The 114,336-nt window shown below is 66.9% G+C and carries 110 protein-coding genes, 2 tRNA genes and 1 riboswitch (2 of these 113 only partly in view); of the genes, 50 read left to right on the top strand and 62 right to left on the bottom strand.

The features are described 5' to 3' along the window. The 14 genes from STHE_RS17840 to STHE_RS05670 form a co-directional block, all read left to right on the top strand. Nucleotides 1-1,053: the 3' portion of a tyrosine-protein kinase domain-containing protein gene (locus STHE_RS17840; protein ID WP_012871626.1), read on the top strand. It extends 582 nt beyond the left edge of the window; 1,053 of the gene's 1,635 nt are visible here — the last part of the coding sequence; its start codon lies off the left edge, out of view; the stop codon is at nucleotides 1,051-1,053. Nucleotides 1,054-1,124: 71 nt separating this feature from the next. Beyond that, nucleotides 1,125-1,850 carry a sugar transferase gene (locus STHE_RS05730; RefSeq protein WP_041399620.1) on the top strand — a complete coding sequence of 242 codons (726 nt, stop codon included), beginning with the start codon at nucleotides 1,125-1,127 and terminating at the stop codon, nucleotides 1,848-1,850. A gap of 32 nt (nucleotides 1,851-1,882) precedes the next feature. Next, on the top strand, nucleotides 1,883-2,962 hold the full coding sequence (locus tag STHE_RS05725) for a Gfo/Idh/MocA family protein (RefSeq protein ID WP_012871624.1): 1,080 nt from the start codon (nucleotides 1,883-1,885) through the stop codon (nucleotides 2,960-2,962). After that, on the top strand, nucleotides 2,922-4,079 hold the full coding sequence (locus STHE_RS05720; RefSeq protein WP_012871623.1) for a DegT/DnrJ/EryC1/StrS family aminotransferase: 1,158 nt from the start codon (nucleotides 2,922-2,924) through the stop codon (nucleotides 4,077-4,079). The genes STHE_RS05725 and STHE_RS05720 overlap by 41 nt, the downstream gene beginning before the upstream one ends. A gap of 81 nt (nucleotides 4,080-4,160) precedes the next feature. After that, a complete protein-coding gene (locus tag STHE_RS05715; RefSeq protein ID WP_012871622.1) occupies nucleotides 4,161-5,720 on the top strand; it encodes an O-antigen ligase family protein in 1,560 nt (519 codons plus the stop codon). A 6-nt stretch (nucleotides 5,721-5,726) separates the two neighbouring features. After that, a complete protein-coding gene (locus STHE_RS05710; protein WP_012871621.1) occupies nucleotides 5,727-7,181 on the top strand; it encodes a flippase in 1,455 nt (484 codons plus the stop codon). Between the two features lie 50 nt (nucleotides 7,182-7,231). Continuing rightward, nucleotides 7,232-8,362 (top strand): glycosyltransferase family 4 protein, encoded by a 1,131-nt coding sequence (locus tag STHE_RS05705; RefSeq protein WP_052295265.1) that lies wholly within the window; start codon nucleotides 7,232-7,234, stop codon nucleotides 8,360-8,362. Then, nucleotides 8,344-9,489, top strand: a complete 1,146-nt coding sequence (locus STHE_RS05700) for a hypothetical protein (RefSeq protein WP_012871619.1) — start codon at nucleotides 8,344-8,346, stop codon at nucleotides 9,487-9,489. The genes STHE_RS05705 and STHE_RS05700 overlap by 19 nt, the downstream gene beginning before the upstream one ends. A gap of 6 nt (nucleotides 9,490-9,495) precedes the next feature. Beyond that, the gene (locus STHE_RS05695; RefSeq protein ID WP_041398862.1) at nucleotides 9,496-10,725 is read left to right on the top strand and encodes a glycosyltransferase family 4 protein; all 1,230 of its coding nucleotides are present in this window, start codon (nucleotides 9,496-9,498) and stop codon (nucleotides 10,723-10,725) included. 186 nt (nucleotides 10,726-10,911) lie between these two features. Beyond that, nucleotides 10,912-12,228 (top strand): UDP-glucose dehydrogenase family protein, encoded by a 1,317-nt coding sequence (locus tag STHE_RS05690; RefSeq protein ID WP_012871617.1) that lies wholly within the window; start codon nucleotides 10,912-10,914, stop codon nucleotides 12,226-12,228. Between the two features lie 129 nt (nucleotides 12,229-12,357). Further along, entirely contained in the window at nucleotides 12,358-13,218 is an 861-nt protein-coding gene (locus STHE_RS05685; protein WP_012871616.1) for a heparin lyase I family protein, read from the top strand. A gap of 259 nt (nucleotides 13,219-13,477) precedes the next feature. Then, a complete protein-coding gene (locus tag STHE_RS17835) occupies nucleotides 13,478-16,141 on the top strand; it encodes a glycosyltransferase (RefSeq protein WP_012871615.1) in 2,664 nt (887 codons plus the stop codon). A gap of 850 nt (nucleotides 16,142-16,991) precedes the next feature. Then, nucleotides 16,992-18,116: a heparin lyase I family protein gene (locus STHE_RS05675; RefSeq protein WP_012871614.1), complete on the top strand. Its 1,125-nt coding sequence runs from the start codon at nucleotides 16,992-16,994 to the stop codon at nucleotides 18,114-18,116. Between the two features lie 241 nt (nucleotides 18,117-18,357). Beyond that, nucleotides 18,358-18,882, top strand: a complete 525-nt coding sequence (locus STHE_RS05670; RefSeq protein WP_012871613.1) for a DinB family protein — start codon at nucleotides 18,358-18,360, stop codon at nucleotides 18,880-18,882. A gap of 108 nt (nucleotides 18,883-18,990) precedes the next feature. On the opposite strand, the gene STHE_RS05665 is transcribed toward STHE_RS05670, so the two are convergent. After that, nucleotides 18,991-22,128 (bottom strand): WD40/YVTN/BNR-like repeat-containing protein, encoded by a 3,138-nt coding sequence (locus STHE_RS05665; RefSeq protein WP_012871612.1) that lies wholly within the window; start codon nucleotides 22,126-22,128, stop codon nucleotides 18,991-18,993. A 233-nt stretch (nucleotides 22,129-22,361) separates the two neighbouring features. Here STHE_RS05665 and STHE_RS05660 point away from each other — a divergent pair, with 233 nt between their 5' ends. After that, nucleotides 22,362-23,534, top strand: coding sequence for an NAD(P)/FAD-dependent oxidoreductase (locus STHE_RS05660; RefSeq protein WP_012871611.1), 1,173 nt, complete (start codon nucleotides 22,362-22,364; stop codon nucleotides 23,532-23,534). 199 nt (nucleotides 23,535-23,733) lie between these two features. Beyond that, nucleotides 23,734-25,014: an ATP-grasp domain-containing protein gene (locus STHE_RS05655; RefSeq protein ID WP_012871610.1), complete on the top strand. Its 1,281-nt coding sequence runs from the start codon at nucleotides 23,734-23,736 to the stop codon at nucleotides 25,012-25,014. Nucleotides 25,015-25,037: 23 nt separating this feature from the next. Here STHE_RS05655 and STHE_RS05650 read toward each other — a convergent pair whose 3' ends face one another. Continuing rightward, nucleotides 25,038-25,361 carry an oxidative damage protection protein gene (locus STHE_RS05650; protein ID WP_012871609.1) on the bottom strand — a complete coding sequence of 108 codons (324 nt, stop codon included), beginning with the start codon at nucleotides 25,359-25,361 and terminating at the stop codon, nucleotides 25,038-25,040. A 101-nt stretch (nucleotides 25,362-25,462) separates the two neighbouring features. On the opposite strand from STHE_RS05650, the gene STHE_RS05640 reads away from it, so the two are divergent. Beyond that, on the top strand, nucleotides 25,463-26,410 hold the full coding sequence (locus STHE_RS05640) for a methionyl-tRNA formyltransferase (RefSeq protein WP_169308179.1): 948 nt from the start codon (nucleotides 25,463-25,465) through the stop codon (nucleotides 26,408-26,410). Here the strand turns inward: STHE_RS05640 and STHE_RS05635 are convergent. The 8 genes from STHE_RS05635 to aroB all read right to left on the bottom strand — a co-directional run bounded on the left by STHE_RS05635 (nucleotide 26,407) and on the right by aroB (nucleotide 37,147). Continuing rightward, complete coding sequence (locus STHE_RS05635) at nucleotides 26,407-27,354, bottom strand: GDP-mannose 4,6-dehydratase (RefSeq protein WP_012871606.1); 948 nt, start codon at nucleotides 27,352-27,354, stop codon at nucleotides 26,407-26,409. The genes STHE_RS05640 and STHE_RS05635 overlap by 4 nt on opposite strands. Before the next feature lie 34 nt (nucleotides 27,355-27,388). Next, nucleotides 27,389-28,609, bottom strand: coding sequence for a methionine adenosyltransferase (gene metK / locus STHE_RS05630; RefSeq protein ID WP_041399612.1), 1,221 nt, complete (start codon nucleotides 28,607-28,609; stop codon nucleotides 27,389-27,391). Nucleotides 28,610-28,681: 72 nt separating this feature from the next. Then, nucleotides 28,682-29,956 carry an adenosylhomocysteinase gene (gene ahcY / locus STHE_RS05625; protein ID WP_012871604.1) on the bottom strand — a complete coding sequence of 425 codons (1,275 nt, stop codon included), beginning with the start codon at nucleotides 29,954-29,956 and terminating at the stop codon, nucleotides 28,682-28,684. A 55-nt stretch (nucleotides 29,957-30,011) separates the two neighbouring features. Then, nucleotides 30,012-31,064 carry an S-methyl-5-thioribose-1-phosphate isomerase gene (mtnA, locus tag STHE_RS05620; protein WP_012871603.1) on the bottom strand — a complete coding sequence of 351 codons (1,053 nt, stop codon included), beginning with the start codon at nucleotides 31,062-31,064 and terminating at the stop codon, nucleotides 30,012-30,014. A 106-nt stretch (nucleotides 31,065-31,170) separates the two neighbouring features. Continuing rightward, nucleotides 31,171-31,281: riboswitch (SAM riboswitch) on the bottom strand. A 183-nt stretch (nucleotides 31,282-31,464) separates the two neighbouring features. Then, the gene (locus STHE_RS05615; protein WP_012871602.1) at nucleotides 31,465-32,436 is read right to left on the bottom strand and encodes a VOC family protein; all 972 of its coding nucleotides are present in this window, start codon (nucleotides 32,434-32,436) and stop codon (nucleotides 31,465-31,467) included. 145 nt (nucleotides 32,437-32,581) lie between these two features. Continuing rightward, nucleotides 32,582-33,982, bottom strand: coding sequence for a vanillate/3-O-methylgallate O-demethylase (ligM, locus tag STHE_RS05610; RefSeq protein ID WP_012871601.1), 1,401 nt, complete (start codon nucleotides 33,980-33,982; stop codon nucleotides 32,582-32,584). Nucleotides 33,983-34,031: 49 nt separating this feature from the next. Then, nucleotides 34,032-35,129: an ABC transporter substrate-binding protein gene (locus tag STHE_RS05605; protein WP_245534882.1), complete on the bottom strand. Its 1,098-nt coding sequence runs from the start codon at nucleotides 35,127-35,129 to the stop codon at nucleotides 34,032-34,034. Between the two features lie 371 nt (nucleotides 35,130-35,500). Then, complete coding sequence (aroB, locus tag STHE_RS05600) at nucleotides 35,501-37,147, bottom strand: 3-dehydroquinate synthase (protein WP_012871599.1); 1,647 nt, start codon at nucleotides 37,145-37,147, stop codon at nucleotides 35,501-35,503. A 193-nt stretch (nucleotides 37,148-37,340) separates the two neighbouring features. Between aroB and STHE_RS05595 the strand changes: the two genes are divergently transcribed. Then, nucleotides 37,341-38,738 carry a sigma-54-dependent transcriptional regulator gene (locus STHE_RS05595; protein WP_012871598.1) on the top strand — a complete coding sequence of 466 codons (1,398 nt, stop codon included), beginning with the start codon at nucleotides 37,341-37,343 and terminating at the stop codon, nucleotides 38,736-38,738. Between the two features lie 139 nt (nucleotides 38,739-38,877). Here the strand turns inward: STHE_RS05595 and STHE_RS05590 are convergent, their stop codons facing one another. The 3 genes from STHE_RS05590 to mdh all read right to left on the bottom strand — a co-directional run bounded on the left by STHE_RS05590 (nucleotide 38,878) and on the right by mdh (nucleotide 42,206). Continuing rightward, nucleotides 38,878-39,837, bottom strand: a complete 960-nt coding sequence (locus tag STHE_RS05590; RefSeq protein ID WP_012871597.1) for a hypothetical protein — start codon at nucleotides 39,835-39,837, stop codon at nucleotides 38,878-38,880. Between the two features lie 120 nt (nucleotides 39,838-39,957). Next, nucleotides 39,958-41,199: a molybdopterin molybdotransferase MoeA gene (locus STHE_RS05585; RefSeq protein WP_012871596.1), complete on the bottom strand. Its 1,242-nt coding sequence runs from the start codon at nucleotides 41,197-41,199 to the stop codon at nucleotides 39,958-39,960. Nucleotides 41,200-41,279: 80 nt separating this feature from the next. Continuing rightward, nucleotides 41,280-42,206: a malate dehydrogenase gene (mdh, locus tag STHE_RS05580; RefSeq protein ID WP_012871595.1), complete on the bottom strand. Its 927-nt coding sequence runs from the start codon at nucleotides 42,204-42,206 to the stop codon at nucleotides 41,280-41,282. Nucleotides 42,207-42,421: 215 nt separating this feature from the next. On the opposite strand from mdh, the gene STHE_RS05575 reads away from it, so the two are divergent. The 3 genes from STHE_RS05575 (at nucleotide 42,422) to lysS (ending at nucleotide 44,925) form a co-directional block, all read left to right on the top strand. Next, nucleotides 42,422-42,498, top strand: a tRNA-Val gene (locus STHE_RS05575). 303 nt (nucleotides 42,499-42,801) lie between these two features. Beyond that, complete coding sequence (gene greA / locus STHE_RS05570; RefSeq protein ID WP_012871594.1) at nucleotides 42,802-43,272, top strand: transcription elongation factor GreA; 471 nt, start codon at nucleotides 42,802-42,804, stop codon at nucleotides 43,270-43,272. A gap of 114 nt (nucleotides 43,273-43,386) precedes the next feature. Beyond that, nucleotides 43,387-44,925, top strand: a complete 1,539-nt coding sequence (gene lysS, locus STHE_RS05565) for a lysine--tRNA ligase (RefSeq protein WP_052295343.1) — start codon at nucleotides 43,387-43,389, stop codon at nucleotides 44,923-44,925. 161 nt (nucleotides 44,926-45,086) lie between these two features. Here the strand turns inward: lysS and STHE_RS05560 are convergent, their stop codons facing one another. Continuing rightward, entirely contained in the window at nucleotides 45,087-46,160 is a 1,074-nt protein-coding gene (locus tag STHE_RS05560; RefSeq protein WP_012871592.1) for an AI-2E family transporter, read from the bottom strand. Between the two features lie 219 nt (nucleotides 46,161-46,379). Here STHE_RS05560 and hutH point away from each other — a divergent pair, with 219 nt between their 5' ends. Together hutH and hutU are read left to right on the top strand one after the other, a co-directional pair. Next, complete coding sequence (gene hutH / locus STHE_RS05555) at nucleotides 46,380-47,966, top strand: histidine ammonia-lyase (RefSeq protein WP_012871591.1); 1,587 nt, start codon at nucleotides 46,380-46,382, stop codon at nucleotides 47,964-47,966. Then, nucleotides 47,966-49,633, top strand: coding sequence for a urocanate hydratase (hutU, locus tag STHE_RS05550; RefSeq protein ID WP_012871590.1), 1,668 nt, complete (start codon nucleotides 47,966-47,968; stop codon nucleotides 49,631-49,633). Before hutH ends, hutU begins: the two co-directional genes overlap by 1 nt. A gap of 217 nt (nucleotides 49,634-49,850) precedes the next feature. On the opposite strand, the gene accD is transcribed toward hutU, so the two are convergent. Further along, entirely contained in the window at nucleotides 49,851-51,674 is a 1,824-nt protein-coding gene (gene accD, locus STHE_RS05545; protein WP_012871589.1) for an acetyl-CoA carboxylase, carboxyltransferase subunit beta, read from the bottom strand. 138 nt (nucleotides 51,675-51,812) lie between these two features. Here accD and STHE_RS05540 point away from each other — a divergent pair, with 138 nt between their 5' ends. After that, entirely contained in the window at nucleotides 51,813-53,309 is a 1,497-nt protein-coding gene (locus tag STHE_RS05540) for a M81 family metallopeptidase (RefSeq protein WP_012871588.1), read from the top strand. A gap of 76 nt (nucleotides 53,310-53,385) precedes the next feature. Here STHE_RS05540 and otsB read toward each other — a convergent pair whose 3' ends face one another. Then, nucleotides 53,386-54,186, bottom strand: coding sequence for a trehalose-phosphatase (gene otsB, locus STHE_RS05535; protein WP_012871587.1), 801 nt, complete (start codon nucleotides 54,184-54,186; stop codon nucleotides 53,386-53,388). A 132-nt stretch (nucleotides 54,187-54,318) separates the two neighbouring features. Between otsB and STHE_RS05530 the strand changes: the two genes are divergently transcribed. After that, entirely contained in the window at nucleotides 54,319-55,617 is a 1,299-nt protein-coding gene (locus STHE_RS05530) for an MFS transporter (RefSeq protein WP_169308178.1), read from the top strand. A 13-nt stretch (nucleotides 55,618-55,630) separates the two neighbouring features. Here the strand turns inward: STHE_RS05530 and STHE_RS05525 are convergent, their stop codons facing one another. From STHE_RS05525 to STHE_RS05515, 3 genes are all read right to left on the bottom strand, one after another. Further along, nucleotides 55,631-56,116, bottom strand: coding sequence for a CBS domain-containing protein (locus STHE_RS05525; protein ID WP_012871585.1), 486 nt, complete (start codon nucleotides 56,114-56,116; stop codon nucleotides 55,631-55,633). A gap of 110 nt (nucleotides 56,117-56,226) precedes the next feature. Further along, nucleotides 56,227-57,081, bottom strand: coding sequence for a lipoate--protein ligase family protein (locus STHE_RS05520; protein ID WP_012871584.1), 855 nt, complete (start codon nucleotides 57,079-57,081; stop codon nucleotides 56,227-56,229). Beyond that, on the bottom strand, nucleotides 57,081-58,145 hold the full coding sequence (locus tag STHE_RS05515) for a D-2-hydroxyacid dehydrogenase (protein WP_012871583.1): 1,065 nt from the start codon (nucleotides 58,143-58,145) through the stop codon (nucleotides 57,081-57,083). The genes STHE_RS05520 and STHE_RS05515 overlap by 1 nt, the downstream gene beginning before the upstream one ends. Before the next feature lie 164 nt (nucleotides 58,146-58,309). Between STHE_RS05515 and STHE_RS05510 the strand changes: the two genes are divergently transcribed. Then, nucleotides 58,310-59,458, top strand: a complete 1,149-nt coding sequence (locus tag STHE_RS05510; RefSeq protein WP_012871582.1) for an NAD(P)/FAD-dependent oxidoreductase — start codon at nucleotides 58,310-58,312, stop codon at nucleotides 59,456-59,458. Between the two features lie 20 nt (nucleotides 59,459-59,478). Beyond that, nucleotides 59,479-59,772, top strand: coding sequence for a DUF503 domain-containing protein (locus STHE_RS05505; protein ID WP_012871581.1), 294 nt, complete (start codon nucleotides 59,479-59,481; stop codon nucleotides 59,770-59,772). A gap of 27 nt (nucleotides 59,773-59,799) precedes the next feature. Here the strand turns inward: STHE_RS05505 and STHE_RS05500 are convergent, their stop codons facing one another. Continuing rightward, complete coding sequence (locus STHE_RS05500; protein ID WP_012871580.1) at nucleotides 59,800-60,999, bottom strand: hypothetical protein; 1,200 nt, start codon at nucleotides 60,997-60,999, stop codon at nucleotides 59,800-59,802. Between the two features lie 198 nt (nucleotides 61,000-61,197). Next, a complete protein-coding gene (locus tag STHE_RS05495) occupies nucleotides 61,198-62,040 on the bottom strand; it encodes a molecular chaperone DnaJ (protein WP_012871579.1) in 843 nt (280 codons plus the stop codon). 196 nt (nucleotides 62,041-62,236) lie between these two features. Here STHE_RS05495 and STHE_RS05490 point away from each other — a divergent pair, with 196 nt between their 5' ends. From STHE_RS05490 to pspAA, 11 genes are all read left to right on the top strand, one after another. After that, nucleotides 62,237-63,913 carry a thiamine pyrophosphate-binding protein gene (locus tag STHE_RS05490; RefSeq protein WP_012871578.1) on the top strand — a complete coding sequence of 559 codons (1,677 nt, stop codon included), beginning with the start codon at nucleotides 62,237-62,239 and terminating at the stop codon, nucleotides 63,911-63,913. Between the two features lie 52 nt (nucleotides 63,914-63,965). Beyond that, complete coding sequence (locus STHE_RS05485; protein ID WP_012871577.1) at nucleotides 63,966-64,223, top strand: hypothetical protein; 258 nt, start codon at nucleotides 63,966-63,968, stop codon at nucleotides 64,221-64,223. 88 nt (nucleotides 64,224-64,311) lie between these two features. Further along, nucleotides 64,312-64,408, top strand: a tRNA-Sec gene (locus tag STHE_RS05480). A 178-nt stretch (nucleotides 64,409-64,586) separates the two neighbouring features. Then, entirely contained in the window at nucleotides 64,587-66,614 is a 2,028-nt protein-coding gene (locus STHE_RS05475) for an alpha-1,4-glucan--maltose-1-phosphate maltosyltransferase (RefSeq protein ID WP_012871576.1), read from the top strand. 21 nt (nucleotides 66,615-66,635) lie between these two features. Continuing rightward, entirely contained in the window at nucleotides 66,636-70,001 is a 3,366-nt protein-coding gene (gene treS / locus STHE_RS05470; RefSeq protein ID WP_012871575.1) for a maltose alpha-D-glucosyltransferase, read from the top strand. A gap of 129 nt (nucleotides 70,002-70,130) precedes the next feature. Next, entirely contained in the window at nucleotides 70,131-72,101 is a 1,971-nt protein-coding gene (gene glgB, locus STHE_RS05465) for a 1,4-alpha-glucan branching protein GlgB (RefSeq protein ID WP_012871574.1), read from the top strand. Further along, complete coding sequence (gene treZ, locus STHE_RS05460; RefSeq protein WP_012871573.1) at nucleotides 72,098-73,960, top strand: malto-oligosyltrehalose trehalohydrolase; 1,863 nt, start codon at nucleotides 72,098-72,100, stop codon at nucleotides 73,958-73,960. The genes glgB and treZ overlap by 4 nt, the downstream gene beginning before the upstream one ends. Then, nucleotides 73,957-76,812, top strand: a complete 2,856-nt coding sequence (gene treY / locus STHE_RS05455) for a malto-oligosyltrehalose synthase (RefSeq protein WP_012871572.1) — start codon at nucleotides 73,957-73,959, stop codon at nucleotides 76,810-76,812. Before treZ ends, treY begins: the two co-directional genes overlap by 4 nt. A gap of 416 nt (nucleotides 76,813-77,228) precedes the next feature. Continuing rightward, nucleotides 77,229-77,429 (top strand): translation initiation factor IF-1, encoded by a 201-nt coding sequence (infA, locus tag STHE_RS05450; protein ID WP_041399595.1) that lies wholly within the window; start codon nucleotides 77,229-77,231, stop codon nucleotides 77,427-77,429. Between the two features lie 192 nt (nucleotides 77,430-77,621). Continuing rightward, nucleotides 77,622-78,362 carry a PspA/IM30 family protein gene (locus tag STHE_RS05445; protein WP_012871570.1) on the top strand — a complete coding sequence of 247 codons (741 nt, stop codon included), beginning with the start codon at nucleotides 77,622-77,624 and terminating at the stop codon, nucleotides 78,360-78,362. Next, a complete protein-coding gene (pspAA, locus tag STHE_RS05440; protein WP_012871569.1) occupies nucleotides 78,359-78,637 on the top strand; it encodes a PspA-associated protein PspAA in 279 nt (92 codons plus the stop codon). The genes STHE_RS05445 and pspAA overlap by 4 nt, the downstream gene beginning before the upstream one ends. Before the next feature lie 179 nt (nucleotides 78,638-78,816). On the opposite strand, the gene pspAB is transcribed toward pspAA, so the two are convergent. Beyond that, on the bottom strand, nucleotides 78,817-79,389 hold the full coding sequence (gene pspAB / locus STHE_RS05435) for a PspA-associated protein PspAB (RefSeq protein ID WP_012871568.1): 573 nt from the start codon (nucleotides 79,387-79,389) through the stop codon (nucleotides 78,817-78,819). Continuing rightward, on the bottom strand, nucleotides 79,386-80,294 hold the full coding sequence (gene htpX, locus STHE_RS05430) for a zinc metalloprotease HtpX (protein WP_041398853.1): 909 nt from the start codon (nucleotides 80,292-80,294) through the stop codon (nucleotides 79,386-79,388). Before htpX ends, pspAB begins: the two co-directional genes overlap by 4 nt. A gap of 194 nt (nucleotides 80,295-80,488) precedes the next feature. Here htpX and STHE_RS05425 point away from each other — a divergent pair, with 194 nt between their 5' ends. The 5 genes from STHE_RS05425 (at nucleotide 80,489) to STHE_RS05405 (ending at nucleotide 85,874) form a co-directional block, all read left to right on the top strand. Further along, nucleotides 80,489-81,448, top strand: coding sequence for an ABC transporter ATP-binding protein (locus tag STHE_RS05425; RefSeq protein WP_012871566.1), 960 nt, complete (start codon nucleotides 80,489-80,491; stop codon nucleotides 81,446-81,448). Beyond that, entirely contained in the window at nucleotides 81,429-82,343 is a 915-nt protein-coding gene (locus STHE_RS05420; protein ID WP_041398851.1) for an ABC transporter permease subunit, read from the top strand. The genes STHE_RS05425 and STHE_RS05420 overlap by 20 nt, the downstream gene beginning before the upstream one ends. Before the next feature lie 31 nt (nucleotides 82,344-82,374). Beyond that, nucleotides 82,375-83,352, top strand: coding sequence for an ABC transporter ATP-binding protein (locus tag STHE_RS05415; protein ID WP_012871564.1), 978 nt, complete (start codon nucleotides 82,375-82,377; stop codon nucleotides 83,350-83,352). Nucleotides 83,353-83,376: 24 nt separating this feature from the next. Next, on the top strand, nucleotides 83,377-84,114 hold the full coding sequence (locus tag STHE_RS05410) for an ABC transporter permease (protein WP_012871563.1): 738 nt from the start codon (nucleotides 83,377-83,379) through the stop codon (nucleotides 84,112-84,114). A gap of 68 nt (nucleotides 84,115-84,182) precedes the next feature. Next, entirely contained in the window at nucleotides 84,183-85,874 is a 1,692-nt protein-coding gene (locus STHE_RS05405; protein ID WP_012871562.1) for an ABC1 kinase family protein, read from the top strand. A gap of 49 nt (nucleotides 85,875-85,923) precedes the next feature. On the opposite strand, the gene STHE_RS05400 is transcribed toward STHE_RS05405, so the two are convergent. After that, entirely contained in the window at nucleotides 85,924-86,268 is a 345-nt protein-coding gene (locus tag STHE_RS05400; RefSeq protein WP_012871561.1) for a rhodanese-like domain-containing protein, read from the bottom strand. Between the two features lie 406 nt (nucleotides 86,269-86,674). Here STHE_RS05400 and STHE_RS05395 point away from each other — a divergent pair, with 406 nt between their 5' ends. Next, nucleotides 86,675-87,859: an acyl-CoA dehydrogenase family protein gene (locus STHE_RS05395; protein WP_012871560.1), complete on the top strand. Its 1,185-nt coding sequence runs from the start codon at nucleotides 86,675-86,677 to the stop codon at nucleotides 87,857-87,859. Between the two features lie 9 nt (nucleotides 87,860-87,868). On the opposite strand, the gene STHE_RS05390 is transcribed toward STHE_RS05395, so the two are convergent. Next, nucleotides 87,869-88,378 carry a hypothetical protein gene (locus STHE_RS05390; protein ID WP_012871559.1) on the bottom strand — a complete coding sequence of 170 codons (510 nt, stop codon included), beginning with the start codon at nucleotides 88,376-88,378 and terminating at the stop codon, nucleotides 87,869-87,871. 249 nt (nucleotides 88,379-88,627) lie between these two features. On the opposite strand from STHE_RS05390, the gene STHE_RS05385 reads away from it, so the two are divergent. After that, the gene (locus tag STHE_RS05385; RefSeq protein WP_012871558.1) at nucleotides 88,628-89,056 is read left to right on the top strand and encodes a DUF983 domain-containing protein; all 429 of its coding nucleotides are present in this window, start codon (nucleotides 88,628-88,630) and stop codon (nucleotides 89,054-89,056) included. A 10-nt stretch (nucleotides 89,057-89,066) separates the two neighbouring features. Here STHE_RS05385 and malQ read toward each other — a convergent pair whose 3' ends face one another. Then, nucleotides 89,067-90,575 carry a 4-alpha-glucanotransferase gene (gene malQ / locus STHE_RS05380; RefSeq protein ID WP_012871557.1) on the bottom strand — a complete coding sequence of 503 codons (1,509 nt, stop codon included), beginning with the start codon at nucleotides 90,573-90,575 and terminating at the stop codon, nucleotides 89,067-89,069. A gap of 101 nt (nucleotides 90,576-90,676) precedes the next feature. On the opposite strand from malQ, the gene STHE_RS05375 reads away from it, so the two are divergent. The 5 genes from STHE_RS05375 to STHE_RS05355 all read left to right on the top strand — a co-directional run bounded on the left by STHE_RS05375 (nucleotide 90,677) and on the right by STHE_RS05355 (nucleotide 94,836). Then, nucleotides 90,677-91,411, top strand: a complete 735-nt coding sequence (locus STHE_RS05375; RefSeq protein ID WP_148219912.1) for an endonuclease III domain-containing protein — start codon at nucleotides 90,677-90,679, stop codon at nucleotides 91,409-91,411. A gap of 78 nt (nucleotides 91,412-91,489) precedes the next feature. Further along, a complete protein-coding gene (locus STHE_RS05370; RefSeq protein ID WP_012871555.1) occupies nucleotides 91,490-92,143 on the top strand; it encodes a histidine phosphatase family protein in 654 nt (217 codons plus the stop codon). Then, the gene (locus STHE_RS05365; RefSeq protein WP_012871554.1) at nucleotides 92,125-92,928 is read left to right on the top strand and encodes an MBL fold metallo-hydrolase; all 804 of its coding nucleotides are present in this window, start codon (nucleotides 92,125-92,127) and stop codon (nucleotides 92,926-92,928) included. Before STHE_RS05370 ends, STHE_RS05365 begins: the two co-directional genes overlap by 19 nt. Continuing rightward, nucleotides 92,925-93,869, top strand: a complete 945-nt coding sequence (locus STHE_RS05360) for a P1 family peptidase (protein WP_012871553.1) — start codon at nucleotides 92,925-92,927, stop codon at nucleotides 93,867-93,869. Before STHE_RS05365 ends, STHE_RS05360 begins: the two co-directional genes overlap by 4 nt. Before the next feature lie 100 nt (nucleotides 93,870-93,969). After that, nucleotides 93,970-94,836, top strand: coding sequence for a sugar phosphate isomerase/epimerase family protein (locus STHE_RS05355; RefSeq protein WP_012871552.1), 867 nt, complete (start codon nucleotides 93,970-93,972; stop codon nucleotides 94,834-94,836). A 61-nt stretch (nucleotides 94,837-94,897) separates the two neighbouring features. On the opposite strand, the gene rpsI is transcribed toward STHE_RS05355, so the two are convergent. The 36 genes from rpsI to fusA form a co-directional block, all read right to left on the bottom strand. Then, nucleotides 94,898-95,341 carry a 30S ribosomal protein S9 gene (gene rpsI / locus STHE_RS05350; RefSeq protein ID WP_012871551.1) on the bottom strand — a complete coding sequence of 148 codons (444 nt, stop codon included), beginning with the start codon at nucleotides 95,339-95,341 and terminating at the stop codon, nucleotides 94,898-94,900. A 16-nt stretch (nucleotides 95,342-95,357) separates the two neighbouring features. Next, nucleotides 95,358-95,792, bottom strand: coding sequence for a 50S ribosomal protein L13 (rplM, locus tag STHE_RS05345; protein ID WP_012871550.1), 435 nt, complete (start codon nucleotides 95,790-95,792; stop codon nucleotides 95,358-95,360). Nucleotides 95,793-95,829: 37 nt separating this feature from the next. Further along, complete coding sequence (gene truA / locus STHE_RS05340) at nucleotides 95,830-96,645, bottom strand: tRNA pseudouridine(38-40) synthase TruA (protein ID WP_012871549.1); 816 nt, start codon at nucleotides 96,643-96,645, stop codon at nucleotides 95,830-95,832. Between the two features lie 20 nt (nucleotides 96,646-96,665). Beyond that, a complete protein-coding gene (gene rplQ / locus STHE_RS05335; RefSeq protein ID WP_012871548.1) occupies nucleotides 96,666-97,019 on the bottom strand; it encodes a 50S ribosomal protein L17 in 354 nt (117 codons plus the stop codon). Further along, nucleotides 97,016-98,038: a DNA-directed RNA polymerase subunit alpha gene (locus tag STHE_RS05330; protein WP_012871547.1), complete on the bottom strand. Its 1,023-nt coding sequence runs from the start codon at nucleotides 98,036-98,038 to the stop codon at nucleotides 97,016-97,018. The genes rplQ and STHE_RS05330 overlap by 4 nt, the downstream gene beginning before the upstream one ends. Nucleotides 98,039-98,121: 83 nt before the next feature. Further along, nucleotides 98,122-98,766 (bottom strand): 30S ribosomal protein S4, encoded by a 645-nt coding sequence (gene rpsD / locus STHE_RS05325; RefSeq protein ID WP_012871546.1) that lies wholly within the window; start codon nucleotides 98,764-98,766, stop codon nucleotides 98,122-98,124. Between the two features lie 39 nt (nucleotides 98,767-98,805). Continuing rightward, nucleotides 98,806-99,216, bottom strand: coding sequence for a 30S ribosomal protein S11 (gene rpsK, locus STHE_RS05320; protein WP_012871545.1), 411 nt, complete (start codon nucleotides 99,214-99,216; stop codon nucleotides 98,806-98,808). Nucleotides 99,217-99,274: 58 nt separating this feature from the next. Then, nucleotides 99,275-99,649, bottom strand: coding sequence for a 30S ribosomal protein S13 (gene rpsM, locus STHE_RS05315; protein WP_012871544.1), 375 nt, complete (start codon nucleotides 99,647-99,649; stop codon nucleotides 99,275-99,277). 15 nt (nucleotides 99,650-99,664) lie between these two features. Further along, nucleotides 99,665-99,778 (bottom strand): 50S ribosomal protein L36, encoded by a 114-nt coding sequence (gene rpmJ, locus STHE_RS05310; RefSeq protein ID WP_012871543.1) that lies wholly within the window; start codon nucleotides 99,776-99,778, stop codon nucleotides 99,665-99,667. A gap of 36 nt (nucleotides 99,779-99,814) precedes the next feature. After that, nucleotides 99,815-100,036 carry a translation initiation factor IF-1 gene (gene infA, locus STHE_RS05305; protein WP_012871542.1) on the bottom strand — a complete coding sequence of 74 codons (222 nt, stop codon included), beginning with the start codon at nucleotides 100,034-100,036 and terminating at the stop codon, nucleotides 99,815-99,817. A gap of 65 nt (nucleotides 100,037-100,101) precedes the next feature. Further along, nucleotides 100,102-100,866, bottom strand: coding sequence for a type I methionyl aminopeptidase (gene map, locus STHE_RS05300; RefSeq protein WP_012871541.1), 765 nt, complete (start codon nucleotides 100,864-100,866; stop codon nucleotides 100,102-100,104). Next, on the bottom strand, nucleotides 100,866-101,555 hold the full coding sequence (locus STHE_RS05295) for an adenylate kinase (RefSeq protein WP_012871540.1): 690 nt from the start codon (nucleotides 101,553-101,555) through the stop codon (nucleotides 100,866-100,868). The genes map and STHE_RS05295 overlap by 1 nt, the downstream gene beginning before the upstream one ends. A 14-nt stretch (nucleotides 101,556-101,569) precedes the next feature. Then, nucleotides 101,570-102,868: a preprotein translocase subunit SecY gene (secY, locus tag STHE_RS05290; RefSeq protein WP_012871539.1), complete on the bottom strand. Its 1,299-nt coding sequence runs from the start codon at nucleotides 102,866-102,868 to the stop codon at nucleotides 101,570-101,572. Continuing rightward, entirely contained in the window at nucleotides 102,868-103,308 is a 441-nt protein-coding gene (gene rplO / locus STHE_RS05285; RefSeq protein WP_012871538.1) for a 50S ribosomal protein L15, read from the bottom strand. Before rplO ends, secY begins: the two co-directional genes overlap by 1 nt. Before the next feature lie 48 nt (nucleotides 103,309-103,356). Next, on the bottom strand, nucleotides 103,357-103,551 hold the full coding sequence (gene rpmD / locus STHE_RS05280; RefSeq protein ID WP_012871537.1) for a 50S ribosomal protein L30: 195 nt from the start codon (nucleotides 103,549-103,551) through the stop codon (nucleotides 103,357-103,359). After that, nucleotides 103,548-104,090, bottom strand: coding sequence for a 30S ribosomal protein S5 (gene rpsE / locus STHE_RS05275; protein ID WP_012871536.1), 543 nt, complete (start codon nucleotides 104,088-104,090; stop codon nucleotides 103,548-103,550). Before rpsE ends, rpmD begins: the two co-directional genes overlap by 4 nt. A 42-nt stretch (nucleotides 104,091-104,132) precedes the next feature. Beyond that, nucleotides 104,133-104,510, bottom strand: a complete 378-nt coding sequence (rplR, locus tag STHE_RS05270; RefSeq protein ID WP_012871535.1) for a 50S ribosomal protein L18 — start codon at nucleotides 104,508-104,510, stop codon at nucleotides 104,133-104,135. Between the two features lie 106 nt (nucleotides 104,511-104,616). Beyond that, nucleotides 104,617-105,162, bottom strand: coding sequence for a 50S ribosomal protein L6 (gene rplF, locus STHE_RS05265; protein ID WP_012871534.1), 546 nt, complete (start codon nucleotides 105,160-105,162; stop codon nucleotides 104,617-104,619). Between the two features lie 36 nt (nucleotides 105,163-105,198). Continuing rightward, entirely contained in the window at nucleotides 105,199-105,597 is a 399-nt protein-coding gene (gene rpsH, locus STHE_RS05260) for a 30S ribosomal protein S8 (protein WP_012871533.1), read from the bottom strand. A gap of 28 nt (nucleotides 105,598-105,625) precedes the next feature. Continuing rightward, nucleotides 105,626-105,811 (bottom strand): type Z 30S ribosomal protein S14, encoded by a 186-nt coding sequence (locus STHE_RS05255; RefSeq protein ID WP_012871532.1) that lies wholly within the window; start codon nucleotides 105,809-105,811, stop codon nucleotides 105,626-105,628. A 17-nt stretch (nucleotides 105,812-105,828) separates the two neighbouring features. After that, nucleotides 105,829-106,374, bottom strand: coding sequence for a 50S ribosomal protein L5 (rplE, locus tag STHE_RS05250; protein ID WP_012871531.1), 546 nt, complete (start codon nucleotides 106,372-106,374; stop codon nucleotides 105,829-105,831). Between the two features lie 37 nt (nucleotides 106,375-106,411). Then, the gene (rplX, locus tag STHE_RS05245) at nucleotides 106,412-106,738 is read right to left on the bottom strand and encodes a 50S ribosomal protein L24 (protein ID WP_012871530.1); all 327 of its coding nucleotides are present in this window, start codon (nucleotides 106,736-106,738) and stop codon (nucleotides 106,412-106,414) included. A 27-nt stretch (nucleotides 106,739-106,765) separates the two neighbouring features. After that, on the bottom strand, nucleotides 106,766-107,134 hold the full coding sequence (gene rplN / locus STHE_RS05240) for a 50S ribosomal protein L14 (protein ID WP_012871529.1): 369 nt from the start codon (nucleotides 107,132-107,134) through the stop codon (nucleotides 106,766-106,768). A 35-nt stretch (nucleotides 107,135-107,169) separates the two neighbouring features. Beyond that, entirely contained in the window at nucleotides 107,170-107,457 is a 288-nt protein-coding gene (rpsQ, locus tag STHE_RS05235) for a 30S ribosomal protein S17 (RefSeq protein ID WP_012871528.1), read from the bottom strand. Between the two features lie 42 nt (nucleotides 107,458-107,499). Next, nucleotides 107,500-107,721 carry a 50S ribosomal protein L29 gene (rpmC, locus tag STHE_RS05230; RefSeq protein ID WP_012871527.1) on the bottom strand — a complete coding sequence of 74 codons (222 nt, stop codon included), beginning with the start codon at nucleotides 107,719-107,721 and terminating at the stop codon, nucleotides 107,500-107,502. After that, nucleotides 107,718-108,170, bottom strand: a complete 453-nt coding sequence (gene rplP, locus STHE_RS05225) for a 50S ribosomal protein L16 (RefSeq protein ID WP_012871526.1) — start codon at nucleotides 108,168-108,170, stop codon at nucleotides 107,718-107,720. Before rplP ends, rpmC begins: the two co-directional genes overlap by 4 nt. Nucleotides 108,171-108,212: 42 nt before the next feature. Next, complete coding sequence (gene rpsC / locus STHE_RS05220; RefSeq protein ID WP_012871525.1) at nucleotides 108,213-108,887, bottom strand: 30S ribosomal protein S3; 675 nt, start codon at nucleotides 108,885-108,887, stop codon at nucleotides 108,213-108,215. Between the two features lies 1 nt (nucleotide 108,888). Continuing rightward, the gene (gene rplV, locus STHE_RS05215) at nucleotides 108,889-109,233 is read right to left on the bottom strand and encodes a 50S ribosomal protein L22 (RefSeq protein ID WP_012871524.1); all 345 of its coding nucleotides are present in this window, start codon (nucleotides 109,231-109,233) and stop codon (nucleotides 108,889-108,891) included. A 30-nt stretch (nucleotides 109,234-109,263) separates the two neighbouring features. Continuing rightward, complete coding sequence (gene rpsS / locus STHE_RS05210; protein WP_012871523.1) at nucleotides 109,264-109,548, bottom strand: 30S ribosomal protein S19; 285 nt, start codon at nucleotides 109,546-109,548, stop codon at nucleotides 109,264-109,266. Between the two features lie 30 nt (nucleotides 109,549-109,578). Continuing rightward, on the bottom strand, nucleotides 109,579-110,409 hold the full coding sequence (gene rplB / locus STHE_RS05205) for a 50S ribosomal protein L2 (protein ID WP_012871522.1): 831 nt from the start codon (nucleotides 110,407-110,409) through the stop codon (nucleotides 109,579-109,581). Nucleotides 110,410-110,441: 32 nt separating this feature from the next. After that, nucleotides 110,442-110,741, bottom strand: a complete 300-nt coding sequence (locus STHE_RS05200) for a 50S ribosomal protein L23 (protein ID WP_012871521.1) — start codon at nucleotides 110,739-110,741, stop codon at nucleotides 110,442-110,444. An 11-nt stretch (nucleotides 110,742-110,752) separates the two neighbouring features. Further along, nucleotides 110,753-111,382 carry a 50S ribosomal protein L4 gene (rplD, locus tag STHE_RS05195; RefSeq protein WP_012871520.1) on the bottom strand — a complete coding sequence of 210 codons (630 nt, stop codon included), beginning with the start codon at nucleotides 111,380-111,382 and terminating at the stop codon, nucleotides 110,753-110,755. A gap of 20 nt (nucleotides 111,383-111,402) precedes the next feature. Then, nucleotides 111,403-112,053, bottom strand: coding sequence for a 50S ribosomal protein L3 (gene rplC / locus STHE_RS05190; protein WP_012871519.1), 651 nt, complete (start codon nucleotides 112,051-112,053; stop codon nucleotides 111,403-111,405). Between the two features lie 76 nt (nucleotides 112,054-112,129). Next, nucleotides 112,130-112,450: a 30S ribosomal protein S10 gene (gene rpsJ, locus STHE_RS05185; RefSeq protein WP_012871518.1), complete on the bottom strand. Its 321-nt coding sequence runs from the start codon at nucleotides 112,448-112,450 to the stop codon at nucleotides 112,130-112,132. Nucleotides 112,451-112,469: 19 nt separating this feature from the next. Next, nucleotides 112,470-113,669: an elongation factor Tu gene (gene tuf, locus STHE_RS05180; protein WP_012871517.1), complete on the bottom strand. Its 1,200-nt coding sequence runs from the start codon at nucleotides 113,667-113,669 to the stop codon at nucleotides 112,470-112,472. 54 nt (nucleotides 113,670-113,723) lie between these two features. Next, nucleotides 113,724-114,336: the 3' end of an elongation factor G gene (fusA, locus tag STHE_RS05175; protein WP_012871516.1), read on the bottom strand. The gene runs 1,493 nt beyond the window's last position; the window shows 613 of its 2,106 coding nt (coding positions 1,494-2,106); the start codon falls outside the window, past its right edge; its stop codon occupies nucleotides 113,724-113,726.

The raw sequence follows: 114,336 nt of genomic DNA, 5'->3' as shown, positions 1-114,336 counted from the left end.
AACTCGCTGCAGGCGCAGTACGACCGCGCTCGGGTCACCGAGGCCACGCGTAGCGACAAGATCGTGCTGGCAGACCCAGCCGTACCCCCCGAGAGCCCGAGCTCGCCCAACCAGTTGCTGAACCTGGCTCTGGGACTGGGTGTCGGCCTCGTCGGCGCCGTCGGGCTCGCCTTCCTCGTCGAGAATTTGGACGATCGCCTCTATACCACGGGGGCCATCCGGCGCACAGCACGGGTCCCGATCCTCGCTGTCATCCCGCGTTCCGGGCGACGTGCCCGCATCCTGCTCGTCTCGGCGAACGCCCGTTTGCTCGAGGCGTTCCGCTGGCTGCGAACGAATCTGCTTTACCAGGGCGCCCGTCAACCGCTGAAGGCGATCGTGATCACCAGCTCGCAGCGCGGCGAGGGACGATCCACGGTGACGGCGAACCTCGCCTTCGTGCTCGCCGGGGCGAACCGTCGCGTTGTCATCATCGATGCCGACCTGCGATCGCCGAGACAGCACCAGTTCTTCGGACTGCCGAACGACTGTGGATTAACCAGCGTGCTGCGCGACGAGGCGCCGGTGGCCGACGCACTCCAGACTACGAGGATCCCGCGAATCCAGGTGCTGACCAGCGGCCCCGAGCCGGCCTATCCGCCCGAACTGCTCGGCTCTGAGCGGATGGGTCAGCTCCTGACCGAGCTTCGCGGGACGGCGGATCTGATCCTCCTCGACGCGCCACCACTCGAACAGGTGGCCGATGCCGCGATCCTGGCCGGAATCGTCGACGGCGTCATCCTGGTGGTCCAGCGCGGGCGCGCCCGCGAGGGGGCCGTGATCGCCGCTATCCGCAAGCTCGAAACGCTCCAGGCACGCGTGGTCGGGGTCGTCGCCAACCAGGCGGACGCCGACGACGACGAGCCGGCGGAGAGCTACGAAGTGGGCACGAGCGCTCGCTCAGTCGTGCACGAGCAACTAGCACCGGTCGCTATCCCGAACGGGCGGTCCGCGCGACGGCGCCAGCGGGTAGCGGAAGAAGCTTCTGAGTCGTCACTGCGTGGGGAAGAGTGACTATGGCACACGCTCAGGATCACTCGCCGCACTCCCAGACCACCGCGCTGAACCTGGGGAAGGACACAGTCATGAAGCAGGCGAAGCAGGCGGTGGAGATCCCACGGGTGGTTGTCACGCAAATCGATCAACGGCGACTGCGCTATTACGCCACCAAGCGCTGCATCGACATCGTCCTGTCCTGTGCCGCCTTGGTGCTGTTGTCGCCGGTGCTCGTGGTGATCGCGTTAGCGATCAAGCTGGACTCTCCGGGACCGGTGATCTTCGCCCACGAGCGGGTCGGCGCGCGCCTGCGCCGTCGCGGATCCACCGGGGCATGGGAGATCCGACCGTTTCGCTTCTACAAGTTCCGCTCGATGGTGCACAACGCGGACGAATCGCTCCACCGGGCACACATCGCTGCCTACGCGAACGGGCAGGTGCGGCGTGGTCCCGGCAAGGGCGGCTTCAAGCTCACCGGCGACCCGCGGGTTACCCGGGTCGGGCGCTTCCTGAGGGCAACCAGCCTCGACGAACTGCCGCAACTCGTCAACGTGCTCAAGGGCGACATGAGCCTCGTCGGGCCACGGCCGGTACCCACCTATGAGGTCGAGCACTACGAGCCGTGGCACTTCGAGCGCCTGGCAGCCCTGCCTGGCATCACCGGCTTGTGGCAGGTCACCGGCCGCTGCGCGCTCACCTTCGACGAGATGATCGCGCTCGACCTTGAGTACGTACGGAACCAGTCCACAGCGCTGGACCTCAAGATCCTCGCCCGGACGGTTCCGGCGGTGCTCCGGGGCACCGGAGCTGGATAGTCGACGCACGAGCTACGGGAGGACGGAGGGACATGGTTGAACAGGTAGGCATCGCGGTCCTCGGCTGCGGCTACTGGGGCGTCAACTACGTCCGAGTTTTCAACGAGATCCCCGAGACGCGAGTCGTCGTGGCCTGCGACCAACGGCCCGAGCGGGTGCGCGAGATCGCCCAACGGTACCCAGGCGTCGCCGTGACGACGGATGTCGCGGAAGCCCTGGCCACACCGGGCGTCGACGCCGTCGTGGTCTGCACCGAGGCCACTTCCCACCACCGCGTGGCGCGCGAGTGTCTCCGTGCAGGGAAACACGTCCTGGTGGAGAAGCCGATCGCGACGACGGGCGAGGACGCCGGGGACCTGATCGCGGCCGCCGCGGCCCGCAAGCTGACCCTCATGGTAGGGCATACGTTCCTCTACAACGCGGGCGTGCAGCGCGTCAAAGAGTACATCGACCGGCGAGAGCTGGGTCGGATCTACTACCTGTACGCACGTCGCACCAACCTCGGGCCAATCCGGAGAGATGTCAATGCGCTCTGGGACCTCGCCCCGCACGACATCTCCATCTTCAACTACTTCATGGGCACCGCCCCGCTTTGGGTCAGCGCGGTCGGCTCGCGAGCGCTGCGCAACGGTCGCGAGGACGTCGGGTTCATCGTCCTCGGGTATCCCGACAACGTGCTGGGCCAGATCCATGTGAGCTGGGCCGATCCCCACAAGGTTCGCGAAGTCGTTGTCGTTGGAAGCGACAAGCGGATTGTCTTCAACGACCTTCAAACCATGGAACAAGTGCGTGTCTTTGAGAAGGGCGTAGCCCCCTTGATGCAGAACGGGGAGGGCTACAGCGGGGACCAGCTGGTGGTGCGCGACGGCGACATCATTAGCCCGAGCATCCAACCCCGGGAGCCGCTCAAGACACTCGCCAGCCACTTCGCCGACTGCGTCATCCACGGACGTCGGCCACTCACGGACGGCGACGCCGGGCGCGATGTGGTGCGTGTTCTTGAGGCAGTGGACAAGTCGATGGCCATGCGTGGCACGCCGGTCGAACTCGTGAGTACGGAGGAGTCGCTCTATGTCTATCCAGCAGAATCAGCGTCGCATCCCCTTCGTTGACCTGGCCGCCCAGTACGACAGCATCGCGCCCGAGGTCGATGAGGCCATCGCGCGCGTGCTGCGCGGCGCCGACTTCATCCTTGGCGCCGACGTAGCGGCGTTCGAACGCGAGTTCGCCGACTACTGCGAAATCGAACACGCCGTTGGTGTCGACTCGGGCACATCGGCGCTGGAGCTCGCGCTGAGGGCCTTCAATATCGGCCCAGGGGACGAGGTCATCACCCAGGCCAACACGTTCGTCGCAACGGTGTTTGCGATCGCCTACACGGGGGCGACGCCGGTGCTCGTGGACGTGGATCCGAGCACCTACAACATGGATCCGGAGCTACTGGAAAAGGCCATCACGCCGCGCACCAAGGCCATCATGCCGGTCCACCTGTACGGCCAACCGGCCGACATGGACCCGATCATGGAAATCGCCCGGCGCTACGGCCTGATCGTGATCGAGGATGCCTGCCAGGCGCACGGCGCTCGCTACAAAGACCGGCGGGTCGGCACCTTCGGCCACGCCGCAGCCTTCAGCTTCTACCCGGCAAAAAACCTCGGCGCTTATGGCGACGGCGGTATGGTCGTCACGGCAGACGCCCAGGTAGCCGACGCGGTTCGACTCCTCGGCAACTACGGCCAGCGCGAGAAGTACCACCACTTGCAGTCTGGCTTCAATCGCCGGCTGGACACGCTGCAAGCGGCGGTCATGCGGATCAAGCTCCGCCACCTCGACGAGTGGAACGCCGCGCGGCGCCGCCATGCCGAACGCTACTCGGAGGTCTTACCGGAGAGCGTCGTCATCCCCTCGGTGCCATCGTACGCAGAGCCGGTCTGGCACCTCTACGTGATCCGGGTTCCCCAGCGGGACGCCATGCGCGCCGCACTGGCCGAGCGCGGCATCGCGACAGGTATCCACTATCCGATCCCGATCCACCTGCAGCCGGCCTGCAGGAATCTCGGCTACGAGCGCGGCGCCTTCCCGGTCACGGAGGCCGTCGCCGAACAGATCCTATCGCTCCCCATGTACCCGGAGATGTCGAACGACGCGATCGACTATGTCGCAAGCGCGATCCGCGACGTCCTGGAGCGGGAGCAACCCGCACCGGGGCTCGCGCGGACCGCTGACTGACAGCGACGCGGTTGCCCGTCCGGCTAAGCACGTGCCACCTCGCGCCCTGGCGGGTGCGGCGGTCGGCTGAGGAGCATGAGCGTGGCGAGTTGGAACCTCGTCCAACCGAGGTGGATCACCGAAGTGAGCCAGGGCGGTATCGGCCGTCTGGTCACGTCCTGGCCTGCGCAGTTAGTCCTCGCGGCCGCCGTCGGGCTCGCGCTCGGCGGCGCCGCGATCGTCGTGACCGGGTCGAACAGCCGGTTCGCCCCGCTGCTGCTCGCCGCGCTCCTGGCTCCCTTCGTCGCAGCGGTTGTGGGACGCGTGCGCTACATCCTCCTCATTCTCACGATCGTGACGATCCCGATCGGCCCCGACATCTACCTGGGTTACCGGGAAGAGATCGGCATGCTGGGCGGGATCGGCGGGTGGAACATCTCGCTGGGGACCGCTGCGCTGGGAGGGTTGTACGCACTCTGGATTGGAGCCGCGCTCACCGGCGTTGCGCGCGCTCCGCGCCTGGTGCTCCGCCAGGCGCTCCCGGTCTTCCTGTATTTCCTCCTGAACGTGGTGTCGATCCTCTTCGCGCCGGACGTCACCGCGGCCCTGTTCGAGACCTTCTGGCTCGTCCAGATCGTGGCGCTGTTCCTGTACGTCGCGAGCACCGTGGAGACGCGCCGGGATGTCTACGTCATCATCGCTGCAATGATGGTCGCGCTCGCGCTCGAGAGCATCATCATGATCGGGGTCGCCGCGACGGGGGTCACCTTCGAGGTCGCGGGTATCTCGACCCGGGTAACCACCACCAGCGTCTACGCCGGGGGGTTCACCCGCGCCGCCGGCACCCTCGGCTCACCCAACGCCGCGGGCTCGTACCTCGCCTTCCTCGTCGCACCGGCGCTCGCGCTCACGATCTGTCGCCTGCCAAGACGCCTGCGCTGGCTCGGCGGTGCTGCCTTCCCATTGGGCACGATCGCCCTCATCCTGACGCTCTCGCGGGGCAGCTTCTTATCGGCAGGCATCGCGCTGATGGTGCTCGTCGCGATCGGGTTGCACCGCCGATGGTTCGCGGCCTCGACCATCGTCGCGATGGCCGCGGTCGGGACGGTGGCAGCCGTCATCTTTGGGCCGACACTGGTCGCGCGCCTGTTTGGAGAAGACCATGGCGCAGCGGAAGCGCGCATCCCGCTGATGCAGATCGCGTTCCGTGTAATCGGCGACCATCCGCTCGGCGTGGGACTGAACAACTTCACGGCCGTGCTGCCGGCGTATGTCGGACCTGAATTCTCAACGCACTTCATCTACAGCATCCACAACTACTACCTGACCATCTGGGCCGAGATCGGCCCGGTGGGCCTGCTGGCCTTCCTCTGGATCGTGTTCGCCGCGGTGCGCCGCGCATGGCACTGCGCAAACACGCTCGGTCCCGACCTCGCGCCGTTCGCCGTGGCCGTGTTCGGATCCCTGCTGGGGGAAGCGGTGCACATGTTCGTCGATGTCTACAAGAGCTGGGCACAACTTGACTCCCTGTTCCTGATCGCTGGGCTCCTCATCGCCCTGACCAGGTTCAGCCGCGCCGACCTGGTTCGGCGGTCGGCGAGCCACTGGGTGCGCCTGCCTGCGTTTATCCCCAACTACCGCACTACTGGGGTAGGGGGGTAGCCGCCGATGTCCAACACCTTCTCGATCAGCCTGCGCACGATAGCCCGCAACGCCGCCTCCGTTCTCGCCAGCGACGTGGTCACCCGAGCGTCGACCTTCGTGCTCTACGCACTGGTCACGCGGCACCTAGGTCTGTTCCGCTTCGGTCAGCTCTCGCTGGCCCTGACTGTCGTCTATACGGCGCAGATCTTTGCCACTGCCGGGCTGAAGACTCTTATCATCCGCGAGGCGGCCAAGGATCGATCGAAGACCGGCCAGTACCTGGTCAACGGCATCGCGATCGTCACCGGGGCGACGCTCATCTCGCTCGTGCTGCTTCTCGGCTTCGTTCGGATCATGGGCTACGGAGCCGACACCGCGCGGGTGATCCTGCTGTTGGCGCTCATTCTCCTCCCGTACACGATTTCCACGATCTGCGAGGCCCTCTTCCAGGCGGTCGAGCAGATGCACTTCATCGCCTACGTCAACATCCCGCTGAACCTCGCGAAGGCGGGCGGCGCGTTCGTCCTGCTGCGAGAGGGTGGCGGGATCTACACGGTCGTCGGGCTGCTGCTGCTCACCCAGGGAGTGATTGCCGCGTTCGAGCTGGCACTTGTTGTCTCGCGCGTCACCCGGCCGGCGTTGCGGATCGATCTCGGTTTTATCCACCGTGCCCTGCGCCAGACGGCGCCCTTCCTCGCGATCGATGTCCTCATCTCCCTCTGGGGCACGATCACGATCGTCCTGCTGTCGTCGTTCCGGAGCGAATCCGACGTCGGGCTGCTCAGCGCGTCGTCGCAGCTCCTCACACCGGTTGTCCTGCTCTACCAGAGTGTGGTGCTAAGCCTGTTCCCCGTGATGTGCCGCCGCTACGAAGCGGGTTTCGAGAGTCTGAAGCGGCTGTCCGAGCGCGTCACCGAGCTGCTGCTGGTGATCGGTCTGCCCATCGTGGTGGGGTTGTCATTTCTGGCCGAGCGCATCCTGGTGCTGGTCTACGGCGGGCAGGACTTCGCCCTGGGCGCCATCGTGCTCCGCATCGTCGTCTGGGAAGTCTTCCTCCGCGCCTACACGACCGCCCTTGGGCAGACACTGCTCGCCGGGGACCGAGAGCGGATCACGCTGAGCATCGTGGCTATCAACACGATGGCCAATCTGGTTGTGGGAGTGATCCTCATCAGCCAGTTTGGACTGATCGGCGCCGCGCTCACGATCGTGGCAACCCGAGGTATCGGCGTTGTGCAGCACTACATCCAGGTTTCCCGCATCGCCGGTTCGGTCAACCTGCTCGCGCCCATGCGCACCCCCGCGCTCGCCAGCCTGTGCATGGGGGTGTTCCTGGTCGTCTTCGGGCACCACAACATCGTGGTCACCATCGCAACTGCGGCGCTGGTGTACGCGGCTGCTCTCGGTGTTCTGACGGTGTGGTCCGCTGGCGGCGTGCGGCACGTCCGCACCCATTATCGCTACCTGTGGTCGGAATGACTCGCGAACCGCGGCATGAAACAGCGCCGCTGGGAAAGGGCACGACACGCATGCGAGTGACCTTGGCTTCCTACATCTCCGCGGAGTACTGCATTCGGCTGGCCAGTGCGTTGGCGCAGGAGGCCGAGGTACAGCTCATCCTACCGAGCGAGATCTCCGAGCCACATCTCTCCCTGGTGAGCCCGAACGTCCGCTTCATCCCCTTCGACAAGCCACGGATGCGGCAGCCGTTCCGGCAGCTCCTCTCGTTGCGCCATCTGCTTCGTGAGATCCATGACTTCCGCCCGGACGTGGTGCACCTGCAGCAGGGGCACCTGTGGTTCAACCTGGCCCTTCCCCTCCTACGGCGCTACCCGCTCGTGCTCACCGTCCACGACGTGCGCCACCACCCGGGGGATCGGTCCTCCCAGAAGACGCCGCAGGTGATTTTCGACTACGGGTTCCGCCGTGCGACCCGCGTCATCGCTCATTGCGAGCGCATGAAGCAGCAGCTCGTGGAGGAGTGCGGCGTGCCCGGTTCGCGCATCGACGTGATCCAGCGGGTGCTTGTAGGTCACGATGAGATCAAGGACGCGGTGTCAGCAGACACGAAGCGCATCCTCTTCTTCGGGCGGATTTGGGCGTACAAGGGGCTGGACTACCTGATCCGCGCTGAGCCTCTGATTACAGCCAGGGTCCCGGACGCACGGATCGTCATCGCCGGCGAGGGTGAGGACTTCACCCGCTACCGGCAGATGATGCAGAACCCAGACCACTTCGAAGTCCACAACCGTTACGTGTCGCACGAGCAACGGGCCGCATTGTTCGCCGAGGCGAGCGTGGTCGTCCTTCCGTACGTGGAGGCCTCCCAGAGCGGTGTCGCGCCGCTCGCCTACATGGCCGGCAAGCCAGTCGTGGCCACCGACGTCGGCTGCCTCCCCGCTCTCGTCGAGGACGGCCGCACCGGCTATCTCGTCCCCCCACGCGACGAGCACGCCCTGGCCGATGCCGTCGTCCGCCTGCTCACCGATGCCCAGCTACGCCACCGAATGGGGCAGGCCGGGCGCCGAAAGCTGGAGACCGAGTGTCACCCGGACGTCATCGCCAAGCAGACGCGCGCCGTCTACGACCGCGCGCTCGCTGATACCTCCACTCGGTCGCCCCGCGGGAAGGAGGTCAGACCGTGGATCACTACGCTGTAGCCGCCGACAAGCTCTATCGCTATCTGGTGACCCACCACGGCGACGGAGGAGCGCTCGTCGGTCCCGATCCCGGGATCCGCTTCAACTACCGCGTCGGCCGTTTCATCAAGGGGTATCTGGGCTTCGTGCCCTGGAACGACCAGTTGTACTACCTGCAAGGGCAGGCCTACTGGATCCTGGCCAACTGGGTCCTGCACGAACGCACGGGCGACAAGTCCCACGCCCAGATGGCCGTCGACTGCGCCGACCAGATCCTGGCACGCCAGCGACCCGATGGTGCCTGGGACTATCCCAACCCGGAGTGGGCCGGGCGAGTGGCGACCGTCGAGGGGACGTGGGCAAGCATCGGGCTCATCGAGACATACCGTCGGACGGGTAAGCAGCACCTGCTCGACGGGGCGCTCCGGTGGCACTCATACCTCCACCGGGAGATCGGCTTCCAGCGCATTGGCGACGAGGTGGCCGTCAACTACTTCGCGCGCCGGAAGGACGCGCGGGTCCCGAACAACAGCACGCTTTACCTCTACCTGCTCGGCGCGCTGTGGGCCACGACAGAGGATCGGCGCTACCTCGATGAAACACCTGGGTTGGTCACCTTCCTTGAACGGGCACAGCTCTCTACCGGCGAGCTCCCCTACTCCGTGGACGGCGTCGCAGGCACTCGAGGGCGCACGCACTTCCAGTGCTACCAGTACAACGCGTTCGAGTGCCTGGACCTGATCCAGTACCACACGCTCACCGGGGACGATCGCGTCTTGCCGATCATCCGCCAGGTACTGCGGTTCCTGAGCGCCGGTATTCGGCCCGACGGGCACGCGGCCTATGCCTGCAACAGCGTCCAGCGCCGCGTCAGCTACCACACCGGGCCGCTTGCCGCCGCTTTTACCGAGGCCCAGCGCGTCGGGATCTACGAGTACACCGACCTGGCACGCCGGGCTTACGCGTATCTCGTCAGTCTGCAGCGCCCCGACGGAGGGTTCATCCACTCCCAGCGCGACTACGGCGTGCTGCGGGATGTGCGCTCGTATCCACGCTACCTGGCGATGATTCTGTACCACCTGCTCATCGCCGAGGCACTCACCGAGGACACCACGGGGAAGGAGGCAGCGTACGACACCGTACGCTGAACGACTATGCGCGTTGCCGTCATCGCCTCGATGAAGCGAGGACTCGAACACTTCGTCTATCGAGAGCTCACGTCGCTGGAGAAGCGGGGTATGTCGATCAGTCTCTACCCCACGAAGCAAGCGACTGGGCTCTACAACCCGAAGCCCGAGTGGGACGTTCACCGCTGGCGCCCGCTGGGGGTGCTGGCAGCGCAGCCACGCAGCTTTGTGCGCGCGCCGGGGATCTACCTACGCCTGCTGCGCGAAGCGGCCGCCATGGGCGCAATTGTCGACTTCATGCTGGCCTGGTATTTCGCCCGGACCATGGCTGATGCCTCGGTGATCTACGCCACCTTTGGCGATCACAAGCTCTTCGTTGGCTACTTCTGCAAGCGGATCATCGGACTCCCGCTGGTCGTCACGATCCATGCCTACGAGCTGTATCAGAACCCGAACCCTCGATTGTTCCGCCGCGCCCTCGCGGCGTGCGACCAGATCATCACCGTGACCGAGTACAACCGAGAGATCCTCGCGGAACGCTACGGCGTCGACCCCGGGCGGGTCGCCGTCGTGCGCATCACGGTGGATACCGAGCGCTACCGGCCGGCGGACAAGTTCGTCATCCTCATCGTGGCCTATTTCGTGGAGAAGAAGGGACACGATGTCCTCTTCGAAGCCGTGCGCCGGCTGGGCCGCGACGACATCGAGGTCTGGGTGGTGGGCGATGTCGGCCCGGGAGAGCCGGTGGTCGACGCCCGAGCGTTAGCCGCACGACGTGGCGTGGAGTCCCAGGTGGTCTTCTTCGGCGCGCTCGGTGGACAGGCGCTCGAAGCCCTCTACCGGGCTTGCGACGTCTTCTGCCTGCCCAGCCACCACGACAGCCTGGGCGGCGCCGAAGGCTTTCCGACGGCCATCGCCGAGGCCATGGCTTTCGGCAAGCCGGTCATCAGTACCCGGCACGTCGAGATCCCGCGCATCCTCGACGAGATCCTCGTCGATGAAAAAGACCCCGAAGGACTCGCGCTCGCCATCGACTACCTGTACCGCTCGCCGGAGGAGCGGGCACGTCTGGGGGCGAAGAACCGGCGGATCGCCGAGGAGCGCTTCTCGCTCCGCAACACCGACCAGACGGCGGCGATCCTCTCCGGGCTCGCGGCCGGCGCTGGCCGCGACACGCTCACCCTTGCCGCGTCCGCAGCGACAGCCGGCACCGGGCAGCAATACGCCGTCCCGGGAACGCGCGAGCACGGTGAATAGTGAGGAGAGTCATGGGCGGAACACCAGCACGTGTTAGCAGACCAAGATCCCCTGCGCTGGGCATTGGGGAGCGTCGAACTGTGGCACCGTGGGCTGAGCGATGACGCCCCGGCACCTCCGGACACCGTACCGGCCTGACGATGCAGTCACGCGTCATTCAACCACGCGTCTAAGAAGGAGGACCCCATGAAGATCAGTGTGTTCGGCCTTGGCTACGTCGGCTGTGTCTCCGCCGCGTGCCTGGCGAACGACGGACACCAGGTTGTCGGGGTCGACGTCAATCCTCAGAAGGTCGAGACGGTCGGAGCGGGCCGATCCCCAATCGTCGAGCCCGGCCTGGATGAGCTGGTCGCGGAGGGCGTTCGCGCCGGGAGACTCGTGACGACCACGAGCGCTCGCGATGCGGTGGCCGCGAGCGACGTCAGCTTGATCTGCGTCGGCACGCCCAGCAATGGCAACGGAAGCCTGAACCTGAAGTACGTCGAAAACGTGTGCCGGGAGATCGGCGACGCGCTCCGCGATAAGCACGGATACCACGTCGTGGTGATGCGCAGCACCGTGCTGCCGGGGACCTGCGCCCTGCGTTTGATCCCCCTGATTGAGGAGTATTCGGGCAGGGATGTAGGCGATGGCTTCGGCGTCGCGATGAACCCCGAGTTCCTGCGCGAGGGGAGCGCCATCAAGGACTACTACCATCCCAGCCAGATCGTCATCGGCGAGGTGGACGAGCGGAGCGGCGACATTACCGAGGCCCTCTACGCAGGGATCGACGCCCAGCGCGTGCGTACCACCATCGAAACGGCCGAGATGGTCAAGTACGCCAGCAACGCCTTCCACGCCACGAAGGTGGCATTCGCTAACGAGATCGGGCGCGTATGTAAGGCACACGGCGTGGACGGACGCGAGGTAATGGACATCCTCTGCCAGGACCGGCAGCTCAACATCTCGCCAGCCTACCTCAAGCCCGGGTTCGCGTTCGGGGGCTCGTGCCTGCCGAAGGATCTGCGCGCCCTGCTGTACCGTGCCAAGGAGCACGACATCGACCTCCCGCTCCTGCGAGGGGCGCTCCAGAGCAACCAGGAGCAGATCCAAAAGGGAATCGAGATGGTAGAGCGTACCGGGCGGAAGCGGGTCGGCGTTGTCGGCCTCACCTTCAAGGCTGGCACCGACGACGTGCGCGAGAGCCCGGTCGTGCCGTTCGTGGAGACGCTGTCCGGCCGTGGTTATCTGGTCCGGGTCTACGACGAGATCGTCGATCTCACGCGCCTGGTGGGCGCCAACCGCTCGTACCTCGAGCAGGAGCTGCCGCACATCGCCTCGATGCTACGGCCGTCTTTGGAGGAGATGGTGGAGGAAGTGGATGTCGTGGTCGTCGCCAGCACGGGGCCGGCGGCGCAGCGGACTCCCGCGTTGTTGCGGGACGATCAGATCCTGATCGACCTTGCTGGCGGAGTTCGTGGCGCCCAGCTTGCTGTTAGTCGGTACGAAGGTATCGCCTGGTAGTCGTCAGAGCTGCGGCCGGGGGCAGCTCCACCCCGGCCAGGTGTCTGTCGTGGACGGCCGTGGAGGAGATGGAGCCGCCCGCCAGTGCTCCCGGCGTGCGCTCGAGTACAGCAAGAGAAGCAAGGCGATATGGACATCAGGAGGCTACTCTCGATCGTCATGATCGTGCTCGTCGCGGTCGCTGCTGGCGTGATCGGCGTGCTCGTTGCTGATCAGGTACGCGGACCGACCGTGCCCGAGCCCACCCCGGTGCCTACGGAAGCACCCACCAGTACGCCGCTCCCTGGACCCAGTGCCGTCCCGCCACCGCAACTCGTCTGGGCGGCAGATCTCGAGTCCGGTGACCTCTCATCCTGGGAGGCGGATGGCTGCGGTGGGGAGTTCAACACCGGCAATGGGGAGGCTCGGGTGACCGATGCCGTGGCGCATAGCGGCCGCTATTCGGTCGAGTTGTCGGTCGCCACCGACAACGGCACCGACAATGCAACGCGACTGATGCGCTGGTGCGAGCCGTCAGAGCACGACGCGGCCTATTTCAGCGCCTGGTACTACTTCCCGCAGCATGTCGATGTCTCGGCAGGTTGGTGGAACATCTTCCAGTTCAAGTCCCGAAATGAAACCGCGAACGACCCGTGGTGGATCCTCAACGTCGGGAACCGCGAAGACGGCACGATGTACGTCTACCTCCGCGACTGGATCCACGAGGTGTCGTATGACCAGTACGTCAAGGACCTGCCCGTGGGGCAGTGGGTTCACTTCGAGGTCTTCTTGCGACGGGCGCAGGATCCGACCGGGGAGATCATGGTCTGGCAAGACGGCACCCTCTTGTTCCACATCACGAACGTCCAGACGAACTATGACAGTGGGCGGGTCTCGTGGGGTGTCAACAGCTACTCCAGCGGCCTCAATCCGAGCCCGACGGTCATCTACATCGACGATGTCGTCATGAGCACCACACCGGTCGGCCATGGGACGTCCGCTGGCAGTTGATGGCGACGGCTCCGGACCGACACCGGTACACCCAGGGGCGCCGACCGCGCGAACCACGGCGCTGCCCCAACTGCTCCCATGCACGGGGCAGAGGGGTTGTCGCCAGCGTGATGTGACGCCAGCCGTCGACGCCCGCTCTTGGCACCCATCCGGACCGCCATCGAACCCGGATCGCGCCGATCGCGGGCTCTGATCCGACACCGGTATTTCTGGCACGAGGGACGTGGCCGGGACCGGTTCGACAACGAGAGGTGGAGCGGTGGTAGGACGTCGGAATCGCCTGCGAACGATGATGCTCCTCGCCGGGCTGGTCGCAGGGGCCGCGGCCCTCACCAAGCTGCGGACGCGGCAGAAGAGCCAGACCGGACCGGACGACGCCGCGGGAGCGAAACTCCGCAGGCGCGTGCTGATGCTGCTGGAGAATGCCCGCTTCGAGGACGATCCCCGCGTCCAGAACGAAGCACGAGCTCTCACCGAGGCCGGGTACGAGGTCACGGTAATCTGCCCGGGCGAGTGGGGCGACCCGCGCCACGCCGTGCTGAATAACGTGCGCCTCTACCGCTATCCCGCGCCACCCGAGGGGAGTGGCACGATCGGATACCTCATCGAGTACGCCTACTCCCTCGCGGCGATAGCGGTCCTTTCGCTCTATGTCCGTCTCCGTCACGGGTTCGACATCGTCCATGCCCACAATCCCCCCGACGTCCTCGCCTTGATCGCGGCCGTTTACCGTCCGTTTGGAGCACGCGTGATCTTCGACCACCATGACCTGGCCCCGGAGATGTATCTCGCCCGGTTCGGGGATGCAGGCAGCTCCTGGCTCTACCGCGCGCAGACGCTCGCAGAGGTCCTTGCCTGCCGGCTGGCCCACCACGTTATCGCCAGCAACGAGTCGTACAAGCGGCGCGAGATGGAGCTCAGCAGGATCCCCGCCGATCGCATCACGGTTGTCCGGAACGGCCCCGACCCGGAGCAGTGGGAACCGGTGGCGGCCGACCCGGATCTTCGCGCTCGCTCCAGCGCGATCATCGGCTACGCAGGGGTCATCGGGCAGCAAGACGGTGTCGACTACCTCCTCCGGGCCCTCCACCACCTCGTGCACACCCTCGGTCGGCGCGAGGCATTCTGCGTCATCATCGGCGAAGGTGACGCGCGGCTCGACCTGATGCGGCTCGCCAGCGAGCTGGGTCTCGACGACCATGTGTGGTTCACCGGCTGGGTCCCGCACGAGGACTTCGTCCGCTACCTTTCCACCATCGACATCGGCGTCGTTCCCGACCCGTCCAACCCGTTCACCGACCGGTCTACCATGCTCAAACTGATGAACTACATGGCCTTCGCCAAGCCGGTCGTAGCGTTCGACCTGCCCGAGCATCGTGCTTCGGGTGCGGATGTCCCCATCTACGTTCCCCCGAACGACGAGGCCGCGTTCGCGGCGGCGATCGCTTCCTTGATCGACGATCCCGAACGGCGCGCCGCGCTCGGTGCCCGCGGGCGCGAGCGCGTGGAGCGGCACCTGGCCTGGCGCTACTCCGTCCGTCCCCTCCTGAACGCGTACGAGCGCGTCGCCCGAGACGCGCTGCGCGGAACGGTGCCGCGCTCCGAGGACGGGTCGGGATTCGACGCCAGAGCCCGCCGCGCGCTCACCGTCCCCCGGATGATGCAGCTCCACTACTACGCCATCCGGGCGGTTTCACTCGGCTCACGGTATGGCTTGGGGACCGCTCGGGCCGAACGCCGACTGCTCGACTGCGTCCGCCTGCTCAGCCGGTACAACGGCCGGCTCACCTTCGCCACTCCCGGTCGGGTGGTAGCCAGCAAGCCCGAGTTCTTCCGCAGGATCCAGGACTTGGGGGCCGAGCTGGCGGTCCACGGTTACGACCACGTCGACTTCCGGAAGCTGGAACCGGACGAGGCAGCAGCACAATACCGCCAGGCGGTTCAGGCCTTCGAGGAGGCCGGGCTCACTGTCGATGGCTTCCGCTGCCCTTATCTCAGCTTCAGCGCGGAACAACACGCGGCGCTCCCCAACGGCGCTTTCCGGTACAGCAGCAACCGCGCACTCTGGTGGGATGTCATCCCTTCCGCCCGATTGGACGACGCCACACCGGTGATGACGCGTCTCCTCGGCTCGTACTGCCCGGAGCCGGCTAACCGCAAACTCGCCCTGCCGTGGCTGGACGACGGGCTGCTCGAGATCCCGGTTTCGCTGCCGGAGGATCTCCAGCTCTACGACGGCCTCAGGCTCGCCCCCGATGCCGTCGCCGAGGTCTGGGTAGCCATCCTGAGGAAGATCCATTCCCGAGGTGAGCTGTTCGTCCTCATGTTCCACCCCGAGCTGTTCGACCGCTCCGCATCAGCGCTCGAAGCCGTCCTTCGGGAAGCGACCGCGCTTACGCCGAGCGTCTGGATCACCGACTTGCGCTCGATCAGCCGGTGGTGGCGCGAGAAGGCCGCCTTCAGGGCGGACCTGCGCGAGGACAGCGACGGACTGGAGATCCGGTTCGACACCACGGACCGGGCCGCGGTCCTGGTCCGCGACCTGGACGTCCCTGGAGCAGGCCGCCCTTGGTTCGGCAGGTACCGCCTCCTCGAGAGTCGCTCGCTGCGACTACCGGCGGAGCTGCGGCCGCTCATCGGCGTTGCCCCTGAGGCACCCAGCAGCGCAGTGGCCTTGCTGCGCGACCTGGGCTACATCGTCGACGACTCGCCCGCGGCGATTCGCTGCAGCGTGTACCTCGACGAAGCGACCTTCGCAGGGCTGCAAAGCGAGGTGGAGCTGGTGGAGCAAGTCGAGTCAACCAAGGCGCCACTGGTCAGGTTCGGGATCTGGCCAGGCGCTGCCAGGTGTGCCCTGAGCATTACCGGAGATGCCGACGCGTTGAGCTTGGGTGATTATCTCGCGCGTGTCGTCAGAAAATAGCCGTCACGCGCCCATTTGCGCGACTTCTTTCCTCCGAAGGGGCGACATGGGCGAGTAAACGGCTGGAATCGCGGCTGCGCACTGCGTTGACAAGTGAAAAGCGTCATGCTAACTTGTGGCTGGTCAGCGGCTCAGTCGTAACTGTTGGGGGACAACGCAGTACGATGACGCTGCTGACATAGAGGGGATGCCGTACCGAGTAGTCGAGATGGTTAGGGGACCCCAGCTCGACGCCGAGGGACGGCACAGCGCGGGCGACAACGGTGTTGCCCCTCCGAGGCAAACCGCTGTTGCTCGGCGCTCTGAGTAGCCTCACGGAGCGGAAGGAGGTGCCCGGCACGCAGCTAGCGCGAATGCGCCGTTGTCGTGCCGGCAGGAGCGCTCATTGGGACGCACTAACGGGGAAGGGAAGCCTGGAGGCCATCGTAGCTCCGGCCTCGAGGTAGGGCATTGATGTAGCCGGTTGTAGGGGACACCCGGCTCATCGTGACCACCAGGTTCCAACACGTGCAGCGCCGGGGAACACCCGGCCCAAGCAGGAGCGGCAACCGGAATCTCTCCGGCAGCCAAGTGATACCTGAGCGCCGACAGGACAGCTCGTGACGCTGAGTTGCGCCCTGTCCTACAGCCAGGTCATGCCTGCCGCTGCGTGATACGGGTAACCTGCGTATCAGCGGGGACCTCAAGTCTGGGGCAACGCCTCAGGCCTTAGCTCCTCGTGTCTCTCACACATCACCCTTCCCGGCTCCCGGGCGATCTTTGGGACCGCCACGCCGAGCGCGAGCCGAGTCCACGACACGGCCCTGCGTGACGAGTGGACGACCGTATCCGGGTCAAGGGAAGGGAAACGATGACTTATCGCTTGCCGCGACAGTTCGTGTCGCTCGCGAGTATCGCATTCGCCGCCATGCTGGCCCTGACCAGCGTGGTGATGAGCCAGCCGCACACCGCGAAGGCGGCCGGCGTCGTGTGGTCAACTGACTTCGAGGACGGGACGCTGAACGCCTGGAGCGCAGGCGGCGGCGGAGGCATGTTCAACAGCGGCAATGCTAACGTCACCGTGACCAACGAGCGGGCTTACAGCGGTTCCCGCTCGGCGAAGATGACCATCAACGCCAACGGGTCGGATACCGGTGCCCGTCTCCACCGCTGGACGGAGGCAGATCGGTACAAGGGTGCGTACTACAGCGCCCGGTACTTCTTCCCGCAGCGGGTCAACGTCCAGGGCGGCTGGTGGAACATCTTCCAGTTCAAGTCGCGCACCTCGAGCCGCAACGATCCGTTCTGGATCCTGTACGTCGGCAACCGCTCCGACGGGTCGATGTACATCTACCTGCGCGACTGGATCAACAAGCGCTCGTACCAGCAGAACGTGGCCAACCTGCCGGTTGGCAAGTGGGTGCACCTTGAGGTCTATTACGAAGAGGCTAGCGACAACTCCGGCCGCGTGACAGTGTGGCAGGATGGTGTCCAGCTCTTCGACGTCCGGAACGTGCGGACGGGTTACTCCGGCGGCCGCAACACCTGGGGCGTGACGAACTACGCGTCTCGGCTGTCGCCAACCCCGACCACGATCTACGTTGACGACGCAGTCATCGCGACCGAGCGGCAGGGGCCGGGCAACGCACCGGCCCCGAACCCCGGTAACCCGACTCCGACCCCGAATCCGGGCAACCCGACCCCGACGCCGACCCCGGCGCCGAGCGGGCGCCTCACCTGGGAGAGCCCGAAGGATGGCATCACCATCACCGGGTCCGGGACCCTCAGGGTCTCCGCGCCCTCCGGCACCGCGGGCGTTCGGTTCTGGCGCGACAACTGGGTCTGGCTCGGGAGCGACTGGAACGGTTCTGATGGGTGGACCCTTCCGGCTGATACCCGCTCCTGGGGCCGCGGGCAGCACCGGCTGATCGCCCGGGCGTTTGACTCGAACGACCGGCAGATCGGCGAGCACATCATCACGGTGACTGTCCGCTAGCGCCCTCCCATGCCTGCCGGCCCACGAAGCCGGGCCGGTGCGGCTCGCCGAGGATCCTCGGCGAGCCGCCTCCAGAGACAATACGACTCCACTCTCGCTCATCCCACCGCTTCCCCCGAATACCACCGCTACTCACCTGTCGACACGTCGATTCTCATACCTCTTGACGGCCGCAACGCGAAGCGTTACTGTACGTGCAGAACAAATGTGCGGTATACCGACCCAAGAGAGGGGTATTTCGGTGGATGGGATCAGTATTCTGCGCGCACAACTGGAGTGGACCCACGGCCTCCTGGAGCAGGCAGTAGCCGACCTCAGCGACGAGCAGCTCCACCACCGCGGCGAAGGGTGGACGATCCGCTCAATCGCGACGGTCTACGCCCACTGTGTGCAGGCCGAGGACTGGCTCATCAATCGTTTCGTCCTCCAGCAGACGCCGCTCTTCGAGCGGGAGAACTGGGCCGAGCAGACGAAGATCCTGCCCTTCCCGGCCGGCACCGGTACGGGTGAAGAATGGGAAACATCCGTGCGGGGAGTTGATTTCCCGAAACTGCGGTCTTTCGCAGAGCAGGTGTACAAAGCCACCGATGAGTTCCTCTCATCACTCTCCGAAGCAGACCTCGATCGGACCGTGACCTTCGGCCGTCTGGGGGACATGCCGCTCGGTACCTTCCTTGCCAACATCGTTGCGGGGCACACCACCCACCACACCGGTGAGATCTGCGCGCTGAAAGGCGTCCTCGGCGGCAAGGGGCTGCCCTTCTGATCGCAGCGGCATACGGCAACCCCGACGATCCGAAGGCTGGGAGTGTGGCGTCTGCCTGGCAAATGAAGAGCCGGGGCCTGCGGCCCCGGCTCCTGTTTCGTTCTGGCGTCAGGCGACAACCGGAGCGATGTCGCTCTCCTGCAGCAACCGGTTGAAGGCCGCCAGGTCCTCCCGGATGATCCGATCCAGGTTGGCTCGCTCGGCCTCCACCTGGGCAGCGAGGAGGGCGTAAACCTCGCGCGCACCCTGAGTCGGGGCGTCGTCGGACTCGTCGATCATGCCGCTCAGGGTCGTCAGCTTCTCCTTCAACCGGGTCAGACCCGGCTTCGGCTTGTTGGCATCCACCTGGATCAAGGCCCGCTCCACGGCGCTCAGCTTGTCCTTGAGCTGGGCCGCGGCCTGAGCGATCGCCTCTTCCTTCCCGACGCGGCGGGCACGGCTCTCCCAATCCTCCACCTGCTTGCGGATGCGACCGATCTGGTTCACAGCCTCATGCACCTCGGAGAGCCGGTCACGGATCGCGCACTTGAGCTCGAACTGCTCCTTCAGCTCCTCGAAGGTCACCGGCAGGCGTGGATCAGGCTCGACCCGGAACGACTGGGTCAGCACCGTGTCGCCCACCTGGAGCCGCACCTGATACTCGCCGGGCAGCACCTTGGGAGCGACGTTCTCCTCAGCCACCTGTGCCATGCGGTCGCGGCTGATCGGCTCGTCCAGCGGCGTGGCCTTCTCGCCCCGCAGGTTCCAGACGAACCGGTTCGCGCCCGGGTTCACCGGCACCCGCGGCGGTGTCTCCGACTTGCTGGAGAAGGTGCGGATCACGTTGCCCTCGGCGTCGAGGAATGTCAGGGTCACCTCGTCCTCGGGTGTTTCCTTGAGCCAGTAATGCACGATCACACCGTCGGGCGGGTTCTGCCCGGCGTCGAGGAACGACTCGACCGTCGTACCCATCGGGGTCTCAACGGGCACGTAGGCCACCGTCACCGGCCCGGCCATCTTGTAGTTGACTGTCCCTGCTTCACGTGTGAAGGCACGACCGTACACGCGGAACCGGATCGTCGGGCGCGGCTGGAAGAGATGCACCGGCTCCGCCTCGATCCCCGGCTCGACCTGTCGCAGCGGCGTGATGTCATCGAGGATCCAGAACGAGCGACCGTGCGTTGCGACCACCAGGTCGCTCCCCTTGATGACGAGATCGTGGATCGGCGTCACCGGCAGGTTCGTCTCGAAGCGTTGCCAGTTGATGCCGTCGTCGAACGACACATAGATGCCCGTCTCGGTGCCGCAGAAGAGGAGTCCCCGCCGCTCCGGATCCTCGCGGATCACCCGGGTGTACTCGGTGTCCGGGATCCCGTTGGTGATCCGGGTCCAGGTCGCCCCGTAGTCGTTCGTCTTGTACAGGTACGGCGCGTAGTCGTCGAGCTTGTAGCGGGTCGCCGCGACGTAGACCGTCGCCGGGTCGTGGGGCGAGGGCTCGATGATCGAGATCAGCGCCCACTCCGGCAGGTCGGGCGGAGTGACGTTCTGCCAGGTCTGCCCGCCGTCGCGTGAGAGGTGGATGAGCCCGTCGTCGGAACCCGCCCAGAGGACGCCCGGCTCGTGGGGCGACTCGGCGAAGGCGAAGATGGTGCAGTAGATCTCCGCGCCGCTGTTGTCGTCGGTGATCGGCCCGCCCGAGGGGCGCAGTTTCTCCGGGTCGTTACGGGTCAGGTCGGGGCTGATGGTCTCCCAGCTCGACCCCTCGTCGGTGCTGCGGTGGACGTGGTTGGAGCAGATGTAAAGGACGTTGGGATCGTGGCGCGAGAACTGGACCGGGAAAGTCCACTGGAAACGGTACTTCAGCGACTCGGCCCCTGCACCGAAGCCGTGCACCTCCGGCCACACCGTGACGTTGCGCTTCTGGCCCGTCTCAGGGTTCCAGGCGATGAGCCGCCCGTGCCCGGCGCCGGTTCCGATGCCACCACCAAAGACGCGGTGCGGCGGCTTGGGGCTGATCGCGATGTAGCCGCTCTCGCCGCCACCCGGCTCGACGTAGTTGGCCCAGGTGATGGCACCTTCAAAGCCGATGCTGGGCACGCGCATCGCCCAGTTGTCCTGTTGTGAGCCGTAGACGTTGTATGGCACCTGGTCGTCGGTGATCACATGGTAGAACTGAGCCGTCGGCTGATTGAGGATGCTGGACCAGGTGCGGCCGCCGTCGAAGGTGACGCAGGCGCCGCCGTCGTTGCCCTCGATCATGCGGTTGGAGTCGTTCGGGTCGATCCAGAGGTCGTGGTTGTCGCCATGCGGCGTCGGGACCGCGAAGAACGTCTTTCCGCCGTCGGTCGACTTCCACGCTTGGAGGTTCAGCACCCAGACAGTGTCGGCGTCTGAGGGGTCGGCAAAGACCCGCATGTAGTACCACGGGCGCCGCCGCAGCTCCCGGTCGTCGTTCACCTTCTGCCAGGTATTCCCGTAGTCCTCCGACCGGTAGAGCCCACCATCCTCGGCCTCGATTAGCGCCCAGACGCGCCCGGGCTTCGCCGGGGACACCGCCACACCGCATCGGCCCCAGATCCCACCGGGGAGACCGGGATTGCGGGTTATGTCCTCCCAGGTGTCACCACCGTCCAGGCTCCGCCAGAGCCCGGAGTCCTCCCCGCCGCTGATCAGTGCGTGGGGGTAGCGCTGGGCCTGCCAGATGGTCGCGAAGATGACGCGCGGGTTGCTGGGGTCCATGGAGAGATCCGCGACGCCTGCCCGATCGCTCTTATAGAGCACCTTCTCCCAGGTAACGCCGCCATCGAGCGAGCGGTACACTCCGCGCTCCTCGTTGCGGCCCCAGGCGTGCCCCAGCGCGCCGACGAACACGATGTCCGCGTTCGCTGGGTGGATCTGGATGTCACTGATGTAGCGGGTATCGGCCAGCCCCATGTTGCGCCAGGTTCGGCCGCCGTCGGTCGACTTGTAGACACCATCGCCGTGCGACACGTTGCTGCGGATGTTGGACTCGCCGGTGCCCACGTAGATGACGTTCGGGTCCGAGGTGGCGACTGCGATTGCGCCGACAGCAGACGTCTTGAAGTATCCGTCGGAGATGTTTTCCCAGTAGGCGCCGCCGCTCGTCGTCTTCCAGACGCCGCCGGCACATGCGCCGAAGTAGAAAGTCTCCCGTTCGGTCGGGTGACCCGCGACGGCCGACACGCGTCCACCCCGATGGGGACCGATGCAGCGCCACTCCAGCGACCGGAACAGCCTCGGATCCACGGAATCCCTCCTCACCGATCGGCGGGCGTGTTCCTCGCTCCACCGGAAGTCCGGCCTGCGGCAACCAACGCCCACCGCTCGTTTCCCAAATGCATCCGCGCGCCGATTCTCGGCGGGCACCCAACGACCTGTCAAGCGATGGCCCCTCTGGCCAGCGCCCGCGAATCGCGGTACGGTTCCACAGGTAGGGGGTCGTCTCGAGACGCCCTGGGCAGCAGGAGGGAGGAAGGGTCATGCAGGCCAGGACCGTTCTCGTACTCGGCGCTGGCCCCGGTGGGTCGGCTGCCGCCCAGCACCTAAGGCACTATCTGCCGGACGGTGACCGCGTCGTGGTCGTCGATCGGACCGACCGACAGACGCTGGGTATCAGCCACTTGCTCGTCATGCGCGGATGGCTCGAGCCCGATGCGGCATCGATCTCGGTTCGCGACGCTCTCCCGCAAGGAGTGGAGTTCGTCCAGGCCGAGGTGCAGGGGATCGACACGGGTGCGCGGCGCGTCCGCACATCGGCCGGTGAGATCGCCTACGATGCACTGCTTGTGGCGCTCGGCGCCGACCTCCGTCCCGATCTGATTCCGGGACTCAAGGAGGCGATCGACGCGAACGCCGCCGAGGAGTTCTACAGCCTGTCGGGTGCCTGGCGGCTGAACCGCCGCCTTGAGAGCTTCTCCGGCGGCCGGGTCTGCATCATCGTCAGCCGCCTCCCCTACAAGTGCCCACCCGCGCCGTACGAGGCCGCGCTCCTCATTGCCGACCGACTCCGCGAGCGCGGTGTGACATGTGGGGTCCAGATCGACCTCTTCACGCCCGAGCCGTCGCCGATCGCGGCTGGCGGGCCGGAGATGGGCCAGACGATCCGCTCGATGCTCCAGGAGCAGGGCATCACGGTCCACACCGGCGAGGAACTGTCGGCGGTCGATCATGAGCAGCGAAGCGCGACCTTCGCATCCGGCCGGACCGAGTCCTGGGACCTGCTAGTGGTAGTACCGCCGCACGCGGCGCCGTCGGTACTCACCGAATCCGGGCTGATCGAGAGCGGCTGGCTCGTCGCCGACCGCGACACGCTACGGACCGAGATCGACGGGATCTGGGCCATCGGCGATTCGTCGGCTGTCCACACGGCCAACGGGATGCCGCTGCCGAAGGCTGCCGTCTTCGCGACGGCCGAAGCCGAGGCCGCAGCGCGCGACATCGCGCGCACGCTCGGAGCGACAGCGCCTGAGCCCGCCTTCGAGGGCATCGGGCACTGCTGGTTCATCGTCGCCGACGGCATGGCCGGGTATATCGAGGGGCGCTTCCTCGACCCACCAGGGCCAAAGCTCCAACTCCACCCGGCATCCGCCGACAACTTCGCCGCGATGCAGGCAGAACTGCAAGACTGGAGCGAGCAGGCACGGAGGAGATAGCGCGGTCCGCGTGCGGCCGCGGCGGATACGCCACCACCGGAATCAGCCTGGGCGAGATCGGGCACCGCCGGGATGGCGCACGGGAAGAGCACCGGCGGTGCCTCTGTTATAGTTTCGGTGTGGCATCGGCCGCAAACCGACCGGCACACGTTGAACCGGCTGAGCGTTCACCTTCGCCCGACGACCCCGGAGAGTTCAGATGGGCCAGACGAACGGGAACCAGCGGAAGCGTGTTCTCCTTTTGACCACCCCGGCGAGTTACCGGACGCCCGCGTTCCTGGCCGCGGCCGAGCGGCTCGGACTGGAAGCGATCCAGGCGGTGGACCTGCCGGAGCCGCTGGCGCGCGAGTGGAACGTGCCGCTCGGTGTCGACTTCACGCGGCCGGAGCGCGCCGCCGAGCAGGTCGCGGCCTTCGTCCGGGAGCAGCCGGTCGATGCGATCCTACCGCTCGACGACAGCGCGACGGTCCTGGCGGCGCTCGCCTGCGCCCGAGTGGGGCTGCCGCATAACGCGCCGGATGCGGCCCTCGCGGCGCGCGACAAATACCTGATGCGGGAGATGCTTGCCGCTGGGGGCGTGGCCGTCCCCCACTTCCAGCGGTTCTCGGCCGCCAGCGATCCGGCCCACATCGCCAGACAGGTCAACTACCCATGCGTGGTCAAGCCGACGATTCTCTCCGGCAGCCGCGGGGTCATCCGCGCCGACGACCCGGACCAGTTCGTTGCCGCCTTCGCCCGCACCCGGGACATCCTGGCTTCCGAAGGTTGGGCGCCGGAAGCGGCGTCGATCCTGGTGGAGGAGTTTCTCCCGGGATTCGAAGTGGCTCTCGAGGGTCTGCTCACGGAAAACGGGCTACAGGTACTGGCGCTGTTCGACAAGCCGGACCCGCTCGACGGCCCCTTCTTTGAGGAGACGATCTACGTCACCCCCTCACGGTTGCCCGAGGAGACCCAGGCCGCCATCGCGGAGACGACCGCACGTGGCGCGGCCGCACTCGGGTTACGCCAGGGGCCGATCCACGCCGAGTTGCGGATCAATGAACGCGGTCCGTGGATCATCGAGATGGCCGGGCGCTCAATCGGCGGCCTCTGCTCCACCGTGCTCGAGTTTGGCACTGGATACAAGCTAGAGGACTTGATCCTACTGCAGGCCGTCGGCGAGCGGCTCCCGGAACCGGACATGGCGGCACCTGCCGTCGGGGTCATGATGATCCCGATCCCGGCATCCGGGATCTTGCGTCGGGTTGATGGTGTCGAGGAAGCATCCAAAGTGCCGGGCATCACCGGGGTCGAGATCACCGCCCGGCTGAATCATCCGATCGCGGCGCTACCGGAGGGGGCCAGCTATCTTGGGTTCATCTTCGCGCGGGCCGAGACGCCGGTAGCGGTCGAGGCAGCGCTCCGAGAGGCGCACGGCCGCCTGCGGATCCGCATCACGCCAGAGATCAGGCTCCGACCGATCGCGGCTCCAGCGCGCTGAGCGTGGCCACGCAGCCGGTGCCGCTACTTCTTGCGGCGCGGAGCGCCGCCGCCTTTCGCCGGGGCACCGCCGCCCCCGGTACCGACGGGTGTCCAACCCTCGGGCATACGCGCACCGGCGCCGAAGAAGAACTCTTCCATCAACTCGCGTAGCATCTGGCGGTCATCGGGGTCGGCAGGGTTGAGGCCGTAGTGGTTGATGATGATCGTCTGCTGCTGTTTCCACATGTCCCAGGCCTCGGCCGAGATCTCGTTGTAGATGCGCTCGCCCAGCGGACCAGGGAATGGTGGCTTCTCCAGACCCGGTAGCTCACGCCCCAGTTTGGCACACTGCACTAGTCTGGCCATGCGGCCCTTCCTTCGGCTGCATAAGACTATCGACTCGCTAGCGTAGCGGATCGGAACAACGGATGTCAAACGCAGCGCCCTCGGAACGCGGGGAACTTGCGGTGGACGCCGCTAACGCGCGCGGAAGCCGCGTACTCTTCTTCGGCCGGCACTGTCGCCTGTCCGCTGTCCCACTGCGCGCGCTGATCGACGCGGGCGCGAACCTCGTCGGCGTGGTCGTACCCGCCCCGCCGAGACCAGGGCCGCATGCGACACCGATCCGCCGCCGCGAGCCGCGCCGTGGCCCGACGTTGCCTCTTGCTGGGAAGGCCCATGGACCGGCGTTAGACTCGCTGGCCGCGGAGGTCGCCGCGCCGATGTTCGAGGTCACCGACCTCCGCGCGACTGCCACCCGGCACGCGCTCGCCGAGACTGCGCCGGATGTCATCGCGGTCTCGTGTTTTCCACTCTGGATACCACCGGAGGTGCGGTCACTGGCGACGCGCGGAGCGGTCAACGTCCACCCATCGCTCCTTCCCCGCCACCGAGGGCCGGACCCGCTCTTCTGGGTTTACCGGTGCGGAGACACCCACACCGGCGTCACGGTGCACCTCCTCACCGATCGACTCGACGCCGGGGATATCGTCGCTCAGCACACGATTCCGGTCGAGCCGGGGCTGCCCGGCGACGTGCTGGAGGCACGGTGCGCCGAGGTCGGCGCCGACCTGCTGGTGCAAGTGGTCGCGCAGGCCGCTATAGGCGCGCTCCGGCCACGCCCCCAACCGACGACGGGAGCCAGCTACGAGGGCTGGCCTGAGGAGGATGACCTGAAGATCGATCCGGAGTGGACCTGCACCCGCGCCTGGCACTTCGCCCGCGGCATCCTGCCGCTGGGCTACCAACCCTGGTTCACCGACGGAAGGAGGACGTTCATCATTTCCCTCGTGACCGGAGTGCGGCCGGGAATCTCCCTCGGCGAGTTGGTCCAACCCGGACCGCGAGGCGCCGCCATCCAGCTCGCGGACGGCGTGCTCGACGCCAAGATCACCGAGGGAAGAAACGATCGCTAGCCCTCGCGGGCGACGCGCTCCCGCCAGTCCTCCAGAGTATCGATCAGGGACTGCTCGAAGGGGATCTCCGGTTCCCAGCCGGTGCTCTGCTGCAGCTTGGCGGATGATCCGTAGACCACCGGCGCGTCAGAGGGGCGCAGTCGCGCCGGGTCTGGACGAACCTCGATCGGCCGCCGTGCGAGCGCCAGCAGGCGATCGAGCACCTGACGGATCGAGCGCGGGACGCCGCTGGCGACGTTGAACACCTCGCCTGCCAGCTCCGGCTGCGCCACGAGGCGGTAGGCTCGCACGACGTCCCGGACATCGAGAAAGTCGCGCTGCGCGTCCAGATTCCCGACTCGGACGACAGGTTCGATCAGGCCCTGCTCCGCCGCGGCGATCTGACGCGCGAAGCTCGCCACCACGAAGCGCTCACTCTGCCCCGGTCCGATGTGGTTGAACGGACGGACCCGTACGATGCGCATCTGGTGGCTCAGGCCGTACTGGACGGCCAGCATATCCTGCACCACCTTGCTCACGGCGTACGGGTTGGCAGGCAGGAATGGCTGCCGCTCGTCCAGCGGCATCGCCTCCGGCGGTGCCGGGCCATAGACCTCGCTCGACCCGGCCACCAGGATGACCGGATCCAGGCCCAGCGCGTGGATGGATTCGAACAAGTTGATCTGGGCGATGGCGTTGTTGATCAGCGTCGCCCCGGGCTCAACGAACGCCTCTGGCACCGATGTGCGGGCGGCAAGGTGGAAGACGATATCGGGCGGGTAGCGCCGGAGCACCGCATCCACCGCGGCCCGATCGGACAGATCGCAGGCGGCGCCGGTGACGCCCGGCAACACCGGAGCCCGGCGCGCGCCGAGCGCGACGATCTCCCAATCGGTTTCGGCGCGCAGGTGCGCCGCGAGATGCCGCCCGACGAAGCCGCTGCCCCCCGTAATCAGCGCCCGCATCGCGTCACATCCGCCGTACGACCGGCCACGCGCCTTACCCGCCCACCGGGATCTCTGCGGCGGTCAAGCCGGCGGCGTCACGCAGCAGCGCGGCCTTGTCGGTCCGCTCCCAGGGGAGATCAAGGTCGGGACGCCCGAAGTGCCCGTAGGCTGCGACCTGGCGGTAGATCGGCCGCATCAGGTCGAGGTCTCGGATGATTGCTCCCGGACGGAGGTCGAAGTGGGCCCGAATCAACTCCAGGATGCGCTCTTCGTCGATGCGTGCCGTCCCAAACGTCTCAATGTGAAGTGAGACCGGCTGCGCCACGCCGATCGCGTACGAGATCTGGATCTCGAACCGGTCGGCCAGGCCCGCGGCCACCACGTTCTTGGCAACGTACCGCGCAGCGTACGCCCCCGAGCGGTCGACCTTCGTCGGATCCTTGCCGGAGAAGGCGCCACCGCCGTGTCGCGCCATGCCGCCGTAGGTGTCGACGATGATCTTGCGGCCGGTCAGGCCGGCATCCCCCATCGGCCCGCCGACCGAGAAGCGTCCACTGGGGTTGATCAGGACGCGCGTATCGTTGTCGAGAAGATTGTCTGGGACCACGGCCTTCACGACGACCTCGCGCAGGCCCTCCTGGATCTCCTCGTTGGTCACCCCCGGGTCGTGCTGTGCCGCAAGAACGATGGTGTCCACCCGCGCGGGCCGTCCGTACCGGTACTCAACGGTCACCTGGCTCTTGCCATCCGGGCGGAGGAAACCCAACTCCCCGCTCTTGCGGACGGCCGCCATGCGTCGCGTCAGCGCGTGGGCCAGTGAGATGGGGAGCGGCATCAATTCGGGCGTCTCGGTGCAGGCGAACCCGATCATCATTCCCTGGTCACCCGCGCCGATCGCATCCAGCCCGTCGCCGCCGTCCTTGTCACGCACTTCAAGCGCAAGGTCCACCGCCTGTGCGATTTCCGGCGACTGTTCCTTGATCGAGGTAATAACCCCGGCCGTCGTGGCGTCAAACCCGTACTTGGCGCGGGTGTAGCCGACATCCTCCACCACCTGCCGGGCAATGGCCGGGATATCAACGTAGGTGCTGGTCGTGATCTCCCCGAAGACAAAGATCAGCCCGGTGGTGGCGGCCGTCTCGCATGCCACGCGCGCGTCGGCATCCTCAGCCAGGATCGCGTCGAGAACGGCATCGGAGATCTGGTCACAGAGCTTGTCTGGATGCCCCTCGGTGACCGACTCCGACGTGAAGAGTGTCTTGGCCGCGCGCATGAAACTGGTCGTCACTGGTTGCCCTTTCGCTAGTCCGCGATCCGGCCGCCGGGGATGGCGCCTGCCATTCCTCTACGTGCCCGATTGCCACGAGCGCAGGTACTCTTCCTGCTGCGGGGTGAGTTGATCGATGGCGATCCCCATCGCCTTCAATTTCAGCCGTGCCACCTCGACGTCGATCTCCTCCGGCACCTGGTAAACCCGCTTCTCCAGGCGACCGGCCTCTCGTACAAGGTACGCAGCGGACAGGGCCTGGTTTGCGAAGCTCATGTCCATCACGCTCGCCGGATGCCCCTCGGCCGCGACGAGGTTGATCAGGCGCCCCTCCCCGAGCACGATGATCCGCTTGCCCCCGCTCAGCCGGTACTCCTCGACGTAGGGCCGCAACACCTCGCGCCCCTCGACCGCGATGTCGTCGAGCATCGTCAAGTTGATCTCCGCGTTGAAGTGCCCGGCGTTGGCGAGTATGGCGCCGTCCTTCATCGCCTCGAAGTGCTGGCGGTCGATGACATTGATGTTGCCGGTAGCGGTGATGAAGATGTCCCCCTCAGGGGCGGCGTCCACCATCGGCATCACGCGATAGCCGTCCATCACCGCCTCGAGCGCGCGGATGGGGTCGACCTCGGTAACGATCACCTTGGCGCCCATGCCGCGGGCCCGCATGGCAATCCCCTTGCCGCACCAGCCGTACCCGGCGACGACGACCGTCTTGCCGGCGAGCAGGATGTTGGTCGCCCGGATGATCCCGTCGAGCGTGCTCTGCCCGGTGCCGTACCGGTTGTCGAAGAAGTGCTTGGTATCGGCGTCGTTGACCGCAATGACCGGGAAGGCCAGCACCCCGTCGCGCTCCATCGCCCGGAGCCGGATCACACCGGTTGTCGTTTCTTCTGTCGAGCCGTACATCTCCGGGATCAACTCCCGGCGGTCGCGGTGGATGGTCGTGACCACGTCGGCGCCGTCGTCGATCACGATGTGCGGGCGCAGGTCGAGCGCCTGATGGATGTGGCGGTAGTAGGTCTCGTTGTCCTCGCCCTTGATGGCGTAGACGCGGAAACCGTCCGCGGCGAGCGCTGCCGCGACGTCGTCCTGGGTCGAGAGCGGATTGCTGGCACAAATGGCCGCCTCGGCGCCTCCGGCGCGGAGGGTATAGGCCAGATTGGCAGTCTCCGTGGTCACGTGGACGCAGGCGACGATGCGAACGCCCTCGAGTGGCCGATCACGCTCGAACGACTCTCGAATCAACCCGAGTACCGGCATCTCGCGAGCCGCCCAGGCGATCCGCCGGCGCCCCGCTTCGGCCAGCCCGATGTCCTTGATGTCGTACCTGACGTCCGTGCTCCCGGCCATCCATGTCCCTTTCCGCTCGTCGCCTCACCACGCCCAACCGCGGCATCGCCTCAGTCTACTCTGCCACCGCGGCTACTGCCCGTCGGATCGCCTCGTCGTACGGCGGCTCCAGCACACCGTGCTCGGTGATGATGGCCGTCACCAGCTCCGCCGGCGTCACGTCGAAGGCGGGATTCCACACCGGCGCATCCGGCACGGTGATCGCGATCCCGTCCACGACGCGCACCTCGTCCGGCGATCGCTCCTCGATCGGGATGCTGGCGCCGTCGGGTGTGTCCGGGTCGAGGGTCGACACCGGCGCCGCCACGTAGAACGGGATCCCATGGCTCCGCGCCGCCAGCGCCACCGCGTAGGTCCCGATCTTGTTGGCCACATCCCCGTTGGCGGCGATCCGGTCGGCCCCGACCACGACCGCGTCAACCTCCCCGCGCGCCATCAGAGCCGCAGCCGCTGCGTCGGGGATCAGCGTGTGGGGCACACCGAGTCGCGTCAACTCCCAAACGGTCAGCCGGGCACCCTGAAGGCGGGGGCGGCTCTCGTCGACGTAGACCATCGCCACCTTGCCCTGCTCGTGCGCGGTCCGGATCACCCCGAGCGCGGTGCCATAGGCCCCGGTCGCCAGTGCCCCCGTGTTACAGTGGGTCAGCACACGAGCACCAAAAGGCAAGAGCGCCGACCCCAGTTCGCTGAGCGCGCGATCCGCAGCCCATTGCTGGTCAAGGAGTCGTTCCACCAGACGGTCGAGCCAGTCCACGGCCGTCGCCGCGTCCGGAGCACCGAGACCCACCCGGCGCGCACGTTCGATCGCCCAGTGCAGATTGACGGCGGTCGGTCGGGTCTGACCCAACGTCCGCGCCGCCTGGTCAAGGGCTGCGTCGACCGGCTGTCCCTGTTCGAGCGCGGTCCGCGCGGCAATCGCCATCCCAGCCGCCGCCGCGATCCCGATTGCCGGCGCTCCGCGCACCTGCATAATGCGGATGGCGTCCGCGACGGCCTCGACCGAGCCCGCTGAGACCCAGCGCTCGACCTCCGGAAGCCGCGTCTGATCCAGCAGGCGGAGTACGCCCCGCTCCCACACCAGGGGCCGCATGTCGGCAGGGTCGCTCATCGGAGCCCACCAGGCGGCACGGTCGAACCGGTCCGTATCCCCGATCGCATCATGGTGCAAACAAAAGGGCCTCTCGTGAGCGAGAAGCCGGTTGACTCCCGCGTCACTCTCATCTCTCAGCGGCAACGCCGCTGCCGGAATTGGCACCGCGCGGACCGTGCGATCCGTCGGTTGCCGGGCTTCGTCGGGCCGTTCCCTCCACCACTCTGGATAAGAGAGACCGCTCTATTCACTTTGCGCCGCACTATAGCACAGGGCCCGGAGCGCGACAACGCACCGGGCCTCTCCAGTTAAGTCGTGCGGTACACCCGAAGGGACGGCCAAAGTCGACAGGCACACCACCGGACGGTGGACATCGAACTGCCCGCTGGCATCGCTCGGCGGCGACAACGCCAGCTCGCTACTTCACCGGCGGGGTGCCGTGGGTGTGGAAGGTCGCAACGGTCTGCAACCCCCAGGCCTGCCCACGCTGGCGCTCCGCCTGGCTCCAGATGATCGGCTTCCAGTCGGGCGCGACCACGAGCCGCGCGCCGGGGCAACCGATCTCGACGCGATGCCCGCCCGGCTCGATGACGTAGAGGAAGACCGTCTGTTGAATCGCGTGCTTGTGAGGGCCGTACTCGATGGGGGCGCCGAACTCGATCGCGATGTCCGCCGCCCTCAGCACCTCCTCGCGGGTATCGACCGCGTAGCAGACGTGGTGGAAGCGGCCCGGTGTACCGGTCGCATCCTCGGTGATGGCCACCTCGTACCCCTTGTTGTTCGAGGTGAGCCACGCGCCCTTCTCAGAGCCGTCGTCGAACACGATCCCCTCGGTAAAGCGCATACCGAGCGTCTCCTGCAACGCCACGCGGCAGGCGCGGACGTCGACGGCGAACAGGTTGATGTGGTCGAGCCGGCGGAGGTTGCAGCCTCGCGCCGGGAACCGCGAGGCCTGGTTCTTCAGGGCCGGTTTCGTCTCCGGGGTCGGCTGGTACCACTCGATGTCCCAGATCAACTCGACGACATGGCCGTCGGGCGTGCGGAAGCGGTAGGCCCGGCCGTGCCCCTCGTCACCGTCGATCCAGCCGATACCGAGACCCGCCTTCTCGACCTCGGCCACGCAGCGATCGAGCGCCTCAGGCGACGTCACACGAAAGGCGAAGTGCTCCATCATCGGCACCGGGCCGGCGGTCAGCTTCAAGGTGTGGTGAGCGTAGTCGTCCCAACCCCGGAGGTAGACCGAGTTGCCCTTCCGGCCGCTCTCGATCAAGCCGAGGAACTCGGTGAAGAAGCGCACGCTCTCGTCGAGGGTGGGTGTGATGAGTTCGACGTGCGCCAGGTGCGCCAGGTCAAAGCGGGGCTCGCCAATCCACAAACGCATCTCATCCATCGTTCACAACTCCCATCCCGCCCCGCCCGCGTGCGCCCACGAGCGCTGAGGTCGGGCACGTGGAGCGAGGCGTTCCCCGCTAACGCCGGACTACCTAAGCGAGATCGAGCCCCGGCGCTCCGAAGCGCCGGGGCGTCATTCAAGCCTAGCGTCCGACGACCGTCTCCCGATACCGGCGGGACGGCTCGGCGTAGGGCACGGGGCCGACCGTGGCACGCAGCTCGACCTGCACATGCCGCTCGACCGACGGCTTCCGGGTGCCGCCGTCCGGCTCGCCCCAGACCAGGATCACCTCGGTGCCTGGCTTCGCGTACGCCTCGTCCACCATTGCGAGCGAGAGCATCGAGGCTTCGTTCGAGCTGTAGCCGCAGAAGGTCGAGATGCCGACGATGTCGCCCTGCTTGTTCCGGACCGCGTCGTACATCCAGGTGGCGTACTGGGTGCCCGGCAGATCGATGTACTTGGGGCGCTGACCCTTGGGCTTGGTAAAGAGCGCGGCGAAGACCTTTGCGACATCTTCGCCGTTCCAAGCCAGCGTCACCTTCTTGCGGTGCGGCCGCTTCGCCATCTCTTCGAGCGCCTCGCGCCCGATGAAGTCATGGTCGAACTTCAGGATTCGCCCATAACCCAATTCCCACGGATTGAGGTAGTAGTCCTCGATGTTGGGAGTGACGAAGCTCCCACCGAGCGAGCCGACCGCCTCGAAAGACGTATCCGGCAGCCACTCGCGGTAGGCCCGCAGCTCGTCGCCCGTATACACCGCCGGTAGCGGCGACGGGATCCAACCCGACTCCAGCGTGTTACTCGAGTAGGCGCGGGAGCCGACCTGCCGCAGGCCGAACTCTTTGCCGGCCTCGACGATCGCCGCCTTGACCTCCGGCCCCTCCTCGAACGGGCCGATCAGCTCGCCACCCGCGACGCCGATCATCCCGTGGTGCAGGAGGCGCACCTTGTGCCCGGCGATGGTGATCCAGCCGGTGTGGAAGAACTTGATCGGCGGCAGCGGGCCACCGTTGAGCTTCTCGAGCAGCGCCGGTGCGTTCGGCCCCTGGAGCTGGAACCGGTACACCTTCCGGCGCCGGTTCGGGTCTCCGACCGCCCACTCGTCGCGCTCGAGCTGCACATCGTAGCCGCCCGTTTCGGCGTGGTACTGCACCCAGTTGTGCATCGAGGGGCGACCAACGAGGTTGAAGTGCTCCGGCTCGAGGTAGAAGAGCACCCCGTCGCCGATCACGTAGCCGTCCGGCGTGCAGCAGACGAACTGCTTGGCGCCGCCGGGCTCAAAGCCTCGGAAGCTATTGATCGCCAGCCGCTCCAGCAGGCGGAACGCATCGGGACCACTCACATACAGGTCGGTCATGTGGTAGGAGAGGTCGAAGAGGCAGACCGTCTCCTGCCAGGAATGCTGCTCGTCCCGCCAGTTGGTGAACTCCGGGGGCACCACTGGGTAGATGCGCGCCCCCGAGATGTTGTTGCGGAGGAAGTCCACCACGTTCGGCACGCTGCTGACGATGTCCTGCAAGGAGCGGGTTTTCTCTGCGGTCACAGTATTCTCCCCACTATCCCGTACGGTTCCCTGCAATCGCCTCGCATCTCTAGTACGACAGGTCGTCGACAGCGCCGAGTTCGTCGATCACGACGTTGCCCAGCGTCCCATCCGGCAACTCCTCGACGCGCCGAACGAACACGGGGATGACGGGCCCCTGCGACTCGGGGTGGAAGCGGAACTCCCCAGCCGGACCGACAAACTGGACCTCGCGGAGGGCCTGCAAGAACGATTCCGTGTCCTCGACGTTGCCGTCGATCGCGTTGAGCGCCTCCACGATGACCCGCCCGTTCAGATAGCCCTGGTACGAGAACTGGCCGGTGGCGGCGTCATAGCGCTCGCGGAATGCCTCGACGAACTTCTGGTTCTCCGGCGAGTCGTAAAGCGGCGAGTAGTGCAGGACACTGATCACGCCGATGGCGGCATCGCCCTGCTCGGCCAGAATGTTCTCGTCGACCGTGTCGCCCGAGCCGATCAACGGGTAGATGTCGGCGAGGCCGAAGTCCACATACTGCGGGACAAACCGTGCGGCGTCGCCGCCGGAGTAGAAGGCGAACACAGCATCGGCATCGATCTGCTGGATACGCTGGAGGTACGGCCCGTAGTCCTGCGTGTCGATGGGCGCGTAGACCTCGCCCGCGATCTCGCCACCGGCCTCCACGAACCGCTTCCCGAACGCGCCGGCCTTGTCGTGACCGGCAGAGTAGTCCAGAGCGGTCAGGATGATGCGCCGGTACCCCAGCTTCTCGTAGGCGTACTGCCCAAACGGTGCCTCGTATTGCCCGTTGGCGCAGGAGACGCGGAAGATGTACGGGCTCCGCAGGTTGGGGTCGCGCGTCAGGCCCGGGAGACCCGCGTTCCCGATGATCCACGGGACTTGCTGCTGTACGACATAGTCGCGCAGCGCAGCCGCCTCATTGCTCAGGATCACGCCAGCCAGCATGTGCACCCGGTCCCGCTCGATGAGCTGGCGTGCCTTGGCGAGCGCCTGGTCCGGGCTACCGGCCGAGTCCTCGATCACGAGTTCGATCGGCCGTCCCCCGGCGACGCCGCCCACCTCGTCAAGAGCGACCTGGATCCCACCGATCATGTTCTCCCCGAGCGACGTGTAGACGCCGGAGAGCGTAGCGATCACACCGACGCGCACCGGCTCGCCTGACGCCGGCGTCCCCCCGGTAGTTGACTGGGTGGTAGGAGTGGGACTGGCCTCCGCGGTTGGGGTGCTCGACGTTCCGCCGCCGGATGCAGCAGTAGTGGGCGTTGGGGTACTCTCAGCGGTCTGGGTGGTCTCGTTGGACGAGCCGCCACACGCACTGAGCAGCAGGCTCCCGAGTACGCCACCCCCGATCGTCTGCAGAGCGGCACGACGTGTGAGCTGACGTCCGAGCATACTCCTACTCCTCCTCGAGCTCAGCACCGTCATCTGACTGTACGAATTCGGCATTTTGGATACTGCCGTTGCGGGAATCGGGCAACCGAATGCGGATTGCCCGCGGCAGAGGAGCTACGGAAACCGAATCAACGCGCGCCGATCTCTCGGGCAACGGCTTCGACGGCTTCCAGTGGAACGTCGCGGCGAACGACCACGCGCCCTGGCCCTTCCGGCAAGATCCAGGTCAGCGTGCCCTGCACGACCTTCTTATCCCGCAGCAGATGCTCCCGCACCGGCTCCCACTCGCCGTCATAGGTCCGCGGCAGGTCGAGCCGATCGAGCAGGGCATCCTGGCGCGCGACCAGGTCCGCGTCGCAGAGGCCGAGCCGGTGGGCGAGCCGCGCCGCGGCGCGCATCCCCAGCGCCACTGCTTCGCCGTGCAGGTAGCGGTACCCGGCCGCCTCGATGGCGTGTCCCAGCGTATGACCGTAATTGAGGATGCGGCGCAACCCCGCCTCGCGCTCGTCGGCCCGAACCACCGCAGCCTTCAGGCGGATGTTGTGGGCGATGAGCGCCGCCAGCTCTCCCGGTTCTCCGAGACCCCCGACGGGCGTTCGCCCCTCAAGCCACGGGAGCAGGACCGGCTCCGGTGTGGCGGTTGCCGTGCACTCGATCATTGAGTGCTTGACGATCTCCGCCCAGCCATTTCGCAGGTCACGGGGCGGCAGCGTACGCAGGACGTGCGGGTCGGCTACGACGAGCGGCGGCTGGTAGAACGCGCCAATCAAGTTCTTGCCCAGCGTGTGGTTCACGCCGGTCTTACCCCCGACGCTGCTGTCGACCATCGCCAGCAGGCTCGTCGGGAGCTGCACGAGGCCGACGCCGCGGAGCACGATCGCTGCGACGAATCCGGCAAGGTCGCCAACCACGCCACCCCCGAGTGCCACCACCACGTCGCCGCGCTCGATCCCGCCACCCAGCAGCCAATCCAGGAGTGCGCTGGCCTCCTGGAACGACTTGCTGCCCTCTCCAGCCGGGACCGCTCGCATCGTCACGTCGAAGCCTGCCTGAGTAAAGGACCCCTCGACGGGCGCGCCCCACAGCGGGAGGACGTGCTCGTCGGCAATGACCCATGCCCGCCGCGCCTTCGGCCACCGCCGCCGGGCGAGAGTTCCCACCTCCGCGAGCAAGCCGGGAGCGGCGTAGAGATCCGACCGACCACTCGGCGTGCCGAGGCTGTCGACCGGGATCACGCCGGCGCGGTCGAGGGCCGTGATCTGGCCGGCTATCTCTTGGGCGAGCGCATCGAGCGACTTGCCGGTCGTGTCGATCGTGAGGTCGGCCTGCTCGTACAGGTGCCGCCGTGCCTGCCAGAGCGACTCCAACCGCGCCAGCGGGTCGTCTCCCCGCAGGAGGGGGCGCTCGGCCATCGGCGTCGCGCGTACAGCCGCTTCGAGCCGCTCGATGAGCACCGAGGGTGCTGCCGTCAGGTGCACAATCGCGCTGCGCGGCCGCATGGAGGCCCAGTTCGCGGGGTCCAGCACCGCTCCGCCGCCGGTCGCTACGACGACCCGCGTGCGACGGCTCGCCTGCGCCAGCGCATCCCGCTCCGCGGCACGGAACACTGGCTCGCCGAAGGCGGCGAAGATGTCGGGGATGGAGCGGCCGAAATGCCGTTCGACCTCGGCGTCAATATCAACCGCCTCGAACCCGAGGCGCTCAGCGAGCAGGGGGGCCAGCGTGGTCTTCCCGCTGCCGCTCAAGCCAATCAGGTAAACGCGCTCCAGGATCATCACGCCGCCTTGCCTCTTTCCCGCGTGGTCGCCGGACCTTGGGGCCGGCGCGATTCTACCCCCGGCTCCAAGCGCCGTCCATCGGGGTGCTCCCGACATCCAAACCGATTTGTTATACTGCGAGGGCACACTCCACAAGAGGCGGGGAGAAGCCGGGCCGTCACGTGCGTGCGGAGTGAGGGAAGAGGATTCGATGGAGCGCATCCTAATCGCCGATGACGACGCCGGGATCCGCCAGTTGTTGCGGGACTTCCTCGAGGATGAGGGCTACGACGTCATGGAGGCGGAAACCAGCGCGGAGGTGCTGTCGGCAGTCAGCAGTGACGGGAACGCTCCGGCGCTGGTCCTGATGGACGTCCGGATGCCCGACAAGAGCGGGATTGATGTCCTCCGTGACCTGTCGGAGACCTACGGCAACCAACTGCCGTTCATCATCATGACCGCCTACGGCAGCTCGTCGATCGCCATCGACGCCATGCAGCTTGGTGCCTACGACTACATCACCAAGCCGTTCGACCTGGACGACGTGCTGCTGACGATCCGCCGCTACTTCGAGCACCAGACGCTCAAGCAGCAGGTACAGGGGCTCCGCACCCAGTTCCGTGACACGGATCCAAACGACTACATCATCGGTAACAGCGCGCCGATGCAGGAGGTGTACAAGACGATCGGCCGCGTGGCGCGCTCCGATGCGACGGTGTTGATCACCGGCGAGACGGGGACCGGGAAGGAACTGGTGGCGACGGTCCTGCACCGGAACTCCAGCTACGCCGGTGGCCCGCTCGTCAAGGTCAACTGCGCCGCGCTTCCAGAGACGCTCCTGGAAAGCGAGCTGTTCGGCCACGAGAAGGGCGCCTTCACCGGCGCGCTGAACCAGCGTAAGGGCCGTTTCGAGATGGCCCACAAGGGGACCATCTTCCTCGATGAGATCGGGGAGATGAGCCTCTCGACGCAGAAGAAGCTGCTGCGTGTCCTCCAGGAGCGAGAGTTCGAGCGAGTGGGCGGCACCGTGTCGGTCAAGGTCGATACCCGCGTGATCGCGGCGACCAACAAGAACCTGGCACAGGAGGTCCGCGAGAACCGCTTCCGCGAGGACCTCTACTACCGGCTGAACGTGATCACGATCTACCTGCCGCCGTTGCGGGAGCGCCTGGACGACATCCCGATGCTGGTCGAGCACTTCCTGCACAAGCATCGCTATACCGCGGGCTCAGGTCCGGCGAAGATCACGCCCGGCGCGATGAGGATGCTCCAGGAATACGACTGGCCAGGGAACGTCCGTGAGCTGGAAAACCTGATCGAGCGCGCGGTCGTGCTGGCTCAGGGGACGGTGATCACTGAGGACCACATCACCTTCTCCTCTGCCGACCAGCGGAACTTCGTCGATATCGCGGCCCGCGTGCGCCGTGGCGCGACGATCACCGAGGTGCAGCAAGAGGTCGAGAAACTGATGCTGATCGAGGCCCTGAAGCAGGTCGAAGGCGACCGCGTGGCGGCCGCCTCCCTCCTCGGGCTCGACATCGGTGAGTTCCAGCAGAAGCTGATCGACTACGGGATCCCCGGCGAAGTCACCTCGATGGCGCCGTACTAGTTACCGCGGGAATGTGGGACGGGGTTGGCGAGTGTTTTCTTCGCCAACCCCGTTTGCTTGTCCTCACTGTGTTGGCACGGCGCGTTCACGCAGCAGAATGGAACCCTGTTAACTCCACCCGTTTTTCCCGAAGGCGCTGTCACGCTTCGGGCGGCTGGTCCTGGGACGCGGACTGCTGATCCGCGTGTTCGCTCACCGGCTCGTCCGAGCGCTTCGCTCCATTGCGCGTGAACAGCAGCGGGTTCCGACGCAGGGTGGTAAGCGCCTCTTCGTACAGGATCCGCATCTGGCTGGGATCGATCCGCGCGCCCTTCTGGTAGTAGAGTAACGCGGCGCGTCCGGTCGCGTATGTGCCGGCGTAGGCGATCGCCACCTTCGGGACGGTACCCACTGCCAGCGGCATCAACCCCGCGACCTCCCGCGCGATCGTGCGCCAGACCAGACCGCTCCCGACGACGGGGACCATCTCGCCGTAGATCCTCCAGCGGTCGTCCAGGTCGCGCTGGTAGATCGCCGCCAACTTGTAGATCATCATCAACTGGTTCTTGGTGAGGACCAGGAAGTCGGCCCCCACAGCGACGAGGTTACCGACCACCGGCAATACTGTCGGCAGGTTCGACAACAGCGCGAACTGCGCGTTCACCGCCGAAGTCGAGCCCACGGTCTGCTCGGCGCACGCGTCGCGCATAGCGTCGATGTAGCGGCCGATCGCCAGCGCGCGCTCGTCGGCAACGTCGGCGATGCGCTTGCGCACGTCTTCGACATTGCCGATGCCCTGGAGAAGGCGTGGGTCCACCTCGACGACACGGATCGGCTCGTCAACCCGGCGGAACAGATCGCGCCAGGTGCGTCCCGTTGCGGTATCCAGCGGCCCGACAGAGACAACCACGTCGTATTCCAGCGGGTCCGGAGCGGTCTCGCCGGTGTGGTGCAGATCGACGTACGCCTCGGAATCAGCCCCGAACAGCAGATCGCGGCAAGCCACGACCTGTTCGTGGTCCTTGGCCATCACCAGGATCCGAGGCGCCAGCAACGCCTCGGCGCGCAGTTGGTCAAAGCTGAGTTCTCGAACGACGCTGACAAAGTCTCGAATCCCCATGGCGTCATGTCACCTTTCGCGCGCTCGGCGCTTGCTCGTCTCGCTGGCGCAGATCGACCAGCGTATCACGCCGAAAGCTTACTTGGTCGCGAGAACCGGTGTCGAACTGCGCGCCGGGGATCAGGCTGCGCCTCCGGGCAAGACGCCGTCGAGGAGCTGGACTTCCACCTCGTCTCCCGGCTCCGCGGAGTCCCAGGTCTCCGGCAAGATGATGAGGCAGTTAGCCGCCGTGACGGAGGTCAGCACGCCGGAGCCCTGGAGCCCGCAGGGCCAGGCGACCCACTCGTTGCCGCGGCGCTCCACGATGCCGCGCACAAAGTGCCGCCGCCGGCCGCGGTTCTCATGCCCGCTGAGCAGCCGGGCGCGTAGCGTGGGGATGCCCGGGTCGCGGTAACCGAGCATCTTGCGCAGCGCGGGTCGACCGAATTGCACGAACGCCACGAATGCAGCTACGGGGTTGCCCGGCAGGCCAAGTAGGGGCACTGACCCGATGCGGCCGAACGCCATGGGCTTGCCCGGCTTGATGCGGACCTGCCACAGCGCTACCTCTCCCTCGGCTTGCAGGACCTGCTTGACCAGATCAAAGTCACCGATCGAGACGCCGCCCGAGGTGACGAGCAGGTCGACGTCCTCTGCCTGGCGCAGCTTGGCGCGGATCTCCTCTGTCCGATCCCGCGCCACACCGAGCAGGACCGGCTCGCCGCCTGATTCCCGGACGAGCGCGGCAAGCGTGTAGCTGTTGCTGTTGCGGATCTGGCCCGGACGCAGCGGCGGGCCGAGGTCGACAACCTCGTCTCCGGTTGAGAGGATCCCCACCCGCGGCCGACGGTGAACCCGGACGGTCGCGCGGTTCAGCGACGCCAGCACGCCGATCGCGGCCGGCCGGAGCACCGTGCCGCGCGGGAGCACTACCGCGCCCGCGCGGACATCCTCACCGGCCTCGCGCACGTTCTCTCCCGCTCGGACGGCCCGCCGCACCGCCACCTCGGAGCGCCGCGGCCCGGTGTCGAACTCGTCGGTCTCCTCGAACCGAACGACGGTATCCGCGCCCTCGGGCATCGGCGCGCCGGTCATGATACGCACCGCCTGCCCAGGGCCGATCGCCGGCGGCAAGCCCGTGCCGGCGGCGGCTTCGCCCACGACCGTCAGGCGGACCGGCCGCTCGGCGGTCGCTCCGGCGACATCGGCCGCACGCAGCGCATAGCCATCCATGGCGGAGTTTCGGAACGGGGGGATGTCAGCGTCGGAAACCACGTCCTCGGCCAGCACCAGGCCGGCCGCGTCGAGCAGGGGGAGCTCGACAGGTGGTAGCGGGCGCACGGCGGCCAGCACCTGTTCCCGCGCGGCGTCGACCCCGAGCATCGCCTCGGGGTCCTCCCACGTCCGCGTCCAGGGCCCCGGAGCCCGCCGAGCCGTGTCGCCCGCCATGGCAAGTCCCAACGCTAGAGGTTCTTCATCGCCTCCACGAGCACGCGCACGCTGTTCGCCGAGTGCTCGAGCGCCGCCTGCTCGTCTTCCGTGAGCTTGAGTTCGATGATCTGCTTCACGCCGCCGGCACCGAGTTTGACCGGGACACCCACGTACAGGTCGTTGATCCCGTACTGACCGGTCAGGTAGGCACTCGCCGGGAGGATCCGGTTCTGATCGAGCAGCACGGCCTCGACCATCTCAGCCACCGAGGCGGCCGGAGCATAGAACGCGCTGGTGCCCAGCAGCTTGACGATCTCACCGCCGCCATCGCGGGTCCGCTGCACGATCGCCTCGATCTTCTCGGGCGGGAGCAGCTCCGTGACCGGGATACCGGCGACCGTGGAGTAGCGAGGCAACGGCACCATCGTGTCACCGTGCCCGCCGAGCACCGCGATGTAGACATCCCGCGGCGAGACGCCCAGCTCCATGGCGATGAAGGCCCGAGCACGGGCTGAGTCGAGCACACCCGCCTGGCCCAGGACTCGCTCCCGCGGGAACCCGGATGCTTCAAGGGCGACGTGGCACATCGCGTCCAACGGGTTGGTCACGACGATGATGACCGCATCGGGCGAGTGCGCCACTGCCTGCTCGGTGACACTCCGAACGATGTTCATGTTGACGCGGAGCAGGTCGTCCCGGCTCATCCCGGGCTTACGGGGCGAACCGGAAGTAATCACGATCACGTTCGAGCCCGCGGTGGCCTCGTAGTCGTTGGCACCGATGACGGCGGTGTCGAACCCGAGCACGGGCCCCGCCTCCATCAGGTCGAGCGCCTTCCCCTGCGGTAGGTTCTCCACGATGTCGACCAGAACCACGTCCGCGATATTGCGCTGGGCGATATACTGCGCGGTCGTCGCGCCGACCGCTCCTGCCCCGACTACCGTGACCTTCGGGCGCATGCGCACTCCTCCCGCCTGCCCCTTGCTGTAACCGCCTCCCTGGCGGCTCTCCTGCTAACGCGAGCTACGCCGCGGCGCGACAGTTTCGCGGCAACGGATCACGCCGCGCCACGCGAGCTTGATGGGTAGCATGATAGCACAGGCTTTTCGCCGATCCGGAGTTTCACCGGCATTGCCGAGCCGGACTGGTGGGTGCTATACTTGCACCGGCGCGCGGGTGAGTAGCTCAGCTGGTCAGAGCGCGCGGTTCACATCCGCGAGGTCCGGGGTTCAAGTCCCTGCTCACCCACCAGACGGCCGGGGCAGCCGGCGGGCCGGTCACAGCTCGCTTGCGCCGGAGACCACCCCCGAAACGTTGCAAGCCCCGCCAATCTGGCTATACTAGTAAGCACAGCGTGGACGGCCGAGGGTGCATGTGTCCTCGGCTATCAGGCTATTCGCACGTCCGCATCGTGGCCGCACGCCCCGGCGGCGACTACGCACACGCAGCGGTTGTCCTACGTCACATCCGATCCGGCGTCCCGTCGTCGCCGCGTCGGCGGACTTTTCGGCCTGTGGGGCTGCGGCTCGACGTGCTCGTGGAAGAAGGGTAGACATGGCCAGCGAGCGTCCTGTCACGCTTACGGCGGAGGGCAAGGCCGACCTCGAGCGCGAGCTCCATCACCTACGGACTGTTAAGCTCCCTGACGTCACCGCGCGCATCCAGGAACTGAGTATGGATGGCGATGTGTCCGACAACAGCGAGTACGAGGACACCAAGGAAGAACTCATCCAACTGGAGGCGCGCATCCGGGAGATCGAGAACCTGCTGCGCCGCGTGCGCGTCATCGCGCCCGGGAAGAGCGACGGCGTCGTCAAGCTCGGCTCGCGCGTCACCATCGTGGACGAGACAGGGCAGGCGGAAACATGGATCCTGGTCAGCCCCGAGGAGGCCAACACCCTCCAGGGCAAGATCTCCACGGAGTCACCGGTGGGCGCCGCCCTGCTCGACAAACGCGTGGGCGACTCGGTTGTCGTCCGCGCGCCCGGGGGTGAGACCTCATTCACCATTGAAAAGGTTGAGTGAGCCGATCACACTGGACGGGAAAGCCGCGGACGCTGTATAAGCGCCGCGGCTTTTGATTTGCGTCGCGTTCCGTCGGCAACAGGTCAGCCGACGTGGAGGGAGCATCCACTGTTGATCGAGTTGAACGAACAGCAACGCCAGCGGCTGGAAAAGGCCGAAGCGCTTCGTGAGCAGGGTATCGATCCCTACCCACCTCACAGCCACCGCACCCACACGGCTGAGGAGGCGCTGGCGCGCTTCACCGAGATCGAGCCGACCCTGGACACCGAGCACGACCCCGAGACGATCACCGTTGCGGGCCGTGTGACTGCCGTGCGCGACATGGGAAAGTCCGTCTTCGCCCATATCCGCGACGGGAGCGGCGCGATCCAGGTCTACCTGCGCCGAAACGTCGTGGGCGACGATGCGCTTGCCCACTTCAAGCGGTTCATCGACCTGGGTGACTTCATCGAGGCAGAGGGGAACCTCTTCCGCACCCGCACCGGTGAGGTGACGGTCGAAGTCAAGGCGTTCAGGCTGCTGGCCAAGGCCATCAACCCGCCGCCGGAGAAGTGGCACGGTCTCCAAGATGTCGAGACCCGCTACCGGCAGCGCTACGCCGACCTGATGGCCAACGAGGAAACCCGCCGCATCTTCGTCATTCGCGCGAACGCGATCCGAGCCATCCGGCGCTTCCTCGACGAGCGTGGCTTCCTCGAAGTGGAGACGCCGGTGCTCCAACCGCTGTACGGCGGCGCGGCGGCCAGGCCATTCACCACCTATTACAACGCGCTCGACCAGACTTTCTACCTCCGTATCGCCGACGAGCTGTACCTCAAGCGCCTGCTCGTCGGTGGCTACGAGCGGGTCTACGAGATCGCGAAGGACTTCCGCAACGAGGGAATCGACGCGCGGCACTCGCCCGAGTTCACCATGCTCGAGTTCTACATGGCCTACGCCGACTACCACGACGTCATGGAACTGGTCGAAGAGATGTTCGTGTACGTCGCGGAGCAGGCGCTCGGGACGACGAAGCTCACCTACGCCGGCCACGAGATCGATTTGACCCCGCCCTGGCCCCGCGTGCCACTGCGCCAGGCACTGATCGACGCCACCGGCATCGACTACCGCGAAGTGACCGACCAGCGCGAACTCTATGAGCGGGCGAAGGCGCTCGGTGCCGATGTCGAGCCGACCACGGTGTGGCCGCGCATCATCGACGAGCTCATGAAGACGTTCGTCCGCCCCAACCTCATCCAGCCGACCTTCCTGGTCGACTACCCGGTGGAGCTGTCGCCACTGGCCAAGCGCAGCCCGGAGGATCCCAGCATCGCCGAGCGCTTCCAGCCCTTCATCGCCGGGATGGAGATGGGGAACGCCTTCACCGAGTTGAACGATCCAATGGATCAGCTCGAGCGCTTCCTGGCGCAGGCCCGCGACCGCGCGGCCGGTGACCTCGAGGCGATGCCGATCGACGACGACTTCATCAACGCTCTGATGTACGGTATGCCGCCCACCGGTGGCTTCGGGCTGGGAATCGACCGGCTGACGATGCTGCTGACCGACCAGCAGAACATCCGTGAGGTCATCCTCTTCCCGCACCTGCGCTCCAAGCCGACTCCGATCCTCGCCGGCCTTCCGACCCCGAGCACAGAGACGGACGATGACGCGTAGGGAGGGCACTCGCCCTCCCTTTCGCCTCATTCCCACGCCTGAGGGCACCCTGCACCCGTGACGCGCCCGTGTCATCCTGAGCTGAGTTGTCCGCCGCTGCGCGGCGCGCGGCGACTCCGCGTCCAGGTGACACGACCTCACGGCATGACCCGCACTCGGGATCACACCTTACCCGTCCGGTGGTAGAGGTACACGAAGATATCGCGGAGCACGGCCGTCAGGGGCACAATGAAGATCATCCCGAGCACGCCCCACAGCGACCCGCCGACCACGAGCAGCACCATGATCAGGGCCGGGTGAACCCGCACGGCGTCGCCCTGGATCTTCGGCACCAGGAACGTGTTCTCAAGCTGTTGGATCGCCAGGAAGGCGATTCCCACGAAGAGGATGCGGTCAGGCTCGGTCGCCAGCGTGACCAGCGCCGCGGCGACGAAGGCCAACCACGGGCCGAGCACCGGGATCAACTCAAAAAAGCCGGCCAGCACACCGAGGACGAGCGACTGCGGGATGCCAATCAGCCACATCGTGATCCCGGTGACCACGCCGATCACGACCCCGAGAAAGAGCTGTCCCCGGACATAGGCCGACATCACGTCATCGACCATCCCGACGATGGCGCGAACGTCCGGTCGCCAGGATTCCGGCCACAGCCCGTAGAACCACTCAAGCCCCCGCTGTTGGTCCTTGAGGACGTAGAACAGCCACAAGGGCAGCAAGAGGAGCCCGGCAGCGAAGCCGATGATCGTCGTCACCGCGCCGAAGGTGACCATCATCGCGGTGCGCGCAGCGGTGCCTACCTGCTGCCCGAGGGCACCCAGATTCGCCTCGATCTGACGGCGCATGTCCTCTGGGACACGAGCTTCATACAGCCGCATTAGCGCGTTGCTCTCGCGCCGGACGTCGTCCCAGTAGCTGGGGAGGTCGCGGACGAACTCAACTGTCTGGTCAATGAGCGGCGGGACGAGATAGAAGCCGGCGACGGTCAGGATCGCGAGCGCGAAGACATACGCCAGGAGGATGGCGAGCGGGCGAGCCAGCCGGGCCAGGCGGCCTTGCTGGGGCAACGCTCGCTGCAGCAAGTCGACGGCTGGAGCGAGGAGGTACGCGATGATCGCGCCAAGCAGGAACGGCAGAAGCGCGTCGCGCGTACGCCACAGCACCCAGAACACAACGAGCACCGCCGCTGTGACCAGGAGCCAACGCTTCCAACGCGCAGCCAAGACCTCGTCGCTCACGGTTTCTGCTCTCCAACCACGTCTTGGCCCCTCACGCGTCGCACACGGACTGCCCCCAACCCCCGCCAAATTGCAGATTACGCGCCAATGATAGCCGAATGCGTTCGGACGGTCCCTCCGGTGCGCCCGGCGGCGGAACCGGGTACACTGGCTCACACCGATGTCGTGTCACGACCTCGCGGCAACGACCAATCCGCGCGCCACGAGGAGGGACAATCAGTGTCGGGAAACGACAGCGACCATCATGTGACCCTCAGCGGCAGCCCGTTGCGGATTGCGGACGTGGTTGCCGTCGCACGCGCGGGAAGGACCGTCGCGCTTGCTGACGATACCCGCGCGGCGATGGAGCGGAGCCGCGCCGCAGTCCACGAGGCCATCGCTGAGGGTCGGCCTGTCTACGGCGTCTCGACCGGCTTCGGGGCGCTAGCCGATGTGGCTATTTCGCCCGAAGACCGGGCCGCACTCCAGGTGAACTTGCTGCGTTCCCACGCGGCAGGAGTCGGTCCGCCGCTTCCAGATGACGTGGTGCGTGCTGCGCTACTGCTGCGCGCCCAGGCACTCGCTCGCGGTTACTCCGGGGTGCGTCCGATCGTAGTAGAGCGCCTCATCGATCTACTCAACGCACGGATCCACCCTGTCGTCCCCGAGCAAGGCTCAGTCGGAGCGAGCGGCGACCTCGCCCCGCTGGCTCACCTCGCGCTCCCTTTGATCGGGGAGGGGCAGGTGCGCCGGCGCGACGAGGTGCTCCCTGCTGAGAATGCCCTGGCCGAGGCCGGCATCACTCCGATCACACTCGAGGCCAAGGAGGCGCTGGCGCTCATCAACGGCACCCAGATCATCACTGCGCTCCTGGCGCTGGCAGTGGCGGACAGCGAGCGCCTCTTGCGCGCCGCCGAGATCGCTGCCGCGATGAGCTTCGAGGCAATCGGGGGCGACCCCGCGGCGCTGGCCGCGCAGGTGCACCAGATTCGACCCCACGCGGGACAGGTGGCAACGGCCGCCCGAATGCGGAACTTGCTCGAGCGGGATGGAACGCTCCCCCGCCCGCGCCGCGGCGCGGTCCAGGACGCCTACACCCTCCGCTGCATCCCGCAGGTGATCGGGCCCGTCCGAGACGCGCTTGAGCACGTGCGGCAGGCGGTGGAGATCGAGATCAACGCCGTGACGGACAATCCGCTTTGTTTCCCTGACGACACCGGCGTGGTCTCCGGCGGCAACTTTCACGGTCACCCGGTGGCGCTCCCGGCGGACTACTTGAAGGTCGCGATCGCGTCGCTGGGCACCTTCACTGAGCGCCGCATCGCCAGCCTCGTCGACCCGCGTTCCAGTCGCCTTCCCGCGTTTCTGGTGCCCGAGCCGGGGATCAACTCGGGGTTCATGATCGCCCAGTATGTGGCTGCATCGCTGGCGAGTGAGAACAAGACGCTGGCACATCCGGCCAGCGTCGACTCGATCCCGACGTCGGCCGACATCGAAGACTTCAACAGCATGGGCACCACAGCCGCGCGGCACCTCGCGCGGGTCGTCGCGAACACCGAGACGATTGTGGCGATCGAAGTGCTCTGCGCCGCGCAGGCCCTCGACCTGAACGAGCGCGAACCGTGGGGGATCGGAACCCAGGCGGCCTACCGCACTGTTCGCGCGCAGATCCCTTTCCTCGAACGCGACGGGCCGCCGCTCCACCAGCTCATCGAAACCGCGCGCGACCTGATCCGCTCAGGGACGCTTCAGCAGGCGGTCGACGCAGCGCTGGTCCAGTCACCTGAAAGTGCCACGGCGCAGGAGATCGAAGAGGGAGGCGTCTGATGATCGAGGGACAACCGCGGGAGGTGCGGGCCCCCAGGGGCACAGAACTCTCGTGTCGCGGCTGGCAGCAAGAGGCCGCGCTCCGGATGTTGATGAACAACCTCGACCCGGAGGTCGCCGAGGCGCCGCAGGAGTTGATCGTCTACGGCGGCACCGGTAAGGCGGCGCGCAACTGGGCATGCTTCGACGCCATCGTCCGAGAACTGCGCCAGCTCGGGGACGACGAGACGCTGCTCGTCCAGTCCGGCAAGCCGGTAGCCGTTTTCCGCACGCATGAGTTGGCCCCGCGGGTGCTGATCAGCAACGCCATGCTGGTACCCCAGTGGGCCACCTGGGACGAGTTCCGACGGCTCGAAGCGCTCGGTCTGACCATGTACGGCCAGATGACGGCCGGGAGCTGGATCTACATCGGAACCCAGGGCATCCTGCAGGGGACCTACGAGACCTTCGCCGAAGTGGCCCGCCAGCACTTCGACGGCTCTCTGTCCGGCCGGGTTGTGCTGACCGCCGGCCTCGGCGGCATGGGCGGCGCTCAGCCGCTCGCCGTCACCATGAACGGCGGTGTGGCCCTCGTCGTTGAAGTCGATCCCGAGCGAATCCAACGCCGGGTGCGCATCGGATACTGCGACGCGTGGACGGCCGACCTGGACGATGCCCTGCGCCAGGTCGAGGCCGCACGCCGCGAGCGCCGCCCCTTCTCAATCGCCCTGCTCGGCAACGCGGCAGAGGTCCTGCCCGATCTCCTCAAGCGCGGCTTCATGCCGGACGTGGTCACCGACCAGACGTCTGCCCACGACCCGGTCGGCGGCTATGTCCCGGCCGAGATCAGCCTAGAAGACGCGCTGCTCCTGCGTCAGAAGTCGCCGGAGATCTACACCGACCGCGCGATGCGGAGCATGGCCCAGCACGTCCAGGCCATGCTCGAGTTCCAGCGCCGAGGCGCGGTCGTCTTCGACTACGGCAACAACCTCCGCGGGCAGGCACTGGTTGCCGGGGTCGAGGACGCCTTCGCCTATCCCGGTTTCGTCCCGGCCTACATTCGACCGCTCTTCTGCCAGGGGAAGGGGCCATTCCGCTGGGTGGCACTCTCAGGTGACCCGGAGGACATCCGCAAGACCGACCAGGCCGCCATCGAACTCTTCCCCGAGAACGAGGCACTCCGGCGGTGGCTGACCATGGCTGAGGAGAAGGTGCCCTTCCAGGGCCTTCCGGCCCGCATCTGCTGGTTGGGCTACGGCGAGCGGGCCCGCTTCGGCCTGCGCCTGAACGAGATGGTTCGCACGGGCGAACTGAAGGCGCCGATCGTCATTGGCCGGGATCACCTGGACACCGGCTCCGTCGCCTCACCGTACCGGGAGACGGAGGGGATGCGCGACGGCTCGGACGCGATCGCCGACTGGCCGATCCTGAACGCCCTGCTCAACACCGCGTCCGGCGCTTCCTGGGTATCGGTCCACCACGGGGGCGGCGTCGGGATCGGGCTCTCGATCCATGCCGGCATGGTCGTCGTCGCGGACGGCACCCCGGAGGCCGCCCGCCGTCTGGAGCGGGTTCTGACGAACGACCCGGGTATCGGGGTCATGCGCCATGTCGATGCGGGCTACCCCGAGGCGATTGCCTTCGCCGAAGAGAACGGACTCCGGGCGCCGATCCCGCCGAGCCAGTAAGCCGGGATCCACGACGGTCACACGGCAAACGTCCCGCTCGGGGCGAGTGGTGTGCTGTGGTTGCCGCCGGCGGTGCATGGCGCACCGCTCCCCCGACGAAGACGCGCGGGAGACTCTGAGCGGCATACAGCCCGCCTTAGTCGGACGGTGGCCCTGCGCGTGCTCGGGCTACCCTGCCTTGGTCAGAGCGGTTCGGCGCGGGCGCCGGGAGCGGCGTTCACGAGACGACCTCCTCCTGGGGTGGCACCTTACCGGGCTCGTCGCCGTGATCCTCGTGCTCCCCCTCGCCGAACGGAAGCAGGTCTCGGATCGACCCCAGGGTGCGGGAAACACGCCCGCTCCACTCCGTCACCTCCTGCGCGATCATCTCACGCAGGTACGTGTTATGTTGACCCATTCGCCGGAACTTGCGGTAGCGCTCGCGAACCAGCTTCTCAGGCGAAACGTCCACCAGCTCACCCAGCGCGTCCGTCAGAGCGTGGAGCAGGAGTGCGGCGGCGTAGTCCGGATCGGTGTGGGCGCCTCCCTCCGGCTCGGGCACGACGCCATCGACCACGCCGAGCCGGAAGCAGTCGGCCGCCGTAATCTTCAGCGACTCCGCGACTTCCGGCGCGCGGGACGCGTCGCGGAACAGGATCGCCGCGGCGCCTTCGGGAGCGATCACGCTGTAAACCGCACGCTCCAGCATCAGGATCCGGTCGGCAACACCAAGCGCAAGTGCCCCGCCGCTGCCGCCCTCACCGATGATGGCCGCGATGGTCGGCACCGGGAGCACGCTCATCCGCGCGAGCGAGTCGCTTAGCGCCATCGCGATCCCGCGCTCCTCGGCGCCCTCGCCGAGGTAGGCCCCAGGGGTGTCCACCAGGGTGATGACCGGCAGGCGCAGGCGTGCCGCGAGGTCCATAAGCCGCATCGCCTTCCGGTAACCCTCCGGCAGTGCCTGCCCTCCGCGCCGCGCCGGATCCCCGTGGCCGCGCTCATGGCCGATGATGACCACACCGCGGTTTGCGATCTCGCCAAGCCCGCCCACAATCGCGGGATCGTCGCCATACAGCCGGTCGCCATGCAGCTCAACGAACTGCGGGCTGATGCGCCGAATGTAGTCGAGGGTCGTGGGACGCTCGGGGTGTCGCGCGATCTGAACGATATCCCAGGCCCGCTCGGCACTGGCGCCGGGTTTGGGCATCACGGGTCGCTCATCGCGCTTGATCACCCCGCGCTGGCTAACGATGCGGAGAATCGTCGCGACCGTGTCGCGCAGGCGCGGACGCGCCACCACCTGGTCGATGAAGCCGTGCGCGTAGAGGAATTCCGCCGAGTGCGACCGCACCTCATCGCGACCCGCCGTCTGCTCGATCACGCGAGGACCGGCGAAGCCGATCAGCGCCTTCGGCTCGGCCAGGATGATGTCGCCCTGGTTGGCGAAGCTGGCATAGATGCCGCCCGTCGTCGGGTTGGTGAGGATGGAGATGTAGGGCACGTGCGAGTCGTGCGCTCGCTTGGCCGCCGCGGCCGTCTTGGCCATCTGGACCAAGCTGAGCATGCCCTCCTGCATCCGGGCGCCGCCCGACGCGGCGACGGTGATGATCGGGATGCGCTTTTCGGCTGCCCGTTCGAACGCCAGGGTGACCTTCTCGCCGACAACCGAGCCCATACTCCCGCCGAGGAAGCGGAAGTCGAGCACTGCCACGACGACCGGGTGGCCCATGATGCGCGCCGTCCCGGTGACGACCGCCTCCGTCAGGCCGGTTTGCTCGCGCGCCTCCAGCACCCGACGCCGGTACGGCAGGCGGTCTGAGAAGACGAGCGGGTCGACGGAGACCAGATGCTGGTTGAACTCCTCGAACGAGTCCGGGTCGACAAGCAGTTCAATCCGCTGCAGCGCCGGGATCGTCATGTGGTGCCCGCAGGCGGCGCAGACACCGTAGCGCGCGTACGTTGCATCCGTAGTGAGGTCAGCGCCGCACTGCGGGCATTGCGTTACCCCGTCCGCCCGCTGCGTACGACTCTCCTCGGGTCTGGCTTCCCGGCTGAGTCCCATCGTCGCCTCCGACCGCGCTTCCGTCTCTCCTGTCGTCGCTGCCACGATCATATCAGACCCCGGGGCAGCAGGTTGGCGAGTCTGCTACCATGCACCCGCAGTGGCGGAGCGGACGCGCCGTAGAAGGGAGCGCTTGCGGTGCGGTTTGCCATCGGGGCGATCTGGCACCAAACGAACAGCTTCTCGCCGGTTCCCACCACCCTGGCCGACTTTGCGGCATGCCGGTACATCGAAGGCGACGCCCTGATCGACGCCGCCAGCGATGCCAACACCACCCTTGCCGGAGCTATCCGGGCGGCAGCGCGTCTCGGCCACGATATCGTCCCGTTGATCGAGGCCCGCGCCCCGAGCGGCGGCCCGCTCGCCGATACGGACTTCGAGCGCCTGACCAACGAACTGTGCTCCCGCCTCCGTGAGGAGCGCGGCGCGATCGACGGCGTGCTACTCGATGTCAGCGGCGGGTTAATCACGGTCAGCGACCCGGAGGCGGAAGCGACCCTCCTGTCAGCCGTGCGGGACGCCGTGGGTGAGTCAGTCCCAATCGTCGCCACGGTCGGACCACACGCGAACATCTCTCCCCGCCTGGTTGAGATGGCGACGCTGGTGGTCGGCCCGAGCACGGTCCCGGAAATCGCCCCTGCCGCCCGCGGGGAGCGGGCGCTGACGCTCCTCGCGCTGGTCGCTTCAGGTGAGGTCCGGCCTGCCGTTGCGCTGCGCCAAGTCCCAGTCCTCGTGCCACTCTCCGCCCAGGACACCGGCGTCGGTGCCATGGCCGAGATCGCGGAGCTGACGCGTCAGCTCGAACGGGAACCGGACGTGCTGTGCACCGTGGTCTCCGGCGGTTTCCCCTACGCAGACGTGCCACACGCCGGAGCGGCCGTCGTCGTGGCGACGGACGGAGAGCCGGCTCGCGCCGCCGACGTTGCTTCAACTCTGGAGGCCGCCGTCGTCGAGCGCTGTGACCATTTGGCGGTGTACCCGGCTAACATCGAGACCGCCATCCACGACGCGATGGCGGCCCGGGAGCATCCGGTCGTCCTGGCCGACACCGGGGACGATCCGGGCGCGGGCGGGCCGGGAGACGGGACCGGACTTCTCTGGGGTCTGCTTGATCTGGGAGCACGCGGGGCTGCAATCGGGGTGCTGACCGACCCCGACGCGGTCGACGCGGCCATCGCTGCGGGCGTCGGCGCCGAGGTGGCACTGTCCGTCGGAGCGCGGCGTGACCGGCTTCACGGCTACCCCATCGATGTCCGCGGCCGTGTGGCATTCATCGGGCCCGGGAGGATCGTACGCGAGGGGCCGATCGACACCGGGCGCCACGTTGATCTGGGTCGCTCAGTCGTCTTGGAAGCGAGAGGCCGCCACGAGGGGGATGTCGCTATCATCCTGGCTGAGCGCCGCGTCGAGCTCGACGATCCGGCCATCTTCCGCGCCCACGGGATCGACCCGTCGGCCAAGCGCATTCTGGTCGTCAAGTCGAGCCTGCGCTACCGCGTCGGCTTCAGCGCTGTCTCCGCCAACATGGTCGCCGTCGCCACACCCGGGGTGACCGTCCCTGACTTCGGATTCTTCCCTTACCAGCGCCTTCGTCGCCCCATCGCGCCGCTCGATCCACTGTTGCCGCCGGGCTAGTCCCTGCCCGCGCAGCCTCTCCCGTCCCTTGCAGCGTCATGGGTGGCATGGGACCGTCCGGAGTGGCGCGGTGACCCTATCCCAGTCGGTCGGCAAGCGCAGTGAGGAAGGCGATCACTCCATCGACGCCGTCAACGGTCATGTCGGCCTGCTCGGCGATGGCGGGGGGCGTCTCTGGGCCAACCACGCCGACCGTGAGCGCGCGCAGTCCCTGCTCTGCCGAGAGCCGTTGGATCTCGGTCATCGCGTCCAGATCGGTCACGTCGTCGCCCACAAAGACGACGGATCGCAGGCCCCGCTCCCGGATCAAATCGCGGGCAGCCGTCCCCTTGTTCATCGTGATCGGCGGCCGCACCTCGAACACCATCCGGCCGGGCCGAACGACGAGCCCCTCGGCCTCTGACACGGGAAGAAGCGCCGCACGCACGGCCTCCTCGGCGCTTGCCGGGTCTGCCGTCTCGCGGTAGTGGATCGAGAGGGTCAGATCCTTATCCTCGACGCGCACGCCCGGCAGCGTCAGCGTCGCCTGCATCTGCGCTGCCACGCGCGCCATCCGATCGCGGAACCGGGTGGCCTCGGGCGACGCGGTGACCTGACCATCGTGCCAGCGCTCAAGCCCGTGGTTGCCGATGTAGACGAGTCGGGGGACATCGACCAGTCGCCGAGCATCGGCCGCGGAGCGGCCGGAGACGACCGCTACGACATCGAGGACGGTTGCGAGGCGCGCGAGTGCCGCCCGGGCAGCGGGTTCCACCGTGGCCGCCTCCGCCGGCGCGGTAACCCGGCTGATCGTACCGTCGATATCGGTCAGTAAGCCCGCCGGGCGGTGTGCCAACACAGCAGCCGCACGCTCAGCAACCTCCATGGCCTGCGTCACGTGGCCCCCTCTCCATTGGGCACCCTGGTCGGACGGTCCGGAAGATCTCATGACCTGGATCCCAGACATCCACCCCCTCGGACTAATATAATCACCCGGCGCCGCTCAGGGCGCTGGGGAACAGTGGAGGGATTGACCGGGGGGACCGTGGTCGAGTTCGTGCATGAGATCAAGCGCTTTCGCCGGGAGATTAGGCTCTTCCTTGTTTTCAACCTCTTCGCCAACATCGCCATCGGCGTGTTCGCACTCATCTACAACCTCTATCTCGTGAGCCTGTCGCACCGCGAGGACTTCATCGGCAGCTACAACGCGGTGTACACCCTCGCCATGGCCGGCGCCGCACTGGTGATGGGGCCGCTGATCGGCCGGTTCGGCAACTGGGCCTGCCTGACGTTCGGCACAGCCGTCTTCCTCGTCGCGTCGCTCATCCTCGCGATGGTGGATCGACCCTGGGTGATCCTCGCGACGTCGGTGATCGCAGGCGGCGCCTCGGCCTTCGTCGTCGTCCCGGTCATGCCGTTCATCGTCGAATGGGCTCGCCCGGAGAAACGGTCGGTCGCGGCCGCAGTGACCTTCTCGATCCAGTCGCTGTCAGCGACGCTCGGCAGCCTCATCGGCGGTTGGTCCCCGCGACTGATTAGCGTGATCTTCGATGTCTCTCCCACGGGCGTGACGGCCTACCGTGTGACTCTGATCGCCGGCGTGGTGCTCGGCGTGCTCGCGCTCGTCCCGCTGTGGCGGATGCAGCATGCTCGCGGCCACCGGGCCAGCGAAACGGGGCAGCAGGCGTTCATCGTCAGCGAGGCGACGCCCACGCGACGCACCGTGCGCCGCCATATCACGATGTTCGTGCTCGCCGGGCTGGTCCTGAGCATCGGCTCCGGCGCGGTCGTGCCGTTCTACAACGTTTACCTGGCCAGCATCGGTGCCGGTCCGAGCCAGATCGGACTCATCTACGCCTTGGCCGGGGTGGTTGCTGCGGTCGTAGGACTGGGGGCACCGGCGATCGGCCGCCGGTTCGGCCCGCTGGGCGCCGAGGCACTGCTGCGCCTCTTGCCTGTCCCCTTCTTCCTGGTACTGCCGCTGGTGCCCAGCCTGGGACTGGCGTTGATCGCGCACATCGTGCGGATGACTGCGCTGAGCGTGGCCTGGCCGATTAACTCGACCTTCATCTCCGAAATGCTCCCGTCGCGGGCACGAGCCAACGCCTTCAGCCTGCGCAGCGGCATGTGGAACCTTGGGTACGCCGCAGCCAGCCTGCTGGCTGGGCAGATCATCGTCGCGGCCGGCTACAACGCCGTTTTCATCATCTTCGCGCTGTCACAGATCGGGAGCACCTCGGTCTTCACCGGGTACTTCTGGCGTGTGCGGCAGCGTGCAGCCACGCAGGCTCCTGCCCAGGCCGAGCCGGCGACCTCCGCGGTCCCCTGACGGTGGCGTGGCGCTACATGCCGGGTGGGTCTCGTTGCAGCTCGATGGCGGTCGAGCCGCACATCTCACACGCGTCGGGACGGTGGAAACCGCGCACGAAGTAGCCGCAATCGGGACACGCCCACCTGGTGATCGAGAAGAGCCTCACCAGGTCGGACCTGCTGACGATACCGACCAGCCGGCCCTCGGACGTCACCGGGACTCGTCGCACGTTTCGCTCGGTCAGGATCCCGGCTACCTGCTCGGCCAGGGCATCCTCCAAGACGCTGATGACGTCGCGGGTCATGATGTCCGCGGCCGTCCGTCCCTTCTTGCTGATCACATCGAACTCGCTGACGATCCCGAGCAGGGCACCTGTTTCGTCCACCACGGGCATTCCACTGATTCGATGGGCATACAGCAGCCGCGCCACCTCATCGACGCCCGTCTGAGGGAAGACCGTGATCACATTCGGCGTCATGATCTCTTTGACGGTGACTTCCATCGTCGTCTGCGTCATGCGCATGCTCCCTCACGATCTGCCGCCGGCGACGCCGGCGGCAGCACACTCGACCGGTGTGAATCCGGGCACGACAGCAGCGCGATTTCCGTGCCAGCTTCGACAGGGAGTCACCGACGCAGGGTCCACGCCTCTGACCCGTAGCGCCCGACCGCGAGTCGCTCGGCGGCTCGAAGTTCCGCGGGGAGGAGCCCATCGGTCGCCAGGCCGCCAGGGATCGCCTCGGCAAACGCGGCCTGCAGCGCAGCGCCAACTTCCTGAGGCTCGACCCGGCGGCCAAGCAGTTCGTCAAGCCCGGCCGCATGCTCGCGCAGCAATGCAGTCCAGCGTTCCGTGCCCGCCGCGGCTGCGACCCGGAGCACGCTGGCCAGTGCGTCGTAGGAGAAACGGGTGTACAGCGCTGCCTGGACGACAACGACTTCGCGCCGCCGGATCTGCGACAGTCCGACCACCTTGCGACTGCCAGCTACCAGCTCGTACGGAGCCAGGCCGCCGAAGCATGCCGGCTGCAACTCGGGCCGCGTGACGGACCGGCGCGCATCGGCGACATCCACCGCGCGGACATCTGCTCCCAGCCGCGCCACGGCACTGCCGATCACCTGGCTGACGCGCGCATAGGTCTGGGTGATATCAGACGGCGCAAACCAGGAACCGGGAGGCACGATCAGGTCGAGGCTGACCACCTCGGCGTCGTGGTAAACCGCCGTCCCGCCCGAGAGTCGCCGCATCACCCGGTAGCCGAGCGAGCGGCAGGCGTCGAGGTCGAGATCGGCCGCCGGCTGGCTCACTCCCAGGATCACCACCGGCTCCGACCAGGAGTAGAGCCGCAATGTCGGCGGTGAGGAACCGGACGCGACACCCGCAAGGATCGCCTCGGTCACAGCGAGTTGCTCGGCTCCCGGCCCGTTCCGCAGAGCGAGGAAGCGGTATCCGCCACGATCCGGCGTCGCGTCCGGTCCCTGCATCAGTACATGCGTGCCTTGTCCAGCACGTTGCGCATCTCGTCCACGCGTCCTTCGATGAAGCAACGGAGGTTGTGACAGAAGATCTCGGTGATCTTCCGGTTCTCGCTGTACGCCGTACTGGCCGAATGTGGGTTGATCAAGACGTTCGGGAGATCCCAGAGCGGGCTGTCGGCCGGAAGCGGCTCCGTCCGGAACACGTCCAGAGCGGCGAATGCGATCTTGCCCGAGCGCAGCGCATCGATCAGCGCCTCCTCGTCGACGACCTGCCCTCGGGCGATGTTGACGAAGACAACGCCGTCCTTCATGGCGGCGAAGGCATCGCGGTCGATCAGGTTCTCCGTCTCCGGCGTGTGCGGGCAACAGAGCACCACGGCGTCCGCCTGACTCAGCATCTCCCCCAGTCGCTCGCGCGGGTAGAGCCGCTCGACCCCCAGTGTGGCCGCTCGTTCCGGCGACGAGTCCCGCCCCATTGCGATCGGGCGCATGCCAAAGCAGCGAGCGATTCGTGCAACCTCACGGCCGATGCGCCCCGGCCCCACGATCGCCATGGTCTTGCCCGCCAGCTCATCGGATGCGAAGCGTTCCCAGCGGTGCGCCTGCTGTTGGTCTCGGAGGCGCGGATACTCCTTGACGTGCATCAGGAGAGCCATGAAGACGAACTCGGCCAGTGGCCCTGCATGGACCCCACTTGCGGTCGTGACGATCAGGTGGGAGTCGACCAGCCCGAGCCGCGCCACGAGCTGCCCAACCCCCGCGCTCGTCGTCTGGACCCACTTCAGCCTCGGCGCCATCCGCAGGAGGGCGCCGTCGCCGGGGATGCGCTTCGGGAAGTCCCAAAGCACGTGGGCCCGCGCCAGGTGCGCATTGAAGCGCGCCTGTTGCTCCTCCGAGAGACGGAAGTCGGGTGGCCCGTCGTGGTCTGCCACGTAGCGGGTGGGTGGCAACAGGTCCGGCTCGTAGATGATCTCAACGTGATCGCCGCCGACCTCCCGTATTCGATCGACGTGCTCCGGCTCCAGCGGCGAGGTGATGAAAACCGTGATCCGCTCTCGCTCCCCAACCATGCTCCTCGTCGCTCCTCTCACCCCTTCACCCGCGGTGCAGTGGCTATCATGCCGGCTCACTGTACCATGAGCCACACCCCGCGAGTGCCGGCCGGGTCGCGCCTGTCGCTTTGCTATACTGCGGCGGATGGTGCAGGGGAGCTGCGGAGAGGGAGGACAAGCGCATGGCGCGCACGGCGGATGCAGTCATCATCGGCGCGGGGATCATGGGGTGCAGCATTGCCTACTACCTCGCGTCCCGCGGAGTGAAGGACATCGTCGTCCTGGAGCAGGATCAGATTGCTCGGGGCGCGACCGCCGACGCGGCCGGTGGGATTCGGCTTCAGTTCTCGACGGAGACGAATATCCGGCTGGCCCAGGTCAGCCTGGAGGTCTGGGAGCACTTCCCGGAGCTGTTCGGGACCGAGATTGGCCTGCGCCAACAGGGTTACCTGTTCCTCCTGACCACGGACGATGAGGTCAAGACCTTCCGAGCCAATGCCGCGCTCCAGGAGAGCCTCGGTGTGCCCGTGCGCTGGCTAGATCCTGCCGAGATCGGCGCGCTCAATCCGGCTGTGCGCGTGGACGACGTGCTGGGCGCTACGTTCTGCCCGCGCGACGGCTGGGCCGACCCATACTCCGCCACCACCGGAATCGCCCGTGCTGCCCGCCAGCTCGGCGTGGAAATCCGCGAGGAGACCGCGGCGACCGGATTCGTGATCGAAGGCGGCCGAGTCCGGGGCGTGCGCGCGGGTGATGAGGTGATTTCGACGCCGCTGGCCATCATCTGCGCCGGACCGCACTCCCGCGGGGTGGGTGAGCTCGCGGGTGTCGATATCCCCATCCTGCCCTACCGGCGCATGAGCTTCATCACCGAGCCGTTCGACGCGGTGCCCGCGACCGTCCCCATGACGATCGAGTTTCGGTCCGGCCTCTACTTCCACCCGGAGAGCCACGGGTTCCTCTTCGGCATGGCCAACCCCGACGACCCGCCCGGATTCAATAAGACCGTGGACGACGAGTGGATGATGCGGACCGTTGAAGCCCTGTGCGCGCGGGCACCGGCCTTCGAGGAGGCGCGCGTCATGCGGGGCTGGGCAGGGTTCTACGAGATCACGCCGGACGACAACCCGCTCCTGGGCTGGATCGACGAGGTCGAGGGACTGGCGGTTGCCGCAGGGTTCAGCGGGCACGGATTCATGCAGGGCCCGGCGGTCGGCATGTGCATGGCGGAGCTCATCACGGAGGGTCGCGCCACGACCGTCGACATTTCCGCCTTCGCCCCGAGCCGCTTCCGCGAGGGTCGCCTGGCACAGGAGCACAACGTCATCTAGGTCAGGGAGCGCCAACTGCCGTGGTCCTGGGGATCTGCCACCTGACGATCGAGATGCCGGAGGCGCACTCGCTCAAGGAGAAGCGCCGCGTCGTGCGCTCGCTCACTGAACGAGTCCGGGCGCGCTTCAACGTGTCGATCGCCGAGGTAGCGGATCAGGACTCCTGGCAGGTCGCCACCGTCGCCTTCGTCTGCCTCTCCAATTCGTCTCGCCATGTCGACGACACGATGCAGACGGTCATCCGCTTCATCGAGGGGAACCTGCAGGCGGGTTACCTCGCCGACGTGGCGACCGAGGTGATGCACCTGGACTGACCGGAATCCGGCGTTCGCCGGGTAAGATCACCGTTCGCCGCGCGCCTCGGCGGCCTCGCGCTCGACGAGTTCGGCGGCCAAACGGCGCAGCTCTGGATAGAGCCCACGGCTGGCATTGGCGACGTCCTCGAGGATGGCGGGCAGTGGCCGGTTGGGCCGGGCCGGGATCTCTCCGACCGTCTCTACCAGCCGCGTCCGATACCGTCGCTCCAGCGCACCACGCACCCGGCGCAGGACACCTCGATCCTCGCCGAGCCCCGCCGCCTCAACCATCGCGCGGATTTCCCTCATACGCACCGGCATCACCGCCATGGAGCGGACCTCCTGCCGGGACCGCGACACGCGCTCTACGGTCTCGTACCACTCCTGCACCACCTCATAGGCGGTGTGTGCGCCCCGAACGCGGCGGCTGGTCTCGTCGGCCAGGCCGGTGGGATCGACCTCCGGCGGCGGGTCGTTGCTGAGCAGCGGTGTGTGCTCCTCGACCCACATCCACGCGCAGGCGCAAGCGAGCCGGAAGTAGTACATCGCTGACAGGATGTTCTCCCGGGGGCTGACCGGGAGTCGGTCAATGCGGGCCAGGATGCCGATCAGCCGCGTCATCGGCAGACCGGTGAACATGGCCACCGGGTCCACCGGTAGCAGGATGACCTCCTGTGGGTCGACCGGTGCCCCCGGGCCGGACGTCACGCGCGGCAGGAAGTAGTCGGTGAGCGGGCTGATCGGGCTGAGGAACACTCCCTGCTCGACCCGGTACGGGTCACCGACGGGGCCGCCGAGTTTGGCCTCGATGGCCGCGCCCACCAGCCCCCCTTCGACCGCCAGCAGCGCCTCAAGTGCCGCTGCGCTCACCTGGGGCGAGCGAATAGTATCGACCGCGAATTTGGCATCGGCCGATTGGAGGATGTGCTCCTCGCCATCACGGCTCCCGTAGAGGACGAAGTCGGGGTTTACGAGCTTGTGCTGGCCGGCCTGGATCGCAATCTCGGGGTTCTCATCGAGCCGGACGACCGCGCGCAGCGTAAATGGTCGCCCCCGCGGCACCGGCACCTCCGAGCCGACGGCCTCTTCGAGCGCAACTGTGCACTGCTCGGACCAGCGTTCGCCCAGGTAGCGGCTGGCGCCGCCGCGGTCGCTCCACGCCATCAACTCGCGGTCCAGCACCGCGGCGATGAGGGACCCGCCGGGAACCTTTTCGGATACGACGTTGCCCTCCACCGCCCGCATGGACGGTCCCCGACCGCGCCAACGCCAGGCGCCAGGGCCACTTGCCGCCGCACGTCGGCTCACGAGTGCCATCCGCTCCTTCCACTGCCGGCCGCCCGGGAGACGATCGCCCGTTGGGCACTACATCCCAAGCATAGCAGGGAAGCGCGGAACACGACGCATTATGGAGCGCCGGGTGGAAGATGTTGTGGAGTGCCGCTATTCGGCTGCCGAGACCCCGAGTTCGCGACGCCGCTCCTCGAGTTGCCGCAACGCCCTGCGCCGGCGCAGCCGGAGCATGGCAAGTTCTCGATTGAGGCGCACCTCTTCTGCGCGCAGGTAGCGGTGGACTTCGAGGTCACCCCGGCGCAGCAGGCGACCCATCGGCTGCCGTCGGAGATTGTTGAGCTGGCGGCGTACTTCTCCGATCTCCACCTGCCGCTGCCCGACCCGCGCCCGCAGGATCTCGACATCACGCGGCCATTCGCCCTCGTCCGGCCGGGCCCAGATGGCCAGGAGGCGTCGCAACTGATCCAGGTCGCCCGCCTCCCGCGCCGAGTTGGCGAGGCGCATCACGGCTTCCCGCCGCGAGCGGTCGGCGGGGTCGCGGGCCAGGTCTGGATGCACCAGGCGCGCCAGCGTTCGGTAAAGCTGGCGTAGGGTGATGTCGTCGTGGCCGTTTCGATTCACCACCTCGCCGCGCCGCGTCTGCCGCTCGGCGCGCCGGTGGCGCCATTCGGCCCACCAGGCCGCTTCCTCGGCCCGGAAGGTCTCCTCCTCGCGGTCCAGCTCTTCGTCACTGAGCGACTGCCGCGCGAACTGCAGCCGCTGGAGCCGCTGGTCAATCCGCTCGAGCTCGGCCTTCAGGCGCTCGATCTCCCGCCGCAGCGGTCCCAGTCGATCCTCGATGCGACGGCGTAGCGCCTCCTGGGCCGCTTCCTCCTCGGTGAGGAGCGCCCGGAGTTGCTCGAGCGCCAGCGTGCGGCGGCGCAGCTCGAGTTCGAGACGGACCCGTTCTAGCTCATCAACACGCGCAGGTAGCACAGGCTTCCCGTAAACCATCCCTCCTCGGACGCAATCAGATTCAGCAATTGTACTTGCACCGAACTCGCCCGCCCACCACAATAGCCACAACTCGCCGAGGCCCGGCCTACCGGGCATGAACCTGACACGCACCGTACCAACCCCGGAGGGAATGACCGACCGGCCTCGCAGTGCGTCCTGCCCGGCTGCGGGACGGGAAGAAAGGGGATAGCTGGTGAAGGTCAACGCGTGGCAGCAGGTGGTCGCGGCGCTCGAAGCTGAGGGGATCCCGTTTGTCTTCGGACTCCCTGGCGGCGCCAAACACCTTTATGACGCGCTCTACGACGCGCGGCATGTCCGGCCGGTCCTCGTTCGGCACGAGACATCGGGCGCCTTCATGGCGATGGCCTACGCGCGCGTCTCCGGGCAGGTCGGCTGCTGCTTCGGGTGCCCGGGTCCGGGCGTCGCCAACCTCGTTCCTGGTATCCTGGAGGCCTACTCCGGGTGCATCCCCGTACTCGCACTCGGCGTGCGCGCCAGCACACGCATCCAGGGCATGGGCGCCTTCCAGGAGGCCGACCACGTCGGGATGATGACCCCGATCACCAAGTGGGCCGTCACCGTCGAACGACCCGACCGGGTCGCCTGGACCATCCGCCGGGCGATTTCCATCGCGACCACCGGTAAGCCGGGCCCGGTCTACGTCGAGATCCCCGCCGACATCGCGCTGGAGGAGGTCGAGCCCACACCGTACCAGCCCGCGGACCGCAGTGTCCGCCCTGGGCCCGACCTCGAACGCATCGAAGCGGCACTCGACCTGATCGAGCAGGCGAAGCGACCGGTGCTCGTCGGCGGCGGCGGCGCAGTCCTCGCCCGCGCGACCGCTGAGGTCGAGGCATTTGCCGATGCCCTCGGTATCCCTGTCCTGGTGACACCGGCCGGGCGCGGGATCATCTCCGAGGAACACCCGCTGTTCTGCGGCAGCGTCGGCCTCTATCGCACCGAGTTCCCCAAGGCGGTGTACCAGGAGGCTGATCTCCTGATCACGGTCGGCTCGCGCATGGAGGAGTTCCAGTCCGGCGTCTGGCACTATTTCCCCGAGGGTGCGCGCTTCATCCAGATCGACATCGACCCGTTCGAGCTGGGGCGCAACTGGGTGCCCGACGTCGCCATTCAGAGCGATGCCGCGCTCGCTCTCGACGCCCTGCTGCGGGGCGCGACCCGGCGGGGCCTTCGCGCCGACATGGCCCGGGTCGAGGAGTTGCGTGCACGCCGGGCCGAGGCCATCGCTCGGGCCGCCGAAGACGCCCAGGACAACTCCAGCCCGTTGAAGGGAAAGCGCATCGTCCACAGCATAAACAGGGTCTTCGGTGACAACACCATCCTCGTGCTGGAAAACGGCGCGCAGGACCTGTGGGCCTACTATTGGCCCTACTATCAGGTCAAGGACGCCGGCTGCGTGGTGCCCCCTGCGGAGCAGACCGTCATGGGGCTCGGCGTCGTGGGCGCCATCGGCGCCAAACTGGCGCGGCCCGATCGGCAGGTTGTTTGCACGACCGGCGACGGTGCGTTCCAGATGGGCATGCACGAGATCGTTACCGCGGTTCAGGAGAACGCGCCGGTGACTTGGGTGGTCTTCAACGACGGAGCGCTGGGCTGGCCCCGCTGGACCCAGCGGACCGCCCTCGGTGGACGCGTCATCGCGACCGAGTTCACGGCCACGGTCGACCTGGTCGCCGTCGCCCGCGCAGCCGGCTGCTGGGCAACGCGCGTCGAGCGCGCCGAGGACCTCGATGCGGCGCTCCAGGCCGCTCGCGAGGCCAACCAGGCGGGGCGGCCGGCGGTCGTCGATGTCGCCGTTGACCCAACGGAGCACCACCAGGGCTTCTACGAGTTCCACCGGGTCCGGTAAGCAGCGCTGCCTTCAGGAGCTGGGTTTGGGTTAGCGACAGAGGGGGACGAGGATGCTCGATCACACCGGTACGCGCCGCGTCCGATACGAGGACACATTCCGCGCGATCGGTCATTATCTGGATGAACACCGGTTCACGCGTATCGCACTGATCGAGACGCCCGAGGGGTTCCTCATCAAGGCGTACGCGACGGTCGACTCACGGTCGGACTCGACATTCGGGGTGCCGCAAACGTATCTCTTCACGAACGAAGATATCGACCATCTCCTGGAGAACGCCTACGCTCGGCGCCGGTCACCCAGCCGGTAGACCCCTTGCCGGCGCCTGCGGCGCGCCGACCCGTCCGGCGCCAACCGGCTGCTATACTTGGCTGCCGAGCCGCTCACGCAGCGATCCTGGGGGCGGATCGGGCCCGGTGGCCCGCCTGGTCTTCAAAATCAGTGCGCGGGGTGACGAGCCTCGCGGGTGGGTTCGACTCCCATGCGCCCCCGCCACGCCCGGTTGGGCCGCCCGGTGCGCCAGACCGGCGCCCGCGGCGTCCCCACCGGTACAAGACTTGCGGTCCCGCGCGGCGGCCGGAGGGGGACGGGCCGCTCGCTTTCAACTCCGTTCCCGCTATGCACCAGTCGTCTGCTCCCGAGTGCACCTCGATGAGAGAGGAGCCGCACCCCGATGACCGCTCGTGCACAGCCCAACCACGTCGACACCCAGATGCTGGACTCAACAGGTCGTCAACGCGTCGTGATCGAAGGAGTCCGTCCCGAGATCGATTGTGGTCGCTTCCCCATCAAGCGCGTGGTGGGCGAGCCGGTCGAGGTTGAGGCCGACATCTTTACCGACGGGCACGACCTGATCTCCGCCGTGCTCCTGTACCGGCACGCGGAGGACGAGGACTGGGCTGAGGTGCCGCTGGTGCCGCTCGTCAACGACCGCTGGCGCGGCGAGTTCGTCGTCACCCGGCTAGGCCGCTACCACTACGCCATCCGCGCCTGGGTGGATCACTTCAAGACCTGGCACCACGGGCTCCAGCGCAAGCTCGAAGCCAGCCAGGATGTCTCGATCGACCTCCTGATCGGGGCGGACCTGATCGACGCGGCAGCGGACCGCGCCCAGCAGGAAGACCAGTCCCGGCTCCGCGCCGCCGCTGCGGCACTACGCGCGGACATCCAACCAGCGGAGCGCGCACAAATCGCACTTGACCCGGAGCTGGCGGCGCTCGTGGCCCGCTATCCCGACACGCGCTTCGCCACCCTGTACGACAAGGGCCTCACCGTCGTCGTCGAGCCGGAGCGCGCGCGGTTCAGCACCTGGTATGAGATGTTCCCCCGTTCGGCGTCGCCCGACCCTGGCCGCCCGGGGACCTTACGAGACGTGGAGGCGCGGCTACCGTACATCGCCGAAATGGGCTTCGATGTGCTGTACCTGCCGCCGATCCACCCCATCGGCCGCACCAAGCGCAAGGGTCGCAACAACAGTGTCGTGGCCGAGCCAGGAGATCCAGGGAGCCCGTGGGCAATCGGCGCCGAGGAGGGCGGCCACAAGGACGTCCACCCGGAGCTGGGGACACTCGACGACCTGCGCCGCCTGGTCCAGCGCGCGCGGGACTTCGGGATCGACGTCGCGCTCGACCTCGCGTACCAGGCGTCACCCGATCACCCGTACGTCCGCGAACACCCGGAGTGGTTTCGCTGGCGGCCGGACGGCACGATCCAGTACGCCGAGAACCCGCCGAAAAAGTACGAGGACATCTACCCGTTCGACTTCGAGAGCGAGGCCTGGCGCGAGCTGTGGGAGGAACTGGCCTCCATCGCGCGCTTCTGGATCGAGCAAGGCATTCGAATCTTCCGGGTCGACAACCCGCACACCAAGCCCTTCGCCTTCTGGGAGTGGTTCATCGACAGCATCAAGCGCGACTATCCCGAGGTCATCTTCCTGTCCGAAGCCTTCACCCGGCCCAAGGTCATGTACCGGCTTGCCAAGCTCGGGTTCTCACAGTCGTACACGTATTTCGCCTGGCGAACGACCAAGCACGAGTTGATCGACTACTTCACCGAGTTGACCCAGACCGACGTGCACGACTATTTCCGGCCGAACCTCTGGCCGAACACGCCCGACATCCTGACCGAGCAGTTGCAGCACGGTGGAAGGCCCACCTTCATGAGCCGCCTCGTCCTGGCCGCTACCCTCGGAGCGAGCTACGGGATCTATGGGCCGCCCTTCGAGTTGATGGAGCACGTGGCCGTGGCGCCCGGCAAAGAGGAATACCTCAACTCCGAGAAGTACGAGATCCGCCACTGGGATATCGACCGGGCTGACAGCCTCCGGCCCTTCATCGCGCGCGTCAACCGCATCCGCCGCGAGCACCGCGCGCTCCAGTCGAACCGGAGCCTGCAGTTCCATCGTATCGACAACGACCAGATCCTGGCGTACTCCAAGGTCGCGCCGGGGGAGGACAGCATCGTGGTGGTTGTGAACCTCGATCCGCACTACACCCAGTCGGGCTGGCTCGAACTACCGCTGGAGCGCTTTGGCCTCGACCCGGACCAGCCGTACCAGGTCCACGATCTCCTCACTGATGCATACTACTTGTGGCAGGGCGCCTGGAACTATGTCGAGTTGAATCCCAGTCGCGTTCCCGCGCACATCCTGCGTGTCAAGCGCCGCCTTCGGACAGAGCGAGACTTCGAGTACTTCATGTAACGGGGAGGGTTCGCGCGGGTCATGGTCGGCCGACGGGAGCACCAGCCGCTGTTCGAGCGGGAGCCGCTCTGGTACAAGGATGCGATCTTCTACGAGGTGCACGTTCGCGCGTTCTACGACAGCAACGCGGACGGTATCGGCGACTTCCGGGGTCTGGTCGAAAAGCTGGACTACATCCAGGACCTGGGTGTCACCACGATCTGGCTGCTGCCGTTCTACCCGTCGCCCCTGCGCGACGACGGCTACGACATCGCCGACTACACCAACGTCCACCCCGACTACGGCACCCTACGCGACGTCCGGCGCTTCGTGCGCGAGGCGCACCGGCGCGGCCTCCACGTCGTAACCGAGCTTGTCTGCAACCACACCTCCGACGAGCACCCGTGGTTCCAGCGTGCGCGCCGGGCCAAACCCGGCAGTGTCTGGCGGAACTACTACGTGTGGAGCGACACTCCGGACAAGTACAGAGATGCCCGCATCATTTTCAAGGACTTTGAGCGCTCCAACTGGACCTGGGACCCGGTGGCCGGTGCTTACTACTGGCACCGCTTCTACAGCCACCAACCGGACCTCAACTACGACAACCCGCGGGTACGACGAGAGATCTTCCGCATCCTCGACTTCTGGCTCGACATGGGTATCGACGGTCTCCGGCTCGACGCCATCCCCTATCTCTACGAGCGCGAAGGCACCAACTGTGAGAACCTGCCGGAGACCCACGCCTTCCTGAAGGAGTTGCGGGCGCACATCGACGAGCGGTTCAGCGACCGGATGCTCCTGGCCGAGGCGAATCAGTGGCCCGAGGACGCCGTCCAGTACTTCGGCGACGGCGACGAATGCCACATGGCCTTCCACTTCCCGCTGATGCCGCGCATGTTCATGGCGCTGCGCATGGAGGACCGCTTCCCGATCATCGACATCCTCGCACAGACACCGGCCATCCCCGACAACTGCCAGTGGGCGCTGTTCCTGCGCAACCACGACGAGTTGACGCTGGAGATGGTCACTGACGATGAACGCGACTACATGTACCGCGTCTACGCCAACGACCCGCAGATGCGGATCAATCTCGGGATCCGCCGTCGCCTCGCGCCGCTCCTCGGGAACAACCGGCGTCGGATCGAGCTGATGAACGGCTTGCTCTTCTCGTTCCCCGGAACGCCGGTGATCTACTACGGCGACGAGATCGGCATGGGCGACAACATCTACCTGGGCGACCGCGACGGCGTCCGCACGCCCATGCAGTGGACCGCCGACCGCAATGCCGGTTTCTCGGAGGCCAAGCGGCAGCAGCTCTACCTGCCGGTCATCGTCGACGCCGAGTACCACTACGAGGCGGTCAACGTCGAGGCGCAGCAGAACAACCCCTACTCGCTCCTCTGGTGGATGAAGCGACTGATCGCCCTCCGCAAGCGCTACCGGGCCTTCGGTCGCGGCAGCCTCGAATTCCTCTACCCGGAGAACCGGAAAGTGCTCGCCTATATCCGCCGCTATGAGGACGAGCAGATCCTGGTGGTCGCCAACCTGTCCCGCTTCGTCCAGGCGGTCGAGCTCGACCTGTCCGAGTTCCAGGGGCTCATGCCGGTCGAGATGTTCGGGCACATCGAGTTCCCGCCGGTGACCGATCAGCCCTACTTCCTCACGCTGGGCCCCCACTCGTTCTACTGGTTCATCATGGAGCCACAGCGGGTGGCGGGTGATCGAATCGAGATCACGACGGAACGGGACACCATCCAAACCGTGACCGTCGCGCGGGACTGGCAGGAAGTCTTCGAGGGACGCGGGCTGGAGCGGCTGGCGGACGTGCTGCCGACCTACCTCCCAACCCGGCGCTGGTTCGGCGGGAAGGCGCGCAAGATCAAGGGGGCGGTGATCCTCGACGTGATCCCGCTGCCCAACGGCAACAAGCCTGCCTACGCGGTCGTCACCCAGGTCGACTACCGGGAAGGCGACTCCGAGCACTACCTGCTGCTGATGTCGGCTGCGGACATCACGGAGGGCGCCGAGATCCTGGAAGCGGCACCGCACGCCGCCGTCGCGCGCGTCCGTGCCCGGAGCGGTGCCGAGTGGCTGCTGTTCGACGCACTCGTTGATCCCGCCATCGGTCACACCCTCCTCGACGTGATCGCGAGCCGTCGCCGCGTTAAGGGCATGGCCGGGGAGATCGTCGGCGATCGCGCCAGCTACCTGCGCCGGAACCAAGCGTCGCGCGACGAGCTGGAACCGCGCGTCATGCACGCCGAGCAGAGCAACACCTCGATTGTCTACGGCGATCGCCTCGTCCTCAAGCTGTATCGGCGCCTGCATCCCGGCGTGAATCCGGATCTCGAACTCAACCGCTACCTGACCGCACGCCGGTTCCCGAACACCCCGCCGTTCGCCGGGTCGATTGAGTACCGGCGCAAGGGTGGAGAGCCGATGAGCCTCGGCCTGCTCCAGGGCTTCGTTCCCAACGAGGGTGATGCCTGGACCTACACCCTCGACTCGCTCGGTCGCTTCTTCGAGCGCGCGCTCACGGTCCCGACCGAACTCACCAGCGAACCGGTGCGGGCCGCGACCCTGCTGGATCTCGCCGACAGCGAGGCACCGGACGAGGCCCACGCGCTCCTGGAGGGCTATTTGTCAGACGCCCACCGCCTCGGCCAGCGCACGGCGGAGATGCACCTGGCGCTCTCCAGCAACACGGAAGACCCGGCCTTCACGCCGGAGCCGATGACCGTTTTCGATCAGCGCTCGCTCTACCAGTCAATGCGCACGCTCACCCTGCAGGTCTTGGAGACGCTGCGCCGCCGCGTGAATGCCCTGGAGCAGCCGCTGCAGGAGGAGGCTCGTGCGGTACTGGCCGCGGAGCAGGAGATCCTCCAACGCTTCCACGCGGTGCGGAGCGAGCGTTTGTCCGGCGTCCGCATCCGCATCCACGGTGATCTCCATCTCGGGCAGGTGCTCTACACCGGCAACGACTTCGTGATGATCGACTTCGAAGGGGAGCCAGCCCGACCGATCAGCGAGCGCCGGCGCAAGCGCTCCGCTATCACCGACGTCGCCGGCATGCTGCGTTCGTTCCACTACGCCACGCACGCCGCGCTGCTACGGGCCCAGGACCAGGGGATCGTGCGCGACGCCGATCTGGTCACGCTGGAACCGGCCGCTCAGTTCTGGTACCAGTGGGTCGCTGTCTCCTTCCTCCAGGGCTACCTCAGCACCGCCCAGGGAGCGCCGTTCGTACCGTCCAACCGGCGCGATCTGGAGATCCTGCTCGACGCACTGCTGCTGGAGAAGGCCGTGTACGAGGTCGGCTACGAGTTGAACAACCGGCCTGATTGGCTACGGATCCCGCTGGCGGGCATCCTGGCGATCCTGGGCAGATCGGCGGTTCCCGAGCACTGACGGGAAAGCTGGCACGAAGCCTGCGCCAGCGGGGAGGGTGGATGGAGGATCGACGGAGCCGGCCCTCGCTCACCCGCTTGGAAGGCCGGGGACAAGCCAAGAGACACTGCGCGCTGGAGGGGAAACACCGTGCCCAACGAGATCGACCGGCGATCGACGTCCCTACCGCCCGCGGCGGGGCCGTCCCCGGCAGCCAGCCCGTCGCTGCTGAGCGCCGACGACCTCTACCTGTTCAACGAGGGCTCCCACCTGCGCCTCTACGAGCATCTCGGCGCGCACACCATCGTTGTGGGGGATGTGCCCGGCACCTACTTTGCGGTCTGGGCCCCGAACGCCGAGCGGGTCGCTGTGATCGGCGACTTCAACGGCTGGGACCCCACCCGTCACCTCCTCCGACCACGCGAACAGTCGGGCATCTGGGAGGGGTTCATCCCGGGGGTCGGACACGGTGCCCTCTACAAGTACCACATCGTCTCGCGTTACCACGGCTATGAAGTCGACAAGACCGACCCGTTCGCCTTCTTCACCGAGGTTCCGCCCAAGACGGCATCGATTGTCTGGGATCTCGACTACACCTGGGGCGATCAGGAGTGGATGGCAACCCGTGGCGCCCGCAATGCTGCCGACGCGCCGATCGCGATCTACGAGGTCCACCTGGGCTCCTGGATGCGCGTCCCTGAGGAGGGGAACCGCTCGCTGAGCTACCGCGAGCTGGCGCCGCGGCTCACCGACTACGTGACCCGCATGGGCTTCACTCACGTCGAGTTCTTGCCGGTCATGGAGCACCCCTTCTTCGGCTCGTGGGGCTACCAGATCACCGGCTACTTCGCCCCGTCCAGCCGCTACGGCACGCCCCAGGACTTCATGTTCCTGGTGGACTACCTGCACCAGCACGGCATCGGCGTGATCCTCGACTGGGTACCGTCCCACTTCCCCACTGACGACTTCGGCCTGGCCTTCTTCGACGGCACGCACCTCTACGAGCACGCCGACCCGCGCAAGGGGTTCCACCCGGACTGGAACAGCTACATCTTCAACTACGGCCGGAACGAAGTCCGCAGCTTCCTCCTCAGCAACGCCCTGTTCTGGCTGGATCGCTACCACGCCGACGGGCTGCGCGTGGACGCAGTCGCGTCGATGCTCTATCTCGACTACTCCCGGAAGCCAGGCGAATGGATTCCCAATGAGCATGGCGGTCGGGAGAACCTGGAAGCCATCAGCTTGCTGCGCCGCCTGAACGAAGAGGTCTACCGACACTATCCCGATGTTCAGACCATCGCAGAGGAGTCGACCGCCTGGCCGATGGTCTCCCGCCCGACCTACGTCGGCGGCCTCGGCTTCGGCATGAAGTGGGACATGGGCTGGATGCACGACACACTCAGCTACATGGCCCGCGACCCGATTCATCGGCGCTACCACCACCACGAGTTGACCTTCCGGATGATCTACGCCTTCACCGAGAACTTCGTGCTCCCGCTGTCGCACGACGAGGTTACCCACGGGAAGGGCTCGCTGCTGGGCAAGATGCCAGGCGACGACTGGCAGAAGTTCGCCAACCTGCGCCTGCTTCTCACCTACATGTGGGCCCAGCCGGGAAAGAAGCTCCTCTTCATGGGCGGCGAGTTCGGGCAGTGGCAGGAGTGGAACCACGACGGCAGCGTGCAGTGGGACCTGATCCAGTACGCGCCCCACCAGGGCATCCAGCGGCTGGTCGAGGACCTCAATCGCCTCTACCGCGAGCAGCCGGCCCTGCACGAACGCGACTTCGACCCGGAGGGCTTCGCCTGGATCGAAGCCAACGACGCCGAGCAGAGCGTGGTGACCTTTCTCCGCAGGGGGCGGGCTGAGGTTAGCGAGATCGTCGCTGCCTTCAACTTCACGCCCGTACCGCGCCACAACTACATCATCGGCGTACCGCGCTTCGGCCGGTGGCGCGAGATCCTCAACAGCGACGCGACTGTATACGGCGGCAGCGGCCAGGGTAACCTCGGCGGCGTGACTGCCAACCCGGTTCCGTCGCACGGCTACACCCAGTCGATCACCATCACCATTCCCCCGCTCGGGGCCGTGCTGTTCGCCCCCGATGAGGCCCGGCAATGATGCGGCCCGCCGAGCCAGGACTCGGCGCGACCTATCTGGGTGACGGACAGACCCACTTCCTCGTCTGGGCTCCGTTTGCCACCACGGTTGATGTGCGACTGTTGGGCCCGACGCAGCGCGAGGTGCGCCTCAGGCCTCTGCCGCGCGGTTACCACGCCGCCACCGTCGACGATGTCCAGCCCGGCTCCCGCTACACTTTTGTCCTTGACGGCACGCTGGAGCGACCCGACCCGGCCTCTCGCTCCCAACCGGAGGGAGTCCACCGTCCGTCAGAGGTGATTGATCCCTCCGAGTTCTCCTGGACGGACCAGGGCTGGTGCGGTCTCCCGCTCCGTGACCTTGTCGTCTACGAGCTGCATGTCGGCACCTTCAGCGATGCGGGAACGTTCCTCGGAGTGATCCCATACCTCGACGGCCTACGCGACCTTGGGATTACGGCCATCGAGATCATGCCGGTGGCACAGTTCCCGGGTGAGCGCAACTGGGGTTACGACGGCGTCTACCCGTTCGCCGTTCAGAACAGTTACGGCGGCGCGGAGGGACTGGCGAGGCTCGTCGACGCCTGCCACCAGCGCGGTCTCGCGGTGGTCCTCGACGTCGTCTACAACCATCTCGGCCCAGAGGGCAACTACCTGGGCGATTTCGGACCGTATTTCACCGAGCGCTATCACACGCCGTGGGGAGCGGCGCTGAACTTCGACGGCCCGCATAGCGACGAAGTTCGCCGCTACTTCATCGAGAACGCGTGCTACTGGATTGACACGCTCCACATCGACGCACTGCGGCTTGACGCGGTGCACACGATCTTCGACCGCTCAGCTCATCCCTTCCTCCAGGAGCTGTCGGAATCGGTGAACGACGTGGCAGAGCGACGGAACAGGCGCGTCCATCTGATCGCTGAGAGCGACTTGAACGACCCGCGGCTCGTTCGCCCTCCATTGCTTGGCGGATACGGCTTGAGCGCCCAGTGGAATGACGACTTTCATCATGCCGTCGACGCGCTCCTCACCGGTGCGAGGAGCCCCTATCGCCGCGATTTCGGCACCATCGACCACCTGGCCCGCGCCTACCGCGATGGCTTTGTCTATTCAGGCCAGTACTCGCAGCGTCGGCAACGCCGCTTCGGCGCCCCGCTCACGGGCGTAGAGGCGCAGCAACTGGTGATTTTCGTCCAGAACCACGACCAGGTCGGCAATCGCGTGGACGGCGAGCGGTTGGCAACCTTGACGTCGTTCGACGGGCTCCGGCTTGCCGCCGCAGCGACGATCCTCTCACCCTACGTCCCCCTGCTCTTCATGGGCGAAGAGTATGGGGAGACAACCCCCTTCCACTACTTCACCAGCCACACCGACCCGGACCTGGTGGCTGCCGTTCGTGAAGGACGCCAGCGCGAATTCGCGGAGCACTGGGACCGCGACGCGCCCGATCCCCAGGATCCCACGCTCTTCATCTCCTCACGCCTGCGCCCAGACCTCGCTGATCGTGAACCGCACCGGCAGCTCGTGGCACTCTACCGCGAACTCCTCACCCTGCGGCGGGAATTGCCGTCCCTGGCGCACCTGAGGCGCGACACCCTGGAGGTAACAGTCGCCCGGCCTGCCCGGGTTCTCCTGGTGCACCGCTGGCATGGGCCGGATGCCACCATCCTGGCGTTGAACTTCGACGACCAACCCGCGACGGTACTGCTCCCGGTTCCCGGCGGGAACTGGCACAAGCGGCTCGACACCGCAGATCCTACGTGGGGCGGATCGGGTAGCCGTGCGCCGGATGCCGTGGACGCCAGTCAGGCCACGGCGGTGCCGCTGCCGCCTCGCGCCGCCGTGCTCTACCACCGCCAGATCGCCAAGGAAGCGCCATGAGTAGCGTGCCGTCCCTCCCGACCGCGACCTATCGACTGCAACTCAACCGCGACTTTGGCTTCGCAGAGGCACGCGCGCTGGTCCCCTACCTCGACCGGCTCGGGATCAGCCACGTCTACGCGTCGCCCATCTTTGCGGCCCGGAGCGGCAGTACCCACGGGTACGACGTGGTCGATCCCCGCCGAGTGAACCATGAGCTCGGGACGGACGCCGACTTCGCGGCCTTCGTCGACGAGCTGCATGCGCACGGCATGGGTCTCATCCTGGACATCGTCCCGAACCACATGGCTGCCAGCACCGAGAACCCTTGGTGGACCGACGTGCTGACCTGGGGCCCTGCGTCACCGTACGCGGGCTTCTTCGCCATCGACTGGCGCGGCCCGGATCCGTCATCCGGAGCGCCGCAGAAGATCCTCGTTCCGGTCCTCGGCGAGCCGTATGCGCAAGCGCTCGAGTCAGGCGCTCTGCAGCTCAAGCTGGACGCCGACGGCCTCTTCATCGACTACCACGGGCTCCGCTTCCCGTTGAATCCGGGCACGTACCACCTGGTGCTCGATCTCGACGGCCCTGCCGCCATCTCGGACGAAGCACGAGAGCGGATCAGGGCGATCGCCGCAGCCTCCCATGCGCTGACCACCGGGAAGCTCGGTGACGACGACCACTTGCGTCGTACGAGGGAGGGGCGGACTATCATCGAAAGCCTGTGGTCCCTCTACACCAGCGGAGGGACCGGACGCGCCGCGGTCGAGGACTGTCTAGCCGCGGCACAGGGTACGCCGGGGGACCCCGCGTCGTTCGATCGGCTCCACACCCTACTCGAGGCGCAGCCATACCGGCTCGCCTTCTGGAAGGTCGCAGCCGAGCGGGCGACCTACCGGCGTTTCTTCGACATCAGCGACCTCGTCGCCGTCCGAGCCGAGGATCCGGCGGTCGTCGAGGCGACCCACGCCCTCATTTTCCGGTTCATTGAAGAGGGAAAGGCGCAGGGACTGCGCATCGACCACGTGGACGGCCTCCGCGACCCGGCCGGGTACCTGCGCTACCTGCGGCGGCGGTTGGATCACGCCGACACCCCGCCGCCCTACATCGTCGTCGAGAAGATCCTTGCGCCTGGTGAAGACCTCCCACCGGACTGGCCTGTCGCCGGCACGACCGGGTACGACTTCCTCAACGTCCTGACGGCCGTTTTCGTCGACCCCGACGGGCTGGCCGAGCTTGGGAACAGCTACGGCCGCTTTACCGGCGCCTACGACTCGTTCGATGAGGTGGCGCGGCGGGAGAAACGCCGCGTCATCCACGAACTCTTCGCGGGGGAGACGCAGAGCCTCGTGCGGCGACTTGAAGCGATCGCGGCACACGACCGCCACGCTCGTGATCTGAGCCCGGAGGAATTGCGGGCCGCGCTCGTGGCGGTCACAGCGTGCCTCCCCGTCTACCGGACCTACGCCGCGGGTGACCGATCGGCACCACAAGACTCGCGCTGGGTCGATTCCGCGATCGCCGCCGCCGAACAGGACGAGCCCACGGTGCCCGCCGTGGTTTTCTCCTTCCTCCGCCGCGTGCTCTCGCTGGCGTTCCCTCCCACGCTGAGCGAGGAGCAACGCCGCGCCTGGCGCGAGTTCGTCGCCCAGTGGCAGCAGCTCACCGGCCCGGTGACGGCCAAGGGTGTCGAAGATACGGCCTTCTACGTCTACAACCGGCTGCTCGCCCTCAACGAGGTCGGTGGTGACCCGGACATCAACGGAGAACCGGTGGCCAATTTCCACGCCTTCAATGCCCATCGTCGCTCAGCGTGGCCGCACAGTCTCAACACCACCTCGACGCACGACACCAAGCGCGGCGCGGACGTGCGTGCCCGGCTTGTCGCGCTCTCCGAGGTGCCTGGGGAGTGGGAGCGAGCGGTGCGCCGCTGGAGTCGCTGGAATCAACCGTGGAAGACGATCGTCGAGGGCCGTCCCGTCCCCGACGCCAACGAGGAGTGGTTCCTCTATCAGACCCTCGTCGGTGCCTGGCCGTTGGCGGATGCCGACCTGACCGACTTCCGCGAGCGGCTGGGCACGTACCTGCGCAAGGCCATGCGAGAGGCGAAGGCAGCCACGAGCTGGCTCCGGCCCAATGTCGAGCACGAGGAGGCGGTGCTGGGGTTCGTCGAGGCCATCCTCACGCCTGGAGAGGAGAACCGGTTCCTCCCCGACTTCGTCCGTTTCACGCGCCGGATCGCTGCCTACGGCGCCATCACCGGACTGGCCCAGGTCGTCCTGCACGCCACCGCGCCCGGAATTCCCGACATCTACCGGGGCACTGAGGTCTGGGACCTGACGCTGGCAGACCCCGACAACCGTCGCCCGATCGACTACGAGCTCCTGAGACAGATGCTGCACGAAGTCGGCGACGAGGGCGGCTCAGCCCTTGATCGGCGTTCAGCCCACCTCCTTGCTCACTGGAGCGACGGGCGCATCAAGCTGGAGGTGCTGACGCGTGCCCTGACCACCCGGCGGGCCGAGCCCGACCTGTTCGCCGGCGGTGATTACCTCCCGCTGGAGTCCCGGGGCGAACGTGCAACCCACCTGGTAGCCTTCGCGCGGCGCCAGGACGACCGTTGGGCGGTCACGATCGCACCACGACTGATCGCCACGCTCCGACCGAGGGCGGCCCCACCGGTCGGCCGCCGGACGTGGGGAGACACGTGCATCCTGCTCCCGCCCGGCGCGCCGGTTGTTTGGCGCGATGCGCTGACCGGGCAACGACTTCGCGCCCGACAGGGCTCGGCAGGTTGGACGATCCCCATTCACCACGCGCTCCGGACGCTCCCGGTTTCCCTGCTGGTCGGGCGCGCGAGCTCGGCGGGTTAGGCACCGGTAGCACCAACCCGCGGTTGCGAGAGCTGGTCAGGTTCGGCGTCCTCGGTCGGCCGGATGTGGTAGGATTACGTTGTGTTCTTGCCTTCTCGCCCCTCCGGCGCTTTCAACACCCCGACAAGTGCCGGTGCGGGCCGCGGCCGGTCCCGGTCGTGGGCGAGGATTCCGCACCACGCGGCTGGCAGAGACTCCCATAGCAGTCCCGGTCCACGTGATGCGATACAGACACGAGGCTTGCGCGTGCCGAAGGCCGCATCCCACCCGTGGTGTGGGTGCACGGGCTACAGGCCCGAGGCAGGCTGAAGATCGGCCGCGCGAGCGGAGAAGGAGGATTCATGGCACGACCAACACAGCGACGAGGTGGCGCGCAGGCGCCAGCACGCGGGCCGCGCCCCAGCAACCCCGACGCGATCACCGTCGAGGGACGGGTCGCTGAGGCCCTGCCCAACGCGATGTTCAGGGTTGAACTCGACAACGGGCATACGGTCCTCGCTCATCTGGCGGGGAAGATGCGCAAGCACTTCATCCGTGTGCTCCCTGGCGACCGCGTGGTCGTGGAGCTGTCACCCTACGATCTGACCCGGGGTCGCATCACCTACCGCTACCGCTAGCGGCCGTTTCCCCAGTTCCCCACCCGGCACGCCGGCGGCGCGGTCCGCCGCCGCGCTTCGCCGCGATACCCCTTACACCGCCGCGTCGTCGTTCCTGTCCTTCGTTCACTTGCCGGCTGGATGCGGCTATAATGACGGCAACGACTCACCGGCGCCCGCAGTGCGCATCGCACTGAGTAGATTGGACGGACGATGGGTTTGCTATCCCGATTCACCACCCTCATCAAGGTCAAGGTGAACCGGCTGCTCGGTGCGGCCGAGGATCCGCGTGAGACGCTCGACTACTCCTATGAGCGCCAGTTGGAGATGCTGCAGCAGGTCAAGCGCGGAGTCGTCGAGGTAGCGACCTCCAAGCGGCGGCTAGAGCTGCAGAAGGCCAAGCTGCAGGAGAGCGTCAACCGGCTCAATGAACAGGCGCGGCAGGCCGTCGCGGTTGGGCGGGATGACCTGGCACGCGCCGCGCTCGAGCGCCGCGCCATGATCCAGCAGCAGTTGGCGGACCTGGATCAGCAGACGGCGCAGCTCGATCAGGAGCAGGCGAAGCTGGAGCAGGCCGAGACCCGGCTGCGGATGAAGATCGAGTCCTTCCGCACGCGCAAGGAAGTGGTCAAGGCCCAGTACTCAGCGGCCGAGGCCCAGGTGCGTATCGGTGAGGCGGTAACCGGACTCTCCGAGGAGTTGGCCGACGTTGGTCTGGCCCTCGATCGCGCCCAGGAGAAGACCGAGCAGCTCCAGGCTCGCGCCGGTGCCATCGACGAGCTGATCGCCTCCGGCGCATTGGAGGACTTTACGACCTCCGGGCGTGATGCGATCGAACGGGAGCTGGCGCAGATCACCGTGCGCGAAAGCGTTGACGCCGAACTGGCGGCGCTCAAGGCCGAACTTGGTGCTCCTGAGCAGCCAAAGACGCTCCCAGAGGGAGGCCAGCAATGATCGTGCGGATCGCGACCGAGGGCCAATACCGGATCGACAGCGCCTACCTCGACAAGTTGAACGAGATCGACAACGACCTTGTGGCGGCCATCGCTGCCGGCGACAAGGACCGCTTCAAGGTGCTGCTCAACGACCTGCTGGCCCTCGTGCGCGAGCATGGCACGCCCGTCCCGGCGGAGGAGCTGGTGGAATCTGAGATCGTCCTGCCGCCTCCCGACACGACCTTCGAAGAGGCCAGCGAGATGTTCATCGGCGACGGGCTGGTTCCGGGCTAGACGCTACCGCACGACGAAAATTCCATGGGTGACAGAGGGGAGCAGCGATGATGGCTCCCCTTCGTCGTGATCTCTCTAGTTGGTGTCACCCTCGGCCGAGGTGGCTGCTCGTGCAGGACCGATGACGGTGGCCTGCTCACGCTGGATCACGTCGGCTGGCCCGCCCGCCGTCGTCGCGGTTAGAACGGGATGTCCCAGATGGGATACCAGCGCTCGAGCTCCGGCTCCACGGGCAGTTCCCGCTCCATCGCGCTGCCCATCCGCAGCTCGAGCGCGTTGTCGCGAGCGCGATTACCCCGCGGGACGAAGGGGTAGAAACGTCCTCGCTTGTAGTTGTAAATCCAGTAGACGTGCTGCCCCTCGGCTGTGGTGAAGCCGAACACGCTCGCAAGGAGCTGCTCGCCGAAGCCGTTGGCGACCAGCTCCTCGCTCACGATGTGGATCGTCGCGACCAGGTCCTCGAACTCAGGATCCTGGAGGATGATCCAGCGGAAGTTGTACTGGTCAGTCTTCGTCTCGAAGCGCGACCCGGTGTCGCGGGTGCTGATCTCAAGGAGCGCGTTCAGGTCGACGCTCATGCGCTCGAAGTAGTTGGACTCGACCGGCTTGAAGGTGATCCCGGCTCGGTCGATCGCCTTCAGGCCGAGCTGCAGCTCCAAGGTCACCATCGCCGTGGAGATGGCGAACAGGCGCTCGTTCTTCGCCGGAAGGGGTCGAGCGCGCCCCAGCAGCGCATCCAGGAACCGCCTCACAGCCCCTCCATCTCCCGCGACAGACGCCGCAGCCGTTCCAGGCGGTTCTCCAGCGACGGGTGCGTCGAGAAGAGCTCGGCCAGATCCCGGCCCTTGGCAGCCGGGATGATGAACAGCGCGTTCATCCCCTGCACCTCGCGCAGGTCGCGTTCGGGAATGCGATCCATCACGCCGCTGATCTTGATGAGCGCCGACATCAACTGCGACGGTGCGCCGGTGATGATTGCGGCGCCGCGGTCCGCGGCGTACTCCCGGTAGCGCGACAGAGCGCGGATCAAGAAGTAGCTGATCACCCAGACAAGAATCGACGCGAGGTAGACGAGCGCGATCGCTCCGCCACCGCCATCGCGCCGGTCGCCACGCCGGCCCCCAAACCCGCCGTACATGCCGCCCCAGAACAGCCAGCGCATCAACAACTGCGCGACCACGGCGAAGAAGGTCGCGAGCGTCATCACCATGACGTCGCGGTTGCGGATGTGGCTCAGCTCGTGCGCCAGCACCGCTTCGATTTCAGGCGGGTCGAGACGCTCCAGCAACCCCTGCGTGACGGCCACCACGGAGTTCTTGGGGTTGCGCCCCGTCGCGAAGGCGTTTGGTACGCGTGAGGGCGAGATGGCCACACGCGGCTTGGGCAGGTCGGCGATCTGGGCGAGGCGATCAACCATCGCGTGCAGCTCCGGCGCCTCTTGCGGGGAGACCTCTCGGGCGCCCATCGTCATGAGCGCAATCTTGTCCGACGCGAAGTACTGAACTCCCAGCAACGCAGCCGCGATAACGGTCATGGTGATGAAGTCCACCCCGGCATACCACAACACCGCGATGAAGCCAAGGTAAACGGCTGCCAGCAAGAACATCACGATGAACATGCGGACAGAGAGTTCAGTGTCTCGGCCCCAGCGGGCCATTCGACCGACAGTGCTTGCCACGTTGTTCCTCGCTTTATGTAAGGTACCGAGCCACCTCGATTGAATTATACCCGTAGCGACGAGGCCGACGCGGTGGGAATGGGCCCGAGAGTTGCCGCGAGGCGGTATACTGGTGAGCGTCCAGCGCGCTGCTGCCTCGCTGGTGTAAGCAAGGCTTGTCTGAAGGGTGGTCGATGGAACCGCACCGCGACGAACCGGTCATCATCAGCCGCGGGCTGCACAAGGCATATGGCTCTGTTGTCGCGCTGGATCACCTCGACCTGGAGGTGCCGCCCGGCGCCATCGGTCTGCTGGGACCAAACGGCGCTGGCAAGTCCACCCTCATCAAGCTGCTCCTCGGACTGATCCGCCCGACCCAGGGCGAGGCCAGCGTTCTCGGCTTTGACATCGCCCGCGACGGTATCCAGATCCGCCAGCGCACCGGCTACATGCCCGAATCGGATTGCCTGCCGGGCGATGTGACCGCCGCCGACTTCGTGGGCCACATGGCGCAGATGTCGGGGCTACCTGCCCGAGCCGCGCGCCTTCGGGCTGCAGAGGTGCTGTACCACTGTGGCGTCGACGAGGAGCGCTATCGCCTGATCCGGGAGTTCTCGACCGGCATGAAGCAGCGGGTCAAGCTGGCCCAGGCGATCGTCCACGACCCCGATCTGGTCTTCCTCGATGAGCCAACCAACGGCATGGACCCGCAGGGCCGGGACGAGATGCTGCAGCTCATCAACCGGATCCACCGCGAGGTGGGGATCACCGTGGTACTCAGTTCCCACTTGCTCGATGACGTCGAGCGCGTCTGCGACTATGTCTTGCTGATTGCCCAGGGCCGGCTGGTGCAGCATGGCCCGGTGCGTGAGCTGATCGCGGGGGCCGGCGACATCCTGGTAGAGGTCGACGGTGATGCAGCTCGCTTCCGCGAAGCCCTGATCGCGCGCGGCGCGACCGTAACGGCGAGCGACGGCATGCTCGCCGTGAAGCACACCGATGACCTGGTCTTCGATCTGATCCGGGACACGGCTGCGGACCTCGATGTCGCCCTTCGCGGGTTGCGGGTGCAATCGCGCTCGTTGGAGGACGTTTATGTCCAGCAGGTACTGGCAGCCAACGGAGGGAGCGACGGTGTCGAGCGTGCCGGGTGAGGCCGGCGCCGCCCAGTCCGGCGGGCGCTATGGCGAGGTCTTCGATCGTGGCTACCAGCACTACGAGGGACGTCGGGAGGGGCGTGCCCACGCGGTGCGTGCGCTGACCTGGTACTCGGTTCGGCGCGCGCTGGGCGTCAAGAAGCGCTGGACGGCCAAGATTATCCCGATCTTTCTCTACGCCGCCTCCTTCCTACCGGTGGCGGTAATCATCGGCATTCGCGCCCTGGTCGGCCCGGTGGCAGAGGGGTTCAACTACAGCACCCTGTACATCGCCCTCTCGCCCTTGCTCCTGATCTTCGCCGCGGCGGCTGCGCCGGAGATGCTGTGCGACGATCGGCGGGAGAACGTCCTCCCGCTCTACTTCTCCCGGGCCATTACGCGCGGCGACTACCTGTTTGCCAAGATCGCGGCACTCGGCATTCTTCTGGGCTCGATCGCGATTCTGCCGCCGCTGCTCCTCTTCATCGGCAACGTGCTGCTAGCCGACTCCCCGCTCACCTACCTGCGTGAGCAGCCCGACGAGGTTGGCCGGATTCTGGCCACGGGTACGCTGCTCTCAATCTTCTATGCCGCTATCGGGCTGGTCATCGCGTCGTTCACCGCCCGCAAAGGGGTAGCGGCCGCCATCTACATCGGGTTCATCACCATTGAGACGGCGATCGTCCAAGCGCTCGCCAGCGCCATCACGGCCTCGTGGCGTGATTTCCTGGACCTGATCAGCCTCGCCGACGTCCCGGACCGAATCATCAACTGGATCTTCGGCGGCGCAACGGCGGTCGGCTCACCGCCGATCGGGACACCACTACAGGGATGGCTCTATCTCCTGGTGGTGGCCGCCGTGGCTGCTATCTGCGGCGTCGTCATGTACCAGCGCTACCTGGCCGAAGATTGACGCACTACGTCGGACCGAAAGGCACGGCACGGTGGTAGAAGTCGAACAGCAAGCCGAAGAGCAGAGGCCGGTCGCCGGGTTCGTGCCTCCGGACGGCCCGCGGACGATCGAAGTCACCGAGGTGTCAAAATGGTACGGTGACGTCGTCGCCGTGTCGAACGTCTCATTCGCGATCGGTCCTGGGGTGACTGGCCTCCTGGGACCGAACGGTGCGGGCAAGTCCACGATCCTGAAGATGCTGGCCGGGCTGCTTACCCCATCCATGGGGACCGTGCGCGTGCTCGGCGAGCCGGTACGAGCCAATCCGGGGCTCTACCGACGCGTCGGCCTCGTGCCCGAGCAGGAGGTGGTCTACCCCTTCCTTACCGGTCGGGAGTTCGTCCGGCTCAACGCAATCCTTCAGCGGCTGCCCGATCCAGACGCCGCCGCAGCCGCGGCAATCGCCCGGGTGGAGATGACGGCGGCCGCGGATCGACCGGTCGGCGGCTATTCGAAGGGGATGCGCCAGCGGATCAAGGTGGCTGCCGCCCTGGTCCACGAGCCGGAAGTGCTCATCCTGGACGAGCCGCTGACCGGCACCGACCCGTTGCAGCGCCTCCAGCTCATCAAGCTCATCCGGTCGCTCGGCGCCGAAGGTCGCACGGTGATCGTCTCCTCCCACATCCTGCACGAGGTCGAGCGCCTGGCAGATCAGATTCTGGTGCTGGTCAACGGGAAGCTCGCCGCGGCGGGTGACTACCGCGCGATTCGCGACAAGATCGACGAGCACGCCCGCCGGGTGCGGGTGCGCGCCGATGACGCCCGTACCCTGGCGGCCGCGCTGATCCGCCTGCCGGCACTTGAGAGCGTCCGCGTCGACGGCGACGCCGTGCTGATCGAGACCGGCGACGTCCGGGATCTCTACCGCGCCGTGCCGAAGGTTGCGCGAGAGCTCGGTATCCGGCTGTACGAGGTCACGGCGCTCGACGACTCTCTGGCCAGCGTTTTCGCCTACGTGACCGCACGTTAGACCCCGAGGAGGGCGGAGAGCAGCATGTCGATTACCCGCCGCGCGCCGATCCTGTGGCTCACGCTGCGCCAGTTTCGCGCCGGTCGAGCCACCCTCCTGGTCGCTCTCTTCGCAGCAACCCCCGTCCTCTTCGCCGCCATCTTCCGCTGGAGCAGTGAGACGGGAGACGCCGCCGAGTTTCTGACCAACCTGTTCCTTGAGATTCTGGCGCCGACCATCCTGCCCCTCGCCACGTTGATCCTGGCGACCAACGCGCTCGGCAACGAGATCGCCGACCGGACGCTCGTCTACATCGTCCTCAAGCCCGTGGCACGCAGCCGGTTGATCGTCGAGAAGTTCATTGCCTCGGCACTCGTGACGGCTCTGGCTTTCACGATCGGACTGGTGGCGACGTGGGTCGTCGCGTCTGGGGGCAGCGGCTCGGGGCGCATGCTGGGCGCCCTGCTGGGAGGAACCCTGGCCGGGGTCGCCGCCTACGGTGCGCTCTTCCTGCTGGTCAGCCTGCTGGTCCCGCGGGCCCTGCTGGTAGGGATCATCTACGTCCTGATCTGGGAGTCGGCACTGGCGCGCTTCATTCCTGGCATCAAGATGCTGAGCGTGCGTCACTTCGCCCAGTCGGTCTTCGTCCGGCTCCTCGACAACCCGGCCGTCCGGCTCGATAGTGCGCTGCAGCTCTCCTCCGCCACGATCGTCCTCGCGGTGCTGGTCATCGCCGCGCTGGCGCTCGCGACCCTCCGCTTGCGGCAGATGAACATCCCCTGATACGCTGCCGGCTACACGCCTGCGCTCCCTGCCGTTCCTGACTTGTACCCTCAGGAGTGTGGTGCCCGATGCCGTCGCTCTCGCTCCGCGGCCCGGTCTTCCTCCACCGGCGCCGCTACGCGGAGATCATCACCGTCCTTTCTCGCCACGGGCTGGGCTGGCTCCTGTACCAGCTTGGCCTGAGCACGCTGGTGCCACTCCAGCGGTTGCCGCTGCGCCACGCCAAACGGGTTCCGCGATACACCCAACCCGAGCACCTGCGCCTCGCGCTCGAGGAGCTGGGCACGACTTTCATCAAGCTCGGTCAGATCCTTTCGACCCGTGAGGACCTGCTCCCGCCGGAGTACGTGGCGGAGCTGAGCAAGCTGCGCGAGCATGTGCCGCCAGTCCCCGCCGAGGCCATCATCGCCACCATCGAGGAGTCGTTCGGCCGTCCACTGTCCGACCTCTACAGCGAGTTCGACCCGACTCCGATCGCCGCCGCGTCGATCGGGCAGGTCCACGCGGCGCGCCTCCCAGGCGGGACGCCGGTGGTAGTGAAGGTCCAGAAGCCGGGGATCGCTGCGCAGGTCGAGGAGGATCTGGCGATCCTGATGCAGATGGCGCGGTTCGCCCAGCGTCGCGCCCCCCTTGCTGAGGCCTACGACCTGGTCGCGCTGGTGGACGAGTTCGGCTGGACGCTCCGCAGCGAGCTGGACTACATGCGCGAGGGCCGCAATGCGGACCAGCTTCGCCAGTACTTCGCGGACTCACCCTACGTCGTGATCCCGATTGTCTTCTGGGAGCACACAACGTCCCGCGTCATCACCCTGGAGCGGCTCCACGGCATCCACATCGACGACATCGACGCGCTGGACCGCGCCGGGATCGACCGCCGGCGCCTGGCCCGCAACGCCGCGAACCTCATCCTCGATCAGGTCTTTGTCCACCGCATGTTCCACGCGGACCCACACCCCGGCAACTTCGCCGTGCTACCAGACGGCCGCATCGCCGCGTTCGACTTCGGCATGATCGGCCGCATCGACGACGCAACGCGCGACGCGCTTATGAGCGTCGTCCTGGCGGCGGTGAACCAGGACGCCGATGGTCTGGTAGACGGGTTGGCCGCGCTTTCGGTCGTGGGCCGCGGCACTGACCGGGACGGTCTCCGGCGCGATATCCAGCACCTTCTGGACCGGTACTACGGCGTAAGCCTGAGCGAGTACCGCTTCAACGAGATCTTTCAAGACCTGATGGAGATGGTGCGCCGTCGCCGGCTCCAGCTCCCCGCCGAACTCAGCCTGCTGTTGAAGACGCTCGCGATGTACGAGGCACTGGGTCGCAAGCTGGACCCGGACTTCGAGCCCTTCGCCGTGGCCGCGCCCTACGTGCGGCGGGCAGTCCTGGAGCAATACCTGCCCCAAACCTGGGTGCCGCAATTGCTCGCCGCGGGTGACGACGCGATGCGCTTGCTCACCACCCTTCCTCGTCGCGCCAACCGGCTCCTGACTCGCGCCGAGCACGGCGATCTGGAGGTTGCGATGCGGGTGATCGGGATCGAGGAGATGACGCGCCAAGCGCACCTGCTGGTCAACCGTCTGATCGGTGCTATCCTGATCGCCTCCAGCCTGGTCAGCCTGGGCCTCCTGCTGACCGTCTACCACCCGCCGTGGCTGCTGACGTGGCTCGCTCCGTTGGTCGGCGCAGGCGTGCTCGTCACGCTGGCGCTCGGCCTCTTCCTCGCCCTCCGCGCCCGCCGGAACGGGCGCCGCTTTCGGTGAGCTGCGGGATCACGTTCACGCCGCGCCCAAGGTCAAGTATTGGGGTTCGTCACCGGCCGCGCGTCGTCGGGAGATTCGCCTTGGTCCAGGCAATGATGCCGCCCGTGATATTTGCGGTGCGTTCGTGCCCGCGCTGCCGGTAGAAGTCCGTCGCGTAGGCGCTGCGATTTCCCGAGCGACACAGGAAGAGCACCTCCCGATCGGAGGGGATGGTCTCCACCTCCTCATCCAACTTGCCCAGTGGAATCACCAAGGCGCCAGGCACGGCGACCTCCGCGACCTCATCCGGCTCGCGCACATCCACGATCACGGCGTCGCCGCGTGATGCCCGCTCCCACGCCTGCTGGGGATCGATCTCGGGAACGACAGGCCGTTTTCCGGTGACCATCACCATCACTGTATCCTCTCTGCCCCCTGCCGTTGACGTCCGTGAAGTGTACCAGGCGACTGGCGGCCCCAGGGAGCCGAGGGGGACCGTATCGGCGGGATCAGCATATGCCCGTCCACGTCTCTCGCTGCTGACCCTGCGGCCATGCGTTCGACACGCTGGACCGTTCGGCCGCCGATGCGAAGCAACCGGCCCACCCCGACGGTGGGGCCGGCGATCCAGCACGGCGGCCGGCTCCTTTCGCTACCGGTCGCAACGACTCCGGCGCCGCGGGAATTCCCGCTGAGACCGCGGCCACAAAGACAACCTGACGGACTGCGCTATAATGGCGTGCCCCACTCTCTCCCGGATCTTGCGCAGCGATCGCGTGTGGGTCGGGCGGCGGCACGACATCCGGAGGAACACGACGGCCATGGAGGAATACCAGGAACTGGCGGCGCGTGTCCGTGCCTTCGGCGAGCGGGTACTCGCACCCACCATCGCGGCAGAGTTCCGCGAGGGCCGGTCCAACGCGCAGGCGATCCCCGCCATGGCGGCCGAGGGCTTTCTCGGATGGAGCCTCCCGCCCCGCTACGGCGGCCTTGGGTACGACTACCGCGCCCTCGCCGTCCTCTGCGAGGAACTCGGACGGATCGACACCGCGCATCAGATCACCGTGACCGTCCACCTCGCCCTGGTCGGCCTGGCGATCCTCCAGTGGGGTACGGAGGAGCAGCGCTCGTACTGGCTGCCTCGGCTCGCGCGGGGCGAGCGAATCGCCACCTTCGCCCTGACAGAACCCGGCGTGGGCTCCGACGTCGGCTCGCTGATCGCCAGCGCACGCCGCTGCGGCGACGGCTACGTCCTGAACGGCGAGAAGGCTTGGATCAGCCTCGTAGACGAGGCAGACCTCTTCCTGGTCTTCGCCACCGTCGATCGCTCCCGCCGCCATCACGGCATCACGGCGTTCCTGGTCGAGCGCGGGACTCCCGGCCTCAGCACGACTTGCTATCGAGGCAAGCTCGGCATCCGGGCCGGGAGCACGGGGAGCGTGGTGCTGCAAGACGTGCGGGTCGGGAAGGACGCGCTGTTCGGCCACGAGGGCGAAGGATTCGCGGTCGCCATGTCAGCCCTGGGCAACGGTTTGTACACGGTGGGAGCCGGTGCCGTGGGGGTGGCCCAGGCCGCGCTCGATGCCATCGTGACCTTCCTGCGGGAGATCGACCCGCACGGCACGGGCCCGGCGCGAAGCCAGTGGGTCCAGCAGCGCGTGGCAAACATGGTCTGTGCAGTCGAGCGCAGCCGCCTCCTTATCCACCGGGCAGGCGCACTGAAGAACAAGGGAGTGCCCAACGCGCGCGAGACGGGCCTGGCAAAGTGGCAAGCGACCGAAGCCGCGTATCAGGCCTGCCGCGACGCGCTGGAGATCCGCGAGACACTGGGGCCGCCGCCCTACGAGCCGTTCGAGCGCCTATTGTGGAACGCCAAGGGGAGCGTCATCTTCGGCGGGACGAGCCAGATCCACACCGGAATGCAGGCCGGCCACGCACTGGGCTACCGGCAGGAGCGCATCCCGCGCTGCCCCGCACCCACGGCCGCAGACCTCGCGTCGCGTTGAGGTCGGCGATCAGCGCTCGTCACCGAGCATGCGCCCAATGATGCGGGCGACCTCTTCGATGTCCCGCCCCTCGACCTCAGCGATCGCCTCCAGCGGCCACCCATCCACGTGGTGGAGCAGGTGGATCTCCTGCCACGACTCCGGCACCGACGTCGCGCCGGAAGACGTGGGCACGCGCTGCACGTCCGGCGACGGACTCGGCGCGCACACCGCCAGCGCCGCATCGATCTCGTCGCGAACCAGGCTGCGGAGCCAGGGATAGATCCCCATCCGCGACGCACCGTCCGGCTCGATGCTCGCGGTGAGGTACACACGAGCGAGGATATCCCGGGTCGGCACGCGCGCTGCCGGTACGCCGGCCTCACAGCAGCGGCGTTCGATCTCCTGCTGGGTGTAGCGTGCCAGGGGCCGGAAGAGACGCAGGCTCTGCTCGAGAACGTCGGCGCGCCGGGCCTCGCGCCCGCGAGCCGCTCGCACCAGGTCATCACCACCGGTGCTGGCTGAGACTGCGTGTCCCATCGTCAGTTCCCCTCACAGCCGGCCGCTCTTCCGGCAGAGGGCGCCTCGCGCCCACTGACACTGTAGCCCAGGGGGTATTACAATCTCGTCAGGTCGGTCACCCGCCAGTCACAGTGTTGCGACAACCTCCACGGGGAGCGCGCTCGCTGTGCAGCGGGCTGCAAGCGGAACCGAAGGGCACAGCCGGGAGTGGTACAATTGGTTAGATCGTGGAGGACGCACTCGTCCTCTTCGACGGAGGATGCGTGAATGCAAAACCTTGGGACGTCTCTGCGCGTGCTTCTACGCGGGTTCTTGCGCCGCTGCCCGAACTGTGGTGACCCGGGCCCCTATCGCTGGTGGTGGAAGATGCGGTTGCGCTGCCGCCAGTGTGGGCTCCATTTCGAGCGCGAAGAGGGTTACTGGACCGGCGCGATGGCGATCAACCTGATCGTCACCGAGCTGGTGTTCGCCGCCATCATGGTGGCCACCGTGATCATAACCTGGCCAGACGTGCCGATGCTCCCGCTGCTCCTGGTGGGCCTGGCGGTCAACGCGGTAGTAGCCGTGACGTTCTACCCGATCGCCCGCACCATCTGGATCGCGATCGATCTGCTCCTCCACCCCCTGGAGGATGACGAGGTCCGCGAGACCGCTGAACTGCGCCGTATCCGCGACCAGACGACCGCGAACGTATAGCCCATCGGCGCTACTGTCCCGCGCCTCCCACACGGCCGTAGATTTCCGTGAGGGAAGCCAGGCGATGCGCGCGTTCTCGGGTGAGCGCGTCCTCGCGAACACGCCACCTCCAGTTGCCGCTCGCCGTGCCCGGGACGTTCATGCGCGCCTCGCTGCCCAGCTCCAGCACATCCTGCAGCGGGACCACCGCTATGCTCGCCACCGACATGAACGCGAGCCGGATCAGATCCCAAACGATGTCGTGGCCGTCGGTCCCCAGGTAACGGAGAGCGTGGTCCCGCTCGTGGGGCGGGCAACTTCGGAACCAGCCGAGGGTAGTGTCGTTGTCATGCGTTCCGGTGTAGACGACCGTGTCCGCCTCGTAGTTGTGGGGGAGGTACGGGTTGTCGCTGCCGCTACCGAACGCGAACTGCAGGACCCGCATGCCCGGGTAGCCGAGCTGCTCCCGCAACGCATGGACGTCCGGCGTGATGATCCCCAGATCCTCCACGATGATCGGGACAGGGCCTAGCTCGCTCTGCAGACGGCGGAAGAAGTCCAGACCCGGACCGGGTACCCACGCGCCGTTGATCGCCGTCTGCTCCCCGGCCGGGATCTGCCACCCAGCGGCGAACCCCCGGAAGTGGTCCACCCGCACCAGATCCACGAGCTCACGGACACGGCGGAACCGGTCAATCCACCAGCGGTAGCCGGTGGCGGCCAGCACATCCCAGCGGTAGCACGGGTTACCCCAGAGCTGACCGGTCGCGGAGAAGTAGTCGGGCGGAACCCCGGCGCGCATTGTCGGCTGGCCCGCCTCATCCAGGGTGAAGAGGTCCTGGTGCGCCCATACGTCGGCACTGTCGTGGGAGACGTAGATCGGGATGTCCCCCACGATACGGATGCCCCGCTCGTTGGCGTAGTGCTTCAGAGTGGTCCACTGGCGATCGAAGACGAACTGGAGGAAGGCGTGAAAGCGGACCTCACGGTCCAACCGCGCCCGCCACTCGGCAAGTGCTGCGGGCTCGCGCCGAACGAGGCCCGGCTCCCAGCGGTACCAGGGCAGGCCGTCGTGCGCCGTGCGCAGCGCAGCATAGAGCGCGTAATCGGCCAGCCAGGCCCTCTCCCGCTCCCAGAACTCCTCATAGGCAACGCGCAACTCGCCATCGCCGCTTGCCTCAAAGCGCTCGAATGCCCGCGCAAGGGCGGTCAGCTTGACGCTGGTCGCCCCGGCGAAGTCGGCACGCTCCGGGTCGGACATCAGCGGTGGCGGCACCTCGTCGGCGGTAAGCAGACCCCACTCGACCAGCGGGGACAATGCGATCAGCAGCGGGTTGCCCGCAAACGACGACCGCGCGTCGTACGGCGAGTCCCCGGCGCCGGGAGGCCCCAGCGGCAGGATCTGCCACAGACCTTGCCTTGCCTCGCTGAGCCAGTCGATGAACCGCGCCGCCGACCCGCCAAGATCCCCGACCCCATGTGGCCCCGGGAGCGACGTCGGGTGAAGAAGGATCCCTGCCGTCCTGCCAGACACTACCACGCTGGTCCCGCCTTCCCTCTGCGCGGTACTCTCCGCCCACCCCGCGCCGGAATGATGCCATGGCGTGCCGTCAGAGATAGGCGTCGACTACAATGGGGACCATGGAGTACCGAGAGACCGCGCAGGCATCCCTCGACGGCAGCGACCGTCGCAAGCGAGCTGCCGAAATCACGCGCCGCCTGCGCGTGGCCCACGGAGTCGGCCCGTTGCAGCCAAGCGGCACGCCCGTCGAGGAGCTGGTTCAGACGATCTTGTCGCAGCACACCTCGGACGTGAACTCGGCTCGCGCCTACGCCGAGCTCCGGCAACGGTTTCCAACGTGGGACGAGGTCGTCGCTGCGCCGGTGGAGGAGGTGGCCGACGCGATTCGGAGCGGCGGGCTCGCGCGGCAGAAGGCGCCGCGCATTCAGGCGGCGCTGGCGGCTGCCCTGAACTCGGGTGAGGACCCGCCGCTGGCATCGCTGTTCACCCTGCCGCTTCCCGAAGCGAAGCGCCGCTTGACGAGCCTGCCGGGGATCGGCCCGAAGACCGCGGCCTGCGTGCTCCTCTTCGCCTGCGGACGCCCTGCGTTGCCGGTCGACACCCATGTCTATCGCGTATCCCGCCGGGTCGGGTTGATCGACCAGGGCGTCAGCGAAGCTGCGGCGCACGACCGGTTGGAGCCGCTTCTGAAACCAGACGAAGTCTACCCGTTCCATGTCGGCCTCATCCGGCACGGGCGGCGGGTCTGTAAGGCCACGAGGCCACGCTGCGACGAGTGCTGTATCAGCGACCTCTGTGACTACTACCAGGCAGGGTGTCAGTCGTCGCGCCAGGAAGCCGCGGCGGGAACGTGAAGCGGCGCCCCGGTGTTATGATGAATAGCACAGTCGAACGGTTTGTCCCGCGTGGTGGTCACTCAGTGGGGGACACCGATGGGGACTGAGATCATCTTTGTGCGACACGGGGAGACCGCCGGAAACCTGGACGGGCGCCTGCACGGCCGGACCGACCTCCCGCTGACCGAGCGCGGGCGGCTGCAGGCGCAGCGCGTTGCTGAGCGGCTCGCCGGCCTCACGGATATCGGCGCGCTCTACAGCAGCCCTCTCCAGCGAGCGCGCGCCACCGCTGAGACGATCGGGCGACGACTCTCCCTGACTCCGACGCTGCACGACGACCTCATGGAATTGAACTTCGGCGACATGGAGGGACACACGCTCCAGGAACTACAGCAGAAGCACCCCGACCTCTACGCCCGGCTGATGGACAGTCGTGATCTCGATGCAGGCTTCCCCAACGGCGAGACACGCCGGGAGTTTCATGCCCGCGTCGCGCGCGCCCTCGATGCCCTCCGCGAGCTGTACGCCGGGTCGCGACTGGTTATCGTGAGCCACCTCATGGTGATCGGGTCCGGGCTGGCGCAGCTCCTGACCGGCGACCCCAATCGGTGGGACGAGTTCCTGGTCGCCAACTGCAGCGTCACGCACCTTGAAATTGCACCGTCCGGGGCCGTTGCGCTCCACTGCTGGAACGACATCTCTCATCTCGACCAAACAACGGAGGCAACCGGGTGGACCTTACCGTCCTAGGCGGCGCAGCCGCCTGCCCCAACCCGGCACAGGGGTGCGCCGGATACCTTGTCATGCACGAAGGCACGCGCGTTGTCCTCGACTGCGGTCCGGGGATCCTCCCGGTGTTGCGCGATCTTACCGACATGCGCACGCTGGACGCGATCATCATCTCCCACCTGCACGCCGACCACACGCTCGACCTTGTGCCGCTGCGCTACGGGTTGAAGTACGGGCCGGGCGCGACCGATCGCCGTCTACCGGTCTTTCTCCCGCCCGGTGGGCTGGCATTCCTCGACCGCATCGCGGGAGCCTTGGCGACCGACGGCGAACCGGCAGGCGACTTCTTCGAATCCGTCTTCGCGCTCACTGAGTACGACCCGGCGAGCACGCTCACCGTCGGAACGCTGACGATCCGATTCCACCCCACCCGGCACGCAATCCCGTGCTGGGCGATGCGCATCGAGGACGGCGAGCACTCGCTCGTCTACCTCGCCGACACGGCACCCACGCCGGACGTCGCGCGCTTCGCCCACGGGGCCGACCTCGTCATCTGCGAGGCCACCCTGAACGACCCGGAATTCAGCGCGACGGTTGGCCATCTAACCGCGCGGCAAGCCGGGGAGATGGCAGCGGCTGCGGAGGCCCGTACTCTGCTCCTCACCCATTACTGGGTAGAGTTGGGGCGCGACCGGCTGCGCGCTGAGGCGATGGATGCATTCGGCGGCCCCGTGGAGGTCGCCACGCCCTATGCAACGTTCAAGCTTGGTTCCGACAAGGCCGGGGACGGGAGCAGCACCGCGTGAGTGACGGCGAGTGGGAGCCGTTCGAGATTGCCGGGTTCCGCGTGGGTCACTGGACGCATCCCACCGGTGCGACCGGCTGCACGGTGATCGTCGCTGATGCGCCCGCGCTGGCGGTGGCCGACGTGCGCGGCGGCGCACCGGGAACTCGTGAGGTCGCATTGCTGGAGCAGGGACGGCTGGTCCAGCGCGTCGACGCCGTTCTCCTCACCGGCGGGAGCGCGTTCGGTCTCGCTGCCGCCGACGGCGTCGTTGCGTGGCTGCGCGAGCACGGGCGTGGTTTCCCAACCTCCAGTATCCCGGTTCCCATCGTCGCGGGTGCGGTGATCTTCGATCTCGACGGCCCAACGCCGCCGCTGCCGACGGCAGATTCAGGCTACGAGGCAGCCGCCAACGCGGTGCCCCACGGGTGGATCTCGGGCCGTGTCGGTGCCGGCAGCGGAGCGACTGCCGGCAAGCTGGCGGGGCGCGCCCGCGCGACGCCGACGGGGATCGGATCGACCTATGTCCAGACAGAGTTAGGCGCGCTCGGCGCGCTGTTCGTCGTCAACCCCTACGGTGATGTGGTTGATCCCGAGACCGGGCAGATCCTCGCCGGAACACGCGGCGACGCGCCTGGTACCTGGGCCGACACCGAACGAGCCATCCTACGTGGCGGATCGTCGGACGAGGACTCAGCATTCAACACGGTGATCGGGGTGGTCGCCATTGACGGGGAGATGGACCGCGACGCACTCGTGCGGGTGGCTGTCGCCGCGCACGACGGGATCGCCCGCGCAGTTCGCCCCGCGCATACCCTCTTCGACGGCGATGTCGTCTTCGTCCTGGCACGCCGGGAGGGATCGCCGCCCGACAACGCGGTGCTGACGTGGTGTACGGCGGCGCAGCGTGCCGTGGCCGAGGCTATTGTCCGGAGTGTTCGCCGTCCTGAGGGTCAGGGCTGATTCGAAGCGCGGGACGTGTTAGACTGGGAGCGGACCTCCCAGGCGGGCCCTAATAGCCGACCCTCGGTGGAGCGGTCATCCTCAGACCGAGGACGTATTGATGGACATTCTCATCTCGACAGGGTCGCTGACCGGCATCCCACTGCGGACTGCCTTCGACCTGGCTCGCCGGGCCGGCGCCGATGGCGTCGAATTGATGCTTACCGGTCGCCTGGTCCGCCGTGGACCGGAGCGGATTCAGGCACTGGAGAACTGGACCGGTGTACCGGTCCGCGCGGTGCACGCGGTCATGCGCCTGCGCGAGCCCTCACTTCATCAGGCGGCCGACGATATCCTCCTCTCGGCACGCTTCGCACACAGCCTGGCCCACTGCGATACGCTCGTGGTCCACATCCCCAATGCACCAACCCTCCACGCGCCCGGCACACGCATCTGGTTCGACGCGATCGAGACGGCGCTCGCCGTGACGGAGCAGGGGCGCACGCGCATCGCGGTCGAGAACACCGGGCGGCTGCGGCGCTCCGATCCGGATCCATTTCTCGACCATCCGGACCGATTGCTTCGGTTTGCCCAGGAGTGGGGCGTGGCGATCACCTTCGACAGTGCCCACGCCGCCAGCCAGGGATGGGACGTGCTGGATGTGGTGCCGCGGCTGGCTCCTCATCTCGCCAACGTACACTTGAGCGACTACGGACGGCATACGTTCCGCATCGGCCTGGCGAATGCCCTGCTACGAGACCATCAGCTTCCAGGCTCGGGTGTTCTCCCACTCGATGACGTGCTGGCCGGATTGGTTCAGGCCGGGTACGACGGCCTCGTGACGCTTGAGTTGAGTCCCGTCGCCCTCCGCGTCCCGTGGCTCCCGTCCGCCGAGCGGCGGCTGGCCGCGGCGATCGGCCGTTGCCGCGCGGCCATCTTCACAGCCCTACGAGCGGGTCGTACCACCCACCACCCAGGTCGTCCGTAACCAAACGAGGCGCCGGCATGGCCGACGCCTCGCAGGTTGTGCTCTTGAGGGTAGACGCCGTTTAGCGCTTGGTGTACTGCGGCGCCTTGCGGGCACGCTTGAGCCCGACCTTCTTCCGCTCCTTCACGCGCGCGTCGCGGGTGAGAAGCCCTGCCCGGCGCAGCACCGGCCGCAGCTCCGGATCGTGCCGGAGCAACGCGCGGGCAATACCGTGCCGCACCGCGCCGGCCTGGCCGCTCAAACCACCGCCCCGCACGCGGACGCGGATGTCGAAGCGGTCGAACGTGTTAGTCAGCCGCAGCGGCTCCGAGATGATGAGCTGGTAGATGTCACGGCCGCCGAAGTACTCGCGCGGCTCCTTCTTGTTGACCGTGATGCGGCCGTTGCCCGGGTACAGCCGGACCTGCGCGACAGCAGTCTTCCGCCGACCGACCCCGTAGTAGTAGCGCGGCCTCTCGCTGTTCGTCTGGTTTTCGGCAGGTGCCGTGCTCGCAGTTGCTTCCACCTGGTTCGCCCCTCCTCTATCCCTCGATTCGGAGTTCCGTCGGGCGCTGCGCCTGGTGCGGATGCTCGGGCCCGGCGTACACCTTCAGCTTCTTGAACATCCTCTCGCCGAGCGCGTTCTTAGGCAGCATGTTGCGCACCGCCCGCTCCACCGGCCGCGTGGGATGCTTGGCGATCAGGTCTGCGAACCGGGTCTGCTTGAAGCCGCCCGGGTAGCCGGAGTGCCGGTAGTAGATCTTGTCGCGCTCCTTGTTCCCGGTCACCTTCACCTTCGCCGCGTTGATGACGATGACGAAGTCACCGGTATCCATGTGCGTGGCGAAGGTCGGCTTGTGCTTGCCGCGGAGGATCGTCGCCACCTGGGAAGCGAGCCGCCCCAGCGTCTTGCCCTCCGCATCGACGATGTACCATTGGCGCTCGATCTCGGAGGCCTTTGGCGTATACGTCTTCATCACCCTCTACTCCCGTGTTGCCTGCGGCGTCATCCGATTACTCGGCGCCATCCGGGTCGTCGTCGTAGGCGACCCGCCAGAGAACGAGACCCTGCGCCGGGGCCGGCGCCTCGCCGCGACGGCGGTCCCGGCCGGCTAGCAACTCTTCTGTCCACCCAATTGGCCGGTCTCCCCGGCCGACCGCCACCAGGCTTCCGACAATGTTCCGCACCATGTGCGGCAGAAAGCCGTCAGCCCGGATGCGAAATTCCAGCAGTCGCCCGCTGCGGTCGTGCCGCTCGAACGGCTGGTCGACGATCCGCCAGCGAGCTAAGGATACCGTACGGGTCGTGTCGATGCCCGACCACGGCACTCCCACCCCGGCGCCCGCGACCGCTGCGAAATCTCGCCTCCCAATGAAGGCATCCGCCGCGGCGTTCATCGCGGCGAGGTTCAGCGGCGTCCGGACGACCCACACCCGTCCCCGCATCAACGTGGGTACCGGCCCCTCCCAGACGAAGTACCGGTACTCCCGCCAGCGGGCGGAGAAGCGGGCGTGAAAGCGCTCGTCGACTTCCCTGGCCCCGTAAACCACCAGATCGTCCGGTGTCAGGGCCATCAACGCCCGCGCCAGTTCATCGGCCGAGCGCGCCCACCGGATGCGAAGGCTGGCGACCTGCCCGACCGCGTGTACGCCGCGATCTGTGCGCCCCGCCAGCGCGACCCGCGTTGGCTCCCCGGCCAGGCGCTCGGCAGCCGATTCGAGAGCCCCCTGCACCGTCCGGACGCCCGGCTGGCGCTGTGAACCGAAAAACGCGCTGCCATCGTAGCCGAGGTCCACTCGGAAGGTGCGAACGGCGATCGGCTGCCCCATCGCCGACCCGCGCCCGGGCCTTAGGCGACGAACTCGATCACCGCCATCGGCGCGCCATCGCCGCGCCGCGGCCCGAGCTTGTAGATGCGCGTGTAACCGCCCGCCTGCCCTTCGAATCGCGGCCCGAGCACCTCAAACAGCTTGGCCACGGCACGCTCATCACCCAGCCGGGCCATCAGCAGCCGGCGCCGGTGCTCGGTGTCCTCGCGCGCCATAGTGACGTACTTCTCGACGATCGGGCGAACCGTCTTGGCCTTCGCCTCGGTCGTCGTCATGCGCTCATGCAGGATCAGTGAAATTGCCAGGTTGCGGAAGAGCGCCTTCCGCTCCTTGGTCGAACGGCCGAACTTACGTCCGGCGACCCGATGCCTCATTCGTTGGTCTCCTCCACCTGACTGGAGAGCGCCGCCTCGGCGTCCTCGGCAGCCTCCCCCTCGGACGCGGCTTCGCTGTCCTTCTTCTCCGCGTCCATCGCCAGCGTGTAGCCGTGCTCGGCCAGCCGCTCCCGGAGTTCCTGCAGCGAGCGCGGACCGAAGTTCCGGATCGACAGCAACTGCTCCTGCGGAAGCGAGAGCACCTGCCCGACGCGCTCGATCTGCCGGCTGCGCAGCGCGTTCAGCACCCGCGGCGACAGCCCCAGCTCCGCCAGCGGCCGGTTGTCGACGATGCTCGGAGTCTTGTCCTCTTCCTCTTCCGGCTCGCTCGGCTCCCGGTTGAAGTCCGCAATCAGGCGGGCGTGGTCGACCAGGATCTGGGCCGCCTCGCTTAGCGCATCAGCCGGCTCGATCGTCCCATCGGTGATGATCTCGATGATGAGCCGGTCGTAGTCGGTCATCTGGCCGACGCGGGTGTGCTCGACCACGTAGTTGACCTTCTCGATCGGCGTGAAGATCGCATCGACCGGGATCTCACCGATCGTGTAGATCTCCTGCGTCTCGGCCGGCTGGTAACCGCGGCCACGGGCAATGACCAGGTCCATCTCCAGCCGCGCGTCGTCGTTGTCCAACGTCGCGATGACGTGCTCGGGGTTGACCACCTCGACGTCGCCCGGCCAGTCGATGTCCCCTGCGCGTACGACTCCCTCACCCTGTGCGTACAGGCTGGCGCGCCCCTCGCGGAACGACTCGGTCAACGCCTTCAGCCGCACCCGCTTGAGGTTGAGCACGATCTCGGTCACATCCTCGCGCACGCCTTCGATCGTCGAGAACTCGTGCCAGACATCGGCGATGCGCACCCGCACGATGGCCGTGCCCGGGAGTGACCGGAGCAGGATGCGCCGGAGGGCGTTCCCGATGGTGATGCCATAGCCGGGCTCCAACGGCTCGATCTCGAAGCGGCCGTAGTTGACACCGGCGTGGGTCTGTTGAACTCTCGGTCGGGCTATCTCCAACAAGCGAATCAGCCTCCTCTGGGCATCCCCAGTGCGGGCGGGGCCGTCGCGCCAGGCAGCGGCCCCGCTGCGCCAGGATCATATGGTTATCGGCTGTAGAACTCGACGACCAGCTGCTCGTTGAACGGTGGTCGTTCGATCTGGTCCGGCGTCGGTGCGTTGATGATGCGGCCGCTCAACGACTCCATGTCGCGCGAGATCCACTCGGGAACCTGCTTCGAGCCCGCCGTCTCGGCGACGATCTTGAAGTACTCGCGCTCCCGGCTCTGCGGACGCACTGCGACCACATCGCCCGGCTTGACGATGAACGACGGGATGTTGGTCTTCCGCCCGTTGACCGTAAAGTGGCCGTGGCGGACCAACTGACGCGCCTGGTTGCGCGAGTCGGCGAATCCGAGCCGGTACACGACGTTATCCAGGCGCATCTCCAGAATCTGGAGCAGGTTCTCGCCGGTGACGCCGCCGCGGCGCTCCGCTTCCTCGAAGTGGCGCCGGAACTGCCGCTCCATGATGCCGTACATGCGGCGGATCTTCTGCTTCTCGCGGAGCTGCAGACCGTACTCCGACGGGCGCCGCGTTCGCTTCTGCCCGTGCTGCCCCGGCGGGAAATTCTTGGCCGGCTGCCGCTGCACGATCGGGCACTTGGGGCCGAAGCAGCGCTCGCCCTTCAGGAAGAGCTTCATGCCCTCGCGGCGGCAGATCCGGCACACGGGACCGGTGTACCTTGCCATTCGTCCTCCTCAGCCCAGTAAGCCGTACTGGGACTCGGCCTAGACGCGCCGCCGCTTCGGCGGGCGGCAACCGTTGTGCGGAACCGGCGTGATGTCGGAGATCGACAGCACCTGCATCCCGGCGGCTTGCAGCGACCGGATGGCCATCTCCCGGCCGGCGCCAGGCCCCTTGATGAACACATCGACCTGCCGCATGCCGTGGTCCATCGCCTTCCGCGCCGCGTTCTCCGCGGCCACCTGGGCGGCGTAGGGCGTGCTCTTGCGCGAGCCCTTGAAGCCAGAGGACCCCGCGCTGGCCCATCCCACCACGTTGCCGGCCTGGTCAGTCAGGGTAACGATCGTGTTATTGAACGTGGACTGGATGTACGCCCGCCCCCGGGGGATATTCTTCCTGTCCCTCCGGCGCGGACGCGCCGACCGCCCTCGGCCCGTTCGCCGTCGATCCGCCATTGAGTTGCTGTCCTCCCTCTGCTGGTTCCCAGTTGCCTACCGGCCAACCTTGCGCAGCCTAGCGCCCGCGCTTGCGAACGCCGATGGCCCGCTTTGGACCCTTGCGGGTGCGCGCGTTGGTCCGCGTGCGCTGCCCGCGCACCGGAAGCCCGCGGCGATGCCGCAGCCCGCGGTAGCAGCCGATGTCCATCAGCCGCTTGATGTTCATGTTGATCTCGCGCCGCAGGTCCCCCTCGACCACCATCTCCTTCTCGATGATGTCGCGGAGCCGGCCGACCTCGTCATCCGTCAGATCCCGCACGCGGGTGTCCGGCGACACGCCCGTGCGCTCCAGCAGCTTCTTGCTGGTCGACAGCCCAATGCCGTAGATATAGGTCAGGGCGATCTCGACCCGCTTGTCTCGGGGGAGGTCTACACCCGCGATTCGAGCCATCAGCGTCCGTCCTCCCTACCCCTGCCGCTGCTTGTGCTTCGGGTTCGTGCAGATGACCCGCACCACCCCGCGGCGCCTGATGATCCGGCAGTTGTCACACCGGCGCTTGACCGATGCCGTCACCTTCATATCTCTCCACCCCTCACACGCTGGGCGCCACGTCGATTACGTGCGCAGTCGATACGTGATGCGGCCGCGCGCCAGATCGTACGGCGACAACTCGACGCGGACGCGGTCTCCGGGCAGAATGCGGATAAAGTTCAACCGCAGCTTGCCCGAGATGTGGGCTAATACCTCGTGCCCGCTGTCCAACTCCACGCGAAACATGGCGTTCGGCAGGGGCTCTGTGACGCGACCTTCGACCTCGATGACATCCTTCTTTGCCACCGAACCACACCTCAACCCGCGCACGCGAAAACCGGCGGACCGCGTGTGTGCGCCACAAAGCGGGATTATACCACACTTTCGGCCGGCGCGGTCAACAGCACCGGCTCATCCTCCGTGACGAGCACTGTGTGCTCGTAGTGGGCGGCAAGCGAGCCGTCCGCCGTCACCACCGTCCAGCCGTCCGGCAGCACTCGCGTCCGAGCCGACCCCGCGGTGAGCATCGGCTCGATCGCGAGCGTCATCCCCGGCCGGAGCCGCATCCCAGTTCCCGGCCGCCCGTAGTTGAACACGGTCGGTTCCTCGTGCATCGCACGCCCGACCCCGTGCCCGGTGTACTCGCGGACGACCTCGAACCCGTGCTCCGCGGCGTAGGACTCGATCGCCGCGCCGATGTCACCTAGCCGCTTCCCGGCGACCGCGGCGGCGGCGCCGGCGTGGAAGGCACCCTCGGTGGCAGCGATCAGTCGCAGGGCCTCGTCACTGACCTGCCCGACCGGCAGCGTGATCGCTGCGTCGCCGTGGTAGCCCTCCATGATCACCCCGACGTCGATCGAGATGATGTCTCCCTCGACCAGTACCCGGTCACTCGGGATGCCGTGGACGATCTCCTCGTTGACCGAGGCGCAGATGCTGGCCGGGTAGCCCTGGTACCCGAGGAAGGACGGTTTCCCACCTCGCGCCGTGATCAGTTCGTAGGCCAACCGGTCCAGCTCCCGCGTGGTGATCCCGGGCGCCACCCGCTCGCGCATCAGGTCGAGCACTTCGGCCACAACCAGTCCCGCTGCGCGCATCAACTTGATCTCGCGGGCCGACTTCAGCGCGATCGCCATTAGCTCGCCTCGACCCGCGGCCGGAGCGCGGTCAGAATCGCCTCGGTGACCGCCTCGATCGGCTGGTTACCGTCGACATCCACCAGCAACCCGGCCTGCGCGTAGTGCTGCAGGACCGGCTCAGTCTGCTCGTAGTAGATCGACAGGCGTCGCTCGACAGCCTCCGGAGTGTCGTCGCTCCGCTGGTACAGCTCCCCGCCGCAGGCATCGCAGACACCCGGCTGCTTCGGCGGGTTGAACACCTTGTGGTACGTCGCCCCGCAGTTTCGGCAGACCAGGCGCCCGCTCAGCCGCTCGATGAGCACCTCCCGCGGCACCGCGATGTGGATCACCGCCGCGATTGAGTCGCCCCGGGCTGCCAGCGCTGCATCCAGCGCCTCAGCCTGGGCCTGGTTGCGCGGGAAGCCGTCGATCAGCGCACCCCGCGCGTCGGGCTGCTCGGTTGCCAGCTCGTCGAGCCGCTCGGTGAGCATTCGCAGGGTGAGCTCGTCAGGGACGAGCGCGCCGCGGTCGTAGTAGCTGCGAATCTCCCGCGCCAGCTCCGTATCGCTGGCCATCACCTGCCGGAACAGGTCCCCGGTGGCAACGTGTACCAGCCCGAGCCGAGGCGCGATGATCGCCGCCTGCGTCCCCTTGCCCGCACCCTGCGGGCCCATGATGACGACGTGTCGTGCGCCGTCCACACCCATGACGCGCCCTCTCCTCAGCGGAGGAAGCCCTCGTAGTTCCGCATCATCAACTGCGCCTCAAGCTGGCGCATGGTGTCGATGGCGACACCCACGACGATCAGCAGCGACGTCGCGCCCAGGAACAGCGTCGTGACCCCGGTGATCTGGGCCGCAATGTACGGGAGCACCGCCACCACACCGAGCGAGAGCGCGCCCACGAGGGTGATCCGCATCAGCACCCGCGTGAGGTAGGCCTCCGTGTTCCTCCCCGGCCGAACGCCAGGGATGAAGGCACCCTGCTTCTGGAGGTTCTCCGCGATGTTCTGCTGCTGGAACAGCACCATCGTATAGAAGTAGGTGAACGCCACCACCATCACAAAGTAGATGACCTGGTAGAGCAACCCGTTCGGGTTGAAGGCGGTGGCCACCGAGCCCGCCAGGTTGCGAACCCAATCCCGGTCGGACGTCTGCAGGAAGTTGGCGATCATCCCCGGGAAGACCATGATGCTAATGGCGAAAATCAGCGGGATCATCCCGGCGGAGTTGACCTTCAGCGGGATGTAGGTGCTGCCGCCACCGTACACCCGCCCGCGGCGGATGCGCTTGGCATGCTGCACCGGGATCCGGCGCACCCCCTCGTTCAGCAGCACGATGCCGACGATGGTGATCAGTCCGATCAGGATGAAGCCGACGGTGCCCAGGACGTTCTGCGTCGCCGTCCCACCACCGATGAGATTCGCCACCGACTGCGGGAGGCTGGCCACGATACCGCCGAAGATGATGATCGAGACGCCGTTCCCGATCCCGTTCTCGGTGATCAACTCACCAAGCCAGACCAGGAAGACGGTACCGGCCGTCATGACGAGCAGGATCGAGATGCTGCGGAGCGCGGTATCGGCGTTGAACAGCCCGAAGTCGCTCAGCACCCCGGCGTTCGCCATCAACACCGCCTGACCGTAGCCCTGCAGCAGCGCCAGCGGCACGGTCAGCCAGTGCGTGTAATGGTTGATCCGGTTCCGCCCCTGCTGTCCCTCCCGCGACAGTTCCTCCAGGCGCGGGATGATCGGCGTCAGGAGCTGCATGATGATCGACGCCGTGATGTATGGGTAGACGCCCATCGCCAGGATCGAGAAGTTCGCCAGCGTGCTACCGGAGAACAGGTTCAGCATGCCCAGGAGCTGGTTCTGCTCCAAGAGCTGCTGCAATACCTCGCGGTCCACGCCGGGGACAGGGATGGTCGCGATGAAGCGGAACAGGACCAGGATCCCGACGGTGAAGAGGATCTTGCGCCGCAGCTCCGGGATCCTGAAGGCGTTGATGGCTGCTTCGAGCATTAGCTGATGGCCTCCACGGTGCCGCCGGCGGCCTCGATCTTCTCACGGGCGCTCTTGGAGAACTTGTGCGCCCGCACGGTCAGCGGTCGGGTCACCTCACCGTCGCCCAGGATCTTCACCGGGTACTCCAGGCCGCGGGTCACACCGCGCTCGTAGAGCACCTCAGGGGTGATCGGGCCGTCGATGTCCAACTCGTTGAGCCGGCCGACGTTCACCACCTCATAGACCTTCTTGAAGATGTTGACGAAGCCGCGGCGGTAGCTCAGGCGCTTGTAGATCGGGTTCTGGCCACCCTCGAAACCGCGGCGCACGGTGCCGCGCGCCTTCTGGCCCTTGGTACCGCGCCCGGCGGTCTTCCCCTTGCCGGACCCGTCACCACGGCCGACGCGGGTCCGCTCTTTCCGCGATCCCGGCGCGGGCTTCAGATCGTGCAACTGCATCGGGTTTCACTCCTCTACCTGTACGCCCTCGCGAGTTGGGCGCACATGTTAGGACTCGTCTTCGCCCTCGATCCGCACCAGGTGGCGCACCTTATAGATCATGCCGCGCACGGACGGGTTGTCCGGCTTCTCCAGCGTCTGGTTGAGCCGCCGGAACCCGAGCGCCCGGATCGTGTCCTTCTGATCCTGGCTGTACCCGATTGCGCTGCGATAGTAGGTCACCCGGATCGTCTTCTGGCTCATGCCTGCACCGCCCGCTCTCGGCGCCGCAACCGCTCCGGCGGAATACCACGCCGCTCCGCCACCTGCTCGACCGACTCCAGGCTCTTCAGGGCGAGGAGAGCCGCCTGGGTGACGTTGATCGGGTTGTCGCTTCCCAGCGACTTCGCCAGGATGTCCTGGATGCCGGCAGCCTCGACGACCGCACGCACACCCGCCCCGGCGATCACGCCGGTACCCGGCGCAGCCGGCTTGAGCAGCACGCGCGCCGCTCCGAACTTAACCTCAACCTCATGTGGAATGGTCCGCCCCGCCAGCGGCACCCGGATCATGTTCTTCCGGGCAGCATCCGCCGCCTTGCGGATCGAGTCCGGCACTTCAGCGGCCTTGCCCAGCCCGACGCCGACGCGGCCATTGCCGTCGCCGACTACGACAAGGCTGCTGAAGTTGAACCGCCGGCCACCCTTCTGCACCTTGGCGACGCGGTTGATCTGTACGACCCGCTCCTGAAACTCGGGTGCGTCGTCGCCGCGGGGTCGCCTGCCGTCACTGCGTCTGTCCATGTCTCTATGCCGCTCACTCCCCACGGGCTGCGTGCCCGCTGCTTAGAATTCTAGCCCAGCTTCGCGCGCCGCTTCGGCCAGGGCACGGACCCGCCCGTGGTACTTGTAGCCACCCCGATCGAAGACGACGCGGGTGATGCCCTTCTCGCGGGCGCGCTCACCGACCACCATGCCGACGATGCGGGCTTCCACAACCTTGGGATGCTCCTCCGGGAAGCGCTCACGCACCGCCTTCTCAAGGGTGGACGCCGCCACCAGCGTATGACCGACCGTGTCGTCGATCACCTGCGCGTAGATGTGCTCGTTGCTCCGGAACACGTTGAGCCGCGGCCGTTCCGGCGTTCCACTCACCTTCGCGCGAACACGCAGGTGGCGCCGCTTTCGCGGAGAAAGGGTCCGCTTGTACTCGTACTTTCCCATCCGCGTCGTGACTCCTTTGAAGGGGTATCAGCCCGAGATGCCCACCCGATGGCGGCCCCTGCCGGGGCAACGCCACTGATGGCTACCCGGACCCACCCGCATCGTGCTACTTGCCGACCTTGCCGGCCTTGCCGGCCTTGCGGCGCACGCGCTCGCCCAGGTAGCGCACGCCCTTGCCCTTGTAGGGCTCCGGCGGGCGGACCCGGCGAATCCGCGCAGCGATCTCGCCAACCAACTGCTTGTCGATCCCCTGGACACCGATCCGGGTCGGGGACTCGAGCACAAATGTGATCCCCTCCGGCGGGTCGATCCGCACCGGGTGGGAGAAGCCGAGCGACAGCACGAGGGTCTTGCCCTCAAGCTGCGCGCGGTACCCCACGCCGTGGATCTCCAGGTCCTTGCGGTACCCCTCGGTGACGCCGTGCACCATATTTGCCACCAGCGTCCGCGTCAGCCCGTGCAGCGCGCGGAACTGGCGCTCGTCGGACGGCCGGCGCACCAGCAACGTCCCGCTTTCGCGCTCGAAGCGCATGGCGGGGTGAACCCGCTGTTCCAACTCCCCCTTCGGCCCCTTGACGCGCACCACCCCCGAATCGATCTGGACTTCGACGCCCGCCGGGATCGGGATGGGGAGATTGCCTATCCGTGACATCCTGCTTCCTCCGTAGCGCGACAGGCCCGCGCGTCGCTAGAAGACGGTGCAGAGCACCTCGCCGCCGATGCCGCGGCGCCGAGCCTCATGCCCGGACATCACGCCCTGCGGGGTGCTGACGATGGCAATGCCGAGGCCGTTGCGCACCCGCGGAATCTCGTCCTTCCCGGCATAGACGCGCAGCCCGGGCTTGGAGATCCGACGCAGTTCCCGAATCGCGTGCCGGCGATCCCGCGTGTACTTGAGCTTGATCGTCAGCACCGGGTACGGCCGGCGCTCCTCCACCCGGAAGTCCTCGATGTAGCCCTCTTCCTTCAAGATCCGGGCGATCGCCACTAGGATCTTGCTGGACGGCATGGAGGTCTCCGGCTTGCGCGCCATGCCCGCGTTGCGAATTCGCGTGAGCATGTCTGCAATGGAATCGTTGATCGTCATCGTCCGTCGCTACTCCGCTCGCCGTCCATTACCAGCTCGACTTGGTCACGCCGGGCAGCTTGCCGCTCGCCGCCAGCTCCCGGAAGCAGATCCGGCAGACGCCGAACTTCCGCATGTAGGCGCGGGAGCGCCCGCACAGCTTGCACCGGTTGACATGCCGCACCGGGTACTTGGGCGGCTTCATCGCCTTGACGATGAGTGCCTTTCTCGCCATTTCTCCTCCGACTCTCCCTACGACTCGCGGAACGGCATGCCCAGCAGCGCGAGGAGTCGGCGGCCCTCCTCGTCGGTCTTCGCCGTGGTCACGATCGTCACTTCCAGACCACGTACCTTGTCGATCTTATCGTAGTCGATCTCCGGGAAGACCAACTGCTCACGCAGCCCCAGGGTGTAGTTGCCACGGCCGTCGAAGGAGCGCGGCGAAAGCCCTCGGAAGTCCCGGATCCGCGGCAGCGCCGTCCCGATCAGCCGGTCGAGGAACTCGTAGGCCCGGTCGCCGCGCAGGGTGACCATGACTCCGATGGGCATCCCGGCGCGCAGCCGGAAACCGGCGATCGAGCGCTTGGCACGCGTCACGACCGGCCGCTGCCCGGTAATCGTGGCTAGGTCGTCGGCCGCTGCATCCAACGCTCGCCCGTTATGGATCGCCTCGCCCAGGCCGATGTTCAGAACAATCTTCTCAAGGCGGGGCACCTCATGCACATGCCGGTACCCAAACTCCGCCATCAACTTGGGTACGATCTCGTTGCGATAGAGTTCCCGAAGGCGTGCTGCCATCTCGAATCCTCACCTCATCCGGCGACCGGGCTCCCGGCTACCTCGGCCGCGGAATCACCGCGTCGCACTTCTTGCAGTACCGGACCTTCTCGCCCGACTCGGTGAACCGGAACCCCACCCGAGTCGCCTTATCGCAGGACGGGCAAATGAGCATCACCTTCGAGACATGCAACGGGGCCTCGACCTCGATGATGCCCCCAGGCCGGCCCCCGGGGAGGGCACGCTGGTGCTTCTTGACCCGATTCACACCCTCGACGATCACCCGATCGACCCGCGGCATGTTCTGCCGCACACGGCCCCGGGCGCCCTTGTCTCGTCCGCGGATGACCAGCACCTCGTCGCCGGTCACAATCTTCTCGGCCATGACTCCTCCCTCGCTCTCCTGCTCGCCCTAGAGCACTTCCGGCGCAAGGGAGACGATCCGCATGAACTGCCGATCCCGCAGCTCGCGCGCAACCGGGCCGAAGATGCGGGTCCCGCGCGGGTTGCCCTGCTGGTTGATCAGGACCGCTGCGTTGTCGTCGAACTTGATGTGCGTGCCGTCCGGCCGACCATACTCCTGCGCCGTCCGGACCACGACCGCCCGCACGATGTCACCCTTCTTGACGGCCGAGTTTGGCTGCGCCGACTTGACCGTCGCCACGATGACGTCGCCGACCGATGCATACTTCCGACCCGAGCCCCCCAGCACACGGATGCAGAGGATCTCTCGCGCGCCGGAGTTGTCGGCGACCTTGAGCCTGCTCTCCTGTTGGATCATCGCGCCTTTCCTCCTCCTCGCCGCCGAGCCGCGTGCTAGATCTCCTGGGCCCGTTCGAGGATCTCGCGGACGATCCAGCGCTTGGTCTTGCTCAGGGGGCGCGTCTCCTCGATCAGCACCAGATCGCCGACCTTGCAGCGGTTGTGCTCATCGTGCGCCTTGAACTTGCTGGTCCGCCGGATCGTCTTTCGGTACAGCGGGTGGCGGCGAAGGTAGTCCACCGACACCACGACCGTCTTGTCCATCTTGTCCGAGACGACCCGGCCCACCTTCGTCAAGCGGCGCCGTGGCCTCGTCTCGCTCGCTGTCTCACTTGCTTGCATGGTCCGGTCTGCCCGTCCTTCCCCGCCGAACACGGCGCGGCGCTACGACTGCGCCCGCGCTTTCTCCATCTCGGCGGCAATGCGTCGCTCAGTCTGAATGGTCTTGATCCGCGCGATATCCCGCTTGATCTGCCGGATACGCGCAGTGTTCGTCAGCTTGCCGATTGCCTCATCAAAGCGCAGATCGCGCCACTCGGAGCGCAGCTCATCGAGTTTCTGCATCAGCTCCGCGTCGCTCATCGCACGGATTTCGTCCGGCTTCATGCCTGGCCACCTCCGGTTCCGCTCTCAGACCCGGCGGCGACAACCTCTCGGCGCACGACGCGGCACTTCATCGGCATCTTGTGGATGGCGCGGCGCAGCGCCTCGAGCGCGAGCTCCTCGCGCACGCCGCCGAGCTCGAACATGACCCGGCCCGGCTTCACCACGGCCACCCAGTACTCCGGGTTGCCCTTGCCGCTACCCATGCGCGTTTCGGCCGGCTTCTGCGTGACCGGCTTGTCCGGGAAGATCCGAATCCAGACCTTCCCACCGCGGCGCACGTAGTTGGTGATGGCACGCCGGGCCGCCTCGATCTGCCGGCTGGTCACCCAGGCCGGCTCGAGCGCCTGGATCCCGTACTCACCGAACACAACGGTGTTGCCACGCGAGGCCTGGCCGGTCATCCGGCCGCGCTGGACCTTTCGGTGCTTCACCCGCTTCGGCATCAACATGGCTGTGCTTCCTATCTCCGCCGCCGTCCGTCAGCGCGGCCGCTACTCCGCCGTGGCCGCCAGTTCGGGCAGCTCAGCCCCACTGCGCGCCTCCGGCATCACGTCACCCCGATAAACCCACACCTTGACTCCGATGCGCCCATACGTCGTGTGGGCGTGGACGACCGCGAAGTCGATGTCAGCCCGGATGGTGTGCAGCGGCACCCGACCCATCATCTCGGTCACGGTGCGGGCCATTTCGGCACCGCCTAGGCGGCCGCTCAGGCGGATCTTCACGCCCTTGGCGCCCTTGCGCATCGCCTGGGTCGCCGCGTGCTTCATCGCCCGCCGGAACGACACCCGCCGGGAGATCTGCTCCGCAATGCTCTCGGCGATCAGGCGCGCGTCCAGCTCCGGATCCTTGATCTCCTCGATCTTCAGGTGGACCTTCTTACCCACCTGCTGCTCAATGAGCTGGCGGATCCGCTCGACATTCGCGCCCTGCTTGCCGATGACGATACCGGGCTTCGACGTGTGGATCGTCACCTCGATCCGGTTGGCCGCGCGCTCGATCTCGATGCGCGAGATCCCGGCGCGGGTCAGCTCAGCGTTAATGAGCCGCCGGATCGTCAGATCCTCATGCAACTGCTCGGTGTAGTTCCGCTCGGCGTACCACTTCGACTCCCAGTCGTGCACGATGCCGAGGCGGAAGCCGATGGGATGTACCTTCCGTCCCAAGCTAGGCCCCCTTCTCCATCTCGTCGACGATAACCGTAATGTGCGCCGTGCGCTTGAGACGACGGTTCACCCGACCTCGGGCCCGGGCTCGCCACCGGCGATACGTCGGCCCCTCGTCGGCGTAAATCTGCTTGATATAGAGCCGATCGGGGTCCAGATCGTGGTTGTGCTCGGCGTTCGCTGCGGCCGACTTCACCACCTTCGCCACGTATTCGGCGGACTTGTTCGGCACGAACCGCAGGATCGCCAGCGCCTCCGGCACTGACTTGCCGCGGACCATGTCGACCACCAGTCGCGCCTTTCGCGGCGACACCCGGAGCCCCCGTGCTTTGGCCATGACCTCCATGTGCCGTCTCCCCTTTGCCGCCCTCGACGCCTAGCGCCGGCGGGACGAGCGCTCGGCGTCCTTGCCGTGGCCGCGGTAGGTGCGGGTCGGCGCGAACTCCCCGAGCTTGTGGCCCACCATCTGCTCCGTCACGAAGACCGGCACAAAGCGGCGCCCATCGTGGACCGCCACGGTGTGCCCGATCATCTCCGGGAAGATGGTCGAATCCCGCGCCCACGTCCGGATCACCCGGCGGTCGCCACTCGCGTTGGCCTGCTGGATCTTCTCCCGCAGCTTTGGATCGATGTACGGGCCCTTTTTCGACGACCTACCCAATGTGCTCCTCCGTTCCGCCGCGCACGTGGGCTACCGCCCCTTGCCCCGGCGGCGCACAATGAACTTGTCCGTCTTCTTGTTGCGCCGGGTCCGGTACCCGAGCGTCGGCTTACCCCACGGCGTTCGCGGCTGGCCGCCGATCGGCGCCTTGCCCTCACCACCGCCGTGCGGGTGGTCGGCCGCGTTCATGGCCGAACCCCGCGTGATCGGCCGCCGGCCAAGATGCCGCGAGCGACCGGCCTTACCGATCCGCACGTTCTCGTGGTCCACATTGCCGACCTGGCCCAGCGTCGCCATGCAGTTCAGCCGGATCATGCGCACCTCGCCCGAGGGCATTCGCACCTGGGCGTAGCCGTCCTGCTTGGCCATGATCTGCGCCGCCACCCCGGCGGACCGCACCAACTGTCCGCCGCGGCCCGGGTACAGCTCGATATTATGGATCGGCGTGCCGGTCGGGATGTCAGACAGCGGCAGCGCGTTACCCACCCGAATCGGCGAGCCGGACCCCGACTGCACAATGTCGCCGACCTTCAGGCCGAGCGGCGCCAGGATGTACCGCTTCTCCCCGTCAACGTAGTGGAGGAGCGCGATGCGCGCCGACCGGTTCGGGTCGTACTCGATCGCGGCCACCTTGGCCGGGATGCCGAACTTGTTCCGCTTGAAGTCGATGCGCCGGTAGAAGCGCTTGTTGCCGCCGCCACGCCCACGGGCGGTCACCCGCCCCTGGTTGTTACGCCCGGCATGCTTCTTCAGCGGCTCGAGCAGACTCTTCTCGGGCTCCCGCTTGGTGATCTCCTCGAAGGTCGAGACCGTCATATTCCGGCGCCCGGGCGATGTCGGCTTGTATCTGCGTATTCCCATGGCTGTTCTCCTCGCTAGCCTGCCCGCCGCCGTTACAGCTGACCGAACAGGTCGATCGTCTGACCCTCCTTAAGGGTCACGATCGCCTTCTTCCAATTCGGGGTGCGGCCCACGCTAGCCGGCCGGCCGCGCCGGGCGCGCCGCCGCTCCTTACCGCGGACATTGATCACGTTCACGGCGACGACCTCGACGTTGAAGGTCCGCTCGACCGCGTCCTTAATCTGGATCTTGTTCGCGTCGCGCGCCACCTCGAACGTGTACTGCCCCAACTCCATCAGCCGGGTGTTCTTCTCGGTGATCAGCGGGCGACGCAAGACGTCCTGATAATCCATCCCTGCACCCCCTACTGCGCCCAGAGCCGGTGGATGACGTCCACCGCCTCTCGGGTCAGCAGCAGCCGCTCGTACTTCAAGACGTCGCGCATATTGACGTACTGGGCCGGCAACACCCGCACGTGCTCCAGGTTGTTCGCGCCGCGGCGCAGGTTCTCGCGCGGCTCATCAACCAGGATCAACGTCGAGCGAGCGTCGCCCTTGGGCAGGCGCGCCAGCGTCTGGATCATCGCCTTGGTGCGCGGCTCGAGCTCGGTGAGCCCCTCGACCACCACGACCTGATCCGCCTTCATCTTGGCCGACAACACCGACCGGATCGCCAGACGGCGCATCTTGCGGGGCATCCGCTGCGTGTACTTGCGCGGGTGCGGCCCGAAGACGACACCACCACCGCGCCACAACGGCGACCGGATGCTCCCGTGCCGCGCGCGTCCGGTGCCCTTCTGGCGCCACGGCTTGCGGCCGCCGCCACGCACCTCACCCCGCGTCTTGGTATCGTGGGTTCCCAGCCGGGCATTGGCCATCTGGCGCACATACGCCTGGTGCATCACGGGCACGTTCGGCTCGATACCGAACACCGAGTCGGCCAGCTCGATCTGCCCTGTCTCCTGCCCGGTGACATCGTAGACCGGAACTTGCACGGCTTGTCGCTCCTCTTCCTCTACGACGCCGCCGCGGCAGCGCGCTCACGATACTTGACCGCCCGCCGCACGAGCACCAACTGGCCATTCGCACCCGGAACCGAGCCGCGCACGAGCACGACGTTGCGCTCCGGATCAACGCGGACCACCTCGAGATTCTGAACGGTCACCCGCTGATTCCCCATGTGGCCCGCCATGCGCAGCCCCTTGAAGACACGCCCCGGGGTCGCGCTCGCACCGATCGAACCCGGTGCGCGCTTCCGGTCGGACTGGCCGTGCGTGGCCGGCCCACCGCCGAAGCCGTGGCGCTTCATCACGCCGGCGAAGCCGCGGCCCTTGCTCGTCCCCGTGACGTCGACCCGCTCGCCCTCCTTGAAGACGGAGCAGTCGATCACCTGTCCCACGGAGTACTCTTCAATGTTGTCCGCCTTCACTTCCCGGAGATACCGGGGCTGTGCGCCGGACGCTCGCAGGTGGCCACGCTCGGGCTGGTTTAGCCGCTTCTTGTGGCCGAAGCCGAGCTGCACGGCTTCGTAGCCGTCACGCTCGCGCGTCTTGACCTGCGTCACCACGCATGGCCCGACCTCAAGGACGGTGACAGGGATTGCCTGCCCCGCCTCGTTGAAGATCTGGGTCATGCCGAGTTTCTTACCCAAGAGGCCATGGATCATTGGCTCTCTCCCGATCAGGACGCGGCAGAAGACGGTTAACCGCCCGCTGCCGCATACAGAGCATGATTACCCATGCTTACAACTTGATCTCGATATCCACACCCGCCGGCAGATTCAGGCGCATCAGCGCCCGGATCGTCGCGTGGCTCGGCTCGAGCACGTCGATCAGCCGCTTGTGCGTCCGAATCTCGAACTGCTCCTGCGAGTCCTTGTCGATAAACGGCGACCGGATCACGCTGAAGCGCTCGATGCGCGTCGGGAGCGGCACCGGGCCAGAGACCTTGGCGCCGGTCGACTCGGCCGTATCGACGATCTTCGCCGCCGACTGGTCGAGGATCTTATGATCGTACGCCTTGAGGCGTATCCGGATCTTCTGCGTCGGGCGTCGCGTCGCCATCGTCCGTTCCCCCAGATCCCTACTCGATGATCTCGGTGACGACGCCGGCACCCACCGTGCGGCCACCCTCGCGAATGGCAAAGCGCAGCCCCGCCTCGATCGCCACCGGCTGGATCAGCTCCACCCGCATCTGCACGTTGTCCCCCGGCATCACCATCTCTACCCCCTCGGGCAGCTGGATCTCGCCGGTCACATCCGTCGTCCGAATGTAGAACTGCGGCCGATACCCCGGGAAGAACGGCGTGTGCCGCCCCCCCTCCTCCTTGCTCAACACATACACCTCGGCCATAAACTTCGTGTGCGGCGTGATCGACTTCGGCGCCGCCAGCACCTGCCCCCGCTCGACCTCATCCCGGTCGACACCCCGCAGCAGGCAGCCCACATTGTCCCCAGCGACACCCTCATCCAGCGTCTTCTGGAACATCTCCACACCGGTAACCACCACCTGGCGCGTCTCGCGCAGCCCCACGATCTCCACCGTGTCCCCCGGCTTGATCCGCCCACGCTCAATGCGCCCGGTCACCACCGTGCCCCGCCCCTTGATGCCAAACACATCCTCAATCGGCATCAGGAACGGCTGGTCCACCGCCCGCTGCGGCGTCGGAATGTACTCATCCACCGCCTGCATCAGCTCCCAGATCGGCGCATACTCCGGCGCATTCGGATCCTGCGAGCTCGACTCCAACGCCGCCAGCGCCGACCCGCGCACGATCGGCACCTCATCCCCCGGAAAGCCATACTGGCTCAACAGCTCCCGAACCTCGAGCTCCACCAGCTCCAACAGCTCCGGGTCGTCCATCATGTCGACCTTGTTCAGAAACACCACCATCGCCGGCACTTCCACCTGCCGCGCCAGCAAGATGTGCTCCCGCGTCTGGGGCATCGGCCCGTCCGGCGCACTCACCACCAGGATCGCCCCGTCCATCTGCGCCGCCCCGGTGATCATGTTCTTGATGTAGTCGGCATGCCCCGGACAGTCCACGTGCGCGTAGTGCCGCTTCTCGGTCTCATACTCCACGTGCGAAATCGCGATGGTGATCCCCCGCTGCCGCTCCTCCGGCGCGTTGTCGATCTGTTCAAACGGGCGGAAGTTCGCCTTCCCTACCAGCGACAACACCTTCGTGATCGCCGCCGTCGTCGTCGTCTTCCCGTGGTCGACGTGCCCAATCGTCCCAATGTTCACATGCGGCTTCGTCCGCTCAAACTTCTGCTTCGCCACGGCTGCTCTCCTCCAGTCCCTGCGGGCAACCGCCTCCCGGCCGCCCCTTTCGTGCTAGTCGCGCTGGGCCTTCGCCTTCATCTCCGCTGCCAGGCTCTCCGGCACTGGCTCATAGTGATCGAACTCCATGCTGTAGGTCGCCCGACCCTGGGTCATCGACCGAAGGTCCGTGGCGTAGCCGAACATGGACGCAAGGGGAACGTAGGCGCGAATCACCTGAGCGCCGGCTCGCATCTCCATGCCCTCGATCCGACCGCGACGGGCATTCAGGTCGCCCATCACGTCGCCCATGAACTCCTCGGGGGTCGTGACCTCGACCTTCATGTACGGCTCGAGGACGACCGAACCCGCACGCCGCACGCCCTCCTTGAGCGCCATCGAGGCGGCAATCTTGAACGCCATCTCCGACGAGTCGACCTCGTGGTACGACCCGTCGACCAGCACCGCCTTGATGTCGACGATCGGGTGTCCGGCCTCGCCGCCCGACTCCATCGCCTCCCGGATACCAGCCTCGACCGCCGGGATGTACTCCTTCGGGACCACGCCGCCGACGATGCGGTCCTCAAAGACGAAGCCCTCACCACGCGGGAGCGGCTCGAGCTCCAGCCAGACGTGCCCATACTGACCGCGACCGCCCGTCTGCCGCACGAAGCGACCCTCGACCCGC

It is taken from the genome of Sphaerobacter thermophilus DSM 20745 (assembly GCF_000024985.1).
GTDB classification, from domain to species: domain Bacteria; phylum Chloroflexota; class Chloroflexia; order Thermomicrobiales; family Thermomicrobiaceae; genus Sphaerobacter; species Sphaerobacter thermophilus.
This window is presented reverse-complemented; position numbering and strand designations above follow the sequence as displayed.

Excerpts from the sequence above, each read along its gene's own strand:
- STHE_RS05730 (WP_041399620.1), top strand. The coding sequence starts at position 1,125 with ATGAAGCAGGCGAAGCAGGCGGTGGAGATCCCACGGGTGGTTGTCACG.
- STHE_RS05725 (WP_012871624.1), top strand. The coding sequence starts at position 1,883 with ATGGTTGAACAGGTAGGCATCGCGGTCCTCGGCTGCGGCTACTGGGGC.
- STHE_RS05720 (WP_012871623.1), top strand. The coding sequence starts at position 2,922 with ATGTCTATCCAGCAGAATCAGCGTCGCATCCCCTTCGTTGACCTGGCC.
- STHE_RS05710 (WP_012871621.1), top strand. The coding sequence starts at position 5,727 with ATGTCCAACACCTTCTCGATCAGCCTGCGCACGATAGCCCGCAACGCC.
- STHE_RS05705 (WP_052295265.1), top strand. The coding sequence starts at position 7,232 with ATGCGAGTGACCTTGGCTTCCTACATCTCCGCGGAGTACTGCATTCGG.
- STHE_RS05695 (WP_041398862.1), top strand. The coding sequence starts at position 9,496 with ATGCGCGTTGCCGTCATCGCCTCGATGAAGCGAGGACTCGAACACTTC.
- STHE_RS05690 (WP_012871617.1), top strand. The coding sequence starts at position 10,912 with ATGAAGATCAGTGTGTTCGGCCTTGGCTACGTCGGCTGTGTCTCCGCC.
- STHE_RS05685 (WP_012871616.1), top strand. The coding sequence starts at position 12,358 with ATGGACATCAGGAGGCTACTCTCGATCGTCATGATCGTGCTCGTCGCG.
- STHE_RS05675 (WP_012871614.1), top strand. The coding sequence starts at position 16,992 with ATGACTTATCGCTTGCCGCGACAGTTCGTGTCGCTCGCGAGTATCGCA.
- STHE_RS05660 (WP_012871611.1), top strand. The coding sequence starts at position 22,362 with ATGCAGGCCAGGACCGTTCTCGTACTCGGCGCTGGCCCCGGTGGGTCG.
- STHE_RS05655 (WP_012871610.1), top strand. The coding sequence starts at position 23,734 with ATGGGCCAGACGAACGGGAACCAGCGGAAGCGTGTTCTCCTTTTGACC.
- STHE_RS05650 (WP_012871609.1), bottom strand. The coding sequence starts at position 25,361 with ATGGCCAGACTAGTGCAGTGTGCCAAACTGGGGCGTGAGCTACCGGGT.
- STHE_RS05635 (WP_012871606.1), bottom strand. The coding sequence starts at position 27,354 with ATGCGGGCGCTGATTACGGGGGGCAGCGGCTTCGTCGGGCGGCATCTC.
- metK (WP_041399612.1), bottom strand. The coding sequence starts at position 28,609 with ATGCGCGCGGCCAAGACACTCTTCACGTCGGAGTCGGTCACCGAGGGG.
- ahcY (WP_012871604.1), bottom strand. The coding sequence starts at position 29,956 with ATGGCCGGGAGCACGGACGTCAGGTACGACATCAAGGACATCGGGCTG.
- mtnA (WP_012871603.1), bottom strand. The coding sequence starts at position 31,064 with ATGAGCGACCCTGCCGACATGCGGCCCCTGGTGTGGGAGCGGGGCGTA.
- STHE_RS05615 (WP_012871602.1), bottom strand. The coding sequence starts at position 32,436 with ATGGATGAGATGCGTTTGTGGATTGGCGAGCCCCGCTTTGACCTGGCG.
- aroB (WP_012871599.1), bottom strand. The coding sequence starts at position 37,147 with ATGATCCTGGAGCGCGTTTACCTGATTGGCTTGAGCGGCAGCGGGAAG.
- STHE_RS05595 (WP_012871598.1), top strand. The coding sequence starts at position 37,341 with ATGGAGCGCATCCTAATCGCCGATGACGACGCCGGGATCCGCCAGTTG.
- STHE_RS05590 (WP_012871597.1), bottom strand. The coding sequence starts at position 39,837 with ATGGGGATTCGAGACTTTGTCAGCGTCGTTCGAGAACTCAGCTTTGAC.
- STHE_RS05585 (WP_012871596.1), bottom strand. The coding sequence starts at position 41,199 with ATGCTCGGGGTCGACGCCGCGCGGGAACAGGTGCTGGCCGCCGTGCGC.
- mdh (WP_012871595.1), bottom strand. The coding sequence starts at position 42,206 with ATGCGCCCGAAGGTCACGGTAGTCGGGGCAGGAGCGGTCGGCGCGACG.
- greA (WP_012871594.1), top strand. The coding sequence starts at position 42,802 with ATGGCCAGCGAGCGTCCTGTCACGCTTACGGCGGAGGGCAAGGCCGAC.
- hutU (WP_012871590.1), top strand. The coding sequence starts at position 47,966 with ATGATCGAGGGACAACCGCGGGAGGTGCGGGCCCCCAGGGGCACAGAA.
- accD (WP_012871589.1), bottom strand. The coding sequence starts at position 51,674 with ATGGGACTCAGCCGGGAAGCCAGACCCGAGGAGAGTCGTACGCAGCGG.
- STHE_RS05525 (WP_012871585.1), bottom strand. The coding sequence starts at position 56,116 with ATGACGCAGACGACGATGGAAGTCACCGTCAAAGAGATCATGACGCCG.
- STHE_RS05520 (WP_012871584.1), bottom strand. The coding sequence starts at position 57,081 with ATGCAGGGACCGGACGCGACGCCGGATCGTGGCGGATACCGCTTCCTC.
- STHE_RS05515 (WP_012871583.1), bottom strand. The coding sequence starts at position 58,145 with ATGGTTGGGGAGCGAGAGCGGATCACGGTTTTCATCACCTCGCCGCTG.
- STHE_RS05510 (WP_012871582.1), top strand. The coding sequence starts at position 58,310 with ATGGCGCGCACGGCGGATGCAGTCATCATCGGCGCGGGGATCATGGGG.
- STHE_RS05500 (WP_012871580.1), bottom strand. The coding sequence starts at position 60,999 with ATGCGGGCGGTGGAGGGCAACGTCGTATCCGAAAAGGTTCCCGGCGGG.
- STHE_RS05495 (WP_012871579.1), bottom strand. The coding sequence starts at position 62,040 with ATGGTTTACGGGAAGCCTGTGCTACCTGCGCGTGTTGATGAGCTAGAA.
- STHE_RS05485 (WP_012871577.1), top strand. The coding sequence starts at position 63,966 with ATGCTCGATCACACCGGTACGCGCCGCGTCCGATACGAGGACACATTC.
- STHE_RS05475 (WP_012871576.1), top strand. The coding sequence starts at position 64,587 with ATGACCGCTCGTGCACAGCCCAACCACGTCGACACCCAGATGCTGGAC.
- treS (WP_012871575.1), top strand. The coding sequence starts at position 66,636 with ATGGTCGGCCGACGGGAGCACCAGCCGCTGTTCGAGCGGGAGCCGCTC.
- treZ (WP_012871573.1), top strand. The coding sequence starts at position 72,098 with ATGATGCGGCCCGCCGAGCCAGGACTCGGCGCGACCTATCTGGGTGAC.
- treY (WP_012871572.1), top strand. The coding sequence starts at position 73,957 with ATGAGTAGCGTGCCGTCCCTCCCGACCGCGACCTATCGACTGCAACTC.
- STHE_RS05445 (WP_012871570.1), top strand. The coding sequence starts at position 77,622 with ATGGGTTTGCTATCCCGATTCACCACCCTCATCAAGGTCAAGGTGAAC.
- pspAA (WP_012871569.1), top strand. The coding sequence starts at position 78,359 with ATGATCGTGCGGATCGCGACCGAGGGCCAATACCGGATCGACAGCGCC.
- htpX (WP_041398853.1), bottom strand. The coding sequence starts at position 80,294 with ATGGCCCGCTGGGGCCGAGACACTGAACTCTCTGTCCGCATGTTCATC.
- STHE_RS05425 (WP_012871566.1), top strand. The coding sequence starts at position 80,489 with ATGGAACCGCACCGCGACGAACCGGTCATCATCAGCCGCGGGCTGCAC.
- STHE_RS05410 (WP_012871563.1), top strand. The coding sequence starts at position 83,377 with ATGTCGATTACCCGCCGCGCGCCGATCCTGTGGCTCACGCTGCGCCAG.
- STHE_RS05405 (WP_012871562.1), top strand. The coding sequence starts at position 84,183 with ATGCCGTCGCTCTCGCTCCGCGGCCCGGTCTTCCTCCACCGGCGCCGC.
- STHE_RS05400 (WP_012871561.1), bottom strand. The coding sequence starts at position 86,268 with ATGGTGATGGTCACCGGAAAACGGCCTGTCGTTCCCGAGATCGATCCC.
- STHE_RS05395 (WP_012871560.1), top strand. The coding sequence starts at position 86,675 with ATGGAGGAATACCAGGAACTGGCGGCGCGTGTCCGTGCCTTCGGCGAG.
- STHE_RS05390 (WP_012871559.1), bottom strand. The coding sequence starts at position 88,378 with ATGGGACACGCAGTCTCAGCCAGCACCGGTGGTGATGACCTGGTGCGA.
- STHE_RS05385 (WP_012871558.1), top strand. The coding sequence starts at position 88,628 with ATGCAAAACCTTGGGACGTCTCTGCGCGTGCTTCTACGCGGGTTCTTG.
- STHE_RS05375 (WP_148219912.1), top strand. The coding sequence starts at position 90,677 with ATGGAGTACCGAGAGACCGCGCAGGCATCCCTCGACGGCAGCGACCGT.
- STHE_RS05370 (WP_012871555.1), top strand. The coding sequence starts at position 91,490 with ATGGGGACTGAGATCATCTTTGTGCGACACGGGGAGACCGCCGGAAAC.
- STHE_RS05355 (WP_012871552.1), top strand. The coding sequence starts at position 93,970 with ATGGACATTCTCATCTCGACAGGGTCGCTGACCGGCATCCCACTGCGG.
- rplM (WP_012871550.1), bottom strand. The coding sequence starts at position 95,792 with ATGAAGACGTATACGCCAAAGGCCTCCGAGATCGAGCGCCAATGGTAC.
- truA (WP_012871549.1), bottom strand. The coding sequence starts at position 96,645 with ATGGGGCAGCCGATCGCCGTTCGCACCTTCCGAGTGGACCTCGGCTAC.
- rplQ (WP_012871548.1), bottom strand. The coding sequence starts at position 97,019 with ATGAGGCATCGGGTCGCCGGACGTAAGTTCGGCCGTTCGACCAAGGAG.
- rpsD (WP_012871546.1), bottom strand. The coding sequence starts at position 98,766 with ATGGCAAGGTACACCGGTCCCGTGTGCCGGATCTGCCGCCGCGAGGGC.
- rpsK (WP_012871545.1), bottom strand. The coding sequence starts at position 99,216 with ATGGCGGATCGACGGCGAACGGGCCGAGGGCGGTCGGCGCGTCCGCGC.
- rpsM (WP_012871544.1), bottom strand. The coding sequence starts at position 99,649 with ATGGCTCGAATCGCGGGTGTAGACCTCCCCCGAGACAAGCGGGTCGAG.
- rpmJ (WP_012871543.1), bottom strand. The coding sequence starts at position 99,778 with ATGAAGGTGACGGCATCGGTCAAGCGCCGGTGTGACAACTGCCGGATC.
- map (WP_012871541.1), bottom strand. The coding sequence starts at position 100,866 with ATGGCGATCGCGCTGAAGTCGGCCCGCGAGATCAAGTTGATGCGCGCA.
- STHE_RS05295 (WP_012871540.1), bottom strand. The coding sequence starts at position 101,555 with ATGGGTGTGGACGGCGCACGACACGTCGTCATCATGGGCCCGCAGGGT.
- secY (WP_012871539.1), bottom strand. The coding sequence starts at position 102,868 with ATGCTCGAAGCAGCCATCAACGCCTTCAGGATCCCGGAGCTGCGGCGC.
- rplO (WP_012871538.1), bottom strand. The coding sequence starts at position 103,308 with ATGCAGTTGCACGATCTGAAGCCCGCGCCGGGATCGCGGAAAGAGCGG.
- rpmD (WP_012871537.1), bottom strand. The coding sequence starts at position 103,551 with ATGAGCCAGAAGACGATCCGGGTGACCTACTATCGCAGCGCAATCGGG.
- rpsE (WP_012871536.1), bottom strand. The coding sequence starts at position 104,090 with ATGGACAGACGCAGTGACGGCAGGCGACCCCGCGGCGACGACGCACCC.
- rplR (WP_012871535.1), bottom strand. The coding sequence starts at position 104,510 with ATGGGAAAGTACGAGTACAAGCGGACCCTTTCTCCGCGAAAGCGGCGC.
- rplF (WP_012871534.1), bottom strand. The coding sequence starts at position 105,162 with ATGTCACGGATAGGCAATCTCCCCATCCCGATCCCGGCGGGCGTCGAA.
- rpsH (WP_012871533.1), bottom strand. The coding sequence starts at position 105,597 with ATGACGATCAACGATTCCATTGCAGACATGCTCACGCGAATTCGCAAC.
- STHE_RS05255 (WP_012871532.1), bottom strand. The coding sequence starts at position 105,811 with ATGGCGAGAAAGGCACTCATCGTCAAGGCGATGAAGCCGCCCAAGTAC.
- rplE (WP_012871531.1), bottom strand. The coding sequence starts at position 106,374 with ATGGCAGCACGCCTTCGGGAACTCTATCGCAACGAGATCGTACCCAAG.
- rplX (WP_012871530.1), bottom strand. The coding sequence starts at position 106,738 with ATGGCCGAGAAGATTGTGACCGGCGACGAGGTGCTGGTCATCCGCGGA.
- rplN (WP_012871529.1), bottom strand. The coding sequence starts at position 107,134 with ATGATCCAACAGGAGAGCAGGCTCAAGGTCGCCGACAACTCCGGCGCG.
- rpsQ (WP_012871528.1), bottom strand. The coding sequence starts at position 107,457 with ATGCAAGCAAGTGAGACAGCGAGCGAGACGAGGCCACGGCGCCGCTTG.
- rpmC (WP_012871527.1), bottom strand. The coding sequence starts at position 107,721 with ATGAAGCCGGACGAAATCCGTGCGATGAGCGACGCGGAGCTGATGCAG.
- rplP (WP_012871526.1), bottom strand. The coding sequence starts at position 108,170 with ATGTTGATGCCGAAGCGGGTGAAGCACCGAAAGGTCCAGCGCGGCCGG.
- rplV (WP_012871524.1), bottom strand. The coding sequence starts at position 109,233 with ATGGAGGTCATGGCCAAAGCACGGGGGCTCCGGGTGTCGCCGCGAAAG.
- rplB (WP_012871522.1), bottom strand. The coding sequence starts at position 110,409 with ATGGGAATACGCAGATACAAGCCGACATCGCCCGGGCGCCGGAATATG.
- STHE_RS05200 (WP_012871521.1), bottom strand. The coding sequence starts at position 110,741 with ATGGATTATCAGGACGTCTTGCGTCGCCCGCTGATCACCGAGAAGAAC.
- rplC (WP_012871519.1), bottom strand. The coding sequence starts at position 112,053 with ATGATCCATGGCCTCTTGGGTAAGAAACTCGGCATGACCCAGATCTTC.
- rpsJ (WP_012871518.1), bottom strand. The coding sequence starts at position 112,450 with ATGGCGACGCGACGCCCGACGCAGAAGATCCGGATACGCCTCAAGGCG.